Annotated in this window: 103 protein-coding genes, 1 tRNA gene and 1 pseudogene (2 of these 105 cut by a window edge); 43 read left to right on the top strand and 62 right to left on the bottom strand. The window is 64.0% G+C overall.

Going from position 1 to position 113,114, the window contains the following annotated elements; translation table 11 throughout:
* Together A9K65_RS04920 and A9K65_RS04915 are read right to left on the bottom strand one after the other, a co-directional pair.
* A protein-coding gene (locus tag A9K65_RS04920; protein WP_013528810.1) for a LysE family translocator crosses the window boundary here: on the bottom strand, window positions 1–624 show its 5' portion. The gene continues 18 nt to the left of window position 1, outside the view; 624 of the gene's 642 nt are visible here — the first part of the coding sequence; the start codon lies at window positions 622–624; its stop codon lies beyond the left edge, outside the window.
* 125 nt (window positions 625–749) lie between these two features.
* Window positions 750–2,825 (bottom strand): bifunctional diguanylate cyclase/phosphodiesterase, encoded by a 2,076-nt coding sequence (locus A9K65_RS04915; protein WP_084015493.1) that lies wholly within the window; start codon window positions 2,823–2,825, stop codon window positions 750–752.
* Between the two features lie 301 nt (window positions 2,826–3,126).
* Between A9K65_RS04915 and A9K65_RS04910 the strand changes: the two genes are divergently transcribed.
* Both A9K65_RS04910 and A9K65_RS04905 read left to right on the top strand, forming a co-directional pair.
* A complete protein-coding gene (locus tag A9K65_RS04910) occupies window positions 3,127–4,350 on the top strand; it encodes an argininosuccinate synthase (protein ID WP_064992633.1) in 1,224 nt (407 codons plus the stop codon).
* Between the two features lie 5 nt (window positions 4,351–4,355).
* Complete coding sequence (locus A9K65_RS04905; protein ID WP_064992634.1) at window positions 4,356–4,877, top strand: hypothetical protein; 522 nt, start codon at window positions 4,356–4,358, stop codon at window positions 4,875–4,877.
* Window positions 4,878–4,949: 72 nt separating this feature from the next.
* Here the strand turns inward: A9K65_RS04905 and A9K65_RS04900 are convergent, their stop codons facing one another.
* Window positions 4,950–5,747 (bottom strand): lytic transglycosylase domain-containing protein, encoded by a 798-nt coding sequence (locus A9K65_RS04900; protein WP_024504026.1) that lies wholly within the window; start codon window positions 5,745–5,747, stop codon window positions 4,950–4,952.
* A gap of 141 nt (window positions 5,748–5,888) precedes the next feature.
* On the opposite strand from A9K65_RS04900, the gene A9K65_RS04895 reads away from it, so the two are divergent.
* The 7 genes from A9K65_RS04895 (at window position 5,889) to rpsP (ending at window position 12,783) form a co-directional block, all read left to right on the top strand.
* The gene (locus A9K65_RS04895; protein ID WP_064992635.1) at window positions 5,889–7,136 is read left to right on the top strand and encodes an NAD(P)/FAD-dependent oxidoreductase; all 1,248 of its coding nucleotides are present in this window, start codon (window positions 5,889–5,891) and stop codon (window positions 7,134–7,136) included.
* Between the two features lie 91 nt (window positions 7,137–7,227).
* Window positions 7,228–8,325, top strand: coding sequence for a putative zinc-binding metallopeptidase (locus A9K65_RS04890; protein ID WP_024504028.1), 1,098 nt, complete (start codon window positions 7,228–7,230; stop codon window positions 8,323–8,325).
* A gap of 63 nt (window positions 8,326–8,388) precedes the next feature.
* Window positions 8,389–8,988, top strand: coding sequence for a DUF1236 domain-containing protein (locus A9K65_RS04885; protein WP_024504029.1), 600 nt, complete (start codon window positions 8,389–8,391; stop codon window positions 8,986–8,988).
* Window positions 8,989–9,158: 170 nt separating this feature from the next.
* Window positions 9,159–10,109 carry a CPBP family intramembrane glutamic endopeptidase gene (locus A9K65_RS04880; RefSeq protein WP_064992636.1) on the top strand — a complete coding sequence of 317 codons (951 nt, stop codon included), beginning with the start codon at window positions 9,159–9,161 and terminating at the stop codon, window positions 10,107–10,109.
* A 290-nt stretch (window positions 10,110–10,399) separates the two neighbouring features.
* Window positions 10,400–12,010: a signal recognition particle protein gene (gene ffh / locus A9K65_RS04875; RefSeq protein WP_063173387.1), complete on the top strand. Its 1,611-nt coding sequence runs from the start codon at window positions 10,400–10,402 to the stop codon at window positions 12,008–12,010.
* Between the two features lie 7 nt (window positions 12,011–12,017).
* Window positions 12,018–12,344 (top strand): chorismate mutase, encoded by a 327-nt coding sequence (locus A9K65_RS04870; protein WP_064992637.1) that lies wholly within the window; start codon window positions 12,018–12,020, stop codon window positions 12,342–12,344.
* 37 nt (window positions 12,345–12,381) lie between these two features.
* Window positions 12,382–12,783, top strand: a complete 402-nt coding sequence (gene rpsP / locus A9K65_RS04865; RefSeq protein ID WP_013528800.1) for a 30S ribosomal protein S16 — start codon at window positions 12,382–12,384, stop codon at window positions 12,781–12,783.
* An 84-nt stretch (window positions 12,784–12,867) separates the two neighbouring features.
* Here rpsP and A9K65_RS04860 read toward each other — a convergent pair whose 3' ends face one another.
* From A9K65_RS04860 to A9K65_RS04850, 3 genes are all read right to left on the bottom strand, one after another.
* Window positions 12,868–13,131, bottom strand: a complete 264-nt coding sequence (locus A9K65_RS04860) for a glycine zipper domain-containing protein (protein WP_013528799.1) — start codon at window positions 13,129–13,131, stop codon at window positions 12,868–12,870.
* 137 nt (window positions 13,132–13,268) lie between these two features.
* On the bottom strand, window positions 13,269–13,679 hold the full coding sequence (locus tag A9K65_RS04855; protein WP_027162877.1) for a DoxX family protein: 411 nt from the start codon (window positions 13,677–13,679) through the stop codon (window positions 13,269–13,271).
* A 121-nt stretch (window positions 13,680–13,800) separates the two neighbouring features.
* The gene (locus A9K65_RS04850) at window positions 13,801–14,706 is read right to left on the bottom strand and encodes a bestrophin family ion channel (RefSeq protein WP_024504034.1); all 906 of its coding nucleotides are present in this window, start codon (window positions 14,704–14,706) and stop codon (window positions 13,801–13,803) included.
* Window positions 14,707–14,894: 188 nt separating this feature from the next.
* On the opposite strand from A9K65_RS04850, the gene A9K65_RS04845 reads away from it, so the two are divergent.
* Window positions 14,895–15,302: an ACT domain-containing protein gene (locus tag A9K65_RS04845; protein ID WP_013528796.1), complete on the top strand. Its 408-nt coding sequence runs from the start codon at window positions 14,895–14,897 to the stop codon at window positions 15,300–15,302.
* Window positions 15,303–15,458: 156 nt separating this feature from the next.
* Here A9K65_RS04845 and A9K65_RS04840 read toward each other — a convergent pair whose 3' ends face one another.
* Together A9K65_RS04840 and A9K65_RS35600 are read right to left on the bottom strand one after the other, a co-directional pair.
* The gene (locus A9K65_RS04840) at window positions 15,459–16,493 is read right to left on the bottom strand and encodes an aspartate-semialdehyde dehydrogenase (RefSeq protein WP_013528795.1); all 1,035 of its coding nucleotides are present in this window, start codon (window positions 16,491–16,493) and stop codon (window positions 15,459–15,461) included.
* A gap of 107 nt (window positions 16,494–16,600) precedes the next feature.
* Entirely contained in the window at window positions 16,601–16,750 is a 150-nt protein-coding gene (locus A9K65_RS35600; RefSeq protein WP_167355191.1) for a hypothetical protein, read from the bottom strand.
* 198 nt (window positions 16,751–16,948) lie between these two features.
* Between A9K65_RS35600 and A9K65_RS04835 the strand changes: the two genes are divergently transcribed.
* Window positions 16,949–18,823, top strand: a complete 1,875-nt coding sequence (locus A9K65_RS04835; protein ID WP_064992638.1) for a DEAD/DEAH box helicase — start codon at window positions 16,949–16,951, stop codon at window positions 18,821–18,823.
* Window positions 18,824–18,991: 168 nt separating this feature from the next.
* Entirely contained in the window at window positions 18,992–19,684 is a 693-nt protein-coding gene (locus A9K65_RS04830) for a DUF805 domain-containing protein (protein WP_064992639.1), read from the top strand.
* Here the strand turns inward: A9K65_RS04830 and A9K65_RS04825 are convergent.
* From A9K65_RS04825 to leuD, 6 genes are all read right to left on the bottom strand, one after another.
* The gene (locus A9K65_RS04825; protein WP_064992640.1) at window positions 19,674–20,162 is read right to left on the bottom strand and encodes a GNAT family N-acetyltransferase; all 489 of its coding nucleotides are present in this window, start codon (window positions 20,160–20,162) and stop codon (window positions 19,674–19,676) included. The two genes, A9K65_RS04830 and A9K65_RS04825, sit on opposite strands and share 11 nt — an antisense overlap.
* 4 nt (window positions 20,163–20,166) lie before the next feature.
* Complete coding sequence (gene leuB / locus A9K65_RS04820) at window positions 20,167–21,270, bottom strand: 3-isopropylmalate dehydrogenase (RefSeq protein WP_064992641.1); 1,104 nt, start codon at window positions 21,268–21,270, stop codon at window positions 20,167–20,169.
* Window positions 21,271–21,443: 173 nt separating this feature from the next.
* Complete coding sequence (locus tag A9K65_RS04815; RefSeq protein ID WP_063173390.1) at window positions 21,444–21,794, bottom strand: VOC family protein; 351 nt, start codon at window positions 21,792–21,794, stop codon at window positions 21,444–21,446.
* A 13-nt stretch (window positions 21,795–21,807) separates the two neighbouring features.
* Window positions 21,808–22,191, bottom strand: a complete 384-nt coding sequence (locus A9K65_RS04810) for a RidA family protein (RefSeq protein ID WP_024504044.1) — start codon at window positions 22,189–22,191, stop codon at window positions 21,808–21,810.
* Window positions 22,192–22,412: 221 nt separating this feature from the next.
* Window positions 22,413–23,342, bottom strand: coding sequence for a hypothetical protein (locus A9K65_RS04805; RefSeq protein WP_064992642.1), 930 nt, complete (start codon window positions 23,340–23,342; stop codon window positions 22,413–22,415).
* A 69-nt stretch (window positions 23,343–23,411) separates the two neighbouring features.
* Complete coding sequence (gene leuD / locus A9K65_RS04800; protein ID WP_013528787.1) at window positions 23,412–24,017, bottom strand: 3-isopropylmalate dehydratase small subunit; 606 nt, start codon at window positions 24,015–24,017, stop codon at window positions 23,412–23,414.
* Window positions 24,018–24,145: 128 nt separating this feature from the next.
* On the opposite strand from leuD, the gene A9K65_RS04795 reads away from it, so the two are divergent.
* Window positions 24,146–24,571 carry a GNAT family N-acetyltransferase gene (locus A9K65_RS04795; RefSeq protein WP_013528786.1) on the top strand — a complete coding sequence of 142 codons (426 nt, stop codon included), beginning with the start codon at window positions 24,146–24,148 and terminating at the stop codon, window positions 24,569–24,571.
* Window positions 24,572–24,647: 76 nt separating this feature from the next.
* Here the strand turns inward: A9K65_RS04795 and A9K65_RS04790 are convergent, their stop codons facing one another.
* Genes A9K65_RS04790 through A9K65_RS04775 form a run of 4 tightly spaced genes read right to left on the bottom strand, consistent with a single transcriptional unit; the run spans window position 24,648 to window position 29,661 of the window.
* A complete protein-coding gene (locus tag A9K65_RS04790) occupies window positions 24,648–25,814 on the bottom strand; it encodes an FAD-binding oxidoreductase (protein ID WP_064993004.1) in 1,167 nt (388 codons plus the stop codon).
* Window positions 25,815–25,843: 29 nt separating this feature from the next.
* Window positions 25,844–27,445, bottom strand: coding sequence for an ATP-binding protein (locus A9K65_RS04785; protein ID WP_064992643.1), 1,602 nt, complete (start codon window positions 27,443–27,445; stop codon window positions 25,844–25,846).
* Window positions 27,436–28,128, bottom strand: coding sequence for a response regulator transcription factor (locus tag A9K65_RS04780; protein WP_063169570.1), 693 nt, complete (start codon window positions 28,126–28,128; stop codon window positions 27,436–27,438). Before A9K65_RS04780 ends, A9K65_RS04785 begins: the two co-directional genes overlap by 10 nt.
* Before the next feature lie 3 nt (window positions 28,129–28,131).
* Window positions 28,132–29,661, bottom strand: a complete 1,530-nt coding sequence (locus A9K65_RS04775) for a DUF4173 domain-containing protein (protein WP_064992644.1) — start codon at window positions 29,659–29,661, stop codon at window positions 28,132–28,134.
* A 337-nt stretch (window positions 29,662–29,998) separates the two neighbouring features.
* Here A9K65_RS04775 and A9K65_RS04770 point away from each other — a divergent pair, with 337 nt between their 5' ends.
* Window positions 29,999–30,874, top strand: coding sequence for a CoA ester lyase (locus A9K65_RS04770; protein ID WP_064992645.1), 876 nt, complete (start codon window positions 29,999–30,001; stop codon window positions 30,872–30,874).
* Window positions 30,875–30,925: 51 nt separating this feature from the next.
* Window positions 30,926–31,132: a DUF1737 domain-containing protein gene (locus A9K65_RS04765; protein WP_064992646.1), complete on the top strand. Its 207-nt coding sequence runs from the start codon at window positions 30,926–30,928 to the stop codon at window positions 31,130–31,132.
* A 187-nt stretch (window positions 31,133–31,319) separates the two neighbouring features.
* Here A9K65_RS04765 and A9K65_RS04760 read toward each other — a convergent pair whose 3' ends face one another.
* A complete protein-coding gene (locus tag A9K65_RS04760) occupies window positions 31,320–31,742 on the bottom strand; it encodes a metallopeptidase family protein (RefSeq protein ID WP_013528779.1) in 423 nt (140 codons plus the stop codon).
* 182 nt (window positions 31,743–31,924) lie between these two features.
* On the opposite strand from A9K65_RS04760, the gene A9K65_RS04755 reads away from it, so the two are divergent.
* The 3 genes from A9K65_RS04755 to A9K65_RS04745 are packed head-to-tail and all read left to right on the top strand — an operon-like array spanning window position 31,925 to window position 37,726.
* Complete coding sequence (locus tag A9K65_RS04755) at window positions 31,925–32,962, top strand: hypothetical protein (RefSeq protein ID WP_064992647.1); 1,038 nt, start codon at window positions 31,925–31,927, stop codon at window positions 32,960–32,962.
* Window positions 32,904–34,382, top strand: coding sequence for a DUF6504 family protein (locus A9K65_RS04750; protein WP_027162864.1), 1,479 nt, complete (start codon window positions 32,904–32,906; stop codon window positions 34,380–34,382). The genes A9K65_RS04755 and A9K65_RS04750 overlap by 59 nt, the downstream gene beginning before the upstream one ends.
* Window positions 34,379–37,726: an error-prone DNA polymerase gene (locus A9K65_RS04745; protein ID WP_064992648.1), complete on the top strand. Its 3,348-nt coding sequence runs from the start codon at window positions 34,379–34,381 to the stop codon at window positions 37,724–37,726. The genes A9K65_RS04750 and A9K65_RS04745 overlap by 4 nt, the downstream gene beginning before the upstream one ends.
* Window positions 37,727–37,822: 96 nt before the next feature.
* Here A9K65_RS04745 and A9K65_RS04740 read toward each other — a convergent pair whose 3' ends face one another.
* The 4 genes from A9K65_RS04740 to A9K65_RS04725 form a co-directional block, all read right to left on the bottom strand.
* Complete coding sequence (locus A9K65_RS04740; RefSeq protein ID WP_013528775.1) at window positions 37,823–38,062, bottom strand: Trm112 family protein; 240 nt, start codon at window positions 38,060–38,062, stop codon at window positions 37,823–37,825.
* 9 nt (window positions 38,063–38,071) lie between these two features.
* Window positions 38,072–38,743 carry an LON peptidase substrate-binding domain-containing protein gene (locus A9K65_RS04735; protein WP_024504054.1) on the bottom strand — a complete coding sequence of 224 codons (672 nt, stop codon included), beginning with the start codon at window positions 38,741–38,743 and terminating at the stop codon, window positions 38,072–38,074.
* 106 nt (window positions 38,744–38,849) lie between these two features.
* A complete protein-coding gene (gene trxA, locus A9K65_RS04730) occupies window positions 38,850–39,851 on the bottom strand; it encodes a thioredoxin (protein ID WP_027162862.1) in 1,002 nt (333 codons plus the stop codon).
* A gap of 84 nt (window positions 39,852–39,935) precedes the next feature.
* Window positions 39,936–40,433, bottom strand: a complete 498-nt coding sequence (locus A9K65_RS04725) for a prolyl-tRNA synthetase associated domain-containing protein (protein WP_027162861.1) — start codon at window positions 40,431–40,433, stop codon at window positions 39,936–39,938.
* Window positions 40,434–40,688: 255 nt separating this feature from the next.
* Here A9K65_RS04725 and A9K65_RS04720 point away from each other — a divergent pair.
* Both A9K65_RS04720 and A9K65_RS04715 read left to right on the top strand, forming a co-directional pair.
* A tRNA-Gly gene (locus tag A9K65_RS04720) sits at window positions 40,689–40,763 on the top strand.
* A gap of 210 nt (window positions 40,764–40,973) precedes the next feature.
* A complete protein-coding gene (locus tag A9K65_RS04715; RefSeq protein ID WP_027162860.1) occupies window positions 40,974–41,780 on the top strand; it encodes an NYN domain-containing protein in 807 nt (268 codons plus the stop codon).
* An 87-nt stretch (window positions 41,781–41,867) separates the two neighbouring features.
* Here A9K65_RS04715 and A9K65_RS04710 read toward each other — a convergent pair whose 3' ends face one another.
* Window positions 41,868–42,659: a SapC family protein gene (locus A9K65_RS04710; protein WP_064993005.1), complete on the bottom strand. Its 792-nt coding sequence runs from the start codon at window positions 42,657–42,659 to the stop codon at window positions 41,868–41,870.
* 235 nt (window positions 42,660–42,894) lie between these two features.
* Between A9K65_RS04710 and A9K65_RS04705 the strand changes: the two genes are divergently transcribed.
* Entirely contained in the window at window positions 42,895–43,290 is a 396-nt protein-coding gene (locus A9K65_RS04705; RefSeq protein WP_245321983.1) for a hypothetical protein, read from the top strand.
* Between the two features lie 72 nt (window positions 43,291–43,362).
* Here the strand turns inward: A9K65_RS04705 and A9K65_RS04700 are convergent, their stop codons facing one another.
* The 6 genes from A9K65_RS04700 to A9K65_RS04675 form a co-directional block, all read right to left on the bottom strand.
* Entirely contained in the window at window positions 43,363–43,893 is a 531-nt protein-coding gene (locus A9K65_RS04700; RefSeq protein ID WP_245321982.1) for a GNAT family N-acetyltransferase, read from the bottom strand.
* Between the two features lie 18 nt (window positions 43,894–43,911).
* On the bottom strand, window positions 43,912–45,225 hold the full coding sequence (locus A9K65_RS04695) for a hypothetical protein (protein ID WP_064992651.1): 1,314 nt from the start codon (window positions 45,223–45,225) through the stop codon (window positions 43,912–43,914).
* Between the two features lie 27 nt (window positions 45,226–45,252).
* Window positions 45,253–45,774 carry a tail fiber protein gene (locus A9K65_RS04690; RefSeq protein ID WP_064992652.1) on the bottom strand — a complete coding sequence of 174 codons (522 nt, stop codon included), beginning with the start codon at window positions 45,772–45,774 and terminating at the stop codon, window positions 45,253–45,255.
* Between the two features lie 9 nt (window positions 45,775–45,783).
* On the bottom strand, window positions 45,784–46,287 hold the full coding sequence (locus A9K65_RS04685) for a tail fiber protein (RefSeq protein WP_064992653.1): 504 nt from the start codon (window positions 46,285–46,287) through the stop codon (window positions 45,784–45,786).
* 12 nt (window positions 46,288–46,299) lie between these two features.
* Entirely contained in the window at window positions 46,300–46,797 is a 498-nt protein-coding gene (locus A9K65_RS04680) for a tail fiber protein (protein ID WP_064992654.1), read from the bottom strand.
* A 257-nt stretch (window positions 46,798–47,054) separates the two neighbouring features.
* Entirely contained in the window at window positions 47,055–59,000 is an 11,946-nt protein-coding gene (locus tag A9K65_RS04675) for a hypothetical protein (protein ID WP_198327562.1), read from the bottom strand.
* A gap of 292 nt (window positions 59,001–59,292) precedes the next feature.
* Here A9K65_RS04675 and A9K65_RS04670 point away from each other — a divergent pair, with 292 nt between their 5' ends.
* The 3 genes and pseudogenes from A9K65_RS04670 (at window position 59,293) to A9K65_RS35890 (ending at window position 61,128) form a co-directional block, all read left to right on the top strand.
* Window positions 59,293–59,823, top strand: a complete 531-nt coding sequence (locus A9K65_RS04670; protein ID WP_064992655.1) for an invasion associated locus B family protein — start codon at window positions 59,293–59,295, stop codon at window positions 59,821–59,823.
* Between the two features lie 68 nt (window positions 59,824–59,891).
* Window positions 59,892–60,947: pseudogene (locus tag A9K65_RS04665) on the top strand (M24 family metallopeptidase); the annotation flags it as partial.
* The gene (locus tag A9K65_RS35890; RefSeq protein WP_348629603.1) at window positions 60,853–61,128 is read left to right on the top strand and encodes a M24 family metallopeptidase; all 276 of its coding nucleotides are present in this window, start codon (window positions 60,853–60,855) and stop codon (window positions 61,126–61,128) included. The pseudogene A9K65_RS04665 and the gene A9K65_RS35890, both read left to right, overlap by 95 nt.
* Window positions 61,129–61,346: 218 nt before the next feature.
* Here the strand turns inward: A9K65_RS35890 and A9K65_RS04655 are convergent, their stop codons facing one another.
* The 5 genes from A9K65_RS04655 to A9K65_RS04635 all read right to left on the bottom strand — a co-directional run bounded on the left by A9K65_RS04655 (window position 61,347) and on the right by A9K65_RS04635 (window position 67,361).
* Window positions 61,347–62,789, bottom strand: a complete 1,443-nt coding sequence (locus A9K65_RS04655) for an amidase (protein WP_064992656.1) — start codon at window positions 62,787–62,789, stop codon at window positions 61,347–61,349.
* Window positions 62,790–62,994: 205 nt separating this feature from the next.
* Window positions 62,995–64,086, bottom strand: a complete 1,092-nt coding sequence (locus A9K65_RS04650; RefSeq protein WP_063173405.1) for a Gfo/Idh/MocA family oxidoreductase — start codon at window positions 64,084–64,086, stop codon at window positions 62,995–62,997.
* A 358-nt stretch (window positions 64,087–64,444) separates the two neighbouring features.
* Window positions 64,445–65,440 carry an ABC transporter substrate-binding protein gene (locus A9K65_RS04645; protein WP_245321980.1) on the bottom strand — a complete coding sequence of 332 codons (996 nt, stop codon included), beginning with the start codon at window positions 65,438–65,440 and terminating at the stop codon, window positions 64,445–64,447.
* Between the two features lie 236 nt (window positions 65,441–65,676).
* Window positions 65,677–66,537: an ABC transporter permease gene (locus A9K65_RS04640; RefSeq protein ID WP_064992657.1), complete on the bottom strand. Its 861-nt coding sequence runs from the start codon at window positions 66,535–66,537 to the stop codon at window positions 65,677–65,679.
* Complete coding sequence (locus A9K65_RS04635) at window positions 66,534–67,361, bottom strand: ABC transporter ATP-binding protein (protein WP_024504068.1); 828 nt, start codon at window positions 67,359–67,361, stop codon at window positions 66,534–66,536. Before A9K65_RS04635 ends, A9K65_RS04640 begins: the two co-directional genes overlap by 4 nt.
* A 337-nt stretch (window positions 67,362–67,698) precedes the next feature.
* Between A9K65_RS04635 and A9K65_RS04630 the strand changes: the two genes are divergently transcribed.
* Window positions 67,699–68,643 (top strand): MurR/RpiR family transcriptional regulator, encoded by a 945-nt coding sequence (locus tag A9K65_RS04630; RefSeq protein ID WP_024504069.1) that lies wholly within the window; start codon window positions 67,699–67,701, stop codon window positions 68,641–68,643.
* Between the two features lie 114 nt (window positions 68,644–68,757).
* Window positions 68,758–70,545: an NAD(P)/FAD-dependent oxidoreductase gene (locus A9K65_RS04625; protein ID WP_064992658.1), complete on the top strand. Its 1,788-nt coding sequence runs from the start codon at window positions 68,758–68,760 to the stop codon at window positions 70,543–70,545.
* A 96-nt stretch (window positions 70,546–70,641) separates the two neighbouring features.
* Here A9K65_RS04625 and A9K65_RS04620 read toward each other — a convergent pair whose 3' ends face one another.
* Together A9K65_RS04620 and A9K65_RS04615 are read right to left on the bottom strand one after the other, a co-directional pair.
* Window positions 70,642–71,877: an amidohydrolase/deacetylase family metallohydrolase gene (locus A9K65_RS04620; RefSeq protein WP_013528753.1), complete on the bottom strand. Its 1,236-nt coding sequence runs from the start codon at window positions 71,875–71,877 to the stop codon at window positions 70,642–70,644.
* Between the two features lie 25 nt (window positions 71,878–71,902).
* Complete coding sequence (locus tag A9K65_RS04615) at window positions 71,903–72,268, bottom strand: RidA family protein (RefSeq protein WP_013528752.1); 366 nt, start codon at window positions 72,266–72,268, stop codon at window positions 71,903–71,905.
* 220 nt (window positions 72,269–72,488) lie between these two features.
* On the opposite strand from A9K65_RS04615, the gene A9K65_RS04610 reads away from it, so the two are divergent.
* Window positions 72,489–72,974: a hypothetical protein gene (locus tag A9K65_RS04610; protein ID WP_064992659.1), complete on the top strand. Its 486-nt coding sequence runs from the start codon at window positions 72,489–72,491 to the stop codon at window positions 72,972–72,974.
* 10 nt (window positions 72,975–72,984) lie between these two features.
* On the opposite strand, the gene A9K65_RS04605 is transcribed toward A9K65_RS04610, so the two are convergent.
* Window positions 72,985–73,665, bottom strand: coding sequence for an isoprenylcysteine carboxylmethyltransferase family protein (locus A9K65_RS04605; protein ID WP_064992660.1), 681 nt, complete (start codon window positions 73,663–73,665; stop codon window positions 72,985–72,987).
* Between the two features lie 186 nt (window positions 73,666–73,851).
* On the opposite strand from A9K65_RS04605, the gene A9K65_RS04600 reads away from it, so the two are divergent.
* The 3 genes from A9K65_RS04600 to A9K65_RS04590 all read left to right on the top strand — a co-directional run bounded on the left by A9K65_RS04600 (window position 73,852) and on the right by A9K65_RS04590 (window position 76,850).
* Window positions 73,852–74,649, top strand: coding sequence for a membrane protein (locus tag A9K65_RS04600; RefSeq protein WP_027162850.1), 798 nt, complete (start codon window positions 73,852–73,854; stop codon window positions 74,647–74,649).
* A 159-nt stretch (window positions 74,650–74,808) separates the two neighbouring features.
* On the top strand, window positions 74,809–75,483 hold the full coding sequence (locus tag A9K65_RS04595) for a winged helix-turn-helix domain-containing protein (RefSeq protein ID WP_027162849.1): 675 nt from the start codon (window positions 74,809–74,811) through the stop codon (window positions 75,481–75,483).
* Complete coding sequence (locus tag A9K65_RS04590; protein WP_027162848.1) at window positions 75,480–76,850, top strand: HAMP domain-containing sensor histidine kinase; 1,371 nt, start codon at window positions 75,480–75,482, stop codon at window positions 76,848–76,850. Before A9K65_RS04595 ends, A9K65_RS04590 begins: the two co-directional genes overlap by 4 nt.
* Window positions 76,851–76,901: 51 nt before the next feature.
* Here the strand turns inward: A9K65_RS04590 and A9K65_RS04585 are convergent, their stop codons facing one another.
* On the bottom strand, window positions 76,902–77,330 hold the full coding sequence (locus tag A9K65_RS04585) for an Lrp/AsnC family transcriptional regulator (protein ID WP_013528746.1): 429 nt from the start codon (window positions 77,328–77,330) through the stop codon (window positions 76,902–76,904).
* Window positions 77,331–77,445: 115 nt separating this feature from the next.
* On the opposite strand from A9K65_RS04585, the gene A9K65_RS04580 reads away from it, so the two are divergent.
* Window positions 77,446–78,549, top strand: coding sequence for a saccharopine dehydrogenase family protein (locus A9K65_RS04580; RefSeq protein ID WP_064992661.1), 1,104 nt, complete (start codon window positions 77,446–77,448; stop codon window positions 78,547–78,549).
* A gap of 41 nt (window positions 78,550–78,590) precedes the next feature.
* Here the strand turns inward: A9K65_RS04580 and A9K65_RS04575 are convergent, their stop codons facing one another.
* The 5 genes from A9K65_RS04575 to A9K65_RS04555 form a co-directional block, all read right to left on the bottom strand.
* The gene (locus tag A9K65_RS04575) at window positions 78,591–79,466 is read right to left on the bottom strand and encodes a glycosyltransferase (RefSeq protein ID WP_064992662.1); all 876 of its coding nucleotides are present in this window, start codon (window positions 79,464–79,466) and stop codon (window positions 78,591–78,593) included.
* 172 nt (window positions 79,467–79,638) lie between these two features.
* The gene (gene lpdA, locus A9K65_RS04570; RefSeq protein WP_064992663.1) at window positions 79,639–81,036 is read right to left on the bottom strand and encodes a dihydrolipoyl dehydrogenase; all 1,398 of its coding nucleotides are present in this window, start codon (window positions 81,034–81,036) and stop codon (window positions 79,639–79,641) included.
* Window positions 81,037–81,237: 201 nt separating this feature from the next.
* Complete coding sequence (locus tag A9K65_RS04565; protein ID WP_064992664.1) at window positions 81,238–82,554, bottom strand: dihydrolipoamide acetyltransferase family protein; 1,317 nt, start codon at window positions 82,552–82,554, stop codon at window positions 81,238–81,240.
* Window position 82,555: 1 nt separating this feature from the next.
* Window positions 82,556–83,569: an alpha-ketoacid dehydrogenase subunit beta gene (locus tag A9K65_RS04560; protein WP_013528742.1), complete on the bottom strand. Its 1,014-nt coding sequence runs from the start codon at window positions 83,567–83,569 to the stop codon at window positions 82,556–82,558.
* Between the two features lie 3 nt (window positions 83,570–83,572).
* Window positions 83,573–84,805 carry a 3-methyl-2-oxobutanoate dehydrogenase (2-methylpropanoyl-transferring) subunit alpha gene (locus tag A9K65_RS04555; protein ID WP_013528741.1) on the bottom strand — a complete coding sequence of 411 codons (1,233 nt, stop codon included), beginning with the start codon at window positions 84,803–84,805 and terminating at the stop codon, window positions 83,573–83,575.
* A 351-nt stretch (window positions 84,806–85,156) separates the two neighbouring features.
* Here A9K65_RS04555 and holA point away from each other — a divergent pair, with 351 nt between their 5' ends.
* On the top strand, window positions 85,157–86,200 hold the full coding sequence (gene holA, locus A9K65_RS04550) for a DNA polymerase III subunit delta (RefSeq protein WP_064992665.1): 1,044 nt from the start codon (window positions 85,157–85,159) through the stop codon (window positions 86,198–86,200).
* Window positions 86,201–86,245: 45 nt separating this feature from the next.
* Here the strand turns inward: holA and A9K65_RS04545 are convergent, their stop codons facing one another.
* The 7 genes from A9K65_RS04545 to mnmE form a co-directional block, all read right to left on the bottom strand.
* Window positions 86,246–87,034: a DUF2182 domain-containing protein gene (locus tag A9K65_RS04545; RefSeq protein WP_064992666.1), complete on the bottom strand. Its 789-nt coding sequence runs from the start codon at window positions 87,032–87,034 to the stop codon at window positions 86,246–86,248.
* Window positions 87,035–87,067: 33 nt separating this feature from the next.
* Complete coding sequence (locus tag A9K65_RS04540; protein WP_024504084.1) at window positions 87,068–87,694, bottom strand: DUF1326 domain-containing protein; 627 nt, start codon at window positions 87,692–87,694, stop codon at window positions 87,068–87,070.
* A gap of 510 nt (window positions 87,695–88,204) precedes the next feature.
* Window positions 88,205–89,095 carry a ParB/RepB/Spo0J family partition protein gene (locus tag A9K65_RS04535; RefSeq protein WP_013528737.1) on the bottom strand — a complete coding sequence of 297 codons (891 nt, stop codon included), beginning with the start codon at window positions 89,093–89,095 and terminating at the stop codon, window positions 88,205–88,207.
* A gap of 63 nt (window positions 89,096–89,158) precedes the next feature.
* Window positions 89,159–89,959, bottom strand: a complete 801-nt coding sequence (locus A9K65_RS04530; RefSeq protein WP_013528736.1) for a ParA family protein — start codon at window positions 89,957–89,959, stop codon at window positions 89,159–89,161.
* 52 nt (window positions 89,960–90,011) lie between these two features.
* Complete coding sequence (gene rsmG, locus A9K65_RS04525) at window positions 90,012–90,644, bottom strand: 16S rRNA (guanine(527)-N(7))-methyltransferase RsmG (protein WP_064992667.1); 633 nt, start codon at window positions 90,642–90,644, stop codon at window positions 90,012–90,014.
* A complete protein-coding gene (mnmG, locus tag A9K65_RS04520) occupies window positions 90,641–92,521 on the bottom strand; it encodes a tRNA uridine-5-carboxymethylaminomethyl(34) synthesis enzyme MnmG (RefSeq protein WP_064992668.1) in 1,881 nt (626 codons plus the stop codon). Before mnmG ends, rsmG begins: the two co-directional genes overlap by 4 nt.
* Window positions 92,522–92,822: 301 nt before the next feature.
* Window positions 92,823–94,154, bottom strand: coding sequence for a tRNA uridine-5-carboxymethylaminomethyl(34) synthesis GTPase MnmE (mnmE, locus tag A9K65_RS04515; RefSeq protein WP_064992669.1), 1,332 nt, complete (start codon window positions 94,152–94,154; stop codon window positions 92,823–92,825).
* Between the two features lie 64 nt (window positions 94,155–94,218).
* Between mnmE and A9K65_RS04510 the strand changes: the two genes are divergently transcribed.
* Window positions 94,219–96,237 (top strand): thioredoxin domain-containing protein, encoded by a 2,019-nt coding sequence (locus A9K65_RS04510; RefSeq protein WP_064992670.1) that lies wholly within the window; start codon window positions 94,219–94,221, stop codon window positions 96,235–96,237.
* Window positions 96,238–96,440: 203 nt separating this feature from the next.
* Here A9K65_RS04510 and rho read toward each other — a convergent pair whose 3' ends face one another.
* The 3 genes from rho to hemE form a co-directional block, all read right to left on the bottom strand.
* The gene (gene rho / locus A9K65_RS04505; protein WP_013528732.1) at window positions 96,441–97,706 is read right to left on the bottom strand and encodes a transcription termination factor Rho; all 1,266 of its coding nucleotides are present in this window, start codon (window positions 97,704–97,706) and stop codon (window positions 96,441–96,443) included.
* A gap of 229 nt (window positions 97,707–97,935) precedes the next feature.
* Window positions 97,936–98,472 carry a protoporphyrinogen oxidase HemJ gene (hemJ, locus tag A9K65_RS04500; RefSeq protein WP_027162833.1) on the bottom strand — a complete coding sequence of 179 codons (537 nt, stop codon included), beginning with the start codon at window positions 98,470–98,472 and terminating at the stop codon, window positions 97,936–97,938.
* Entirely contained in the window at window positions 98,472–99,503 is a 1,032-nt protein-coding gene (gene hemE / locus A9K65_RS04495; RefSeq protein ID WP_064992671.1) for a uroporphyrinogen decarboxylase, read from the bottom strand. The genes hemJ and hemE overlap by 1 nt, the downstream gene beginning before the upstream one ends.
* Before the next feature lie 405 nt (window positions 99,504–99,908).
* On the opposite strand from hemE, the gene A9K65_RS04490 reads away from it, so the two are divergent.
* From A9K65_RS04490 to dnaQ, 5 genes are all read left to right on the top strand, one after another.
* Complete coding sequence (locus A9K65_RS04490; protein ID WP_013528729.1) at window positions 99,909–100,730, top strand: pyruvate, water dikinase regulatory protein; 822 nt, start codon at window positions 99,909–99,911, stop codon at window positions 100,728–100,730.
* A gap of 283 nt (window positions 100,731–101,013) precedes the next feature.
* Window positions 101,014–101,613 (top strand): Maf-like protein, encoded by a 600-nt coding sequence (locus A9K65_RS04480; RefSeq protein ID WP_064992672.1) that lies wholly within the window; start codon window positions 101,014–101,016, stop codon window positions 101,611–101,613.
* The gene (locus tag A9K65_RS04475; RefSeq protein WP_064992673.1) at window positions 101,606–102,448 is read left to right on the top strand and encodes a shikimate dehydrogenase; all 843 of its coding nucleotides are present in this window, start codon (window positions 101,606–101,608) and stop codon (window positions 102,446–102,448) included. Before A9K65_RS04480 ends, A9K65_RS04475 begins: the two co-directional genes overlap by 8 nt.
* On the top strand, window positions 102,445–103,044 hold the full coding sequence (coaE, locus tag A9K65_RS04470; protein ID WP_064992674.1) for a dephospho-CoA kinase: 600 nt from the start codon (window positions 102,445–102,447) through the stop codon (window positions 103,042–103,044). Before A9K65_RS04475 ends, coaE begins: the two co-directional genes overlap by 4 nt.
* A gap of 210 nt (window positions 103,045–103,254) precedes the next feature.
* Window positions 103,255–103,956, top strand: coding sequence for a DNA polymerase III subunit epsilon (gene dnaQ / locus A9K65_RS04465; protein WP_064992675.1), 702 nt, complete (start codon window positions 103,255–103,257; stop codon window positions 103,954–103,956).
* Window positions 103,957–104,077: 121 nt separating this feature from the next.
* Here the strand turns inward: dnaQ and secB are convergent, their stop codons facing one another.
* Both secB and A9K65_RS04455 read right to left on the bottom strand, forming a co-directional pair.
* A complete protein-coding gene (secB, locus tag A9K65_RS04460; protein ID WP_013528724.1) occupies window positions 104,078–104,578 on the bottom strand; it encodes a protein-export chaperone SecB in 501 nt (166 codons plus the stop codon).
* A 130-nt stretch (window positions 104,579–104,708) separates the two neighbouring features.
* The gene (locus A9K65_RS04455) at window positions 104,709–105,209 is read right to left on the bottom strand and encodes an FxsA family protein (RefSeq protein ID WP_082826715.1); all 501 of its coding nucleotides are present in this window, start codon (window positions 105,207–105,209) and stop codon (window positions 104,709–104,711) included.
* A gap of 217 nt (window positions 105,210–105,426) precedes the next feature.
* On the opposite strand from A9K65_RS04455, the gene A9K65_RS04450 reads away from it, so the two are divergent.
* From A9K65_RS04450 to A9K65_RS04435, 4 genes are read left to right on the top strand one after another with little or no spacing between them, the layout of a single operon-like run.
* Entirely contained in the window at window positions 105,427–106,134 is a 708-nt protein-coding gene (locus A9K65_RS04450) for a Tim44/TimA family putative adaptor protein (RefSeq protein ID WP_027161247.1), read from the top strand.
* Window positions 106,135–106,155: 21 nt separating this feature from the next.
* Entirely contained in the window at window positions 106,156–107,271 is a 1,116-nt protein-coding gene (locus A9K65_RS04445; RefSeq protein WP_064992676.1) for a murein transglycosylase A, read from the top strand.
* Window positions 107,268–107,798: a Smr/MutS family protein gene (locus A9K65_RS04440; protein ID WP_024502221.1), complete on the top strand. Its 531-nt coding sequence runs from the start codon at window positions 107,268–107,270 to the stop codon at window positions 107,796–107,798. Before A9K65_RS04445 ends, A9K65_RS04440 begins: the two co-directional genes overlap by 4 nt.
* 10 nt (window positions 107,799–107,808) lie before the next feature.
* The gene (locus A9K65_RS04435; protein WP_013528719.1) at window positions 107,809–108,177 is read left to right on the top strand and encodes a helix-turn-helix transcriptional regulator; all 369 of its coding nucleotides are present in this window, start codon (window positions 107,809–107,811) and stop codon (window positions 108,175–108,177) included.
* 84 nt (window positions 108,178–108,261) lie between these two features.
* Here the strand turns inward: A9K65_RS04435 and A9K65_RS04430 are convergent, their stop codons facing one another.
* The 4 genes from A9K65_RS04430 to A9K65_RS04410 form a co-directional block, all read right to left on the bottom strand.
* Entirely contained in the window at window positions 108,262–108,495 is a 234-nt protein-coding gene (locus tag A9K65_RS04430; RefSeq protein ID WP_013528718.1) for a hypothetical protein, read from the bottom strand.
* Window positions 108,496–108,845: 350 nt separating this feature from the next.
* Window positions 108,846–109,463, bottom strand: coding sequence for a transglutaminase-like cysteine peptidase (locus A9K65_RS04425; protein ID WP_063173424.1), 618 nt, complete (start codon window positions 109,461–109,463; stop codon window positions 108,846–108,848).
* A gap of 234 nt (window positions 109,464–109,697) precedes the next feature.
* Entirely contained in the window at window positions 109,698–110,975 is a 1,278-nt protein-coding gene (locus tag A9K65_RS04415; protein WP_013528715.1) for a polyhydroxyalkanoate depolymerase, read from the bottom strand.
* Window positions 110,976–111,206: 231 nt separating this feature from the next.
* Entirely contained in the window at window positions 111,207–111,566 is a 360-nt protein-coding gene (locus A9K65_RS04410) for a septal ring lytic transglycosylase RlpA family protein (protein WP_013528714.1), read from the bottom strand.
* A gap of 309 nt (window positions 111,567–111,875) precedes the next feature.
* Between A9K65_RS04410 and A9K65_RS35595 the strand changes: the two genes are divergently transcribed.
* Window positions 111,876–112,061 carry a hypothetical protein gene (locus A9K65_RS35595; protein ID WP_024502222.1) on the top strand — a complete coding sequence of 62 codons (186 nt, stop codon included), beginning with the start codon at window positions 111,876–111,878 and terminating at the stop codon, window positions 112,059–112,061.
* A 190-nt stretch (window positions 112,062–112,251) separates the two neighbouring features.
* On the opposite strand, the gene A9K65_RS04400 is transcribed toward A9K65_RS35595, so the two are convergent.
* Window positions 112,252–113,043 carry an ATP-binding cassette domain-containing protein gene (locus A9K65_RS04400; protein ID WP_064992677.1) on the bottom strand — a complete coding sequence of 264 codons (792 nt, stop codon included), beginning with the start codon at window positions 113,041–113,043 and terminating at the stop codon, window positions 112,252–112,254.
* A 10-nt stretch (window positions 113,044–113,053) separates the two neighbouring features.
* On the bottom strand, window positions 113,054–113,114 hold the 3' portion of the coding sequence (locus tag A9K65_RS04395; protein WP_064992678.1) for an ABC transporter permease subunit. The gene runs 716 nt beyond the window's last position; 61 of the gene's 777 nt are visible here — the last part of the coding sequence; its start codon lies off the right edge, out of view — the gene reads right to left on this strand; its stop codon occupies window positions 113,054–113,056.

Below are 113,114 nucleotides of genomic sequence, written 5' to 3'. Positions count from 1 at the left end.
CAGGATCTTGAGGGCGAAGGCGGAGAACACGCCGGCGAAGAGATAGTCGACCACCCGCGTAACGCGCGGGCTTGCCTTCATCGCCGCCGAAAACTTTTCCGCCGCCAGCACCATCGGCACCGTCACCGGGACCGACAGCACGATGAACATCGTGCCCAGGAAAAACAGCTTTCCCGGTGCGTTCGGATCATGTGCGGAGACGAACTGCGGCAGGAAGGTCATGAAGAACAGGATGATCTTCGGGTTGAGCAGATTGACGCCGAGGCCCGCCGCCCAGCTGCGCAACAGCGAAATCTCGGGTCCCGTCTTCTTCTCCGGCGAAAAGGCCGAGCCCCTGGTGATTGCCTGCCAGGCCAGGAAGACGAGATAGCCGGCGCCGAAGATCTTCAGCACGAAGAATGCCATCGGCGAGGCGACGATCAGCGCCGAGACGCCGACCACCACCAGCGTGGTGTGGATCAGCGTGCCGCACAGCGCGCCGGCCATCGAGGCAAAGCCAGTGGCACGGCCCTGGCTCAGCGTGCGCGAGACGAACAGGGTCATGTCCGGCCCCGGCGTGATCGCCAGGATGACCGTGGCGATGGCGAACTGGATCAGCGTGGTGGTGTCTGGAATGAACGACATGAGCGGCCCCGGGGAATTGGGAGGCCTATACAGGATGCGCCATGTCGACGCCAGACACAGCAGCGATCCGATCTCGATCCAGCAGGCGTCTGCACGGCATTCGCTGGCCGCCGGCCGCGGCAGTCCTATGCCTGCCTGCTCAGCCGTATCCTCGCTGGCTCCTCCGCGAGGAGTCGATCGTTGCGGGCATCGGTGTCCCCGGTGATCTGGTCGATCGGCTTGGGCCGGCCGAGAAAATAGCCTTGCGCCTCATTGCAGCCTTCGACCTGCAGGATGGTGAGCTGGACATGTGTCTCGACGCCTTCGGCGAGCACCGGAATGTCGAGGCTGCGGCCCAGCGTCAGCACCGCCCGGATGATGGCCTTGGCCTGCGGGCTTCGCTCGACATCGGCCATGAATGAGCGGTCGAGCTTGATCTTGTCGAAGGGAAACGAGCGCAGCGTATCGAGCGATGAATAGCCGGTGCCGAAATCGTCGATCGCGATCGTCACCCCAAGCGCCTTGACCTGGCGCAGGACATGCAGCGTGCGCACCTTGTCGGCGACGATCGTCGATTCGGTCAACTCCAGCTCCAGCCGTTTCGGCGACAGCCCGGTCTCGATCAGGATCTGATGGACGAGCTTGGCGAGATCGGCATGGGCGAACTGCACCGGCGACAAATTGACCGCGATCTTGTGGCCATTGCCCCACGAGGCCGCCTGCCGGCACACGGTCCGCAGCACCCATTCGCCGATCGCCATGATCGAGCCGTTCTCTTCGGCAATCGGGATGAATTCGGCGGGCGGGATCATGCCATGCACGGGATGGGTCCAGCGCAGCAGCGCTTCGTAGCCGCAGGTGGCGCCGGTCGGGACCGAGGTCTGCACCTGATAGTGAAGCGAAAGCTCGCCGCGGTCGATCGCCTGGCGAAGGTCGGTGGCCAAGGCGCGGCGCGCCCGCGCCGTCTCGTCCATGGCGGATTCGTAGAAGCAGACGGCTCGCGTCACGTCGTTCTTCGCCCGGTACATGGCAAGGTCGGCGTTGCTGACCAACCTTTCCCGATCGGCTCCGTCGCGCGGATAGACCGCGACGCCGATGCTGGCGCCGGCGGCGATCTCGAAATCGTCGAGCCGCAACGGCTCGAACAGGGATTTCTCCAGCCTCGAGACCATGCCGAGCAGGTCCTTCTGATCCTTGAAGCGCTTGATGGCGGCGAACTCGTCACCGCCGAGCCGTGCGACGAACTCGCCCTCGCCGGTGAGTTTCGCCAGCCTGCGGGCAACGATCTTGAGAGCCTGGTCGCCGGCCGCGTGTCCCCTGAGGTCGTTGATCTCCTTGAAGCGGTCGAGATCGATGACGATGACCGCCGCCATCGTGTCCTCGCCCTCGCATGCCCGGTCGATCTCATGGTCGAGGCGGTCGTTGAAGGAGACCCGGTTGGGAAGGCCGGTAAGGGCGTCGTTGAGGGCGAGATGCTGAAGCCGCTCGAAACTCTCCAGTCGGCCACGCTCATCGATCAGGTAGCTGGCGAAGCCGGTGGCCGCGACGATCAGGCCGACCACGGCGACGGCGACCGCCATTGCCACCAGAATATCGGGATTGGTGCCTGTGCTGATGAAGGACAGCGGCGTCACCGCCACCGCGGCCATAGCCGTGAAATGCAGGCCGACGATCGCCAGCACCAGCAGCCCGATGGCGAGATAATGCGACCAGCCGTATGGCCGGCGTACGGCATGGCCGACGGCCAGGGCGGAGAACACCGCCGAGATGACCAGTGAGGCCACGACATAGGAGCCGTCCCATTCGACAATGCCGGCAACGTGATAGGCCATCATACCGGTGTAGTGCATGGCCGAGATCGCCAGGCCGACGACGACGACGCCCCATTCCGGGGCCAGCCGCCGGCTCTTGCCGGATGCGAGGGTGAAGCCCAGCCCGGTGCCGACGATGGCGATGACCAGGGACGCCATGGTCAGGACCGGATCGAAGGTGATCGGCGCGCCGGGCTGGTAGGCCAGCATGGCGATGAAATGGGTGCACCAGATCGACGAGCCGGCGGCGACCGCGGTCAGGAACAGCCAGCCCTTCATCTGCACGCCGGTGGTTTTCCTCGAACGGTCGAAGAGGCCGATCGTCACCCAACAGCCGGTGACGCACATCAGCGCCGCCAGGAGGACAAGCCACAGATTATGCTCCGTGGCGATGCATGATATAACGCGCATCGAGAGTCGCCCAAGCCCGAGGAGCCCGCGACAAGGCAGGCAAGAAGCCGCCCGGAACGTGCCCAAGGCGGCTTTGTCGTAAGTGTTAGCGGCACGGCATGAAAACTTGATTAAGTCTCACCGGCAAATGCAGCCTTTGATTGCAGCAGGTTGTTTCCGCTGCCGGCATCGTGCTCCCGCCATACGCTGGACCAGAAGCCATGCACGCACGCGTGCTTGCTCGCTCTGCCGTTCCTGCTAAAAGGCGCTGCGACAAATCCGTGACGCCCAGGCTGGGGCGTCCGCCACCGACGGGGTAAAAATGTCCAAAACCAAAGACATCAAGAAAGTCGTGCTCTCCTATTCCGGCGGTCTCGACACATCCATCATCCTGAAATGGCTGCAGACCGAGTTCGGCGCCGAGGTCATCACCTTCACCGCCGATCTCGGTCAGGGTGAAGAGCTGGAACCGGCGCGCCGCAAGGCCGAGATGATGGGCATCAAGGACATCCGTATCGTCGATGTGCGCGAGGAATTCGTCGCCGACTTCGTCTTCCCGATGTTCCGCGCCAACACCGTCTATGAAGGCACCTATCTGCTCGGCACCTCGATCGCCCGGCCGCTGATCTCCAAGCATCTGGTCGATATAGCGCGGGAAACCGGCGCCGATGCGATCGCGCATGGCGCCACCGGCAAGGGCAACGATCAGGTTCGCTTCGAGCTCTCGGCTTACGCACTGAACCCCGACATCAAGGTCATCGCGCCGTGGCGCGACTGGACGTTCAAGTCGCGTACCGACCTGATGAATTTCGCCGAGCAGCACCAGATCCCGGTGCCGAAGGACAAGAAGGGCGATGCACCGTTCTCGGTCGACGCCAACCTCTTGCATTCGTCCTCCGAGGGCAAGGTGCTGGAAGACCCGTGGGTGGAGCCGCCGGAATTCGTTCATCAGCGCACCGTTTCGCCGATGGACGCGCCGGACAAGGTCACCGAGATCGAGATCGAGTTCCTGAAGGGCGATCCGATCGCGCTCAACGGCAAGAAATTGTCGCCGGCAACCATGCTGGCGGCGCTCAACGATCTTGGCCGCGACAATGGCATCGGCCGGCTCGATCTGGTCGAGAACCGCTTCGTCGGCATGAAGTCGCGCGGCGTCTACGAAACGCCAGGCGGCACCATCCTGATCGCCGCCCACCGGGCCATCGAATCGATCACGCTCGACCGAGGTGCGGCCCACCTCAAGGACGAGTTCATGCCGCGTTACGCCGAGCTGATCTATAACGGCTTCTGGTTCGCGCCCGAACGGCTGATGCTGCAGGCGATGATCGACAAGAGCCAGGAAGACGTCGAGGGCACGGTGCGGCTCAAGCTCTACAAGGGCAACGTCATGGTCACCGGCCGCAAGTCGAAGAAGACGCTTTACTCCGATGCGCTGGTCACTTTCGAGGACGACCGTGGCGCCTATGACCAGAAGGACGCCGCCGGCTTCATCCGCCTCAATGCACTGCGGCTGAGAACGCTGGCAGCGCGCAACCGCGCCAAGTAGGGCGGATGCGCGGTTTCGGTCGCTGCCTGGCGCCGCTGGTTGTTCTGGCGACGCCGGCGGCCAGCCAGGAGTTCGACCCCGCCTCTCTTGACCTTCCCGCGCTGATCGAGTGCAGGGCGGACGTTCCGACCTACAACGACTTTGCCCTGTGGCTGTCCAGCGCACCGGGTGCCGTTGAAACGCTTGGCTGGAAGGAGGTTGCCTCCGCCAATCCGTTTCTCAGCCAATACGAACTGCCGGCCAAAATCCGCGTGTTCAACCGCGAGACAGGATCGATCGTGTTTACCGCTGCGGGGCCGATGGCCGTGCTCGACGGCGTTGCCGCGCCGGAGCTTGCAAAAGAACTCGACGTCATGGCCGTTTTTTCCACGCCGCAAAAATTCCTTGGCGAAAAGGTCGTTGTCCATAGCACCGAAGAGTCGGAAGGATTGACCTTCTCCACGGACGTCAAGCTCAACGTCTCGACCGTCGAGTCCCATCCCGGCAAGACCCTGGCCGGCTGCTCCTACACGCTCGAAATCAAATAAAAACCCGGCATTCACGCCGGGTTTTCGATCAAGTCAAAAATGGCCGGGGCCTTCTGCCCGGTGCATGTTCCGTCAATCGCCGTCGATCGCCGTGGCAATGCGGGCGATGGCCTGCTGATAGACGCTCGCGGAATTCCAGCCGGCAATCGCGCCCATATTCGCACTCGCGCTCGCACCTGCCCGCCAGCCATGGCCCTTGAGGAAGTTGGCGGTGGAAGCCAGCGCCGTGCCCTTGTCGCGCAGGTTTCCGCCGCCGACGCCATATTTCAGGACGTTTCCTGGCAGGAACTGCGTGTGTCCGATCTCGCCATGCGCGGCCCCGACCGACGAGGCTGTCAGCGCCCCGCGATCGACCAGCTTCAGGGCGGCGATCGCATGCGGGTAGAAGAACCCCGGGCGGCGGCAATCATAGGCAAGCGTCAAAATGGCAGAGACGGTGTTCTGGTTGCCCATGGCCGAACCGAAGCCGGTTTCCATACCCCAGATGGCCAGCAACACGCCCGGCGACACGCCGTAATTCGCTTCGATCTTGGAGAACAGCGCCGCATTCGACTTTTTCAGCGACCGGCCCTTGGAGATAATCGCCGCGCCGCCGCGCCGCCGCATGAAATCGTCCACCGAGCCGCTGAAGGCCTTGTGAATGCCGCGGTCGACGGAGATGGTCTTTGTCGCGTAGTTCGCCCCGGCCAGAGCGGCCAGCCCCTTGGCGCCCACACCTTCCGACCTGGCCTGCGCGGCAAAGTCCTGCTTCCAGGCCTCGAAGCCGGCGCCGGTCTTGCCGCAGCTGGCCGCTGCCTGTGCGCCCGTCGCCAGCGCAAGCACCGCCATCGCGGCCGCTGCAAACATCTTTCCCTTGGCAAGAATTGCCATGTTGATCTCCTGGTTGCCTGAATCACGTCCCAATTGCGAACTTGCCAGCGAAACGCGCACTTGTCACTGTCACCGCTGCAATGCTGGCGAATGCCGTGGAATTTGCCTAGGATCAAGTGATTATTGTGGCAAGGGGGCTGCATGCAAGACGTTGATGTCGTCATCATCGGCGCCGGCTCGGCGGGTCTTGCCGCTGCCAAAACCCTGCAGGCGGCGGGGCTTTCCTTCACGCTGCTCGAAGCGATGGACAGAATCGGCGGGCGAGCCTGGACCAGCGACCAGCATTTCGGCGTGCCTTTCGACATCGGCTGCGCCTGGCTGCATGCCGCCGACCGCAATCCCTATTTTCCCGAAGCGCAAGTGGCAGGCTGGACGTTGCATCATCACGACATGAATGTCGATCATCTCTACTACCGCGAGCGCAAGGCGAGCGAAGCGGAAGAAGCCGACATGAAGGCCGCCGACGCCAAGCTGTTCGAACTGCTGGCCAGGCATGAAGTGAAGGACGGAGATGACGATCGTCTTTCGGCGCTGTTGGCAAAAGGCCATGCGCCGCGCGCCGCCGCCACCTTCGCCGGGCCGATGGATTTCGGCGCCGACGAGGACGAAATCTCGATCCTGGACTTCCAGGCCGCCGCCGATCTCGACCCGAACTACTTCAGCAAGGAGGGCCTTGGCGCGCTGGTGGCGCGTTTCGGCGCCGGCGTGCCGGTCGAACTGTCGACGCCGGTACGCAAGATCCTGTGGGACGTGCCCGGCGTCGCCTGCGTCACCGATCGCGGCACCGTCCGCGCCAAAGCGGTGATCGTGACCGCTTCGCCAGCGGTGCTCGCATTCGAGGAGATCGCGTTCTCGCCGGCCCTGCCCGACACCCATTTTGGCGCCTTCTTCGACCTGCCGATGGGCATGCTGACCAAATTGCCGGTCGAAATATCGGGCACAAGGCTCGGGCTGCAGCCTTTCGACGACCTGCTGATCGAACGGATGGCCAGGCACGACATCTATTTCCTGTGCTTCCCGTTCGACCTTGACCTGATGGTCGGGTTCGTCGGCGGCGATTTCGCCTGGGAAATGTCGGCGGCCGGCGAGGCGGCCGGCATCGACTTCGTCGTCGACCGGCTGTGCGGCATCTTCGGTGGCGATACGCGCAAGCATGTCGGACGCGCCATGATGACCAATTGGGGCGGCGAGCGCTTCGTGCGCGGCGCCTACGCCGCCGCCCGCCCTGGCCGTTCACTGGCGCGCGCCGCGCTCATGCAGTCGGTGGCCGACAAGATCTTCTTCGCCGGCGAGCACTTGGCCGGCCCGCTGATGCAGACCTGCGGCGGCGCACGGCTGTCGGGCGAAGCGGTGGCAAGACAGGTTGTCGCCCAGCTTGCGGCCAAATAGCTTCAGGAAAATGTGGAACGCCGCGCGGCTGTTCGCGTTGGGCACGGGCCGCCGTGAACATCTATGTCACCTCCGGTGAATTGAGACCGACATGAAACTCTTCGACTGCCCCCATTGCGGCCATCGCATCTATTTCGAGAACGCCCAGTGCCTGAACTGCGGGAACCCCGTGCTCTACGATCCCGAGCACGCCTGTTTCGCGCTGGCCAGCGCCGACGGCATCTTCCAGTGCACCAACGCCGATGAATGCGCTTGCAACTGGATGGCCGAGCCCGGACACGCCTTTTGCCGCGCCTGTGCGCTCAACCAGTTGATCCCGGATCTCTCCGTCGACGGCAACCGCCGCCGCTGGATCCGTGTCGAAGCGGCGAAGAAGCGCGCCATCTATTCGCTGCTGGCCTTCGGGCTGCCGGTGGCGCCCAAGCAGAACCCCGCCGACGAGATCGGGCTGGCCTTCGACTTCCTCGCCGATCCGATCGGCGGCGGCCCCGGCGGCGAGCGGATCCTGACCGGCCACGACAATGGCCTGATCACGCTCAACGTCGCCGAGGCGGATTCGGCCGAGCGCGAGAAGCGCCGCGTCGAGATGGGCGAGAACTACCGCACCTTGCTCGGTCATTTCCGTCATGAGCTTGGGCACTATTACTGGGACCGCCTGATCCGCGACGATCCGCACCGGCTCGAAGCTTTCCGCGCACTGTTCGGCGATGACCGCGCCGATTACGAACAGGCGCTGAAGGCCTATTATGCCAATGGTGCGCCGCCCGACTGGCAGCAAGGCCACATCTCGGCCTATGCGACCTCGCATCCATGGGAGGACTGGGCCGAGACCTGGGCTCACCACCTGCACATCACCGACACGCTGGAAATGGTGCACGCACTGAACTTTCCGCTCGGCCGGCTGGAGACGGTGGAGGCCAACGACTTGCCGCGCGGCGACACCGGCGGCGAATTGCAGGCGGCACCCTCGGAGCCGCCGACCGCGCCCGAGCCTTTCGAAAAGATCCTTGCCCGCTGGCTGGTGCTGTCGGAAGCCTCCAATTCGATCAACCGCTGCATGGGCCTGCCGGACCTCTATCCCTTTGTCATTTCGGACGTCACGGCGCGGAAATTGGACTTCGTTCACGAACTTCTGACCGATTTGCCTGGAGAACAGGGAACAAATCGTGAGTTGGCACAGGCGCTTTAGCGGGAACGCATGAGCTGCTGCCCCGTTTTCGCTGGCGAGGGACCATGAAAACGGAGAGAAACCATGAAATCCCTGTTGTTTCCGGCGGTCGCCGGAATGCTGACCGTGATGTCGGGCGCCGCGTTTGCCGACACCGCCGTCTCAGCCATCACCGACCTTAACGTTCGCGCCGGACCCGGCCCGCAATACCCTGTCATCGGCGTGCTCGCCGCCGGTCAGTCGGCAACGCTCAATGGCTGCATCGAAAACAGCAAATGGTGCACCATAGCCGAGGCCGGCGGCCAGGGCTGGGTCTATTCCGACTATGTGACGGCCGATATAGGCGGCAGCCGGGTGGTGCTGACGCAACGGCGCGCCAGCGTTGCTGTCGTCTCGCCGCCGGAGGACATCGGCAACTACTCGACCGATTATACCGGCGCGATCATCGCCAGCGATCCGGTCGTCGATGACTTCCCGCCGCCCCCGGCTGAAGTCCGCACCTATGTCGACACGCATCGCCTCGATCCCATCTATCTGGAAGGCGAAGTGGTCACCGGCGCGACCCTGCCCGACACCGTCGAGCTGCGCGAGATTCCGGACTACAATTACCGCTATGTCTATGTGAACGGCCAGCGGGCGCTGATCGATCCGCAGACCCGGCGCATCATGTACGTCGTGCGCTGACGACAATTGGCATAGGCGGCCGCTGCCACAGCAGCGGCCGCCGGCAGGCGGCACCGCAGCGTCGCCTCTTGTGCGCCGACGCTGCTCTGAGCATTGTCCTTTGCGGAAAACTTCCGATTTTTCCGGCGGTCGGTTAGTCAATAGGCGATGACTTTGGCAAAGGAGCCCGCGTGACCATCGATCCGGCCGCCTTCGAGCGCTACAGGCATTCGCCGAACGCCAGGACGACATTGCCGCGCCTGTTGCTCGGAACGGGGATCGTCGTCCTTTTTTGGGCAGCAACCACCGTGGCCGTGCTGGTCGGCGGCACCTATGCCTTCTTCGCCCGGCAGGCGGCCCCATCATCCGGCATGCAGGGTTTCCTCGCCTCGCCCATCGGCATCCTCACCGCGCTCGTCTCGTTCGCCGGCATCTGGATCGGCCTGTGGGTCGCGATGCGCTGGGTGCATGGCGAGAAGCTGTCGGCGCTGCTCGGCAACAGCCGGCGTGTTTCATGGTCCGGCTTCCTCAAGGGGCTGATCGCGGTGCTGATCACCTCGTTGATCTCCGAAATCCTGCTCTATCTCTTGCAGCCGCAGATCGCGCGCGGCCCGATCAGCCTGTCGTCCTGGCTGCTGTTTGCGATCCCGATCGCCGCGCTCACTCTGTTGCAGACCTCGTCGGAAGAGTTGCTGTTTCGCGGCTACCTGCTGCGCGGGCTGGCCAGCCGGTTCAAGAGCCCGTTCATCTGGGCGCTGCTGCCGGCCCTGCTGTTCACCTCGCTGCATTGGAGTGCGAGTTCGTCGCCAGCCATCAACGCCTGTGTGCTGGCGTCGATCGCCGCTTTCGCGTTGCTGCTGACGCTTGTCGTTTACGCAACAGGCAATCTCGGCGCCGCGCTGGGTGCTCATCTCGGCAACAACCTGACCGGCTTCCTGCTGGTCTCGCATCAGGAAAGCTACAATTCCTTCGCCCTGTTCAACGCCAGGCCGCTCGAGGGACCGGGCTGGGCAACGTCGGATGCGGTTCTCATCGCCTTCATCGGCATCGCCTGCAGCCTGCTGACCATCGGGCTGCTTTTGCATCCGCGCTCGCCGCTCAAGGTCGCCTCCGAGCTTCCGGACCGCGCGAGCACGGCCTGAATGCGGGTCCGGGAACGACGCTACCCGGCCCTTGTCTTGACTCTTGCGCAGATTTCCTGTCTACACGCCTCGACTTCCGCGACGAGTATCCCTCCGAGCAAGCCGACCAGGACGCCGAAACCTCTTTGAGGTGAAGTGCTGTAAATCGATCCTGGAGGCCAACACCCGGCAGCGCTGAGCGCCCCCGGGTGCTTTTTGGTTTTGGCTTTTGCTTGGACTTTTGGTTGGACACTGGGCGCGAACGCATTACCTCTCGGGCACCATCCGGGTGCCAGGGAAAAGGAAAACGAATGTTTGAATCGCTACAGGAACGTCTTGGTTCGATCCTGAACGGCCTGACCGGCCGCGGCGCGCTGTCGGAGGCTGATGTCTCGGCGGCGCTGCGCGAGGTGCGCCGTGCGCTGCTCGAAGCCGACGTGGCGCTGGAAGTGGTGCGCTCCTTCACCGACAAGGTGCGCGAGAAGGCCGTCGGCGCTGCCGTGGTCAAGTCGATCAAGCCCGGCCAGATGGTCGTCAAGATCGTTCATGACGAACTGGTCGACATGCTCGGCGCCGAAGGCGTCGCCATCGATCTCAATGCCCCGGCGCCGGTCGTCATCATGATGGTCGGCCTGCAGGGTTCCGGCAAGACGACCACTTCGGCCAAGATCGCCAAGCGTCTTTCCGAGCGTCAGAACAAGAAGGTCCTGATGGCCTCGCTCGACACGCGGCGCCCCGCCGCGCAGGAGCAGCTTCGCCAGCTCGGCGAACAGGTCAAGGTCGCCACGCTGCCGATCATCGACGGCCAGTCGCCGGTCGACATCGCGCGCCGCGCCGTGCAGGCGGCCAAGCTCGGCGGCCACGACGTCGTCATCCTCGACACCGCCGGCCGCACCCATATCGACGAGCCGCTGATGGTCGAGATGGCCGACATCAAGAAGGTATCGAGCCCGCACGAAATCCTGCTGGTCGCCGATTCGCTGACCGGCCAGGACGCCGTCAACCTGGCCAAGAGCTTCGACGAGCGCGTCGGCATCACCGGTCTCGTGCTGACCCGCATGGACGGCGACGGCCGTGGCGGTGCTGCCCTTTCGATGCGCGCCGTCACCGGCAAGCCGATCAAGCTGATCGGCACCGGCGAAAAGATGGACGGGCTGGAGGAATTCCACCCCAAGCGCATCGCTGACCGCATCCTCGGCATGGGCGACATTGTCTCGCTCGTCGAAAAGGCCGCCGAGAACATCGACGCCGAACAGGCGGCGGCGATGGCCAAGAAGATGCAGTCGGGCAAGTTCGACCTGAACGATCTCGCCGGCCAGCTTCAGCAGATGTCGAAGATGGGCGGCATGGGCGGCATCATGGGCATGATGCCCGGCATGGGCAAGATGAAGGACCAGATGGCCGCCGCCGGTCTCGACGACAAGATGTTCGGCCGCCAGCTCGCCATCATCTCGTCGATGACCAAGGCAGAGCGCGCCAATCCCGATTTGCTCAAGCATTCGCGCAAGAAGCGCATCGCTGCCGGATCCGGCACCGACGCGGCCGAAATCAACAAGCTGCTCAAGATGCATCGCGGCATGGCCGACATGATGAAGGCAATGGGCGGCAAGGGCAAAGGCGGCGGCCTGATGCGTGGCATGATGGGCGGCCTCGCCTCCAAGATGGGCCTCGGCGGCATGATGCCCGGCGGTATCGGTGGCATGATGGGCGGCGGCATGCCGGACCTGTCGAAGATGGATCCCAAGCAGCTCGAAGCCTTGCAGAAGCAGGCGCAGGCAGCCGGCCTAGGCGGCGGCATGAAAGGCCTTCCCGGCGGCGGTGGCCTGCCCAGCGGCATGCCAGGTTTGCCCGGCGGCATGAAACTTCCCGGGCTTCCCGGCCTCGGCGGTGGCGGGCTGCCCGGCCTTGGCAAGAAGAAGTGAGGACGCCATGAACGAAGAAAAGGACATGGCCGACGCCCGCGCCCTCCTGGCAGATTACCGGGCGTCGATCGACAACATCGACGCAGCCCTCATCCACATGCTTGCCGAGCGCTTCCGCTGCACCAAGGCGGTTGGCGTGCTGAAGGCGACTCATGGCTTGCCGCCGGCCGACCCGGCACGCGAGCAGCAGCAGATCGCCCGGCTTCGCCAGCTGGCGAAGGATGCCCATCTCGACCCGGATTTCGCGGAAAAGTTCCTCAACTTCGTCGTCCGCGAAGTGATCCGCCACCACGAACAGATCGCCGCTTTCAACGGCGTGACGAAAACCAACTGAAACCCAATCAACGAACTTAGTTTTTAGGAGAAAAGAAATGCCCTTGAAGATCCGACTGGCCCGTGCGGGCTCAAAGAAGCGTCCTTACTACCACGTCGTCATTGCCGACGCCCGTTCGCCGCGTGACGGCCGGTTCATCGAGTCCATCGGCTCGTGGAACCCGCTGCTGCCCAAGGATGGCGAACGCGTCAAGGTCGACGCCGACCGCGTCAAGCATTGGCTGGCGCATGGCGCCCAGCCGACCGACCGCGTGCTGCGCTTCCTCGACGAGGCCGGCCTTGTCAAGCGCGACGCCCGTTCCAACCCGAAGAAGGCCGAGCCGGGCAAGAAGGCGCAGGAACGCGCTGCTCTTCTGAAGAAGGCGCAGGAAGATGCCGCTGCTGCCGTTGCCGCCGCCGCGGCTGCACCGGCCGAGGCGGAAGCCGCAACCGCCGAATAAGTATTTGCTCTATCGCATCCAGGAAAACGGCGGGCCATGTGCCCGCCGTTTTTTCATTCGACCCTGTCTGTAAAAGCCGCCCGGTCAATAGCCGCGCGGGCAGCGGTCAATATAGACGCGGCCACGGCTATCGCGGTAGCGGCATTCGCCACGCTCGCTCGCCCGGCCGATCAGCGCGCCGGCAACAGCGCCGACGGCACCACCGACGACGGCGCCTTCAACCGGATCGCCGGCGACCGCCGCACCGACGGCAGCGCCACCGAGGCCGCCTACGGCCGCGCCTTTTTCCGTTTGCGAACAAGCGGCGAGCGGCACCAGCAGCGCCATCAAAAGCATCGTTTTCTTCATCATCGTCGTTCCTCTCCGATAGGAGCCGCCTCCGCCGCCGGGCGAATCTCTAACTCGCAACTCGACGATTCGATCCCTGAGATATTGCCCGGCAAAGGGTTCAGGCTTCGAGCCGAAAGCGGTGCTTCGATCCGGATCTAACGGCTGAACGGGATCAGCGCGCGGAGCCTGGGATCGCGCAGATACAGGCCACCCCACAGGATAATACCGAGATAGACGCCGAACAGAATGTGCGAGAACAGCGGGTTGTCGACGCGGACATTGGTGGCGATGGCGCCGCCCATATAGGCAGTAAGCAGGATGGCGCCGAGCACCGAGGTGCGCGGCAGCGCATAGAGAGCGGTCGAGATCAGGCCGATGACGCCAAGCATGCGCGCGACATTCGGATCGGCCGGCCAGCCAAGCGGCACCATCGTCTGGATGACGATATCGAGCGGCGGCAGCTTGATGGCGCCGTCGAAGATCATGAACAGCACGATGACGCCGCTGAGCGCGCGGCCGGTCCACAAAGCGCCCGGCGAGACGGGCGCGGTTTCGGAAATGCTCATGATGGTCCCTCCTGATGGTTCTATCCCCTTCTTGCTGGGGTCGAACCAAGGACGTGGCATGGAGCGGCGATCCGACAGCGGGGCGGATTCTTTTAATCCCGCTAAGCCCGCGCGCCTTTGCCTACGAAAAATAGAACTTTTCCGCCGGGATCATCTTCGGCGGCGTTTCGCCCAGCGCCTCGAACACCGAGATTTCGCAGACACGGCAGAGGCTGTCGAGAGCGAGGTCGTTGGCTTCGGTGCCGAACGGATCCTCGAGCTCTTCCGACAGCGCGTCGAGGCCGAAGAAAGTATAGGCGATCAGCGCGGTGAACAGCGGCGTCGCCCAACCGGTGGTCGAGATCAGGCCGACCGGCAGCAGCAGGCAGACGATATAGGCCGTGCGATGCACCAGCAGCGTGTAGGCGAACGGCAAGGGCGTACCGGCGATCCGCTCGCAGCCGGCCTGGATGGCCGCGACCGACGCGAGCCTCTCATCGAGGATACGAAAGCCGATCGTGTCGACGTCGCCCGCCAGGCGCTGCGCATTGGCACGCCGGCCCATCCGCCTGACCATCTCATCCGCCGGATTGGAAAAGGCTGCTGCCTTGTCCGCCTCCGCGTCGATGAAGGCACGGGCATCCTTCATGCTGTCGATCTTGCGCAGCTGCCCGCGCAGGAAATGACAGAAGGCGAGCGCTTCCATCAGCAGGGCGCGCTGTTCAGTCTGGTCCAGGATGAGGCTGGTGGTGGCGCGTGCCAGGTTGCGCATTTCGAAGACCAGCGCGCCCCACAGCTTGCGCGCCTCCCACCAACGGTCGTAGGCGGCGTTGTTGCGGAACGAGAGATAGATCGACAATGTCACGCCGACCAGGCCGAAAGGCGTGATGTTGAAGACGCTGAAATCAAGCTGGAACCGGCGCGCCGCGGCCAGGATGATCGCGGAATAAAGCGCGAAGCCCAATATCTGCGGCAGAATGCGTGGCACGACCGAACCGCGCATGATGAAGAACAGCTGCAGGAATGTGGGGCGCGGGCGAACGATCATCGAAGGCCTTTCACGGACCGGCACTGGCCCTCAGCTTCTCTATTGTGCGATGCGACAGCTCTGCAAGCCCAGCCGCCAGCGACATCGCCATGTCGTCCTTGCAGCGCCTGGACTATCGGCACGCGCCGGTCGCGGATATTGAAGAGCACGTGGGCTGCGGCCCGTTTTTTGCAGGCGAGGGAAGACAGATGGCCGGCGAAACCGATCTCAAGACACTGCTGGCGTCGATGACACCGGAGCTGCTCGCCGGCGCCTATGTCTTCGTCACGCTGGCACCCGGCGTCCCTCAGCCGGAAGGCGTTGAGCCGGTGATGGTGTTTCGCGAGCGCGAGGGTGTGACGCTGATCGTGACCGAGGAGGAGGCCAACGCCGCGGCACTGACCGCTTCGTTCCGCTGCCGGATGCTGACGCTGAACATCCATTCGTCGCTGGAAGCCGTCGGCTTCCTCGCCGCCATCACCACGCGCCTGGCCGCCGCCGGCATGGGCGTGAACCCGGTTTCGGCCTTTTATCACGACCATCTGTTCGTTCCCGCCGATAGGGCGGAGGAGGCACTGAAGCTGCTGATCGGGCTGGCCGAAGACAACCGAGTGTAGCGCATCGGCGAAGCTGCCGATCTCCCCCTCGTGGGGGAGATTGGCCTTCATCAATGCTCCGCAAACCTTCAGCATCCCGGCCGAGGGCGGAGCCCGCGACCGCGGGCCAGCCGCGCTAGCGGCGGTGCGGCCCGTGAGCGAAAACTAAATCAGCCGTCAGGCCGCCTTCTTCTTCGGCTGGATCAGGCCGCGCTCGACCAAAAGCTCGGCGATCTGCACCGCGTTGAGTGCGGCGCCCTTGCGCAGATTGTCGGAGACGATCCACATCGACAGGCCGTTGTCGATGGTCGAATCCTCGCGGATGCGCGAGATGAAGGTGGCGTCCTCGCCGGCCGATTCCAGCGGCGTGATGTAGCCTCCGTCCTCGCGCTTGTCCAAGACCTGGCAGCCTGGGGCTTCACGCAGGATATCCCGCGCGTCGTCGGCGGTGATCGGCTTTTCGAACTCGATGTTGACCGCTTCCGAGTGGCCGATGAACACCGGCACGCGCACGCAGGTCGCCGTCAGCTTGATCTTGGGGTCGAGCATCTTCTTGGTCTCGGCGACCATCTTCCACTCTTCCTTGGTGGAGCCGTCGTCGAGGAAGACGTCGATGTGCGGGATGACATTGAAGGCGATGCGCTTGGTGAACTTCTTGACCTCGACGCCATCGGCGACGAAGACCGCGCGGGTCTGGGTAAAGAGTTCGTCCATGCCTTCCTTGCCGGCGCCCGACACCGATTGATAGGTGGCGACGACGACGCGCTTGATGGTTGCGAAATCGTGCAGTGGCTTCAATGCCACCACCAGCTGCGCCGTCGAGCAGTTCGGATTGGCGATGATGTTCTTGCGCGTGAACAGCGAGATCGCGTCCGGGTTCACTTCCGGCACGATCAGCGGCACGTCCTGGTCGTAGCGGAAGGCCGACGAATTATCGATGACGACGCAGCCCTGCTTGCCGATCTTCGGCGACCATTCCTTGGAGACGCTGCCGCCGGCCGACATGATGCAGATGTCGGTGTCGGAAAAATCATACTGGTCGAGCGTCTTCACCTTCAGCGTGCGGTCGCCGAACGACACTTCCGTGCCCTGGCTGCGCCGCGACGCCAGCGCCACGACTTCGCTTACCGGAAAGCCGCGCTCTTCCAATATGTTGAGCATTTCCCGGCCCACATTGCCCGTGGCGCCGACGATCGCTACCTTGAAACTCATCGAAAAATCTCCTGTCCCTCTCCGCTTGGTTTTTGGAGAAACCCGCTGGCCGCTGCGGGTTCCGTCCCCCGGGCCGAACCCGGGAGAGGGTGGTTAGGCCAAGGGAATCACACCGTTTTGGTGGTGGTTTTGCCAGTTTTCTCGGCCAAGAATGCGGTTTTGCTGAAACGAGGAGATGCGCCGACGCGCCCGGCCCAATGATGTGCATTGAGGCTGGGGGCATCGAATGCAGGAAGAGCCGTCAAAAGGCCGCGCATCGAAACTGTCCCGTTCGGTGCCGGCTTTTACGCGGTTTGCGGCAAGAGTCAATTGCCGAGCGGCGCCTGGTTTTGCGCGCGCCCTGTACAATCGCGGCTGCGCGAAGTACGAACGGCCAAGATTGTTTGGCTGGCGCGAGGCCCGCCCCGGCATGTGCTCCGTGATGAGCGCGGACCCTAAAATTCCGAAAGAGTGAGATGTCCAACTTCGAAGCACTTGTTCCAGCGCTTGCCAGGGCGCTGGAGAAACGCGGCTATTCCGAGCTGACGCCCGTCCAGAAGGCGGTCGTGGCGCCCGAGCTCGGCGAGGCCGATGCGCTGGTTTCGGCGCAGACCGGCTCCGGCAAGACGGTGGCCTTCGGCCTCGCTCTGGCGCCGACCCTGCTTGAGGGCGCGGAGCGCTTCGGCCACGCCGCTGCACCACTGGCGCTGGCGGTGGCGCCGACGCGCGAACTCGCCTTGCAGGTGACGCGCGAACTGGAATGGCTCTACGAACTGACCGGCGCCACCGTGGCGTCCTGCGTCGGCGGCATGGACATGCGCTCGGAGCGGCGTGTGCTGGAGCGTGGCGCCCATATCGTCGTCGGCACGCCCGGCCGGCTGCGCGACCACATCACCCGGCGCTCGCTCGACATGTCGGCGCTGAAGGCGGTGGTGCTCGACGAGGCCGACGAGATGCTCGATCTCGGCTTTCGCGAAGACCTCGAATTCATCCTCGACGCCGCTCCGGCCGAACGCCGGACGCTGATGTTCTCGGCCACGGTGCCGCGCTCGATCGCCACGCTCGCCCAGGGCTATCAGCGCGATGCGGTGCGCATTTCGGCCGCCGGCGAGGAGAAGCAGCATCTCGACATCGAATATCGGGCGCTGAGCGTCGCCCAGCCCGACCGCGAGAACGCCATCATCAATGTGCTGCGCTATTACGAAGCCAAGAACGCGCTGGTGTTCTGCAACACGCGTGCCGCCGTCAATCATCTGACCGCGCGCTTCAACAACCGCAACTTCTCCGTCGTCGCCCTGTCGGGCGAGCTCAGCCAGAATGAGCGCAGCCATGCGCTGCAAGCGATGCGGGACGGCCGCGCAAAAGTCTGTATCGCCACCGATGTCGCGGCGCGCGGCATCGACCTGCCCAATCTTGAGCTGGTCATCCACGCCGATTTGCCGACCAACCCGGAAACGCTGCTGCACCGCAGCGGCCGCACCGGCCGCGCCGGGCGCAAGGGCGTCAGCGCGCTGATCGTGCCCAACAGCGCCCGCAAGCGCACCGAACGGCTGTTGCAGAACGCCGGCCTCAAGGCGACATGGGCGAGCCCGCCCTCGGCCGACGACGTGATGCGGCGCGACGACGAGCGCATCCTTGCCGATCCGGCTTTCGATGAGCCGGTGAAGGAGGACGAGCGCTCCTTCATCGACGCGCTGCTCGCCAGGCATGGCGCCGAAAAGGTGGCCGCTGCCTTCGTGCGCCAGTGCCGCGCCAGCCGCTCGGCCCCCGAGGACCTCATGGAGATCGCGCCCTTCACGCCGTCGCGTGAAAGGCCGGCGGGCGAAGGTTTCGCGCGCCGCGACGAGGCGCCCAGCCGCCGCGACGATTTCGGCGCCAGCGTCTGGTTCTCGCTGTCGATCGGACGGAAGCAGAATGCCGAGCCGCGCTGGCTGATCCCGATGCTGTGCCGCACCGGCAGCATCTCGAAGCGCGAGATCGGCGCCATCAAGATGCAGCCGGATGAGACCTTCGTGCAGATCGCGGCCGATTGGGCCGATCGCTTCCTGGCCGCGATCGGTCCCGATCGCAAACTGCAGAACAACATCCTGGTGAAGCGGCTGGACGGCACGCCCGATCTGTCGCGCGCCGGCTATCAGCCGCCAAGCTCCGACAAGAAGCCGCATCGCGGCAAGGCGCCGTTCGACCCCAACGCGCCGAAGCGCAAATTCGAAAAGCGTCCACCGGCCTCGGCCGATCAACGTCCAGCCGCCCCGCATGACGCAAAGCCGTGGGCGAAGAAGCCCGGCAAGCCGAAATTCGACACCGCCGGCGCCCCCAAGCACAAGAAGGCGAAGAAGCGGCCAGGTTAGCCTTTCAACGGATCCACAGGCGCGGCCTGAGGGGCCGCGCCGACATCGGATAATGTGACGGAGTTCAAACCTGGAGCAATTGCCCGCTCCATTTTGTCCTTGCCTCTTGCGATCTGCCGGAACTTTGAACAGTCTGGGCCGGGCGCGAATGGCAAGCGGGGGCGGCAAATGCGCGGTGAAGTGCTTCACTATGACGAGGACCAGGGGTTTGGCTTCATCACCGGAGCCGATGGCAAACGTTACACCTTCACCCGCGAGAATTTGCGCCGGGAAACCGCTATGCGGAAGGGCGCGGCAGTCGAGTTCCAGCCGGGCGGCGGCCAGGCGCGCGACGTCTTTTCGATCGCCTCCCCGCCTGCCCCTGGGGTCGCCGCGGACTCCGGCATCAAGACCGCACCGGCGGCTTCTACGCCCCAGGCGCGGCATTTCGGCCGCTCTTCCGAGCAGGCCGAGCCTACCGATTTGTGGGGCTATTTCTGGCGCGGCGTAACGCAAAACTATTTCAATTTCGCCGGCCGCGCCCGCCGCAAGGAATATTGGGGTTATTTCCTGTTTTGGGTGGTCTCGCTGCTTGTCATCGGCGGCATCGGCCTTTTCGCCGACAACGAGATGGGCAATTTCGACAGCAGCGTATCGGCGGCGGTAACCGTTGGTCTTTGCGGCACCTTCATTCTGGCGACACTGCTGCCCAGCCTCGGCATGACCGTTCGCCGCATCCATGACATCGGCCTCTCGGGCTGGCTTTATCTGGTGGTGCTGATCCCGACCATCGGCAGCCTGATCATCCTGGTCTTCGCGCTGATCCCGACGCAGGCCCGCGAAAACCAGTGGGGACCGGTGCCGGCGGGCGTCAGGGTCTAGGGATGATCGCCTTCAGCGCCTCGCCCGAAAGCCTGAGAAAGACCTTCTGGCCGTGGCGTTCTGCGCCAAGCCGGTCGTAGAAGTGCTGCGCGCCTTCGTTCCAGTCCTCGCTGGTCAGGTCGATGCGGCCGATGCCTTCGCGCAGGCAATGATCGGCGAGAAAGCCGATCAGCGCCCGGCCGACACCAGCGTTGCGGGCTTTGTCGCGCACGAACAGGTCCTTGAGGAACAGCAGCCGCTCGAGATCGATACCGGGATGCGCGATCGCCACCGACGCCAGGCCGCTGACCTCGCCCTCGATGAAGGCGAGCGCGAAATGCGGATAGGCCGGGCTTTCCTCGCCAAGCCATTTTCGTGCCGCAGACAGGGCCCGGTCGGCATCGAGAGGCGGTTGCCGATAATGTTCCGCCATCTCGCAAAACATGGCCGCGAGCGTCGTCGCGTCCTCGATCGTCGCCCAGCGGACGTCGACCGTCACGGTATCAGCCCAGGAATTTGGCGATGATCGCGTCGCCCATCTCAACCGTACCGACCTCGGTCATGCCATCGGACATGATGTCTTTCGTCCGCAGGCCCGCGTCGAGCACGGCGGCGATCGCGCCTTCGACGCGGTCGGCTTCATCGACCATGCCGAAGGAATAGCGCAGGCACATGGCGAAGGAGGCGATCATGGCGATCGGGTTGGCAATGCCCTTGCCGGCAATGTCGGGCGCCGAACCGTGCACCGGCTCGTAGAGCGCCTTGCGCTTCTTGGTCTTCACGTCAGGCGCCCCGAGCGAGGCCGACGGCAGCATGCCGATCGAGCCGGTCAGCATAGCGGCGATATCGGACAGCATATCGCCGAACAGATTGTCGGTGACGATGACGTCGAACTGCTTTGGCCAGCGCACCAGCTGCATGCCGCCGGCGTCGGCCAGCATGTGGTCGAGCTTGACGTCGGAATAGCGCGCCTTGTGGGTCTGGCTGACGACCTCGTTCCACAACACGCCCGACTTCATCACATTGCGCTTTTCCATCGAGGTGACGTGGTTCTTGCGGGTGCGCGCGAGTTCGAAGGCGACGCCCGAAATGCGCTCGATCTCGAACGTGTCGTAGACCTGCGTGTCGATGCCGCGCTTCTGTCCGTTGCCGAGATCGATGATCTGCTTGGGCTCGCCGAAATAGACGCCACCGGTCAGCTCGCGCACGATCAATATGTCGAGACCTTCGACCACCTCCTGCTTGAGCGAGGAGGACGCCGCCAGCGCCGGATAGCAGATGGCCGGGCGCAGATTGGCGAATAGCTCCATGTCCTTGCGCAGGCGCAGCAGGCCGGCTTCCGGGCGCACCTCATAGGGCACCGCATCCCATTTCGGACCGCCGACGGCGCCGAACAGCACCGCGTCGGCCGCCATCGCCTTTTCCATGTCGGCATCGGAGATCGCCGCGCCATGCGCGTCATAGGCACAGCCGCCGACCAGCCCCTCATCGGTGGCAAAACCGCTGCCGAGCCTGTCGTTCATGACCGCGATCAGTTTCTTGACCTCGGCCATGGCCTCAGGACCGATGCCGTCACCGGGGAGCAGGAAAAGATGCTTCGTTGCCATGGAGAAACCGTCCTGGAAAGAATGTGTTTCGATTTGCACAGCGTCCTTTGCGCCCCAAAGGGCGCGCGTCGCTGTGCGACCGCGGTCTTGCTAAACGCCAAGCGAGTTGCATGCAAGGGGACGAGCGCCGAGATCCTTCTGTCCCGCCAGCGTCGGAAGCGTCCTGTGGCCGTCTACCGATGCGAGAGAATGTTGATCAGCCGGCCGAACGGATCGCGGACGTAGAAGCGCCGCACGCCCCAGGGCTCGTCGGCCGGTCCGTATTCGATGGCGAAGCCGGCCGCCTGCATGGCGTCGAGCGCCGCATCGACATCGTCGACCTCGATGGAGAGGTCGGGCACCGGCGTGCCGGAGCCGCCTTGCGCCATGAAGCTGACCTGGACATCCATCTTTGCTTGCGAGCCGTAGGTCGCGATCCAGCCGAGGTCCATCAGCAGGTCGAGACCGAGCACATCCTGGTAGAAACGCTTCGCCGCCGCGACATCCGCTGTCTCGATATTGGCAACGATGCGCTGGACTTTCATCGTCGGTCGCCCTTCAGGCCGTGCGCCGCAGCGCCGTCACCTCGATCTCGATCTTCATTTCCGGTTTGTTGAGTTGGCAGACGATCATCGTCGCTGCCGGCCTGATGTCACCGAACGTCTCGCCGAGGATCGGGAAGACTACATCCACGAAGGCCTGGTCGGTGATGTAGTAATGCGCCCGCACCACGTCAGCCATCTCGAAGCCGCCGTCCTTCAGCGCCTTGCCGATCGTCGCCAGGCAATTGCGCGTCTGCGCCTCCACCGTCTCCGGCATCGTCATCGTCGCGTAGTCATAGCCGGTGGTGCCGGACACAAAACACCAGTCGCCCTGCACCACGGCGCGCGAATAGCCGGCGGTCTTTTCGAACGGCGAACCGGTGGAGATGAGTTTGCGCATATGAGGGGCCTTGCTTGGGTTGTCGGCCAGCATTAGCAGGCGGAACGGCGCGGGTCGTGGGCCAAGCCAGGCAAACTGTTATCCCGGAAGCGAAGCGCGAACCTCCGAGATTGGTTGAAGCATCCCTTCCGTCGTCATCCTATGGCGGAGCAAGGAGCGTAGCGACGCGGCGCAGACCATAGGATGACGAAAGCGAGGGGGTGCTGCGCAACGCTAAAGCTTTAATTTGCCGCCCCCAGCGCCTTGTCCAACGCCGCCTTCACATCCGCCGGCCATGTCGCCACACCAGGCCACGCCTGCGGCTGGCCATTGTCGCCGCGGCGGGCGAAGTAGAGTTTGTGCTGGGCCGGGTCGACCGCCATGAAGCCGTCATTGCCGCCGCAGTCATGCGGCACGCAGCCGCTGGCGTAGAAGGCGCCCGAAGCGGTCTTTTCGGTGCCGCCGCCGACCAGCAGACTGGTCGCCATGTCGGGCATGTCCTTGCCGAGCAGCTTTTCCGCTTCCGTGTAGACGGCCTCATTGTGGAAGGCGTCGATGATGTTCTGGTACTTTTCCGGATCGATGTCTTTCCAGTCCGTTCCGGGTTCCGGCATGTAGGTAAGATTGCCCGAAATCGTCAGCCCGTCGGTCGGCGACCATTGCAAAGCCGGCTTCTGATCTCCCGGCAACAGGTAGGGCACGAAATAGATGGCGTTGTCGGACACCGCCGAGGGCGGCGCGCCGCACTGGTCCTGCTCGACCGTGGTGCTCTGGATCGTGCCGCCTTCCGGTTTCCAGACGATCACCGTCGCCGGCCCGCATTGGTTGCCGCCATCGCCGACATCGAACAGCGCCACCTTGACGCCGCCGACCTCGACTGTTTTGTCGAAGAAGACATCGTAATTGCTGGCCAACTGCTTGCCGTCATAGGCAAGCACCTTCTCGCCATACTGTTCCTTCTGGGTGATGGTCAGCGTGCCGCCTTCGAATGGGACGGGAGCTTGCTTGTCGTCATCGGAAGCATCGGCGGCGTTCGTCCCCTGATCGGCGGACGGCTGCTCCGTCGCCGGGGCCGGCTGTGTGGCGGGCGTCTGGGTCTGCGCAGACGCGCTGGCGATTTGCCCCAGCAACAAGGCCAGCCCGCAAAGGCCGGCAAGAAGCGAACGTGTCATGACTGTCCCTCCACTCAGTCGCCGCGAACCGGCCCGAAAGGCCAGATCCATCCGTCCGGAGCGCGCCGCTCAGGCCCAGGGGCGCTGTTCGGCGTTGCGCTTCTCGAACGAAGCGATGGCGCCGGCTTTCTCCATGGTCAGGCCGATATCGTCGAGCCCGTTGAGCAGGCAGTGCCGCTTGAAGTCGTCGAGGTCGAATTTGACCACGCCGCCATCCGGCCCACGGATTTCCTTGGCTTCGAGGTCGACCGACACGGTGGCATTGGAGCCGCGCGAGGCGTCGTCCATCAGCTTCTCGAGATCCTCGGGGCTGACGGTGATCGGCAGGATGCCGTTCTTGAAGCAGTTGTTGTAGAAAATGTCGGCGAACGAGGTCGAGATGACGCAGCGAATACCGAAGTCGAGCAGCGCCCACGGCGCATGCTCTCGGCTGGAGCCGCAGCCGAAATTGTCGCCGGCGACCAGGATCTGCGCCTTGCGGTAGGCCGGCTTGTTGAGCACGAAATCCGGGTTTTCCGAACCGTCGTCCTTGTAGCGCATTTCGGCGAACAGGCCGGTGCCGAGCCCGGTGCGCTTGATCGTCTTGAGATAATCCTTCGGGATGATCATGTCGGTGTCGACATTGACGATCGGCATCGGAGCGGCGACGCCGGTGAGCTTGGTGAATTTTTCCATGGTTTTTGCCCGTGTTTTCGTTGCGGGGGAATTTGCTGAGGCCCGGTTTACACAAAGCCGGCGGCAAATAAAAGGCAACTGTTCGTGCATGGTGGCACAAGCCAGCCCGATGGTGCAATCTGGCGGCCATGGCAGAAAACGCACACGTCCTCTACGAAAGAGAACCCGCGCTCGACATCGCCGAATTCCGTCGCGTGCTGGTCGAATCCGGCCTCGGCGAGACACGGCCGATCGATGATGAAGCGCGGCTGCGGGCGATGCTGTCGGGCGCCAATCTGGTGCTGACCGCGCGCCTTGATATTCAGGGCAAGCCGCTGATCGGCGTCATCAGGGCGATCACCGACTTCTCCTGGGTCTGCTACATCTCCGAACTCGCCGTTTCCCGATCGGCACAGGGGCTCGGCATCGGCAAGGGCCTGATGGACGAGGCGCGCCGGCAGCTTGGACCATCGGTCGCCATCAGCCTGATCTCCATGCCCGATGCCGTCGGCTTCTACGAACGTATCGGCATGAAGCGCATGGCCGACGCCTTCTGGTTCGACCGCAAGGGTTAAGGGCCGCTCGAAATACTCTTCCGCAACCGTGGCGATCCTTCGCGCCAGCGTCAAAAAGGACCTTCCCTTTGCCCGCTCAAATCACATTCAATTCCCGGAACGCCCTTCCCTCCGCCACCCGCTCATACCCGAACGCCGAGCAATCCACCGTGCGATAACCGCCATGCACGATCAGCTCGGCCAGCGCTTTGCCCACTGCTGGCGCCTGCTGCAGGCCGTGGCCGGAAAAGCCGTTGGCGAACAGGAAATTGCCGACGTCGGGATGCGGACCGATCACCGCGTTCTGGTCGAGCGTGTTGTAGTCGTAGTGGCCGGCCCAGGCACGGGTCGGCTTGATCGCCTCGAAGGCGGGAATACGGGTCGCCAGCACCGGCCAGATCACCTCTTCGAACAGTGGCCAGTTTACCTCGAAGTCGCCGGGATCGGGTGCGCAGTCGCCTTCCTCCGGTTCGGCGCCGCCGGTGAGGTAGACCGAGCCTTCCGGACGGACATAGATGCCGGAGGGATCGACCAGCAGCGGCATGTCGGCATATTTCTCGCGCGCCTCGAAGACGAAGACATTGCGCTTGCGCGGCTCGACCGGCAGCTCGAGCCCGGCCATGGCAGCCACCTTGCCGGCGTTAGGGCCGGCGGCGTTGACGACGATGCCAGCCTCCAGCGTCTCGCCATTGCCCAGGCTCACTCCCGTGACGCGGTTGCCATCGCGCGCGATGCCGGTGACATCTGCGGCGATGAAATCGACTTTCTTCTGCCGCAGCGCCTTGCGGAACAGCGTCAGCATCGCATGCGCGTCGAACCAGCCTTCGCCGGTGCGGCCATAGGCGCCGGCTGAAATGCCCTCGGTCGACAGCCATGGGAACCGGCGCACCAGCTGATCCGCGTCCTCCAGCACAATGTCGGCGCCCTCGGCGATCTGCGCCTGGTGATTGCTCCTCAGGATCGGCAAGCCGTCCTCGCCGGCAAGGATGAGGTAGCCGCCCTCGCGAAAGCCGATATCGGCGTCATCCCCGAACTCTTCCTTCAGCCGCCGGAACAGCTTCAGCGTGAACTGCGACAGGCGGATGTTTTCCGGGATCGAGAATTGCTGGCGGATCGAGGCCATGGACAGCGTCGTTGCCGCATGCGCGAATTGCGGATCACGCTCGACCAGCGCGATCGTGCCGGAAAACCCTTGCTCACGCAGGTAATAGGCGACCGAGGAGCCGACGATGGCTCCGCCGATGATGACGATGTCGTAGCGCATGTTCTCTCCGATCCGGCCGATAGTGTCCTTCACGCCACCGGCAGAATGACCTCGAAGCGCGTGCCGCGCTCGCTGTCAACCAGCGCGATCATACCATCATGCGCTTTCAGGAGGGCCAGCACGATGCCGAGGCCCATGCCGGTGCCGCCCTGTTCGCGCCGCGTGGTGAAGAACGGCTCGAAAATGCGCGCCCGGTTGCTCGGCGAAATGCCGGCACCGTCGTCGCTGACCAGGATGCTCGCCTTGCCGCCGGCGCTCGTAGCGGAGACAGAAACCTGCATCGCGCCATGCCTGGCCGAATTGTCGATGAGATTGGCCAGCACGATAGCCGCGTTCTCGGCCGATATGCGCAATCTGATGTCGCCGCCGGCCCCGATGCTAACCGCGAGCCTGTTGTCGACGGGCAGCAGCGACAGTGCCGCACCGAGCGATGTGCTTTCGCCGCTCGGCGCCAGGTTTTCGGCGCGTGCCAGGTCGAGCAGGCGCCGCACCAGCAGATTGAGCCGCCCCGCATCGGTGACGATATTGTTGGAGAAACGCCGCCGCTCCGCATCGTCCATCGCGCCACCGGAATCGCGCAGCAATTCGGCCGCGCCCTGGATCGCCGTCAGCGGCGATTTGAGCTCATGCGAGACATGTGTGGCGAAAGTCTGGACCGAGTCCGACCGTGCCTGAAGCTTCTCGGCCATGTCGAGGAAGGCTGCGGACAGCTCCGCCATCTCTCGCGTGCCGTGGTGGTCGAGCGGCCGGATCGCCGTGCGGTCGCCGGCGGCGATGCGCTCGGTGCGGTCGATCAGCGCATAGATCGGCCGGCTGACGGTGCGCAGGAAGATGAGACCGATGAGCAGCGTGCCGCCGAGAATGGCGATCGCCGCCAACGTCACCTTGCCGCGTTCGCCATAGAGATGCTTGATGATGTTGTTGGGCGTCCGCGACACATAGACGACGCCGGCGACCTGGCCGTCGACAGCGACCGGCAGGGCGACGAAGACACGCACCTTGGTGCCGCGGCTGACCGAATAGAGCGGTGGCGTCGGCTGGTCGGGAATGCGCAGCCTGAGCGCGCTGGCATAGTGGCCGGCAAGTGCTGTGCGCACCTCTTCGACCGCACTGAGCGACTGGCCGACCTCGCCGCGCCCGGCAATGACGACGCCCCGGGGGTCGAGCAGCCGGAAGCCGGCCAACGTGGTTTTCTGGGTGGCGTCGAGGATGCCGGACAGGCGCGCGCCGATCACCGCGAAGGCGGGATCGACGATCACCGGCATCGCCGCCGGCCGGGTCGGCAGGACATAATCCGAGGCAAGATCGAGCTGCGGTTCGATTGGCCTGTAGAGCGGGTCCGGATTGACGCTGCGGCTTGAATCCCCACTTGGCTCCGGCATCGGCGCACCGAGCTTTTCCGGTGGGATGCCGGCGTCACGTACATCCCGCGCATAGATGGCGGCGATGGCAGCGCCTTGCGCGATCAGCTCCGCCTCGGTCTGGCGGATCAGCTGGTTCTCGTAGAGGCGGAAGAAGAACAGGCCGACCAGTGGCAAGGCCATCACCATGATCAGGATGGCGACGACGACCGTGGCAAGCCGTGGCCGCCATTTGCGGCCGATCCATTTGCTGGAGGCCGTCAGCCGCATCGGCCAAGCCGGAAGCCGACGCCATGCACCGTCTCGATGACATTAGGGCAACCCACGGCTGCCAGTTTGGCGCGGATGTTGCGGATGTGGCTGTCGACGGTGCGGCCGGCGACGTGGATGTTTGCGGCATAGGCGCTGGCCGTCACCGCGTCGCGGTCGAGCACATGCGCCGGCCGCGCCAGGAACCCCTTCAGGATCGAGAACTCTATTCCTGTTAACGATAACGGCTTGCCGTCGAAGCTGGCGGTATGGCTGGCCGGCGCCAGAGCCAGTTTGCCATGCGAAAACTGCCTGTCGTCGGCCGGTTCGGGCACCGCCGGGCGGGCGCGCCGCAGGATGACGTTGACGCGGGCAACCAGCTCGCGCGGGCTGAATGGTTTCGTCACATAGTCGTCGCCGCCCATTTCGAGCCCGAGGATGCGGTCGATCTCCTCGTCGCGCGCAGAGAGGAACAGCACCGGCACATCGGATATGTGCCGCAGCCGCCGGCAGACCTCCAGCCCGTCCATTTCCGGCATGCCGATATCGAGCACGACGAGGTCCGGTGCCCGGCGGCCGATTGCCTGCAAGGCGGCGGCACCGTCGGCCACCCCTGTCGTTTTCATGCCGGCCTTCTCCAAGGCAAAGCAGATCACCTCGCGGATGTGCGGGTCATCGTCGGCGACGAGGATGTGATGCGGCATGGATCAGCGGCCCGGCATGGAAGGTTCGATAGCGGAGGGAATCACGAACGGCTCCTTGGTGTCGAGATATCGAAGCAGCCGCCAGTCGCGAAAGCTCCAGGCCCGCCAGTTCTGCTGGATGGTTCGATACCAGATTTCGTCGCTGCCGCGCACGCCGGCCAGTTCGCGGACAGTGCCGGCGGCTGTCGTCTTGCCCTGGTGCTCGAGGAAGCGATCGAGCGCGGGAAACGCACCCGGACCGAGCGAGTGAAGATACCAGGCGTCTAGGGGAATGCCCTGGCCGGTCATTTCGAGGGAATGGTCGACATTGTAGTTGGCGATCGTTGCTGCGAAATTGATGAAACAGCCGGCATAAAGCGTCAGGGATAACGTCAGAAGATTGGCGGACAGCAGCCATTCGTTGGATTTTCTAAGCGCGATACGGGCAATGATCAGGGCAAGGCCTGCTGCCACCAGCCCCATCCAGACAAAGGCGGCGACGCGCCAGTAGGTCAATGCATAGATGCCGACATAGAGGTCGAGCCGCAGGATCGACGAGATGACCAGCATGATGTTCTGCGCCACCCAGGCATAGACCAGCCGGCGGATCAGCGGATCGGCCGAGGTTTCGCTGCCGGGTCGCAGCGCTGCCAGCACGAAGCCGGCGGCAAGCAGTGCCGTGACGATCAAGGGATAGGCGCCACGATGCGCGTAGGAGGCGTAGCTCAGCCCATCGGGAAGCGCTGCCCCGCCCCACAGATAGGCGGCGTCGAGCGCCGTCTGCAGCGCAAACAGGATGTTGAAGACGATCAGGGCGCGCAGGATGGCGGCCTTGCCGAACAGGATGTCTTCGATGGTGGTGGCGGTTTTGCCGGCTTGAGCGCTGACCGCCGGCAACGCGCGCGGGATGCGGCGAACCAGGCGCGGTCGCAGAAAAGCCCAGACAGCGGCGAGCACGAACAGCCAGAAGGCAATCCGCGCCAGCTGGATAAGATCGAGCAGCCTCACGAGATCGATCAGCGACAGCCAATAGTCGATGACCGGATTGGCGGCACCGAACAGCGCCAGGAAGACCGCGCCCAGCGTCAGCGGCATCACCCAGACGGCGATCGCCGCCAGCCGGATGCGACGCCCACCGAACCGCCGCGCCGTCCTGCGCCAGCGGATGAAATCAATGACGAAGCGGAACGGCGCCGCCAGCCCGAACAGCACGATCTGCCCGGCAATGCGGGCGATGCTGTGCCTCAGCCGGCCGCTCAACGAAAGCGCGAAGACGGTCAGCGCCGCCAGCGCGATCGAGACCGACAGGGTGCTGACGTTTTCAGCCAGCGGCAGCAGCGCGACAAGCATGGCGATGGGCTTGAGCCAGACCCGGCCGTCGTTGAAGGCGGCCGGGTGCACAGCCACGACCGCCGCGGCAATCAGCAGGGCGAACAGGAAAACCGTGATCCCGGCGGGCTGGCCATAGAACAGAAGATCCGCGAGCGCTGCCAGCAGGATGGCGACACCGAAACGGCTGCAATAGCTCGGCGCGGCGGAGAACAACGCTGTCATGACCTGGCTTTCCTGATGGCTTCCAGCCGAACCGTTGGCGGGCTTCTGCGGACAAAGGGAATGAGGGTTGCGACGGGACACGCGCGCGGCGGATCGGCCAGCCACCAGCCCTCGCTCCGCAGTCGGTGAGGCAGGGACCAACGGGGCTTTGCTCGCTTGTGCATGCCGCTTGTCTCGCAAGCGGGCGGGGAAACGGCAGGGCGGATCCGAGGAGGTTTTCCGCAGGCCCGTGCAGTTTTCGTGCAGGGGTAAACGCTGCCGATCTCCCCCCTCGTGGGGAGATTGGTAGCTTCATGCCCGACTTGCCTCACCCGCCCACAAGCGGCATAGATCATCCATGGAAACCTATCGCCCGCGCCGCTCCGTGCTCTACATCCCGGCCTCCAGCGACAAGGCCTTGGCCAAGATCGCGCAGCTTGCCTGCGATGCCATCATCATCGACCTGGAAGACGCCGTCGCTCCGGCCGACAAGATCGCCGCTCGCGAAAAACTGGCCGGCATTTTCGCCGGCCATTCCGAGAGACGCTGCGAGATGATCGTGCGCATCAATGCGATATCAGGCGAATGGGGCGCCGACGACCTGCTGGCTGCCGCAAGCTGCGAACCCGACGGCATCCTTCTGCCCAAGGTCGACACGCCGCGCGACCTGCTCGAGGCCGGCGACGTGCTCGACGATAATTTCGCTCCCCACAGCGTGAAACTATGGGCGATGATCGAGACGCCCAAGGCGCTGCTCAACATCGGCGCCATCGCCGAACTTGGCCGCGATCCGGCCTCGCGGCTCAATTGTTTCGTTGCCGGAACGAATGATCTGGTCAAGGAGACCGGCATTCTGGCGACGCCTGACAGGCGCTACCTCGTGCCATGGCTGATGCAGATGGTGCTGGCCGCACGCGCCGGCGGCATCGACATGCTCGACGGCGTCTCCAACGATTTTCGCGACCTCGACGCTTTCGCCCATGAATGCGCGGAAGCCGCGGCCATGGGGTTCGACGGCAAGAGCCTCATCCACCCGGCCCAGATCGAAGCCGCCAACCGCGCCTTCGTGCCGTCCACGGAAGCGGTGGCCGAGGCACGCTCGGTGAAGGAAGCCTTCGCGCTCGCCGAGAATGCCGGCAAGGGCGTGATCGCGCTGAACGGCAGGATGGTCGAGCGGCTGCATCTGGCGCAGGCCGAAAAACTGCTGGCGAAGGCAGCCGCCATCGGGTCATAAATGCTCGATGGATGCGAGCGGGCTACAGCTACTCACGACAGGAATTGAACAATGAAACTCTACCGCTTTCTGTCCGCTCCGGACGATGCCAGCTTCTGCCACAAGGTGACAGCGGCGCTGAACAAGGGCTGGCATCTGTTCGGCTCGCCGACCTATGACTACGACAAGAAGGCCAAAGCGATGCGTTGCGGCCAGGCCGTGGTCAAGGATATCGACGGTCAGGAATACGGGCCCGATACCAAGCTGAGTGACTGGTAGATTTGAAAAGCTCCGACGCAGGGTGTGTTGAGATTCAGGTCAGGCCGAGTCGAAAATGGTGGTTTCCGAGAACCGGAGCGGAGCGTACTTTTGGGTACGTGAGCACAGTTCTACCGCGACGCGGTAGAGCGGGGAAGCGCAGGAAGCCATCATTTGCAGGCCGGCATCACCTGAATATCAGCGCACCCTACTCCGCCGCCTCTTCGATCTTCTCCATATCTTCGTCCGACAGGCCGAAATGGTGGCCGATCTCGTGGATCAGCACGTGGGTGACGATGTCGCCCAGCGTCTCTTCGTTCTCGGACCAGTAATCGAGGATGGCGCGGCGGTAGAGCGTGATGCGGTTCGGGCCTTCGCCGGTCTGCGGGTTCCAGCGCTCGGCGATGCCGCGTCCCTCGAACAGGCCGAGCAGGTCGAATGGCGTTTCCAGCGACAGATCGTCCATGATTTCGTCGGTCGGGAATTCGGCGATCTGGATGACGATCTCGCCGGTCAGCTTGCGAAAATCCTCCGGCAGATGGGCGTACGCCTCCAGCGCCAGGAACTCCATTTCGTCCATCGAGGGCGAGAGTTCGTCGTGCCAGGTGCGGGTCTTGTAGATGCGGGCCATGCTTTGTCCTTTGATCCCGGCATATAGGCTTTCGCACCGGAATCGGCAAATGAACGGGCCGATGCGCCTGCGCCATCCCTGCAGAGAGGAATAAATTCCCCATGACTCTGCTTGACTCTTGGGATGCGCTCTGGAATCTATAGGAACATAACAGGAACAATTGTGAGTGGAAGCTGACCGTCATGGCGATGACCGCCGTGGCGCGGGAGACTGTTTTTGCCCTGCGCCGCCAGATCGCGAAAATCGAGGGAACGCTGCCCGAGCGCTTGGCTGCGCCGGCAGCCGCACCCTTTGATGCTGACGTCAACACTGATCTCACAATCGTCCGGCGTGGCATTGCCGCGGCGTTGCCGGATGCGTTCCTGCCTATCGGCGTCGGGCGCCTCGATGCCGCCCTGAGCGGCGGGCTGCCGAAGGCCGCCCTGAGCGAAATCCATGGGCTTGAAACCCGCGATGCCGGGGCCGTCGCCGGCTTCGCTTTGTCGCTCACCAGCCTGATCCTCAAGCAAACGCCGGGGCTGCCGGTGCTGTGGATCGGCACATCGGAGATTTTTCGCGAGGCCGGCTTTCCCTATGCCAGGGGGCTTCACGCCTCGTTCGGCATCGAGCCGGAGCAATTGCTGTTTTCCGAGGCGCCAAGGCTCGTCGATGCACTGTGGGTCGCCGAGGAGGCGGCCCGGATGACGGCGCTCGCCGCCGTCATCCTGGAAATCCGCGGCAATCCGCAGCGGCTTGACCTGACCGCGACACGCCGGCTGCATGCAAGGGCGCAAGCGGCCGGCCGGCCGGTGTTCCTGCTGGGGCAGGCGGCTGGGCCCGAACCGACGGCGGCACCCGTCCGCCTCATCGTCGCCTCGGCGCCGGCGGTGCCGCGCGACACCATCGCCGGGCCGCTGGCCGGCTCGATCGGCCGCCCGGCCTTCACCCTCACCATCGGCAAGAGCCGCACGGCCCTGCCTGGACAATTCACACTGGAGTGGAACCCCGATGAACGCGCATTCGACGAAAGAGCGGGCGACGAAGGAGCAGGTGGGGAAAGAAACCGGCCAAAGAATCCTGTCCCTATGGTTTCCCTATCTGGCGGCGGAAAGGATCCTGCGCCAGCGTCTGGGGCGGTCCTGGCGTTCCCGGCCGTCGGATCACCCCTCTCACCCGCCGCTCGTGATCAGCCATCGCGACCGCAACGCACAGCGCATCTCGGCCCTCGACGAGCGGGCTGAGGCGCTGCACCTGAAGCGCGACATGGGCATCGCCGATGCGCGCGCCATGCATCCGTCGATCGACGTCGTCGAGGCCGATCCGGAAGCCGATCGCCGCCTGCTCGAAGGCCTCGCCGACTGGTGCGACCGCTACACCCCGCTGGTGGCGCTGGACGGGGCAGACGGCCTGTTTCTCGACGTCACCGGCTGCACCCATCTGTTCGGCGGCGAGCGCGCCATGCTGGACGACATCCTGTCGCGCTTCTTCCATCAGGGTTTCGATGTCCGCGCCGGGCTTGCCGCGACGCCGGGTGCGGCCTGGGCGGCGGCACGCTTTTGCGGCGACCGCATCGTTGTGTCAGGCGAGGAGGAGGCGCTGCTGGCGCCCCTGCCGCTGGCCGCGCTGCGCATAGAACCTTCGACCCGCACCAGCCTGGAAAGTGTGGGCCTGCGCACGGCGGGCGCCGTCATGGCGGCACCGCGCGCGCCGCTCGCCCGCCGCTTCGGCGCCCTGCTGCTCCTGCGCCTCGACCAGGCGCTTGGCCGGCTCGACGAGGCGGTGTCGCCGCGCCTGCCCGTCGCGCCGCTTTCGGTCGAACGCCACCTCGCCGAACCCGTCACCCTGACCGAGGACATCGAACGGCTGGTGGGCATGCTGGCGGCGACCTTGAAGACCGACCTCGAGCGCCGCGGCGAGGGCGCCCGGACGCTGGCGCTGCTGCTCTTTCGCGTCGACGGCGCCGTCAGCCGCATCGCGCTCGGTACCTCGCGGCCGATGCGCGAACCCATGCTGATCCAGAAACTGTTCCATGAAAGGCTGGCCGCGCTCGAACAGGATATCGATGCCGGTTATGGTTTCGATCTGGTGCGGCTCTCGGTGTTGGCATCAGCCACCTTCGACATGCAGCAGGCCGATCTTGCCGGCGAGGTGACCGACGACGGCGCCGATATCGCGCTGTTCGCCGACCGCATCCGCGCCCGGCTCGGCGATGGCGCGGTTCTCCGGCCAGTCGCGGTCGAAAGCCATCTGCCGGAGCGTGCCGTCGCCACCATCCCCTTCACCGACGCGCCGTGCCGGACCACGCCGCCGAAGAAGCCGGACAGGCTGCAGGCACCAAAAACCATATTTCCGCCGGAACGACCGATCCGGCTGTTCCGCTCGCCCGAACCCATCGATGTGCCGGCCACCGAAATGCCGGAAGGACCGCCGCTGAACTTCCGCTGGCGGCGCGCGCTCTACCGGGTCAAGCGCGCCGAAGGGCCGGAACGCATCGCCGCCGAATGGTGGCGGGAAGCGCCAAGCGACGAGGCGGCATCGACGCGCGACTATTTCCGCATCGAGGATGCCGACGGCCGCCGCTACTGGCTCTACCGGCAAGGCCTCTACGGCGGCGCCTCGCAAGTCCCGCCGCGCTGGTTCCTGCATGGAGTCTTCGCATGAACGCGCTGACGGTCATTCCCTATGCCGAGTTCGGCATCCAGTCGAATTTCTCCTTCCTGCGCGGCGCCTCCAAGCCGGAGGAGCTGGTGGTCGCGGCCAAGCTCCTGGGCTTCTCGGCGATCGGACTTGCCGACCGCAACACGGTGGCCGGCGTGGTGCGCGCCTGGCAGCAGGCCAAGGTCGAAAAACTCTCCTATCACCCCGGCTGCCGGCTGGTTTTTGACGACGGCACGCCGGACATCCTCGCCTATCCCCAGGACCGCAAGGGCTGGGGGCACCTCTGCCGCATGCTGACGCAAGCCAATCTGCGCGACGAGAACGAAAAAGGCGCCACCCTTCTCCAGCGCGGCGACCTGCTCGAATGGGGTGACCTGATGTCGCTGGCGGTCCTGCCCGGTCTGTCGACGGGGGCGCAAGACAGTCTTGCCTTGCTTGGTGAGCTCAAGGGCCGTTTCGGCAGGAACCTGCGGCTTGGCGTTTCGCCCGACTACGCCGGCAATGACCGTTTCCGCATCGAGCAGGCGGCAGCACTTGCCGAGAGCGCCGGCATTCCGCTGATGGCGACCAACGACGTTCTTTATCACACCGCCGAACGACGCCCGTTGCAGGACGTGCTGACCGCGATCCGCCTCAACACGCCCGTTGCCGAGGTCGGGCTGCAACTCTCCGCCAATGCCGAGCGCCATCTGAAGCCGCCGATGGAGATGGGCCGCCTGTTCCGCCGGCATCCGCAGGCGCTGGCCGAGACGCTGCGGTTTGCGGCAGAATTGACCTTCTCGCTTGGCGACCTCCAGTACAACTACCCCGACGAGCCGACGGAATCGGGTCTTGGTCCACAGGCTGAGCTGGCGCGACTGGCGCGGGAGGGGGCGGCGAACCGCTATCCGGCTGGTGTGCCGGATTCCGTGACCAAGCGCATCGAGGAAGAGCTCGCTTTGATCGAACGCCTCAACTATGCCCGCTATTTCCTGACTGTCTACGACATCGTCAAGTTCGCGCGCAGCAAGGATATTCTCTGCCAGGGACGTGGATCAGCCGCCAATTCGGTCGTCTGCTTCTGCATCGGCATCACCGAAGTGGGGCCGGAAAAAATCGATTCGCTCTTCGAGCGCTTCATTTCCGAGGAGAGAAACGAACCGCCGGATATCGACGTCGATTTCGAGCACGAAAAGCGCGAAACCGTAATCCAGTACATCTACGAGAAATACAGCGGCAAGCGCACGGCACTTGCCGCCGCCGTCATCAGCTATCGCGGCCGGTCGGCGCTGCGCGAAGTGTCGAAGGCGATGGGCCTGTCCGAGGATGTCAGGGCATCGCTTTCCGGCTCGATCTGGGGTTGGTCGACATCGGAGCTTGGCGAGAAGGAAGCCCGCGCCGGCGGCCTCGACCGCACCGACCCGGTGTCGAGGCACGTGATGGAGCGTGCCAATGAGATCATGGGCTTCCCCCGCCATCTCTCCCAGCATGTCGGCGGCTTCGTCATCACCAGGGACCGGCTCGACGAGATTGTGCCCATCGTCAAGACGGCGATGGACGAGCGCAAGATGGTCGAATGGGACAAGGACGATCTCGACGCGGTGAAGATCTTGAAAGTCGACGTGCTGGCGCTCGGCATGCTGACCTGCCTGCAACGCGCCTTCACCTTGCTCACGGATCACTATCCTAATGCGCGGGATGATTATGGGCAGCCCTATGTGTTGGCCACCCTGCCGCCGGAGGACAGGCAGGTCTACAAGATGATCTGCCGCGCCGACACGCTCGGCGTCTTCCAGATCGAATCGCGGGCCCAGATGTCGATGCTGCCGCGTCTCAAGCCAGACAATTTTTACGATCTCGTCATCGAGGTGGCGATCGTTCGGCCGGGCCCGATCCAGGGCGACATGGTTCATCCCTATCTGCGCCGCCGGCAAGGCAAGGAACAGGCCGAGTATCAAAAGCCGGAGCTGGAAGCGATCCTCAAGAAGACGCTTGGCGTACCGCTGTTCCAGGAACAGGCGATGAATATCGCCATCGTCGCCGGCGGTTTCAAACCGGGCGAAGCCGATGAACTGCGCCGCGCCATGGCCACCTTCAAGCGCACCGGCACCATCGGCAATTACCGCGACCGTATGATCAATGGCATGGTCGGCAAGGGCTACACGAAGGACTTCGCCGAGCGCTGCTTCAAGCAGATCGAGGGCTTTGGCGAATACGGCTTTCCTGAAAGCCATGCTGCTTCCTTCGCCCTGCTCGTCTATGCCTCCTGCTGGTTCAAGACCTTCTATCCCGACGTGTTCTGCGCCGCGATCCTGAATTCGCAGCCGATGGGGTTTTACCAGCCGGCCCAACTCGTGCGCGACGCAAGCGACCATGGCGTCGACATCCGCGACGTCGACGTCAATTTTTCGGTGTGGGATTGTACGTTGGAAAAGGCGCCATTCGATCCGGCCCGCATCCTGCCACGCCATGCCGAAATGCGCGGCGTCATCGAGACGAAGCATGCCGTCCGGCTCGGCTTCAGGCAGATCAAGGGCCTGTCGAAGGAGCGCATGGAAGCTTTCGTCGAGCGGCGCGGCTCAGGCTATGTATCCGTCAGGGATGTCTGGCTGCGCTCCGGCCTCGATGTCGGCGAGATCGAAAAACTGGCGCAGGCCGATGCCTTCCGCTCGCTCGGTCTTGACCGTCGCGAAGCCCTGTGGGCGGTGCGCGCGCTCGACGGCAAGAGCGCCGCCGAAAGGCTGCCGCTGTTCGACCAGCCGGCGCTTCGCCTGCGCGAGCTGGAACCGGAGACGAGGCTGCCGAAAATGCCGCTCGGCGAGCATGTCATCCACGATTACCGCGCGCTCGGCCTGTCGCTGAAGGCGCATCCGGTCGCCTTCCTGCGCGAGCGGCTCGACCGCGCCGGCGTCATCCCCAATGCGAATCTTCCTTCCGTGCGCGATGGCAGGCGCGTCTCGGTCGCCGGCCTCGTGCTGGTGCGGCAGCGCCCCGGCAAGGGCAATGCGATCTTCCTGACGCTGGAGGACGACAAGGCGGTGGCCAACATCATCTTCTGGCAAAGAACCTTCGACCGCTATCGGCCTATCGTCATGGGGGCCCGGTTCGTCAAGGTCACCGGGAAATTGCAGTCGGAATCGGGTGTGGTCCACATCGTTGCCGAGAAGATCGAGGATCTGACGCCCTGGCTGACCGTGCTTCTGGAGAAGGTCAGCGAGGCTGCACCAGTGGTTCCTCCGAGAGACCTCGCCAAGGACGGTTCGGATCGCTCCAGCCCCGCCAAACAAAGCGCGCCGATCCGGCAGGATCTCGCAACGCTGTCGGAAGAAGCGGAACAGGTCATGCCCAAGGGGCGGAATTTTCAGTAGGCAAGGCCATGCCAAGAACGGAACGAAAGCGGACGTCGGCGATCCTTCGCGCCCCCCTCTGTCCTGCCGGCCTATTGGGTACAAGAAACGTGCCCCTCAGCCCGGCCCACCCAAACGTGGCGGTGGCGGGGCCAGCACATCCTCCACCGAAAGCGTCCGCGCCTCGGAAGGCAGCATGATCGGGATGCCGTCACGCACCGGATAGGCAATCTTGGCGACCCTGGAAATCAGTTCGCCGCGCTCCGGATCCCAGGCCAGCGGCCCCTTGGTCAGTGGGCAGGCCAGCAACTCCAGCAGCTTGGGGTCGACCTTCTTCCCGTCACGTCCGTCCGCCATCGCGCCCTCTTACTGCAAACTCGACCCAAAATCCTCATTCTCGCGCGCCAGCGCCATTTCGGTGATGGCGATCAGCGTCTCGGCCCGGGTCTTCAAATCCGCCGCTTCGAGCAGCGCCTGTTTCTCGGCTGGCCCGTAGGGCGCCATCATCGACAACGCATTGACCAGCATGGCATTTTCGGCCCGGCTGACGCTTTCCCAGTCGGCCTCGAGGTCGTTGGCCTGCAGATAGGCGCGAAATGCCTTGAGCAGCGATGGCCGGTCGATCTCGTTGCCCGCCTGGTCCTCATCGAGATCGGCAAGGAAAGGCGAGGGCTTGCACTGGCGAAACGGCGTCTTGACCGTCAATTCGTGGGCGATGCGGAACCGGCACACGCCCTGCAGCGAAATCAGGTAACGGCCGTCGCCGCTCTCGGAAAAGGCGATGATGCGCCCGGTGCAACCGACATTGCAGAGTTCCGGCTCACCGTCGTCGCGCAAGGCGCCGTCGAGACTGGGCTGGATGACGCCGATGAGCCGCGAGCCGGCGATCGCCTCGTCCACCATCTGCAGATAGCGCGGCTCGAAGATGTTGAGCGGCATGCGGCCTCCCGGCAGCAAAAGCGCCCCCTCGAGCGGAAAGATAGGGATCGTCGACGGCAAATCCTTGGCGAGCCGGTAATGCGCGTTTCCCGCTTGCACCTCATTCCTCCGATCGCGCCATCAAGAAGCGCGTGAGTTCTTGGCCCTAATCTGGCGCAATCATCGCCGACGCCAAGCCCGTGCGGCAAAACAACCGGCAGCCGGCTCAGGAAAACAGCAGCGCCGACAATTTGCGGCGCGCTGCCAGCGTCGCCTCGTCGGTCATGCCCCAGGCCTCGAACAGCTGCAGCAATTGCGTCCTCGCGCCATCCTCGTTCCAGGCCCGGTCGGCCTTGATGATGGCCAGCAGATTGTCGGCGGCGGCCGTACGGTCGCCGTTGGCGTTCTGGATCATGGCCAGATCGAAACGCGCCTGGTGATCTCCGGGATTTTCCGCAAGGCGCCGCTCGAATTCGGCTGGATTGCCGAGAGCCGCCGCCTGCGCCGCAACCGCCATCCTGGCGCGCAGGGCTGCCAGTGGCGGCGCATCCTTCTTGGCCTCCGGGGCTGTTGCCAAAAGCGCCTCGGCGCCTTCCGTGTCGCCGGCCTCGAACAGCAGCTCTCCCAGTCCGGCGATCGCCTCGATCGTCTCCGGCGCCTGCGCCAGGATGGCGTCATAAATATCGGCCGCGGTCTGCATGTCGCCGGCGTCGCGCGCCTCGGTCGCCGCAGCCAGGGCTTCGGCCACCGGCGGCGCGCCATTGCCCTTGCCGCCGACCTTGGTGATGAATTCGTTGATCTGGCTCTCCGGGATGGCGCCCATGAAGCCATCGACCGGCTGGCCGTCCTTGAAGGCGATGACCGCCGGGATCGACTGGATGCCGAGCTGGCCGGCGATCGACGGATGGTCGTCGATGTTCATCTTGACCAGCTTGACCCTGCCGCCGGCGGCCTTGACCGCCTTCTCCAGCTGCGGCGTCAGTTGCTTGCAAGGTCCGCACCAGGGCGCCCAGAAATCGACCAGCACCGGCTGGCGGCGCGATTCCTGGATGACATCGGCGGCAAAGGCAGCCGTCGTCGTGTCCTTGATCACATCGGCGGGAGCGGCGGGCGTATCGCCAAGCGCGACTTTCGCCGGCGCCGGCGCGGTTCCACCATACTGCACCGAGGTGGTGTACTGGCCGCCATTGCCGCCAAAGGGGCCGCCGAACGGATTGTTGTCGCTCATCTCTTTACCCTTCCGTGGCGCCGCCGGCCGGCAGCCAGGCGCCCTATGCTTCAGACCATCGGCTTTAAGCCATCCATGTGGCGATCACGCGGAGACTTTCAAGATAGCAGCATCGTGCCCGGTTGCCTCGACGAATCTGATCAGGTCGCTCGCTGCGATCGATGTCGTCGCCTCATTGGTCAGCGGATGCCCATTGATCACCGCATGCTCCATCAAATCCTTGTCGAGCACGAGCTTGACCCTGTTTGCCGTGTCGTTGATGATGCCAAAGACCGTGACGGCGCCCGGCGTGACGCCGAGCAGCTCCATCAGCATCTCCGGTTTGCCGAAAGAAACCCGGCTGGCGGCGCCGATCACCTGGTGGATCTGCTTCAGGTCGACGACCGCGTCCTCGCCGACGGTGACCAGAAAGAAATTGTCCTTCTTGTCCTTCAGGAACAGGTTTTTCGTGTGCCCGCCGGCGATCTCGCCGCGCAGCGCCTGCGAATCGGCGACGGTATAGAGCGGTGGATGGCGCTTGGTCGAGGCAGCAATGCCCAGCTCGGCAAGAAAGGCAAAAAGTTCGGCTTCGGTCTTCGGCATCGGTTTCGTCTTCGTCCCGTTTGTGAGCCCATGCCGTTTACGGCCAATGGGGCGGCCGACACAAGACCGTCATGCGACATCACGGTGAGCGGCACCCGCCCTTTGCGGTGGCGCCCCCGCCGCGTGCCACTCGCGCGCCCGCCGGCGGCTTGCCGGCCTCGCTTGCCGGGTCGTAAAAAAGCCTGCGATTTCCCTGTTGCAATCGCCGCGCTCTTCAGCCATATAGGCCCGGCTTGCGGCCAAGACGCCGTGCGAGCGGGTGTAGCTCAGGGGTAGAGCACAACCTTGCCAAGGTTGGGGTCGAGCGTTCGAATCGCTTCACCCGCTCCAATTTCCTCCAAGGAAATCAAGCATCGAAAAGCCGCGGTCGCCCGCGGCTTTTTCGTTTTTGGCCCGGCAATCGCCTCCCAAGTTTACGCATCCCCGGCTCAAAAAAACGCCTCCAAATCCCTCGCACGAGCGAGTTTCGAGACGTATCCATGCAAGATGCCTGAACCTAAAATCTGGGTTATCGTATGGGACAGGCAGAGGGTTTGCAAAATGACGGGCGATACACTGGCGCTTTTGATTGACGGCGACAACGCTTCACCGAAGATCATCTCGGGGCTTCTTGCGGAGATCGCCAATTACGGCACCGCGAGCGTCAGGCGAATCTACGGTGACTGGACGAAGCCAAACCTCGGTGGCTGGAAGGAATGCCTGCTTGAGCATTCGATTCAACCGATGCAGCAGTTCGCCTACACGACAGGTAAGAACGCGACCGACGGCGCGATGATCATTGACGCGATGGACCTGCTCTACACGGGGCGCTTTTCCGGCTTCTGTATCGTTTCGAGCGACAGCGATTTCGCAAGGCTCGCGTCACGAATCCGCGAACAGGGCATAACCGTTTACGGGTTCGGTGAACGCAAGACGCCTCGACCGTTCATAACGGCCTGCGACAAGTTCATATATGTCGATGTGCTCGATGGCGCGGCAGCCGAGCCGCCGCTGACTGCCCCGATTACAAAAGAGAAGCTCGTTGGAAAGCCCGCCGCCTCTGCCGCCGTACCCGTCAAAACCGAACCGGAAAAAGCCCGTCCAGCGCAGGGCGGAGCGGCGGGTGGCAGACTGGACAAGGCCGCGCTGAGCATGCTCCGAAAGGCGGTGGAAGCATCGGCAGACGAAGACGGTCGCGCGAATCTCGCACGCGTGGGCGCCCATCTGGCAAAGCAATCTCCAGACTTCGACGCTAGAAACTACGGCTATGCGCGATTGAGTGATCTAGCTGAAGCTTCCGGTATACTAGATGTGGAGCGCGCGGGCGACCAGCCGAAGGTTGTCTTGGTTCGCCTGAGGATGAGCTGACCGGCAGGGACATAGATCGGAAGTTTCTTTCCTGATTGCTCGTACGCTGTTTTCCGGAGTTGGATACGGCCAAGGGGAAAGGCTGCCTCAGCCAACCTTCGCCCCATCCGCCTTCCGCAGCGATGCCTGATGCACCAGCGAGGTCCAGCTGTTGGTCGAGGCGAGGTGGCAATAGAGCAGGCCGAGCGCGCCTGATTTGCGCAGGTCGAGAAACGCCTCGTCGCTCAATTTGTTGAAGGCCGGCTCGTCGATCACCTGGAAGTCGGTGAGGTTGAGAATTTCGCCGCCTTCCAGCGTTACTTTGCTCTGGCGCGGCGCAAAAAGGCCGTGCGCGTCGATCTTTTCGACCATCTCGCGGGTGGCTCGGAAGTCGATCTGGAACTGGTTGCAGAAGGCGAGCGCCTGTCTGGTCGCTTCGGTCGGCTCGTTGCCGGTGAAGAACGGCAGGATCTTTTCGTCGCGCAACGGCGCCAGCAGCTGGTCGACGACACGGTCGCTTGCCCGGTCGGCGCACAGCGTCAGCCGGCCGGCCGATGTCGGGTCTTCGGCCAGGATGAAGGGGAAGCGGCGGACATAGGCGGGGATGTAGTGGGGCCCGGTCCATTTGCCGTCGGCATCGACGAACAAATTCTCGTTCTGGCGCACGCCGGTGATGATCACCGGCGACTTGGCCGGGCCGATGAAGACGATCGGGTAGGAGCGCATCGCCGCCGGCATTTCAGACGCGACCACCGGAATGGCATGCGCCGTGCGGGCGAACCCGAAGTCGCTGCGCGCGGTCAGGCCAAGCGAGCCGTGCCGCGCCGGATTGAGCGCCTCGGGCCTCGAATAGAACAGCGGCAACGCATCGCCCGGCACGTCCGTCTTTGCATCCGCCATCATCCGTCTCCCGCACGCCCGTCAGGCTGCCAATGGTCCCGAAGCCGGGATCTATGCTTGTTTGCGCTGATCTTGGATCGAAAGGAATCCCGCGCAGGACAAAGTACTACAGCGTCTCTTGCGCGCATAAAAGGACAGGCGGTGCTGTATCTTTGGGATTTGCGGCGATCGATTGTCTTGGGGAACACGACCGCGGCCTGCCCGCCTCTGGACAGCTTGCGGCGAAGCGGCGACAGTGCCGCCGCTGGAGCAATTCCGGGAAAAGTGTGCAGCGGTTTTCCCCTGGCAATTGCGGAGAAACAAAGAGCTGGATCGGATCCGAACGCTGAACCGCTCCAGCGCAAAGATTGAGGCAAACGGGATGGCGTCGGTGTCGGATTTCGAGCAGGGACAAACCTTCACCATCGAAGCCGGGGGCAAGCAGATCCCGCTCGAACTGAGCGCGGTCAAGCCCATCGCCGCCAGCCCGCGCCCGGGTGGCGGTTTCTCGCTGCTGTTTAGAGGCCCGCGCGACATCGCGCTGCCGCAGGCGACCTACCTTTTCACTGGGGAGAGCGGCAGCCACGAGATCTTCATCGTGCCGGTCGCCGCCGATGCGGCCGGGCGGCTGTACGAAGCGGTGTTCAACTAGGCGACGTTTGCTTTTTGAGGCGACGCTTGCGCTGCGGCGCGAAACCTTGACGCCAGCGGGACAGCCATCGTCTCACCCCGCCCCGCCACTCGGCGCCGCACATTCCATCAAATCGTATACACCCTTGTCCTCGACCACCGCAAAACCGAGCCTGACATAGAGCCACCTGGCCGGATTGTGCTTCTCGACGTGGATCGATACTGATTTGCCGGCTAACCATGCCTCGTCGATGAGATCGCGCAGCAGTGCGGTGCCGTAGCCCTTGTGGCGATGCTCCGGCAGGAAGGCAATGTCGATGATGCGGTGCTGGCCTGGCCAGCGCTCGATGTAGAGCCGGCCGATGTCTTTCCCCGCTCGTTCCACCACCAGCCAGTCGGCCTCGGGATAGTGTTTTTGGTAATGCGCGTGCTGCGCCTGGAACTGCATGCTGAGGAATTCGGCCTTCTGCGCGTCGCTCCACGACGTCACCGCGAGTTCTTCCATGCGCGTCGAGGCGTAGAGCCGCGACAGGAACGGCAAATCCGCCTCTGTCGCAGGGCGGAAGCCGAGCCCGGCCTTGTCAGACCGGGACCAGGCCGGACGTGCCTGTTTCGTTTCTGCCACGCGACCGGAAATCAACCGTCAGACCGGGGGCGTCAGGTCGCGCACGACGACGATCTGCTTGAGATTGTTGTCGGTCAGCGACGTCCAGTTATACTCCCATTCGGAACTGTCGATGCCCATCTGGTTGATCGTCCACAGGCCGTTGGTGCCGTCCGGCATGCGCGCCAGGCTGAACAGAGCAAGCCGGCCATCGGCATTGTAGTTGAGCGTCAGGCGCGTCGAGCGAAGGGATGCGCCGAAATCGCGCCATCCCGACCAGTTCTGGGTGTAGGCATCCCATTGCGCGTTGAATTGGAGGAAATGCTGGTCGGCGGCGACCAGCACGATATCGCCGTCGCCCTGGATGCCGGCGGCAAGCGCCAGGTTGGACGCCCTGGAGTAGCCAGGTGTCGCCCACTGCGTCCACGTATCCGATCCGGCGGGCATCTGGCGCGTATGCAGCACCTGGCCGCTCTGGGTCAGGGCGAAGAGATTGGTGGCGCCGAGCGGGCCGATCACCGGCGCCATCTCGATGAAGCCGCCTGTCTGGGTCGTGTCGATCTGCACCCAACCCGTCCAGTCGGCGGCCTTCAAGGCCCGCGCCTTCGCCTGCTGGCAGCGATAGAGATGCAGGTTCGAATTGATGCCGAACAGCGCGATGCGGCCGTCACCCTGGCGTATCGCCGAAACCGTCACCAGCCCGCCGGGGATCTGGATCCAGTCGCTCCACGGTTTGGCCGGCGGCGCCGGCACCTCGACGGTGACGACGATCGGCGTCGTCGTGCCCGGTGGCGTGATGGTTTTCTGCACCTGCACGATCTGGTCCGGATTCTGGTAGATCCACCAGATGCGGCTCTGATTGTCGGTGACGAAGACTTCGATGTGGCCATCGGCATCGCGCGCCATCGAAAGCTTCTGGTAGCTGGTGGCGCCGGGCGGCGTGCCGATGCTCATCGGCGCGGTCCATTTCTCGACCGGGCCGATCTGGTTGGCGTCCTCGGTGATGAAGGACAGGTTGGTGGTTCCCGATGGCTGCGCGACCACCGCGACGCGGCCGTCCCTGGTCAGCCCCGCCGTCATGATCACCCAGGCGCCGGGCGCGATGAACGACCAGGCCGAAGGCCATGGCCCGTTCGGCGAAAGCTGCGCCTTCTGGATCAACTGCCCCTTGGCGGAATCGATCCCCACCACCATCAGCCGCGACAGTTCGAAGAACGAAGCGCCGGCCGGCTTGTGCTGGTAAATGGGTGGGGGGCTGGACGGCGCCGGGCGAGCCCTGGCCCTGGAGGGCGCTTTCCGCGCCGGCGTCTTCGCCGCGGGGGCCTTCGACTTCGGTTCTGCGTTCTTGGCCATGATATCGGTCCTGCCCTGTTGGCTCGGTCAGCCTCTTGGTGGGAAAATGCCTTGCAGCGCGATGCAGAAATAGCAGGTGAGATAGGGCTGCATATTGTTGTGCGGCTGGTCGCCGCCGATCGGCCGCACCGCCTGATCGCTGAGCGGCGTCAAAGTGGCCGTCGCCGAGTAGGACTGCCCGGGAGCCGTCCGCGCGAAAGATCGTGCGGGACTTGGCGCCGCCAGATTGGCGGGATTGACGTTGGCCATCAAATTGTGCCCGTGCTGCGGCATCTCCGATATCAGCAGCGACACTGTCTGCGAACCGCCCGTCTCGCCGAGATCGTGCAGCGAAAGCCCAGGTCCTTGCCCTGGGTGCATCGGCGCGCGGCCTTGCAGATCGGGCAAGGCAAAGTTGGACTTGCCGTCGCCGCCATAAGTGGTGCCGAGCAACGAGAACAGCGCGGTGTTCTGCGACAGCGGTAGGAGCTGGCCATCGCACCAAGCCCAGCCGCTGGGCGCGAAATTGAAGGGAAAGATTCGGATTTCGGCGACGAATGGGTCAGCCATGATGTCCTCTCAGGTCGGCGACGGAAAAATGCCGAAAAGCGAAATGATAAAATTGACGCAGAGATACGGCTGGAAGTTCGTATGCGGCTGGCTACCGCCGGTCTGCCCGGCCGTCTGCGGGGACATCGCCGCAGCCGCCGGTGCCTCACGATAGATTTGTGACGCGCCGAGCTGCCCGGTCATGTTGCCGGCCGGGGTGCTTGCCCCGGCATTGTTTAGCGAAGCAAGGAACGGATGCGTGTGCGATGGCATCTGCTGGGGCGTAAGCGTGACTTCTTCCGCGCCACCAGTTTGGGAAAGAATGAAATCGGCGCTTTGATGGATCGGAAGGCGGCCGCGCAGGTCGGGCAGCGCGAATGTGCTCTGGCCATCGCCGCCATAGGTGGTACCGATCAGTTGGAAAAGCGTCTCGTTCTCCGAGATGGGCAGCAGCTGCCCTTCGCAGAACATCCAGCCGGCTATCGCAAAATTGCCGGCAAACATGCGAATTTCGCCAACGAAGGGTTGTCCCATGGCTGCGCTCCCTCAATTCGGCGACGGGAAGATGCCCTGCAAAGCGATGCAGAAGCTCAGGGTCAGAAATGGCTGCATGTTCAAATGCGCCTGGTTGTTGCCGACGGAGGCCAGCGTACCGGGATCCATCGCCGTGACGTTCCCGGGCGGCGTATAGGTGTTGGCGACGGTTGCCAGCAGATTGCCCGTGGGCACCGGCACATCGGCACTGGCGGTGGTGGCCTGCTCGACATGACTATGAAACGGCAATTCCGCGATCGAAAGCGTGTGCACCTGTTCGCCGCCGCGCTCGCCCAGCGTGTGCCCGCCGCCGACATGAATCGGCACGCGCCCGCGATAGTCGGGCAGCGCGAAATTCACCCGGCCGTCGCCGCCGAAGGTGGTGCCTAGCAGCGAAAACAGCGCTTGGTTCTGATTGATGGGCAGCAACTGTCCATTGCAGAGCGCCCAGCCCTTTGGCGCGAATATGAAAGACATGATTCTGATTTCGGAAATAAATGGTTCCGACATCGCCACCTCCTCGTTGTTTCCGCATACTAACGCACCACAGTGACATTATGCAACGACAGGAGAATCGCAAATAGAGAAATATCTTGAATGCGCTTTTATTAAAATTCGGCAGAAATCCATTTAGCAACTGGGTAGAAATCGTCATCGCTCGAACGTTCCCCGAGTGAATACCAACCTGATCAAACTGAACTGCCGCATAGAGCCCGATCAAAGGTTGAGAACCTTAGTGTTGCTTGCCGAATAAATGATTTGGTTGATCAGGGCGGCGTTACCGGCAGAGTATTCACCAGCACGATTGTACCCACTCCACCCGTGTCATCGTAGGTAGGTGCGCCGACATTGTCGTCCTGTACGACGCCTCCGGCGGTGCCCGCCACCGAGCCGTTGCGAGACAGATTGAAGTGTGTACTGGCGTTGAAGTTGCTTAAGCTGACGTCCACAATTGCATTTGGCCCGCCGGCGAAGGTGTTTTGCTGCACACCCGCACCGCCGAGCACGAGGTTCATCGTGCTTGTATCCCCGGCCGTGCCGCCATTATCGGCAAAGAATGCGGAGAACGGGAATGCGCTACCTGGCGCAGTCACACTGTTGCCGAACACTGAAGCATTCATTGTCGCGCCACCATCGTTGTTCTGCAGGTGGATACCTGTATTGCCCCAGCCGGCGATGGTGTTGTTCTGGATAAACGTGGTCAACGAGCCGCTGGCGCCTGCGGAGCGGACGAAGATGCCATCGGAATTCGAGCCCGTTTTGGCAACCAGCGTGTTGCCGACGATTCTGCCGGTCATAGTGCCGAGGTCCTGCCCCTTGGCGACGAAGATGCCGACCGTGTCGAAGGCATTGGCGCCGCCATCGCTGTTGACGTTGTTCGAGATGTTGAAGGTCGTCGTCGCGGCGGACGTGTTGCCGGCAGAGCCGCTGCGCACCGAAATTGCCGTGCCGCCGCCCGGTATGATCGTCTGGCCATTGTGGAAAATATTGTTGGTGGCGACCACATCCATGGTCGTATTGTTGTTGGCGACCGCCTCGAAGAAGTCGGAGCGCGTGCCAGAGAACGTGTTGTTGTCGAGCGTCACATTCGCGGTTGCGTTGTTGTAGACGGTGAAGCCGACATTATCGTTGCCGAGGGTTGAACTGATCAGGCCGAACGTGTTGCCGCTCATGGTCAGCCGGTTCAGCGTGCCGCTGGTGTTCCAGACGGCGAGATTTCCGTACGCGCCGCCGCTGATGTTGGAACCAGTTATCGAGGCGCTGCCGAGCAGATTGTCAAAGCGGACAGCGCTTTCTTCAATATCGCCGGCATTGTTGGAGCCGTTGACGCCGCTGATGGTCATGCCGGTCATCGTGAAGCCGGTAACCGTCTTGCCGTAGATAGCGAAGTTGGAGAAGTCGTTGAGCTGCATGTTGGCCAGCGACACGTTCGCCGTGCTGCGCAGGAAGATACCGGTGCCGCCTGTGCCGGACGTGGTGTTGCCGGCTGCGGTGCTGCCGTTGAGGATATCGCCGCCGGTCTTATTTGAGATCGTGCCGCCGGAACCTGCACTACCCGTACCCGTCACGGTCAGTCCGCCGCCTGAGCCGGTGTTGTCGAGGACTATGCCTGCGTTGCCGCTCAATCCTGTGGACGAGATACTCTGGAAATTCAGCCCGCTGGCGCCGATCGTCGTGTTGACGACATTGAGCGCCGTGCCTGTGCCGGACGCGATCGTGTTGCCGGCGCCCTGCACCGTCACCGTCCCTCCGCCCGTGGCGCTGAAGCCGTCGCCGCTCGTTGTGTTGATCGCCAGCCCGCCATTGGTGAAATTGATGGTTGCGCCGGGATTGCTGGTCAGGATGACGGCGGCGTTGACGCCGGTCGAGAGCGTCTTGACTCCGCCGCCGAAGTTGATCGTGCCGCCAGCGTTGCTGAGCACGGCAATGCCCAGCCCGCCATCGTTGCGGGTGATCGAGCTGGCGCTGTCGAAATTAACCGAGCCGCCGGCCATGCCGCGGATGTTGGCGACATTGCCGCCAGGATTGGTGATGTCGACATTGTTCAGGTTGACGACCGCGCTGACGTCGTCATTGCCCGGCGTGCCCTGGTCGCCATCGACGACGAAGGCATTGTTCGCAGCCCCTGCGTCGGTCTGGATGGCGACATTGTTGAAGGTGTAGGTGCCGGTCGCATTGTTGGTCGAATCGCCGAGAATGACGATGCCGGCCGTGCCCGTCAGGCTGGCATTGTTGACGGTGACGCTGCCCGCCGCGCCGTCGATCACAATGCCGGTGCCGCCGGTGTCGTTGAGCCCGTTCGCCACGGCGGTGGTGAAATTCACCGAACCGCCGGCGGTGTCGGCGACGACGATCATGCGCTGGCCGGCGGTGGCTTGCGTGATCGTGCCGGCATAGGTGACGGTGGCGGTGCCGCCATTGACGTTGAACGCCGTGCCGCTGGGGCTGACGATGGAGGTACCGGTACCGAAATTGAACGTGCCGCCAGAGCCGTTGAGGATGTCGACGCTGGCATTGCCGCCATTCAGCGTCGTCGTGCCGACGAAACTGTAGATGCCGTCCGCATTGTCGAACTGCAGGCCGGTACCGTTCGTTGCCGACAGCGCGCCGGTGGCGAAGTTGAGCGTGCCGCTGTGCCCGCCCGCGACGCTGACCAGGGTCGCATTGTTCGACTGGCTGACATTGCCGGTATAGTTGAGGTTGGCGGTGCCGCCGCTGACAGCGATGGTTGCCGCGCTGCCGCCGACCAGCGTGCCGGCGCCGAGATTGATCGTCCCCGACCCGATGACGTTGGTGAGGACGACGGCGCTGTTGCCGCCGGCGCCGTTGCTGGTCGAGGAAAAATTCATGCCGGTGGCCGCGACGGTGACGCCGCTCAGGTTCATCGCCACACCGGTGCCCGTGGCGATGGAGTTGCCCACGCCGGTGACGCTGACCGTGCCGAAGCCCGTGGCATTGAAGCCGGCGCCTGCCGAGGTCACGATCGTCAGACCGCCGCCGTTGAAATTGACCGTGACCGGGGCGCTGTTGCCGGCAATGTCGACGCCAAGCCCGCCGCCGCTCATGCCGATGGCGTAGCTGGCGCCGCTGATGTTGTAGGTGCCGCCGGTGTTGGCGGTGATCGATATGCCGGTGCCCCCGCCGGTAAAGCTGTTCGAGGCGCCGGACACCGTCACCGTGCCGCCTGCATTGTTGTTCAGCGATATGCCCAGCCCGCTGGCCGTCAGATTGCCACTCAGGGCGACGAGGCCGGCGCCGGCAAGCCGGCTCTGGACATTCAGCGCCGGACTGAATGCGCCCGAATTGCTGACAGTGCCCGAATTGCTGACGGCCGCCGTGCCGCCGACGACATTGAACGACGCGCCCGTTGCGCCGGTCAGCGAACCAGTTCCAAGTCCGACGAAGCCAGTGACATCGGTTAGGCTGACATTGTTGACGCCGCCGGCCGACGATGTCGAATCGAGCGCGATGCTGGCGGCGACGCCGGAGAGATTGATCGCTGTGCCGCTGGTTGAGTTCACCGTCTGGGCGGCAGCGGTAGCTGTGATGCCCATCGTGCCGCCGGTTCCAACAATGCCGGTGCCGCTGGCGGTGTCGATGGTCACGCCGCCGGTGAAGCTGACCGTGCCGCCGGTTTGCGAGACGCCGACGCCGGTGGTCGTGTCAATGTTGGCGAGGCCGGTGATGTTGAGCGTACCGCTCGCCACCTGAATGCCGCCGCCCACCGTGACGGTGCTGTTCAGGGTCACCGTGTTGAAGGTGAAGACGCCGGTGTTACCGGCGTTGATCGTCATAATGCCGGCAGTCGTCGCCGCGGCAACGCTCGTGTTGCCGGTGACGGTGAAGGTACCGGCGACGCCGTCGAAAATGATGCCGCCGCTGCTGCCGCCTGAACTGATGCTGGTCACCACCATATTGACGGTCAGCGGATCGAGATCGAACGCCGCGCCATTCCCCGTGAAGACGCCGCCGCTGCTGCTGTTCAGCGTGAAATTGGTGGTCTTGGTGTTGGCGAGGACGCCGGTGCCGCCATTGTTGAAGACGCTGAACGCGCCGAGATCGAGGGTGCCGCTGGTGTTGGTGAAGCTGAGGCCGTCGCCCTGGACGCGCCCTGGGCCTGGTGAGCCAACACCGATCGTTCCGGCGCTGACAGTGCCGCCGGCGCCGTTGGAGTCGAAGCGGACATTGTTGAAGGCGATGCCGCCGCCAGTGCCGCCGAGCACAGTGTTGTCGGCAAAGGACTGGATCTCGACCGAGTTGTCCGTCGCGCTGATGTTCTGGCCGGCAAAGGACGCGGCCAGCGCCGATCCCGTCGATTTCAGCGTATTGCCGTCGATCGAAAGCAGAAGCGTGTTGGCCGGCGCAGCTGATGTGGAGAAATCGAGCGCCCTGCCGCCGGCCGCGATGTCGTTGTTGCGGAGGAAGAAACTGGAGGCGGACGTCGCGTTGACGGCGACACCAGTGCCGGTGCCTGTGTTGCGGATGATGAGGTTCTGGAGGCCGCCGGTGACGACGCCCGAGCCTGATGTCGCCAGATCGACCACCGAGCCGGCGGTGTTGCTCTGCAGGATCGGCCGTAGCGTGTCGATGCCCGCCGGTGCCGCGATGATCGGCGAGTTTTGCACGGTGGTGAAATGGAACGCAGCCGAAGCGCCGGCGCTGGTATCGACGCCGAGCTGCGAGACATCGACGGCCGCGTCGTCGCTCTTGAAGGCGAGCAGTACCTGCCCGTCATCGAGTTGGAACGACGTACCGCCGAGGTCAATCGTCGCCTGGCTGCCGTCGACGTTCTTGTCGATGAGCACAATGACATTGGCGGTAGATGCCTGGGCGTTGGCATAGGTGCCTGGATTGAGCAGGCTGCCGTCGCCAAGGGCGGTGGCATCGGCGGTGACATAGTAGACCTTGTACGAAGACAGGTTCGACGTGTCGCCGCTGAAGTTGACGTCGTTGAAATTGTAGTCGCCCGATGTCGGCAGCGTGTCGGTGGCGTGGATGACCTGGCCGTTGCCGAAGGTCTCGATCTTCGATTCGGCCGGGCTGCCGCCGTCGCCGAACACCAGCCTGGCGTTGGTGGCGCTGGAGAACTGGACGCCCTGGGCGACCTTGGTGATGGTCGACGTCTGACCAGCAGGGCCAGGATTGTTGTTGAGGAGGTCACCGAGCTGGATCTTGCCGGTGCCGGTCGTGCCGGCCATGTCGATGCCGATCGACCCTGTGGAGTTGCCTCCATCGACATCAAAATCGTCCGCCGTGATGGTGCTCGTGCCGAGCGCCGCACCGTTGAGGTCGAGGCCGACGGCGTTGGTGGCGCTGGCCGCGATCCCGATGTTCAGGCTGTCGAAGCTCAGCGCCGAACCGAGCGTGCCGGAAATGTCGACGCCGCGCGAGGTGATGTTCTGCAGGTTGACCGCGCCGAGGTCGATGGCGCCGCCGCCGACATTGTTGAGCGACACCCCGGTCGCGGCGCCGTTGCTCGAAATCGAATCGAAGGTGATGCCGCCTGCGCCGACCGTCGCGCTGTCGAGATCGAGCGCGGTGCCCGTGCCGGTGGTGATGGTGTTGCCGGCGCCGCTGACGCTGACCGTGCCGGCGGCGAAGGTGCTGGCGGTGAAGCCGGCGCCGCTCGAGGTGGTGATGACGAGGCCGCCATTGGTGAAGGCCAGTGTGCCCGTGCCCTGGGTCGGACCGATGCTGGGGAGCTTGACGATGGCGCCGTTGGCGCCGCTGCTGGTGTCGAATATCTTCGAGGTGCCGGAGAAGGTGGCCGTTCCCTCGGACGATCCGTCAAACAAGACGCCGACGGCGCTCCCGGTATGATTGATCGTGCTCGAAATATTGTACACGCCCTCGGCGTTGCCGCTGAAGGTGAAGACCGCTGTCCCCGGCAGTGCTACTGCCGAGGTCGAAACGACCGAACCGCTCATGTTGAGCTCGCTCCAGTCGCCGCCGCCGACTTGCAAGACGCTGCCCGCGCTGACGTTGATCGAGCCGGTGTAGTTCAGTGTGGCGTGGACAAGATCATTGCCGCCGGCGAGCGTGATCGCTGAACCAGTGGTGCTTGTCGTCGCGCCGATGCTGGCGCTGCCGCCATTCCCGCCAACGTTGACGGTCCCGCTCGAGGTCGTCAATGCGATACCGATCTCGGCGCCATCGATGTTCAGGGTGGATCCGGCGACATTGGCGATGTTTATGGTGCCGACCAGCGGCCCACCAATATCGAACCCTCTGTAGCTGACGTCGAGATCGGTCTTGCCGGTGAAATTGACCACGCCGGCGCCGCTCAGGCCGATCAATGAAGCGCCGATGTAGCCGGTATCCCTCAGGCCGCCAATGTTGACGTCGCCGCCGAGATTGATACCTCCAAGCAGCACACCAGCGCCGGTACTCGTGGATACGGCCGAGACGCTGTCGAAGGCAACGCCGCCGGCGCCGACATTGGCGCCGAACAAGATAAGACCGTCGGCGCCGGAATTGATCTCGTTGCCCGTGCCGGTGACCGTAACGGCGCCGGTGGTAAAATCTCCGAAGGCGATGAAGCCGGTGCCGGTCGTCGTCGTTATGTCGAGACCGCCATTGGTGAAATTGATTGCGGAATTGGTGTTGGGGGCCGGTGTGCCTGCGGGGAAATTGCCAACGAGACCCAGGCTGACGGCGTCCGTCGCGCCCGAGCTGATCACCTTGCTGGTGCCCGAGAAGGTGATCGCGGCCGAGTCGTTGCCGGCAATGACGATATTGCCGCCAGCGGCCGCGTTGGTATCAGTCAGGTTGCCCGACAGCGTCACCGAGCCGCCAGTCATGCTCTGGATCGAAACAGCCGCGCCGGTGCCGTTGCTGTTGATGGTGCCGGCATAGGAGATGATCGCGCTGCCGCCGCTCCCGGCAGTCGTCGAGCCGACATTGAAAGCCGTGTTCGCGCCGGTGTTGGTCAGCGTGCCGTCGCCAATGGTCACCGTGCCGGTCAGGTTCTGCAGGTTGATGCCGCCGCCGGTCAGCGTGCCCGCCGGACCGCTGTTGGGCAAGCTGCCACGCGTGACCGTGATGTCGCCGCTGCCGCCATTGGCGTCGAGCAGCGTGCCGGCGACGTTGATGTTGTTGTTGGTGATCGACAAATTGGTGTCGAGGCCGACGACCTTGAACGCTGTCTGGCCCACGGCGACATTGCTGACCGTGACGCCTTCGATGAAGATGCCGCCGGTATTGACGAAGCCAGCCGCGCTCCCGTCGACGAGGAAGACCGAGCCGCTGCCGCCGCTGAAGTCGAAAGCGGTGTCGCGCACCTGGTTGTTGCCGAGCAGATGCAGGGTATCGCTGCCCGTGCTCTTGACCACGCCCTCATCGCCGGTGACGTTGCCGCCAGTAGCGCCGAGATTGCCCTGGACATTGACCGGCTGGACGGTACCGGAGGTGAGGATGGAGGCGCCGTTGCCGAAGCCGATGATCGACTGGCCGGAATCGAGCGTGAACGGGGTGCCGCTGAGATCGACGGTGCCGACAAAGGCGAAGTTCAGCGTGCCGGTCATGGCATCGGCCTCGGCGACCGTGTAGGTGGTCACGTCGGCGCTGAGCCCGTCCGTGTTGGCGTGGACGATGCCACCGCCCTGGGAAATCATGATGGTCCCACCGACCGCGCTGGCCAGATGGGCGGCGCCGGTGAAGTTGACGTCGTCGAAATCATAATTGCCGAGCGTCGGATCGAGCCCGATCGTGTTGACGGTGTAGCCGCCGGCGGCGGCGCTGATGGAGGACTGCAGCCCATCGGCGGACGTGCCGTCGCCGAAGGTGAAGTTGGCGTTGGCCGAGGTCGCGGTGGCGCCGCTCGACGACAATTCGACGCCGACGCCGACATTGGAAATGCTGGAGCCGCGCAGGAAGGTGATGGTCTTGTTGCCGGTCGTCGACGACAGGTCGATGCCGCGCGAGGTCAGGCTGCCGGTGCCGGTGATCGTGGTCAGGCCGAAATCGGCCCTTGTCGAGGAACCGCTGAAGTCGATGCCGGTCTGGTTGGCGCCAACCTCGTCGATCGTGGTCGTGCCGAAGCTGATATGTTCGTTGATGTCGAGGAACTCGATGCCGGCGGTGCTTGCCGCTCCCAGCGTAACCTGGGTTGTGCCGAAGGTGACCGTGCCATTGTCGGCAATGAAGATGCCGGTGCCGCCAGGCGTCGTCACGGTGACCTCGCCAAAGCTCGCCGATGCCGTGCTGGCGACATTGGTGACGGACAGGCCGGTGCCCGTGGCATTGGTGATCGACAGCGGCGCGGTCGCGTTCAACGTCGCGGTGCCGCCGAGGCTGCTGACAAGCGCCCCGCCGCCACCCGTCGCCGACAAGGTCGGGCCAGTGAAGCTGATGGCGCCGCCGGCCGGGGTCAGCGTCGATCCGACATCGAACAGATCGCCGGTGCCGGTCGAGGTGACCGTACCGCTGAAGGTCACCGAGCCGCCGGTGGTGCCGTCGACCTTGACCGCCGCGCCTGGCGCGGTTGCCGAGCTGGAGACGTTGGCCGCTACGCCGACTATCGCGCCACCGCCGGAAACGACGACACCGTCGCCAGCGCCCGAATTGGTGATGGTGCCGCCGAGGATCGTGATCGAGCCCGTATTGTTGGTCAGGCTGACATCGGTGCCCGCGACATTGGTCGTCACCAGATTGGTGATGGTGAAGGTCGATGACGAAGCGTTGATTGCAAGGCCGTTGATGCCGGCAGCGGTGCCGCCGACAGTGACATTGCCACCCAGGAACTGGCCGCCCGAGACGGCATTGAAGTTGAGCGCCGTGGCCGTCGCAACGCCTGTCGTGATGCTGTCGAACGCCATGCCGCCGGTGCCGATGGTGATGCCGTCGAGATTGATCGCCCGGCCGGTGCCGGTGGTGATCTGCTCCGTGCCCGCGGCCGCGACTGTGATCGTGCCGCCCCCGGTGGCATCGAAGCCAGTACCGGTCGTCGTGGTCAGGTCCAGCCCGCCGTTGAATTTCACCGTGCCGCCGGTGTTGGCGGACAGGTCGATCGCGTTGGCCGAGCCCGTGCTGGCGGTGATCTTGCCGCCGAAGGTGGCGGTGCCGCCGGTCTGGCCGATGATCCTGACCGCGTTGGCCGCATTGGCCTGGTCGATCGTGCCGTTGTAGGTGACGTTGGGCACCGCACCGTTGATGTTGAAGGCTACATCGCCCGTGTTGGTGATGGAACTCGCGGCCGCGAAAGTCAGCGTGCCGCTCGAGCCGCTCCAGATGGCCACGCCCCTGCCGCCGCCACTGATGTCGAGATCGTCGAAGGTGGCCATGCCGTCGAAATTGTTGGCGAACAGCCCGACGTTGGCGGCACTGGTAATCTTGGTGTTGCCGGTGAAATCGACGGTCGCGCTCGAATCGACAAGCACGATGCCAGTTTGAGATGCGGTCTGGACGGTCAGGTCGTCGACCGAGACCGTGCCGGTCACACCATTGAGGTAGAGGCCGGACCCGACATTGCTGGCCGTCACGCCCTGGACGGTCAGGCCGTTGATGCCCAGGCCGTAGATCGCCGAGCCGGAACCCCCGGAAATGTTGAAATCGAGCAGCGTGTTGCCGTTGCCCAGCGTCACGACATTACCGCCGCCGGAACTGGTCAGCGTCGCCGCACCCGCTGAATCCGATATGGATTCGTCATGATGGATGTTGGTGCCGGTGACATTCAACGGCACCCCGCCGAGCGAGAACGCGCGGTCATTGCCGAACGAGGCCAGTTCCTGTCCGTCGCTCAGCGAGAAGCCGGTGGCGTCGTCGATTGTCCCGCGGTTGACCAGGACAATGATGGCGTCGCTGGCGGTAATGCTGTCGGCATATTCGATCGAGGCGAGGTCGGTGATCGACGTGCCGCCGCCCGAAGCCCCGGCCGCAACGAAGATGTAATTGCGCAGATCGTAAAGTTGCGGGCCGGTAAACGCGGTCGTGCCGAAAGCGTAGTGGCCGCTGCCCTCATTGAGCCCGCGCGCATCGAGCGAGGCGGTGATGCCGGAGATGGAGCTGGAATTGCCGCCGAAGGTAAATTCGGCGTTGGCCGTGGCGCCCGGCGTGCCGGCAATGCCCAGCCGCACGCCGGTATCGACATTGGTGATGACGCCGCCATCGGTGATGATGATCACCGCGCCGCCAACGCTCGGCGACGTCAGATCAATGCCGATCGAGCCGGCAGCACCGGTGCCGGTGATGCTGAGCGACTGCGCGGTGAAATTGGTCTTGGATCCGGAGAAGTCGAGGCCGGTGCCGACACCCAGTCCGGAGATGACGATGTTGCCGGCGACCACCGCCGCATTGACGCCGGCAAACGAGATGCCGTCGGCGCCGGGGTTGGTGATGCTGATGTCGCCGAAGCGGATCGTCGCCGGCGAATCCGAAATGGCGATCGCCGGTCCGGTCGTGTTGGAGATCGTCGTCGCACCGTTGACGGTGAAGCTGCCCGCGACATTCTCCAGCACGACACCCGACGTGCCGCCGCTCTGGCTGATCGAGTCCAGCACCACATGGGCAGTGATCGGATCGATGAAGACGGCGGTGCCGCCATTGCCTGACACGGTGCCGCCGGTGGTGGTGAACGTGCCTCCGGTCGACGTGCCCTGCACGGTGATGCCGCGGTCGGTATTGTCCTGCGCATTGACGGTGGCGAAGGTGTAGGTGCCCTTACCGGTGATATCGAGACCGTCGTCGAGATTGCCCTTCAGCAGCGTCGTGCCGGTGAAATTGTAGGTGCCGTCGCCGTCGATGTGCAGGCCGTCGAGGCCGTTGCCGGTGGCGGTGAAGTTGGAGCCGGTGATGCCGGTCGAACTGCCCGTGAAGTCGGCGCCGTTGCCGCCCGCACCGGTGGCCGTCACATTGGTCAGCGTCGCGCCGGTGATGTTGTTGCCGAAGATGCCGTCGCCGCCGCCGGTGATGGTGATGCCGCTGAGCGTGTTGCCGTTGCCGAGCGTAAAGACGGGGTTGGCGACGTTGGTGCCCTGGATCGTGCCGTCGCTGCCGCCCAGGTTGAAGGTGCTGGTGCCGCCGCCGAAAAGCCTTGCGGTGACGCTTTCGCCGCCGCCGATGACGGTCTGTCCATTGGCAAGCGTCACCCCGCCAGTCGTCAGATTGCCGTTGCCGCCAAGCGCGACGACAAAACCGTTCGCACCCGACTTGGTCACGGCGTCGTCCAGCGTCGTCGGGTCGGCCAGCGTGCCGGCGCCGGCGAGGCCGCCATCGGCGTAGTAGAACTTGCCGAAGGCGGCATTGGTGGCGGCGTTGATGGCGACACGCGTCGTCGTGCCGCCGGTCAGCGTCTGCGACTGGACGCGGACGCCGATATCGCCACGCACGCGCTCGTTGACGCGCTTGCGCAGGCCTTCGCTGACCGGATAGACCGGCTCCGGCCCGCTATCGGCCCCATTGGCGGCGTGGTCCGAGCCGCTGCCGGGATTGAACGGGATGTTCAGCCGCACACTGCCGGCGAACTGGGTGTCGTCGCGATTGTCGTTGCGGACCTCGCCGGCGAAGACCAGTTCCGTGTTGCTGCCGAAGACATCGCCGATCATATACTCGAAGCCGGCCTTGGCGCCCGTGACGCTGCCGTCGTCGCCATGCGGATCCTCGAAATGATAGCCGCCAATGTCGAGCCGCAGCGAATGCTTGTCGGGCAGGTTGACCGGCACCTGCGCGCCGATCTCGCCCTCGATGCCCCATGCCGCGTAATCGCGGTGGTCGAGGACCGAGATCTGCTCGATCAGCTGGTTGCTGACCATCGACAGGGTTGAACTGGTCGAGTGATCCGTCGAATCACCCTTGATCGGCAGATAGACGTTCACATGCGCATCGAAATGAGGCGTGATCGCTTCGGCGCCCAGCGTGGCCGCGGTGAACTGGGTGGAGTTGTAGTTCTCGAGATTGAGATAGGCGTAGCCGCCGATCATCAGGTCCGGGTTGACGATGCGGCGAATGCCGAGGCCGACATCCTGGCCGGAACCATCCTTGAAATCGTGCTTGGCCCGGGCATCCAGGAACAGCACGGATTCGGCCGTCTGCTTGAGCGGGATGAAACCTTCGAGCGCGCCGTTGCCGCCATTGTTGTCGGCGCCGATGATGGCGCGGATCTGCGGCTGCCATAGCCCGTTGGGATCGCCATAGGCGGCCATGCCTGAAAGGCTGAGCGCCAGCGTCGTCAGTGCCGCCATCTCACCAACTTGCCGAGGCGTCTCGGTAGTTCCCATCCCTGGCGAGTCCTTCGGGGACTGCATGCACCCCGTGTAAAATCTTACTCGAATTCTATTGTATAGCGAGTCTCCGGCGCTTCGATTTCTGAGGGCCTCCTGCAATATTGTTCGTTGTATCCGAAAAGCCACAGTAATTTCGCCGGCTTGCTTGCCTCCTGCTCGGCTTCCGGAACAGTCGCGGGTGTTGTATCAAGCCATGCTCGGGAGAATACCGGGCGCGGCGAGGAAACATGCAAGGCATCCGGCAAAACAACATGACATTTACTTTAGCAAGCCTAATTTATTTGGCATGGCCGCGGGGCTGGCCGCCCTGTGGCTTGCTCTGGCCACCGGCCCAGCCCTCGCCGAAGATGCCAAGCCGGCCCAGCCAAAGCCGGCTGAAAGCAATGCAAAACCGGCCGATGCCAATCCGTGGGCGGTGAACTGCTCCAGCGGTTCGGCGACCACCGAGCTTCAGTGCCAGCTTTCGCAGAACCTGACCGAGGCCAAGACCGGGCAGCGCGTGCTGACCGTGACCGTGCGCCGCGACAACGGCAATGGCAGCCTCGCCATGCTGCTTGCCCTGCCGCACGGCCTGTTCCTGCCGTCCGGCGCCTCCTTCCAGATCGATCAGGGCCAGAAGACGACGATTGCCATCCAGACCAGCGACCAGAACGGCGCCTATGCCGCCACGCCGCTGTCGGCGGATCTCATCAAGGCCATGAAGTCGGGGACCAATCTGAACATCGGCATGGAATCGGTCACCCGCAAGCCGGTCACCATCCCGGTGTCGCTGGCTGGCTTCACCGCCGCCGTCGCCAAGCTGGAATCGATCAAGTAGCTGTTGTCAGCGGCTTGATTGTACGCACCCGGAATGCTCCGTTGCCGCTTCGGACAGTGGAGAAACCCATGACAGGCTTTGTCGACCGCCAGCGCGCGGCGCAACTGATGGACCGCGCCGGCATCGAGGCGCTGGTGCTGTGCGCGCCCGAGGCCTTCCACTATGCGACCGGAGCCTCGATCGGCCCGGCGGGACTGTTCCGGCGCGCCGGCGCCGGCTTTGTCGTCATCCCGGCTGGCCGAGACCTGCCGATCGGCGTCGTGGTGGCGGACTTCAATGCGGGACAATTGCAGCGGGTTCTGCCGGACGCTGTCATCCGCAGCCACCCGATCTGGATCGAAGCCGCCACGCTGGACGCCTCGGCGTCAGGGCAAGGGTTGCCGCAACGCATCGAGGCCGGCCTTGCCGGCCGGGCGCCGGGTTTTTCTCGGCCCGCCACATTCGAACTCGCCCGTGCCGTCGACGAGCTGAAGCAAATCCTGACCGGGTTTGGGCTCGGGCGCGCAAGGGTCGGCGTCGACCTCGATTTTGTTCCCGCCGCCGATTTCTCGGTCATGCAGGCGCTGCTGCCGGCCTGCACGATGGTCGACGGCTCGGCCGTGCTCGACAGGTTGCGGGCCATCAAGTCGCCGCGCGAGATCGACCTGCTGCAGCAAGGCATCATCCTGTCGGAAGCGGGGCTGGAGCGGCTGCAGGTCGATGCGATGGCCGGCATGCGCCAGGCCGATCTCATGGCCCTCTACCGGCAAGGTGTCGCCACGGCCGCGGCCGGACTGTCCCATCCGGTCCAAACGGCCGAATATGTGACGCTGGGCGCTCGGGCCAAAGATGCCGATGCGAAAGCGATGCCTGGCGATCCGCTGAAGTGCGACATGGTCTGCACGGTCGGCGGCTACGCCTCCGACATGTCGCGCAACTTCACCTTCGGGCCGCCATCCGCCGAGCAGGCCGAACTGCACGCCATCGCCGAGCGGGCCTTTGACGACGGCCTGGCGTCCCTTGTTGCGGGAACCACGCTCGCCCACGTGCATCGCGTCGCCACCGACAGCCTGGCGGCAAGGGCTGCGCACCTACCACCGCGGCCATTTCGGCCATGGCGTCGGCCAGTCGGTGTTTTCCGAACAATGGCCGTTCATCGCCGCCGACAGCGATGTCGTGATCGAAACCGGCATGGTGCTGGCCTTCGAGATCCCGCTCTACATAGACGGCCTCGCCAGCTTCAATCTCGAGGACCAGTTCCTGATCATGCCGGACGGGCCCAAGCCGATGAACCGACTGCCGAGGCGGCTGGAGAGGATTGGATAGGGAGGCGGGTCACTGCAGGGGCAGCGCTCTACGGCGCCCTTGCCCTACCGGGCATCTCCCCCTCAAGGGGGGGAGATTGGCAGCTTCGCCGTCTCGCCCACCTTACCGTGTAGATGATTTGGCGAAGGCTGTTGAGCGCGTAATCTCCCCCCTTGAGGGGGAGATGTCCGGCAGGACAGAGGGGGCGCCACGGAACTCGGCGGTGGGCTGCCAAGCACCTAACCACTCACCGCCGGCCTTCTCCCCCTCCACGGCATCTCTTGTTCCAGCTGCGCCGACGCGGCCAGCACCGTCGCCTCGTCGCCGTAGCGGCCGACGAGCTGCACGCCGATCGGCACGCCGCCTTTCGACCAGCCGAGCGGCAGCGAGATCGCCGGCTGGCCGGAGATGTTGAAGGGAAAGGCAAACACCGCGTCCGTCCATTTGGCATTGTAGCGGTCGATATCCGTCTCCGACATGTCGTAATAGCCGAGCGGGCGCGGCAGCTGCGTCAGCGTCGGGGTGATGAAGAGATCGTAGGCGCCAAGGTCGCCGACGATGTCGCGGCCGACCTGCCTGAGCTGCTCGACGTCGGAGATGTGCCTGGTGCCGCTGGTCGCACGGCCGCGCTCGATGATCGCGAAGGTCACCGCCTCGACATCGCCCGGTGTCACCGGCCGCCCCATCACCGTTTCAAGGTAGTCGAAGGTCGCCGCCGTCTGCACGCAGGTCATGTTGGTGTAGGTCTTCCACACAGCATCGGCGTCGAGCGGCATGTCATGCTCCTCGACATGGTGGCCGAGCCGCTCGAGTACCGCCACGGTCTCCAGCACCGCCGGCTTCACCTCCGGATCGATCGCGGTGCCGTTGGGCGGCGTGACGGAAAAGCCGATGCGCAGCTTCGTTGGCGCCCGCGCCGACAGGCTGAGCCAGCTGCCATCAGGAACCGGCGGCGTGTAGGGGTCGCCCGGCAGCGCGCCGGCGACCGCGTCGAGATAGGCCGCCGTGTCACGCACCGTGCGCGAGCAGCAAAGAAAATAGGCGCCGCCATACCAATAGTCGCCGAACGGCGCGAGGCTGACGCGGCCGCGCGACGGCTTCAGGCCGACGATGCCGCAGCAGGAGGCCGGGATGCGGATCGAGCCGGCGCCATCGCTGGCTTCGGCGATCGGCACCATGCGCGAAGCAATCGCCGCGGCCGCTCCGCCGCTGGAGCCGCCGGGCGTGATGCCTTCCTTCCACGGGTTCTTCGTCGCGCCGTAGAGCTTTGGCTCGGTGGTGATCGACCAGCCATTTTCTGGGGCGTTCGACTTGCCGACCAGCACCAGCCCGGCCGCCTTCATGCGGCGAACCACTTCGGTGTCGAAATCGGCGACGACATCTTTCAGGTAGAATGAGGAGTTGGTGTTCGGCGCCCCGGTCCAGGACGAGGCCAGCTCCTTGAGCAGGAATGGCACGCCGGCGAAGGGCGCTGATGTGTCGACCGTCTGCGCCTGGGCGCGCGCCATGTCGTAGAGGCGATGGATGACCGCATTGAGCGTCGGGTTGAGCCGATCGACCAGCGTGATCGCCGCTTCCACCAGCTCCGCCGAGGTAACGGCGCCGCGCTTCACCAGCGCCGCAAGGTCCAGCGCGTCGGACTCGGCATAGGTTTTCAGCAGACTGTCGGTGACGGCGGCCATATCTCTCTCCTTCGGCGGATAGCTTGTGTTGATGCTGCTCCTGCGGAGAACTGTATTGGGGCATCGGCCCCCTCACCCAGCCTCCGCTTCGCTCGGCTGACCTCTCCCCGAGGGGAGAGGAGACTTGCAGCGCCAGCGCCACCCTCTTCTCCCCAACGGGGAGAAGGTGGCCGCGAAGCGGCCGGATGAGGGGGCTGGCGCGACTTCAGGCCAGGTCGATGGTCCGTCCCAGTGCGATGCTCTGCTCGGCGGCCAGCACGATGCGCAGGCTGTTGACCGCCGCATCCATCTGCTCGGTGAGGTCGAGATCCTCGCGGATGGCGCGCAGGAAGAAGGCCTGCTCGCGATCGCACAGTTCCTGGTGGCCGGGTTCGTCCTCCATGCTGACGATCTCGTCGGGTTTGGAGAAATTCTTGTCGCCGTCGACAGCGGCATAGTGGATCTTCAGCGCATCGGTCTTGGTGTGGCGGTCGATGTCGGCGGAATTCGAAACCTCTGCCAGCTCGGCAACACTGCTTGCCTGCTGGCCGGCGACGATCGACACCGCGCCCTTGGGGCCGACGACGTCCTTCACGAAATAGGCCGTCTCGCTCATCATCGGGCCCCAGCCCGCCTCGTACCAGCCGACCGAACCGTCATCGAAGGTGACGTGCAGATGGCCGTAATTCTGCTTGTCGGCTTCCGCCCAGAGCTTGGCGCCGATGCCGTGCACGCGCACCGGCTTGGCGCCGGTCAGCTGGCACATGACGTCGACATAGTGGACGCCGCAATCGACGATCGGGATCAGCGAATCGATCAGGTTCTTGTGCCAGTGCCAGGCGCTGCCGCTGCTCTGCTGGTTGAGGTTGAGCCGCATCACCAGCGGCTTGCCGAGCGTCTTGCCGACCTCGATGAACTTGATCCACGACGGATGCACGCGCAGAATATAACCGAGCACCAGCTTGCGGTTCTTGGCGCGCGCCGCCGCGACCACCTTCTCGGCATCCTCGTTGTTGGTGGCGAGCGGCTTTTCCATGAACACATGGCAGTTGGCGGCGATTGCCTTCAGCGCGTATTCAGCGTGGGTGTTCGGCCAGCTGTTGATCGAGACGGCGTCCGGTTTTGTTTCCTTCAGCGCCTGGTCGAAATCCTCGTAGAGTGGGTAGCCGGCTAACTCTTCCGGAATCTTCGTGTTGCTCTTGATCGACCGGCTCATGATGCCGACGATCTCGAAACCGTCGAGCCGGTGATAGGCGCTGGCATGCGACGCACCCATATTGCCGAGACCCACCACCAGCACTTTCACCTTGTCGGACACCGCTACCTCCCAAATTCTTGATTGAATAATATGCGGCGATCGGTTGCCGCTCGCATGTCTATCCGGGACAATCACCTCAGGTCAGCGCCGCCGCTCATTGCCTGGCCCTTTCCTCTCCCCCGTCGATCGGGGGAGAGGTGTCGAGCGAAGCTCGACGGAGTGGGGTCGACCCTCGCCGCGCGCTTGAGGTCTCTTGCTCGTCAGATTGTGCCTGTCTTGCGGCGACTGCGCGTTTGACGAACGCCTTCCCCCACTCCGTCTCGGCTTCGCCGAGCCACCTCTCCCCCCTCCGGAGGGAGAGGAAAGGAGCCAAGGCAGGGTGATGGAGGGCGGCGCCGACATGACCCGTTGCGCAGCCCTACTTCACCGCCGAATCGAACAGATGCGCCTTGATCTTCTCGACATCGAGCGCGGCAAAACCTTCCGACAGCTTGACGCCGTCGGCATCGGCCTTGACCTTGGCCTTGTCGAAATCATTGGCCGGGCCGATCAGATCGTTGGTGCAGACATCCTCGGCCTTCACCGGGGCGGTGATCTGGCCGATCTTGTGGATTTCGTCGAAGAAGCCCTGCCAGCTCGCCATGTCGTGCGAGCCCCAGCCGCCGCGCTTGTCCATGTCGCCGCGGAAAACGTTGATCTGCTGCAGGATCGAGGTGGTGCCGAGCTCCGGCCCGAGATTCTTGGCCAGCGTCGGGAACTGCTCGAACACCGCTTCGACCGCCGCGCGTGGATTCTGGTAGCCGAATTCGAGGCCCATCGCCCAGCCGCGCAGATACTTTTCCAAAAACGCCTTGCGGTCGGGATCCTCGAGATCGGCGGCACGCACGACGAAGGTGTTGGCCGGCAGCTTCGAATTCTGCACGCCGAGCCAGTATTCGAAGTCGAGCCCCTTGGCGATCCATTCGGCGCGCAGCCCTTCCCACGACAGGGCGGCGTCGCCCTGGCCGCCGGCCAGCGCCGTGCCCCAGGTCGGCCAGCCGGCCTCGACATATTTCACCTTCTTGATGTCGACGCCCTGCGCGGCCAGCAGCGGGTCGGTGATCGACTGCCAGGCGGCGGAGCCGAGCAGGATGGTCTTGCCTTCCAGCTTCTTCAGGTCGTTCGATCCCTCGCCCTTGCGGAAGGCGATGCTGAACGTGTCGCGCGCGCCCATGTGGAACACCGACTTCAGCTTCATGCCGTTCTGGATGGCGAAGGAGAACACGCCGGGCGACGGGAAGCCCATATCGGCCTGGCCGACATCGACGAACTTCACCGTCGCGGTGCCGTCCGATGGTCCCGGCTGCATGTCGGTGTCCAGCCCGTCGAAATAGCCGGCCTTCTTGGCCGCCCAGTAGGGATAATCGTCGAGCACTTCGAGCGTGCCGCGCGGCGAGATCCAGGTGAATTTCCGTAGGGTTCGGCCCTGGCCTTCAGGCCGGTGGCGCCAAGCGCCGTCGCCGTCACCAGCCCGGCGCCGGTGACCTGCAGGAAGTAGCGGCGGCTGATCCCCGCCGGGTTGATCGAGTTCTCTTTGGTCATGGCATTCCCCTTTTTTGTTGATGTCAGTCTCTTGCCGCCCGCCTCCCGGGCGCCGTCATATCCCTGTGTTCAAGCCTCCCAGCTCGCCCATTTCTTGCCGATCAGGAAGAACAGCACGTAGATCAGGATGCCGAGCGTCGACAGGATCAGCACCACCGCGAAGAACTGCGGCATCTGGATCATCGACGAATAGGTGGTCAGCCGGTTGCCGAGCCCGAAACCGCCGCCGACCATTTCCGCGCCGACCGCGGTCAGCAGGCCGAAGATGGCGCCGATCATCAGCCCGACCAGGATCATCGGCAGCGCCATCGGCGCGCGGATCTTCCAGAACATCTGCAGGGTGCTGGCGCCATAGGAACGCGCCAGCGCGATCTTGGCGCTGTCGACGCGGCGAAAGCCTGTCGCCGCATTGATCATCACCATCGGCCCGGCGGCCAGCGCCACCGCGATGATGCGCGGCGTGTAGCCGAAGCCGAAGCGCAGGATCAGAAGCGGCACCAGCGCCAGCATCGGCGTGGTGACCAGAAGCAGGATGTAAGGCGCGACGATCTTCTCTGCGAACGGGAATTGGGTGATGACGGCGGCCAGCACCAGGCCGATGATGGCGCCGATGGTGAAGCCGGACACCAGCTCGACCAGCGTGTAGCCGAGATGCGGCGCGATCAGCGGAAACTCGTCGAACAGCGCATAAGCGATCGAGCTCGGCGGCGGCATGATATAGAGCGGCACGTGGAACAGCCGCAGCGCCAGTTCGATGCCGCCGATGATGATCACCGCCACGGCAAGAATGGCCGCCACCTCCTTGCCCGACTTGATGCCGGGGCCGCTGGCGAAGGCGGAAAGATTGGTCAGGCTGACCTCGTGGCCGTCGCCCGCCTTGGCGCCCGACTTGGACTTCGAGAATTCCGGAATGGCATCGCCCCCGCTCACGGCCTGATCCTCACGATTTCGGCGCTCGGGCGCTCCGGCGCTTTTGGCCGCGTGCGTTCGCCGACAATGTCCATCTTGATCCGGTTGGTGAGGTCGAAGACCTCCTTCGTCGCCATGATCTCCAGCGAACGCGGCCGTGGGAACGGCACGCGGTATTCCTTGGCGACCCGTCCCGGCCGGGCGCTCAGCACCACCACCCGGTCCGAGAGAAAAATCGCTTCCTCAATCGAGTGGGTGATGAAGACGATGGTTGTCTTGGTGTCGAGCCAGATCTCCTCGACCAGCCGGTTCATCTCCTCGCGGGTGAAACTGTCGAGCGCGCCGAACGGCTCGTCCATCAAAAGCACCGAGGGCTTTAGCGCCAGCGCCCGCACGATCGCCGCGCGCTGCTGCATGCCGCCCGACAGCTCGCGCGGAAACTTGCCACCGAAGCCATCAAGCCCGACCCGGTTGAGCAGATGCGCGATCCACGCCCGGTCCGGCTTCTCGCCCTTGATCTCGAAGGGGAAGCGGATGTTGGCGTCGAGGTTGCGCCACGGCAGGAGGTTCGCCTCCTGGAAGACGATGCCGATATCGGGATGCGGACCGGTGATGGCCTTGCCGTCGAGCCGGATCTCGCCGCTGGTCAGGCTGTGCAGGCCCGACATCGACCACAAAAGCGTGGTCTTGCCGCAGCCGGAAGGGCCGACGATCGAGACGATTTCATTGACGCTGACATCGAGGCTGCAGCGGTCCAGCGCCAGCAGGTCGCCGGAGGCCGTGTGATAGATCTTGGTCGCTGCCTGCACGCCAAGCTTCGGCTTTTTTGCATCGCCCGTGTTCATCTGCCCCCCGGGAAGATTGCGCGATGATCCATTGGCTCATCCCCAGCGAAAATCAGTCTGTAACTATCCTACTTTCCTGTCAAGCACCGACGATAGCGGCCGTATCACGAAAATCGATTAGTATACCTATCGTCTTGTTTTACCGTCGGTTTTACGGCCTTGAAATGCATGTTGCTTTCCTACATACTTCGGAACTGACACGGACCGGAGAGGAACGGAGGAAGGTGAGCTTTCCCCAACGACACGCTGCGGTTGCGATCCGGTCGGGCACGTGGAGCCAGGGCGTGCAAACATGCTAAGACGACAGCCTCGCAACCCAGGGAAAGACCAGGACCCCATGACCGACGCTGGCAGCCAGGACGAGCCTGTTCCAGGCCCCGATACCGAGGGGCGCGATCCTGTCCGGCGCATCCCCGACATCATCTCGCTGGTCAAGGATTCCTACAGCGAATTGCGCCCGGCCGAACGGCGTGTCGCCGATGTCGTTCTCGACGACGTCAAATATGCCGTCGACGCCTCCAACGCCGCCCTTGCCCAGCGCGCCGGGGTCAGCGAACCGACGGTGACCCGGTTCTGCCGCGCCATCGGCTGCGAGGGCGTGCGCGATTTCAAGCTGAAGCTGGCGCAGAGCCTCGTCGTCGGCGCGCTCTACCTGGCCAAGTCGCCTTCCGTCAGCAATGACAATGGCATGCCGTTCTGGAATGCCGTGTTCGGCGAGGCGCGCCGGGCGCTGCAGGAGGCCGAGCGGCAGCTCGACCCGGCCCAGCTGCAGAAAGCCGCCGAGCTGATCGCCAAGGCGCGCCAGGTCACGGTCTTCGGCCTCGGCGGCAGCTCCTCGGCGCTGGCGCAGGAAACCCAATACCGGCTGTTCCGCTACGGCATCACGGTCAGCGCCCAGTGCGATCCCTATCTGATGCGCATGACCGCCTCGACGCTCAAGCCCGGCGATCTGGTGATCGCCATTTCGGCGACGGGACGCACCCGCGAGGTGATCGAGGCCGTCGAGCTCGCCAAGCATTACCGCGCCAATGCGATCGCCGTGACCGCGCCCGACACCGAGCTCGCCCGCACCTGCGACGTCAGGCTGACGGTGGCGGTGCCGGAATATCCCGACACGCTGAAGCCGACGGCATCGCGCTTCGCCTTTCTGGCGGCGATCGACCTGCTGGCGGTGGCCTCCGCCTACAAGCTCGACGGCTCGGCCCGCGAGACGGTGCGCCGCATCAAATACAACGCCCAGATCCACCGCACCGGCAAGGAGATGGAGCCGCTCGGAGACTAGCTCCCTTCTCCCCGTTCACGGGGAGAAGGTGCCGGCAGACGGATGAGGGGCAGCGCCGGGTTCGACAGTTGCCATTCCAACACAGATTAGACGCACGCAGGAAGAGGGAAAGAGATGCTCGAAATAGCACCCACGAAACAGGCAGCCGCATGGCTCGAATCCCTGGCGCAGGCACTCGCAGCCGGCGACGTGGCCGATGCGAGCAACCTGTTCGTCGACGATTGCTACTGGCGCGATCTCCTGACCTTCACCTGGAACATCACGACCATGGAAGGCCGCGCGGCGATCGCCGACATGCTGGCGACGACGCTGGCGACGGCCAAGCCGAGCGCGTGGCGGCTGACCGGCGAGGCGACCTCGGACGACGGCACCATCGAGGCCTGGTTCAGCTTCGAAACCGAGGTGGCCAGGGGGGAGGGCATCATGCGGCTGCGCGACGGCCGCTGCCGGACATTGTTCACGGCGATGGCCGACCTCAAGGGCTTCGAGGAGCGCAAGGGCGCGGCGCGGCCGCTCGGCGTGCGCCACAAGGCCGATCCCCAGCGCGAGACCTGGTCGGAGGCGCGGGCGCGCGAGACACGCGAACTCGGCACTGATGAACAGCCCTATTGCCTGGTCATCGGCGGCGGCCAGGGCGGCATCATGCTGGGGGCGCGACTGCGCCAGCTCGGCGTGCCGGCCATCGTCATCGAGAAGAATGCCAGGCCGGGTGACTCCTGGCGCAACCGCTACCGCACGCTCGTGCTGCACGATCCGGTCTGGTACGACCATCTGCCCTACATTCCCTTCCCCGAAAACTGGCCGGTGTTCACGCCCAAGGACAAGATGGGCGACTGGCTGGAAATGTATACGCGCGTCATGGAGCTCAACTACTGGGTCGCCACCAAATGCCTCAGCGCCAGCTATGACGAGGCCGAAAAAGTCTGGACCGTGGTCGTCGACCGCGTCGGCCGGCAGATCACGCTGAAGCCCAAGCACATCGTCTTCGCCACCGGCGCCTACGGCCCGCCACGGCGGATCGATCTGCCGGGTGCCGGCCGGTTCAAGGGCGAGTTGCTGCACTCCAGCCAGTATGCCAGCGGCGACAAATTCCGCGGCAGGAAAGTCGCCGTCATTGGCGCTGCAAGCTCCGGCCACGATGTCTGCGTCGACCTCTGGGAGAGCGGCGCCGAGGTCACCATGATCCAGCGTTCGCCGACGACAGTGGTCAAGTCGGACACGCTGATGGAAGTCGGCTTCGAGATCTTCTCGGAAGACGCACTGGCGCGCGGCATCACCACCGAGAAGGCCGACATGATCGTCGCCTCGACGCCGTTCGCGCTGGTGCCCAAGGGCCAGCGGGCGCTTTACGAGGTGATCAAGGCGCGCGACGCGGCCTTCTACGACCGCTTGCGCGCCGCCGGCTTCGCCATCGATTTCGGCGACGACGAGACCGGCCTTCTGATGAAGGCCTACCGCACCGGCTCCGGCTACTACATCGATGTCGGCGCCTCCGACCTGATCATCGACGGCAAGATCGGCATCCGCAGCGGCGTCGCCATCAAGTCGCTGACCCCGAGCGGCATCCTGTTCGAGGACGGCAGTGAACTCGCCGCCGACGCCATCATCGCCTGCACCGGCTATCAGTCGATGAACGAGAATGTCGCCGCGATCGTTTCGCGCGAAGTCGCCGACAAGGTCGGCCCGTGCTGGGGCCTTGGCTCCGGCGTCAAGGGCGACCCCGGCCCCTGGCAAGGCGAGCTGCGCAACATGTGGAAGCCGACCGCCCAGGAAGCGCTCTGGTTCCACGGCGGCAATCTGGCGCTGTCGCGCTTCTATTCGAAATATGTGGCGCTGCAGATCAAGGCGCGGATGGAAGGCATTGAGACGCCGGTTTACGGGGCGGTGAGCAACGCCGGGTAAAGTCGACCCCCACTCCGTCGAGCTTCGCTCGCCGGAGTGGGGGAAGCCATTCGCCAAGCGCACAGTCCCAAGACAGGCACAAGCTGCCGAGATCAGCTAGTCGTGCCGATGCCCAAAGTGCCTCGCCGCAACCTCGACATGGGTATGCGCGGCATGCGCCACAAACCGCTCAGTCTCGCTGACATCGTTGACCGCTTCGTTCGGCCACCAGGTGCCGCCCATAACGATGCCTTCGCACACCAGTCTCTGATCGGCGACCAATGACGCGCCGACCGCGTCGACGAAGGTGAAGCGGCCCGGGCGCTGACGGAGCACGGCGACGTCGCCGACCGTGCCGACGGCCAGTGTGCCCAGGTCAGGCCGCGCGATCGCCTGCGCCGGCGCTTGCGTGGCGGCGCGCAGGACCTCGACCAGCGGCATGCCGAGCGCCAGGAGCTTCGACATGCAGACGAGGATGTCGAAGGCGGGACCGTCGACGCAGTAGAGATGCACGTCGCTCGAGATCACGTCGGGCGCCAGCCCTTCTTCGAGCATGGCGCGGGCGACGGCGAAATCGAACGAGCCCATGCCGTGGCCGATGTCGAAGATGACGCCGCGCTCGCGCGCCAGCCGCATGTCGGGCCGCACCGCGCCGGAAGCGAACACCGGCGCATTCGGGAAAGGCCGGAAGCAATGGGTGAGAATGTCGCCCTTGCGCAGGCGCGGCAGCACTTCCGAGCGGCCGGGCGGCGGTTCGTCGATATGCGCCATCAGCGGCAGGCCGGCCTGGTCGGCGGCCTCCAGCGCCAGATCCACCGGCGCGATGCCGCTGGTGCCGCCGGCATGCTTGCCCGAGCGAACCTTTACGCCGACCACGACATCGCGGTGCTCGCGCACCGCAGCCACAACCTCGCGCGGCTCGCAGAGCCTGAGATCGCTGCACTCGCCCACCGACACCGTCTGCGAGAAGCCGAAAATGCCGGCAAAGGAAATGTTGACATAGGCCAGGATGCGAACCTTCGAGCGCTCCATGACATGGCGGCGGAAGCCGAGGAAATTGCCGGCGCCCGCACTGCCGGCATCGATGAAGGTGGTGGTGCCGCTCTTGGCGGCCAGCCGGTCGGCATCGACGCCAAGCGACGTGCCGCCCCAATAGACGTGGCTGTGCAGGTCGACCAGGCCCGGCGTGACGATGCAGCCGGCGGCATCGACGATCTGCGCGGCGCTGTCCGCCGGGATATCGGCGTCGACCGCGGCAACGCGGCCATTGGCGATGGCGACATCGCGCAGCGCGTCGAGGCCAGCGGCCGGATCGATCAGCCGTCCGCCCTTCAGCAGGAGGTCGAATTGCATGGGTAACCTCCGCTCGTTGCTTTGCTTACAGAGGCCGATAGGCGACCGCCTCGACCTCGATCTTGATATCGATCATCAGCCGCGATTCGACCGTGGTGCGGGCCGGCGGGTTCTTCGGAAAGTGCCTGGCATAGACGGCGTTGAAGGCGCCGAAATCGCGCGCGTCTTCCAGCCATACGGTGGTCTTCACCACATCGTCCATGGTGCAGCCGGCCAGCGCCAGCGCGGCCTTGATATTGGCGAGCACCTGCTCGGTCTGTTCCGATATGCCGCCCTTGACCACGATGCCGTCGCTGCCGACGGGAACCTGGCCCGAGACATAGACGAGATCGCCTGCCCGCACGGCGGGCGACAACGGCACATGCGACGTTCCAAAACACTGTTTCGGCAAGGGACAAGCCTCCTCTGATGACAGGACGGGGTGCCATTGCAGCGCCCGCTTCGATCGACATTTACGCCGATCCGGCCGATCCTCATAGGGGCCTTGTTGGAAAGCAACATTCTTGGAAATCTGCGTTGCTTTATTACAAGAGCCCTTGCATCGTACGCGCTGACGGGCGGCTTGGAAGCCGCACCGCATAGACGGATTTGCCAGAGCGGAGATACCAGCAATGACCTACGACAAGAACCCGTTTCCATCAGGCGATGCCGATCGCCACGCGCTCTGGGAAATGCTGGTGCGGCGCGACATCGACGCTTTCATCGGCCAGGACTGGGCTATGGTCGAGGATGATTTCGTCGCCGAGAGCTTCTTCGGCATGCATGCGCATTTCCTGCACAACGCCGACGCCTGGCGGCTGCAGTTTCCAAGGCTCGAAGTCTATCGCGACGAATGGCTGCGCCAGGCCAAAGAGACGGCGGCGACCAAATTCGCCGAGCCGCTGCGCGAGGCGCTGTTTCGCGTCACCAACATGCGAGACATCGACGTCGACGGCGACCGCGCCGTGCTGCACAAGAAGTTCGACGGCTCGGTCGCCAAGGCGGACGGCAGCATCGACCGGCTGAAATGGCAGACGCTGTATTTCTGCAGCAAGGTCGGCGGCAGCTGGAAGATATCAGGCTTCGTCGGCTACATGCCGCATCCGCTCGGCAGCTAGAGCCAGCTGATCAGTAGAGCGTGACGAAGGCCGGAAACAGCATGCCGGTCGCTCGGAAATGCTCGACCAGTTCGATGGCCGGGAAGATGGCGAGGAAATAGAGCCCGTCGAAAAACGTGCGCTTCAAAGCCCGCGTCGAGAACTGCAGTTCGTCATCGTCGCGGTAGAGCAGCGGGTTTGGCCAGAACCGGGGCGTGCTCTTGGTGTAGGCAAGATAGGCTGGGCCGAACTTGCCGAGCAGAAATTCGGCTTCCTTGCGCGCCGTGACGCGAAAGATGAAAAAGCTGGCAAGGCCCAGCGCCACGGCCGCCATCAGCGAGCCGTAGAGCAATCCAATGCCGACCGCGCCGACCGTCGAGAAGAAATAGAGCGGGTTCTGCGTGGTCGAGAACGGTCCCGTCGAGACCAGTTCCTCGTTCTTCTTGCCGCCGACATAGAGAATGCTCCACAGCCGCCCGACGACACAGACGAGCACCAGGCAAAAGCCGAAGAATTCGATCGTTTCGTGCCCGTCGGAGCCCTCGCTCAGCCCCGGCTTGGTGAGAAACAGCAGCAACACCGCCAGCGCCGCCGCAACCCGCACGAAGATCAGGCGCTTGCGCTGGTCGAAGGCCTGGGAAACCGGCTTGAGGGTAGCGTAGGCATTTGGTGTTTCCTGGGGCACTGACGGGTGCCCGTGAGCAATGGGCATGACATTGATGGCGGATGAAAGGCGCACGCCCTCTATCGGCGCAGCGCCGGGCGTTCGTAAAGGACCTTTGCGCGGCCCACGCCCATTCTTACGAATTTGTATGCCGCCGGACAGGCCGGCGTGAACTCGTTTGCTTACGCTGCGGGGATCGCCACCGCCGCAACCGTCGACCTCAGGACTTCAGCCATGCTCGCGCCCAACAGGCGACAACCCGCCCCACCGAACCACAACCGGGTTCCCGACGTCACTCTCGATTTCTGGGTGATCAAGTTGATGGCGGTCACCACCGGCGAGACCGCGGCGGACTATCTTGCCGACACGATCGGACTTGGGCTGACCGTCACCTCGCTGATCATGACCGGCATCCTGATCGCTGCCCTCGTCCTGCAGTTTGCGCAGAAGCGTTACGTGCCGTGGGCCTACTGGCTGGCGGTGGTGCTGATCAGCATCGTCGGCACCCTGGTGACGGACAATCTCGTCGACACTTTCGGCGTGCGCCTGCAGACCACGACCATCGCCTTCTCGGTTGCGCTCGCCGCGACATTCGCGGTCTGGTACGCCAGCGAACGGTCGCTGTCGATCCACACCATCTTCACCACCAGGCGCGAAATCTTCTACTGGCTGGCGATCCTCTTGACCTTCGCGCTCGGCACCGCCGGCGGCGATCTCGTCGCCGAAAGCTTCGACATGGGCTACCTCACCACAGGCCTGCTGTTCGGCGGCGCCATCGCGCTCATCGTGCTGGCCTACTGGCTGCTCAATCTCGACGGCATCCTGGCCTTCTGGCTCGCCTATATCCTGACGCGGCCGCTCGGCGCCTCCTTCGGTGACCTGCTGTCGCGGTCGGCCAGGCATGGCGGCCTGGGCTTCGGCACCATCTTCACCAGCCTGCTCTTCCTCGGCTGTATCATTGCGCTCGTCCTGCACATGACCCTGAAGGGGACAACCGACGAAGCCGATGAACTGTTGCTGGACCTGGACTAGGTGCAGGGCGGATGCGCTAGCATTGGCAATTGCCGAAAACCCCACCGCTTCGGCCAATCGTGAACGTTCTAGCGCCACCAGCCTGCGCCTTCGTGACATCCTAGGAACAAGCCCGTGCCGGTGATAGCCTCTCCATCTCGGCAACGGACCGGACCTTTCATGCGACTGCTTCTCGTCGAGGACGACCACAGGACGGCCGACTATATCGTCAGGGGACTGACCGAGGCCGGCCATGTCTGCGACCTCCTGCGCAACGGCCATGACGGGCTGTTCGCGGCGACCCAGGGCAAATACGACGTGATCGTCGCCGATCGGATGATCCCCGGTCTCGACGGCCTGTCGATGGTCAAGGCGGTGCGCGCCGCCGGCGTGCGGACGCCGGCGATCTTCCTCACCTCCGTCGGCGGCATCGACGACCGCGTCGAGGGGCTCGAGGCCGGCGGCGACGACTATCTGGTCAAGCCCTTCGCCTTTTCCGAACTCCTCGCCCGCATCAACGCGCTTGGCCGGCGGCCGGCGGCGCAGGAGCAGAAAACCGTCCTGCGGGTCGCCGACCTCGAAATGGACCTGATCATGCGCCGCGTCACGAGGCGGGGCCAGCCGATCGACCTGCAGCCGCGGGAGTTCAGCCTGCTGGAAGTGCTGATGCGCGGCGAAGGCCGCGTCATCACCCGCACCATGCTTCTGGAGCGGGTCTGGGATTTTCATTTCGATCCCAGGACCAGCGTCGTCGAGACCCATATCAGCCGGCTGCGGGCCAAGGTCGACAAGCCCTTCGAAACCCAGCTCATCCACACCGTCCGCAACACCGGCTACAGCCTGCACGCGCCATGACCGGAACCTGGTCCCGCCTGCTGCGCAGCACACCATTCCGGCTTGCCCTGACCTTCGCCTTCCTGTTCGTGCTGGCCTTCGTCCTGTCTGGCGCCATCGTCTACCAGATGATGAGCGCCGATCTTGCCGAGCGGCTCGACGACACCATCAAGGAAACCTACGCGGTCGTCGCCGCGACCTATGCCGAGAACGATCTCAAGGAGCTGGTTGAGACCGTCGGCAGCCACTCCCTGCGCAGCCTCAAGAAGGAGCAGCTGTTTTCGTTGACCGACGCAACGGGCAATCGCCTGGCCGGCAACTTCACCGCGGCAGGGCTTCCCGACGGCTTCTCGATGTTCGACACCGAAATGCCCGGCGTGCCGCCCGGCGCCGAGTACCGCGCCTATTCCGGCCCGGTCGGCGGCAACACGCTGACCGTCGCCTTCAGCCTTTCCGAGACGGAGGAGCTGGAGAGGATCGTGCTGATGAGCTTTGGCTGGGGAACCCTGATCATCACCGGGCTGGCGGTCGCCGGCGGCGCCCTGCTCGCCTCGCGCGTCCAGCGCCGTCTCGACGGCATCGCCGCCACCATGGTGGATGTCTCGCATGGACGGCTGGACACCCGCATTCCGCTGACCGGCAAGGGCGACGACATCGACATCGTCTCCAGCCAGGTCAATGCCGCGCTCGACCGCCTGTCGGCGCTGGTCGAAGGCATGAAACAGGTCAGCGCCAACATCGCCCACGATCTGAAGACGCCGCTCAACCGGTTGCAGATGATCCTCGACACCGCGTCGGAAAAGAACCTGTCGGGCCGGAAAATCGCCGCTGAACTGGCGGAGGCGCATGCCGAGAGCCTGCAGATCAACGAGACCTTCGATGCCCTGCTGCGCATCGCGCAGATCGAGGCCGGCGCCCGCCGGGCGCGGTTCACCGATGTCGATCTGGGCGAGGTGCTGCAAACCATCGCCGAGATCTATGCCGATGTTGCCGAGGACGACGGAAAGTCGCTGTCGTTGGCGCAACCACAGGAAACGACGGACCGGATCCATGGCGATCGCGAGCTGCTGACGCAGATGTTCGCCAATCTGGTCGAGAACGCGTTGCGCCATTGTCCATCGGGCACGACGATAAAGCTGTCGGTAGCGCGCCAGGGCGAACGCGTCGTTGCGGGCGTCGCCGACAACGGTCCCGGCATTCCGGCGGAAGAGCGCGAGAAAGTGTTCCAGCGGCTCTACCGGCTGGACCACAGCCGCTCGACATCAGGCAGCGGCCTCGGGCTCAGCCTTGTCCGGGCCATCGCCGATCTGCACGGCGCATCGATCACGCTCGAGGATTGCCGACCGGGACTTGCGGTGGTGGTGCGTTTTCCGCTGGCTACGGATTAGCCGGCGAAACGGCTGGTGCTGTTCAAGCCCAGCTTGGGTTGAGAGGTCCCCTCACCTATCTATCCGCGTCGACAGGATGATCGACGACAGCGTCCGCTCGACTCCATCCATGGCGCCGATCTGGTCGAGCAGCATGTCGAGGTCGCGGATCGATGGGGCGTCGACGATGACGATCATGTCGAAATTGCCGCTGACCGAATGCAGCGTCCGGACCGTCGCCAAACCGCGCAGGCCGCGCACCACCTTGTCGGCAAGCTTGGGCGTCACGGTGAGCAGCACATGCGCCCGCACCAGCCCCTGCTCATAATCCGGCGCCAGCCGCACGCCGTAGCCTGATATGATGCCGCGCTGCTCCAGCCGTTCGATCCGGCTCTGCACGGTTGTCCGCGAGACGCCAAGCCGCCGCGCCAGCTCGGCGGTCGAGGCGCGCGCATTCTCGCGCAGCAGCGAAAGCAGGGTCTGTTCGGCATCGCTGAGCATTTCGACGATTCTTCTCGGCGGACTGACCAATCAATGGGTTCGTTTCGTACAGAACCACGCTTCCTTTCGACGGGCAAGCTGCGAATCTGTGCTCACAACCAGTGAGGGATTTGTCATGAAGAAAATTGTCGTTGTCGGCGCCGGCAAGATCGGCTCGACCATTGCCGAGATGCTCGCCGCCACGGGAGATTATCAGGTCACGCTCGTCGACCGCTCGGCAGCACAGCTCGCTGCTGCCGAAGTCCCGGCCACGGTTGCGACGCTGGAGCTCGACATCGAAGCATCCGGCACGCTTGAAGCCGCACTCGCCGGCAAATTCGCGGTGCTCAGCGCCGCTCCCTTCCATCTCACCACCCGCATCGCCGAGGCGGCGGCCAGTGCCGGCGTGCACTATCTCGACCTGACCGAGGACGTCGTCTCGACCCGCCGCGTCAAGGAACTGGCGCGTTCGGGCAGAAGCGCCTTCATTCCGCAATGCGGCCTGGCGCCGGGCTTCATCTCGATCGTCGCCAACGATCTCGCCAGCCGTTTCGATTCGCTGGAGAGCGTGCGCATGCGCGTCGGCGCTTTGCCGCAATATCCCTCCAATGCGCTGAACTACAATCTGACCTGGAGCACCGACGGCGTCATCAACGAATATTGCGAGCCCTGCGAGGCGATCGTCGAGGGCGAGCTGGTCGAGGTACCGCCACTGGAGGAGCGCGAGGAGTTCTCGCTCGACGGCGTGACTTACGAGGCATTCAACACCTCCGGCGGGCTCGGCACGCTGGCCGAGACGCTGAAGGGCAAGGTGCGCACGCTCAACTACCGCACCATCCGCTACCCCGGCCACGCCGCGATCATGAAGGCGCTGCTCAACGACCTCGGCCTGCGCCATCGCCGCGACGTGCTGAAGGACATTTTTGAAAGCGCCCTGCCGGCGACATTGCAGGACGTCGTCATCGTCTTCGTCACCGTCTCCGGCCGCAAGAACGGCCGCCTGCTGCAGGAGACCTACGCCAACAAGGTCTATTCCCAGCGTATCGGCCAGGTGGTGCGCAGCGCCATCCAGATCACCACGGCGTCCGGCATCTGCGCCGTGCTCGACATGCTGGCCGACGGCAGCCTGCCGGCGACCGGCTTCATCAAGCAGGAAGACATCGCGCTGGACGCGTTTCTAGCCAACCGTTTTGGCCGCGCCTATGCCCAGCACGAAATGGTGTGCCGGCTGGCGGGGTGAAGCGCATAATCTCCCCGCTTGAGGGGGAGATTAGCATCGAGCTATTTCCGCAAGACCATCGGCCGCCCAAGCAGAAACCGGACAAAATTGCCGGCGTTGCGCGAGGCCTTGGCCGAAGTCTGCGGCATCTGCTTTTGCGTAGTGTCTTTTCGAGCCGGCGCGCGCGCATTTGTCTCGGCACCGGGCCGGCCCACGGTGAAAGCCGGCTCCGCGACCGGCTTGCCGCGCAAGACATTGGCTGCATTGTTGTCATGAATGACGATGCACCATTGAGCCTCCTTCAAGGCCGCCCCGACGGTGTTGAAACGCATCGCCATCCTCGTGTGCTCGTCGCAATAGACCCCGTTCATGGACGGTGATCGCTTCTCGACCAGAGTGCCGAAGGCCGACGTTGGATATTCGTGCTGCGTGTAGTGGTTGGTTGCCGCATCGAAATTCTGGCCGTGCGGAAAGGCGATATAGAGCGGTTGCTGGTTCACCTCGCCCTTGGCGATTTCCCGGCGCGCGTAGAAATCGACACGCTCCATGAAGGTCGGCGCCAGCGCGTCATCGCTGTCGAGCCGAGTCAGCGAAACAAATTCGGCATCCGTGTCGCTTTGGACAAACGCATTGAAGGCGACATTGTAGTTCTCGCCGGCCTTGATGAGAACCGGCCTGACATCAATCCCGGCCGCGCAGGCGCAGACGATCCGGATGTAGTTCTCATGTGTTTCGGAATCGAACGCAATCAGGACCGTAAAGTCCTTCTGCGACTGGCCCTCGAGCGAGGGCGCGCAATAGGTGTCGAACAGCGCCAGCCGCTCGACCAGCCACACCGGGTCGAGATTGGCTCTGCCGTGTCCATTCCATTGGCTCGGCATGAAGCCGGTGGCGGTGTTGTAGCGAATCGCCACGTATTTCTTCAGGTCGGTGCTCATGGGAGGAGACTAGAGCATGATCCCGAAGGGTGGAATCCGGTTCTCGGAAAACATGGTACGCGGCACTTTCCCGCCAATCGCTTTGGTCGCGCCTAGATGAGCGGCTGGCGAGTTGATCGATGGGCTGGCGAGGGAAGGAAGAGAGCTGGCTCGAACAGGTTCGCCCCTTTCCTCAAATATGCAGCGCGTGTCCCAGCGCTTTCAGCGCTGCTTCCTGGAACCCTTCGCCCTGCGTCGGATGGGCATGGATGGTGCCGGCGATGTCCTCCAGCCGCGCGCCCATCTCCAGCGCCAGCCCGAACGCCGCCGCCAGTTCCGACACGCCCTGCCCGACTGCCTGGATGCCGAGCACCAGATGGTTGTCGGCGCGGGCCACGACGCGGACAAAGCCGTCCTCGCCCAGCTTCGTCATCGCCCGGCCGTTGGCCGCGAAAGGGAAACTGCCGATCTTGATCTCGCCGCCGAGCGCCTTGGCTTCTTCCGGCGAAAGACCAGCGGTCACCAGTTCGGGATCGGTGAAGCAAACGGCGGGTATCGAACGCTTGTCCCAGCTGCGTTTGTGGCCGGCAACGATCTCGGCGACCATCTCGCCCTGCGCCATCGCCCGGTGCGCCAGCATCGGCTCGCCGGTGACGTCGCCAATGGCGAAGATGCCGCGCATCGAGGTGCGGCACTGGTCGTCGATGCGGATGAATTTGCCGGCCATGTCGAGGTCGATCTGCTCGAGCCCCCAGCCTTCGGTCACCGGCTTGCGGCCGACCGTGACCAGTATCTTGTCGGCTGGGACCTTGACGCTCTTGCCGTCCGCCGTCTCGACCAGCAACGCGTCACCCTTGGTTGAAAGCCCCTTGGCCTTGGCGCCCAGCATCACCTCGACGCCGAGCGCGGTGAGCCGCTTGACCACCGGCCGGGTCAGCTCCGCATCATACTGCGCCAGCACGCGCGGCAAGGCCTCGATCACGGTCACCTCAGCGCCCATCTTGGCAAATGCCATGCCGAGTTCCAGCCCAATATAGCCGCCACCGACGACCGCGAGATTTTTCGGCACGTCGCTGAGTGCCAGTGCCTCGGTTGACGAAATCACCCGACCGCCAAACGGCAGGAACGGCAGCTCCACCTGCGCCGAACCGGAGGCGATGACGATCGTTTCGGCCCGGATCACCTGCACGCCCGTCTCGGTCTCGACCGCGACCGTCTTGCCGTCGCGAAAGCTCGCCCAGCCATGCACGGTTTTCACGCCTGCCTTCTTGAGCAGGCCGGCGACGCCACTGTTGAGCCGGCTGACGATGCCATCCTTCCAGGCGACGGTCCGGGCAAGATCGAGCGTCGGCGCGGTGACCGAAATGCCGAGCGGGCTCTTGCCGCCCGCCATGTGCGACACCTTCTCGAACTCCTCCGCCGCATGGATCAGCGCCTTGGACGGGATGCAGCCGACATTGAGGCAGGTGCCGCCCGGCTTGCCGGCCTCGACGATCACCGTATCGACGCCGAGCTGTCCGGCCCGAATAGCGCAGACATAGCCGCCCGGCCCGGCGCCGATGACGAGCAGCTTGCAGGAGATTTCTTTCATGATGGCACGCTCTTTCTGGTGGCGAAGGCCCCCTCATCCGGCCGCTTCGCGGCCACCTTCTCCCCGGTGGGGAGAAGAGGCGAGCACAGACGCCGGCGACCTCCTCTCCCCTCGGGGAGAGGTCGGATTGCCCCGAATTGCCCTTCGCAATTCGGTTTTGGCAATCCGGGTGAGGGGACCCTTGCGACCGTTCTCATCCCCTCAATCCACGAAAATCAGCGCCGGCGTTTCCAGCAGCGTCTTGATCCGCTGGATGAACACCGCCGCATCCCACCCATCGATCACCCGATGGTCGAAGCTCGACGACAGGTTCATCATCTTGCGCGGCATGAACTGGGTGCCGTCCCACACCGGCCGCACCATCATCTTGTTGACGCCGACGATCGCCACTTCCGGATGGTTGATGACCGGCGTCGTCGCCACGCCGCCCATGGCGCCGAGCGAGGTGATGGTGATGGTCGAGCCGGACAGCTCGTCGCGTGTTGCCGTGCCGGACTTGGCCGCCTCGGCCAGCCTGATGACCTCGGCGCCGCAATCCCAGATGTCGCGCGCCTCGGCGTGCTTGACCACCGGAACCACCAGCCCCGACGGCGTCTGTGCGGCGATGCCGATATGGATGCCGCCATGCTGATGGACGATGCCGGCCTCGTCGTCGAACAGGGAATTGAGATTGGGCTGGTCCGCGATCGCCTTGACCATCGCCCGCATCAGGAACGGCAGCAGCGTCAGTTTCGGTCGCTCCACGCCAGGACGCTTCTCCTTGTTGAGCGCCGCGCGCAATTCCTCCAGTGCGGTGACGTCGATCTCCTCGACATAGGTGATGTGCGGAATGCGCGATTTGGACAGCGACATCTTCTCGGCGATCTTGCGCCGCAAGCCGACCACCTTGATATCCTGCACAGCATCGTTGCGGGCGAGGCCGGATGCCTTTGCGACCCGCGGCCCGCGCGCCAGGAACGCTTCGATGTCCTCATGGCCGATGCGACCGGCCGGACCGGATCCGGCAACCTGCCTGAGATCGATGCCGGCTTCTTTTGCCCGCAGACGAACGGCCGGCGACGCCAGCGGTCTTTCGCCTTGAAGCCGCGGCGCGCCGGAGACGGAAGGCTGCGCCGTGCTTTTCTGTGAGGCTGCCGGTTTCGCCTTGGGCTCGTCGCTCTTTGGCGATGTCTTCACGACCGGCGCAGCAGCCTCGGGCTTCGGCGTCGGAAGTTTTGCCGGAGGCTCAGCGGACACCGCTTCCACTTCGGCGCCTTGCGGCTTGGCGTTGCCCTCGCCCGCCACCTTCAGCCGCACGATGGGCGAGCCGATGGCCACCGTGTCGCCGATCTCGGCGCCCAGCCACAGGATCTCGCCATCGACCGGCGAGGGGATTTCAACCGTCGCCTTGTCGGTCATGACGGCGGCAAGCACAGTGTCCTCGCGGACGATATCGCCGACCTTGACGTGCCATTCGACCAGCTCGGCCTCGGCGACGCCTTCGCCGACATCGGGCAGCTTGATGATGTGTTCGCCCATCTCAGGCTCCCATGGTTTCAAGCAAGGCACGGCCAACGCGAGCGGGACCGGGAAAATAATCCCACTCCTGCGCATGCGGATAGGGCGTGTCCCAGCCGGCAACGCGAGCAACCGGCGCTTCGAGGTGATAGAAACAGTTTTCCTGCACCAGCGCCGACAGCTCGGCGCCGAAGCCCGAGGTCAGCGTCGCCTCATGCACGATGACGCAGCGCCCGGTCTTTTTCACCGAGGCGACGATCGTATCGAGATCAAGCGGCAGCAGGGTCCTGAGGTCGATGATCTCGGCATCGATGCCGGTTTCTTCGACAGCCGCCTGCGCGACATAGACCATGGTGCCGTAGGCGAGCACGGTGAGGGCCGAGCCTGCCCTGCGGATCGCCGCCTTGCCGAGCGGCACCGTGTAGTGGCCGTCGGCCACCTCGCCCAGCTCATGCTTCGACCAGGGCGTCACCGGCCGGTCGTGATGACCATCGAACGGACCGTTGTAGAGCCGCTTCGGCTCGAGGAAAATCACCGGATCCGGATCCTCGATCGCCGCGATCAAAAGCCCCTTGGCGTCATGCGGGTTGGACGGCACCACCGTCTTCAGCCCCGACACATGGGTGAACAGCGCCTCAGGGCTCTGGCTGTGCGTCTGGCCGCCAAAAATGCCGCCGCCGGTCGGCATGCGCACCACGATCGGGCAGGTGAAATCGCCGTTGGAGCGGTAGCGCAGCCTGGCTGCTTCCTGGGTCAGCTGGTCGTAGGCCGGGTACATGTAGTCGGCAAACTGAATTTCCACGCACGGCTTTAACCCATAGGCGGCCATGCCGATGGCCGAGCCGACAATGCCGGATTCGTTGATCGGCGCATCGAAGCAGCGGCTCTTGCCGTATTTGGCCTGCAAGCCCTGCGTGCAGCGGAAGACGCCACCGAAGAAGCCGACGTCCTCGCCGAACACGACGACTTTCTCGTCGCGCCCCATCGACACATCCATGGCATCGCGAATGGCTTCGATCATGGTCCGTCTCGGCATGGCTCAGACTCCCGCCTGTTGGCGCTGGCGTCTGAGATGCGGCGGCATCTCGGCGTAGAGCCCTTCGAACATGTCGCGCGTCGACGGCTTGCCGCCGGCATGCAGCGTGCCGTGGCCTTCGGCTTCCTTCTGCGCCGCGATAACCGTGTCGAGGATTTCCGCCTCGGCCTGCGCGTGACGCTCGTCCGACCAGACACCGAGCGCGATGAGATGGTTCTTCAGCCGCACGATCGGGTCGCCGAGCGGCCAAGCGTCGGATTCTGTCTTCGGCCGGTAGGCGGACGGGTCGTCCGAGCTCGAATGTGCGCCGGCACGGTAGGTGACATATTCGACCAGCGTCGGCCCGAGATTGCTGCGCGCCCGCTCCGCCGCCCATTTGGCCACGGCGTGGACGGCGAGATAGTCGTTGCCGTCGACGCGCAGTGACGGGATGCCGAAGCCGAGGCCCCTCGCCGCGAACGTGCCCGAACCGCCGCGCGCGATGCCTTGAAAGGTCGAGATTGCCCACTGGTTGTTGACGACATTGAGCACGACCGGCGCCTTGTAGGTGGAGGCGAACACCAGCGCCGAATGGAAATCGGACTCGGCCGTCGAGCCGTCGCCGATCCACGCGGCTGCGATGCGCGAATCGTTCGATATCGCCGAGGCCATCGCCCAGCCGACCGCCTGGATGTACTGCGTCGCCAGATTGCCGGAGATCGAGAAGAAGCCGTGCTCCTTCGACGAATACATGACCGGCAATTGCCGGCCCTTCAGCGGGTCGGCTTCGTTGGAATAGATCTGGTTCATCATCGTGACCATCGGGTAGCCATCGGCAATCAGCAGCCCTGCCTGGCGATAGGTCGGAAAGTTCATGTCGCCCGGCGCCAGTGCCTTGCGGAAGGCGCAAGCCACAGCCTCTTCGCCCAGATGCTGCATGTAGAACGAGGTCTTGCCCTGCCGCTGCGCCATCTGCATGCGCGCATCGAAGGTCCGCAGCGTCATCATGTGGCGCAGGCCGGTGAGAAGCTCGTCGCTGGACAGCAGGCCGGCCCACGGGCCGACGGCCTCGCCCGTGCGGTTCAGCACGCGGATGATCGAGAAGGCATGATCGCGGATGGTGCGCGGATCGACATCGATCTCCGGGCGCGGCACCGAGCCGGCCTTGGGGATCGGCACATTGGAAAAGTCAGGCGTTCCGCCCGGCCGCACTTCCGGTTCCGGAACATGAAACCGCAACATCCCAGCATCGGCCATGACCTTTGTCCTCCAATGTTGCCCGGAACAGATATTTGCATATCTGCGCCGCCAGTGCGAATTCGTCGGGTAGCCTGCGGACGTCGGTCCCGGCCGCGCCGGCCGATCCAGCCTCCCGCACCCAAGATGAAGATATGTCCGCGAAATTTCTTGTCGATGTTGGGCGGTGGCGCGCAATTAGAGAGAAGGTTGGGCGAGGTTTGCCGGCAGATAAGGTGATTGGTCGACGAACTCGCGCCCTTCCTCTCCCCCGTCGATCGGGGGAGAGGTGTCAAGCGAAGCTCGAGGGAGTGGGGGTCGACGGTTCGCCCAAGCTGGATGCCGCCCCCACATCATGCTAACCAGCCCGCCATGGCACAGAAGAAAGCATATGAGGTCGATGGCTGGCTCGCGAAGCCGGACCAGCGGATCTCCATTGTCCTGCTTTACGGCCCCGATCGCGGCCTTGTCTCCGAGCGAGCAAAGGCCTTTGCCGGCAAGACCGGCCTGCCGCTCGACGATCCCTTCTCGGTGGTCAGGCTGGAGGGGTCGGAGGTCGACCGCGACGAGGGCCGGCTGCTCGACGAGGCCCGCACCCTGCCGATGTTTTCCGACCGGCGCCTGCTGTGGGTGCGCAATGCCAGCGGCCAGAAGGCATTGGCCGACGACGTCAAGGCGCTGACGGCCGAACCCGCGCGCGATGCGATCATTCTCATCGAGGCCGGCGACCTCAAGAAGGGTGTCGGCCTGCGCGCCATCGTCGAGGCGGCCGACAATGCCATGGCCCTGCCTTGCTATGCCGATGAAGCCCGCGACATCGACACCGTCATCGACGGCGAACTGGGCAGGGCCGGCATGTCGATGACCATGGAGGCGAGACAGGCGCTGCGCCGCAATCTCGGCGGCGACCGGCTGGCCTCGCGCGGTGAGATCGAGAAGCTTGTGCTCTACGCCCATGGCCAGACCGAGATCGGCCTGGAGGAGGTCAAAGCGATGTCAGGTGATGTCTCCGGCGCGTCTTTCGACGACGCGGTCGACGCGCTTCTCGAAGGCAAGATCGGCGACTTCGACACCGCCTTCACCCGCCATTGCCAGTCCGGCGGCCAGCCCTTCCTGGTGCTGTCCTCGGCAATGCGGCAGTTGCAGCAGATCCAGATCATGCGCGGCCAGATGGAGTCCGGCAACCGCAACGCCGCCACGGTCGTTGCCGCCGCTCGCCCGCCGGTGTTTTTCTCGCGGCGCAAGCTGGTGGAGAAAGCGCTGGAGCGCTGGAGCACCGAAGCGCTCGGCCGCGCACTGACCCGGCTGCAGACGGCGGTGCTGCAGACCAGACGGCGGCCGGATCTTTCCGTGGCGCTGGCAAGACAGGCGCTGCTTGGCATTGCGGTGGAGAGCAGCAGGTTGGCGCAGAGGTAGGAAAGCGATCCTCCTCTTCTCGGCACCGAGCGCTGCCTCCATCGGTCAATCCATTGTCATAGCGCCCACCTGCTGGAAGGTTGGCAGCGCCTGTGGAAAGACCAGCACCGCCGCGCCGTAAAGAAGCAGAGCGATGCCCGACACCTTTGCGATCCCACCTCCTGACGGGAGGGTCTTTTCCGCAAAGATCAGCAACGTGACCACGGCCATTGCGGCGACGTTCATGATCCCGAGAGGAAAGAGGGCGAGAAACAAAAGCCAGCAGCAGCCCAGGCAAAAAAGTCCATGCTCCAGGCCCATGCGAACCGCACCCCAATAACCATCGCGCCATGAGGTCAGGATGAAGCCAATCGGCGTGCGGCATTTGGCCAGACACAGATCTTTCAGTGGGGAGAGTTGATAGGCGCCCCCAATCATCAGCAGCGCGCCGCCGATACGCGCGGCCGTCGCAGCGGACAATCCCACATGCCCGGCAAGCATCTCCGCACCCGCCGCACCGGCAAAGGCGATAACGCCCATCACGCCCCAAACCAGCATATACCCAGCCACGAACACCCAGCTCGAGACAAAGGTCTCGCCCCGGCTCTGTTTGCCGGCCTGGACTTGGTGAAACGTCAGGATCATGGGCGCGGCCGTCGGAAACATCATGGCAATCATCATGATCATCCAGATGGCAAGAAACAGCGGCGCCTTCATACCCATGGTGAGTGCGTACATTTCCATGCGCATGTCCGCGTCCATGCCCATCTGCTGCCAGACAAGCAGGGTCCACGCCGCCGCAGCGATAGCGATCAGCAGCGCGAGAATGATGTATCGCTGCAACGTCGGGGCCATGGACGAGGTCGTTCCGTGCTACGCTGCCAACGGCTACTGCTGCCCAGACCAATTGATCGGGGCGTAATGTCCGTTTCGGCGGGAATTGTCCCAGCTCATGCCATGATCGCTGAATGTACTGCCTTCCGCCCCCATCGCCAGGGCGAGCCAATCGGGATTGACAGGATGGCCGGTGGCCGCCCACATCTGCCCGTCCTCGCGCATTGTCGGCAGCGGCTCGACCGCCATCTGCATGACGCCCGCAATCTCCGCCGACCGCTTCTTGCCGTCTATCCGGTAGCTTATCGGCACCTTCTTGGCGCCAAGATTCGTGCCAATCATGGGTGCCAGCACCGCCATAGGGCCGCCCGCAGCGCCGGTGAAGATGGCACCTAGCGCCTCTGTTTGCCTGTCATCGGCCCGTTCGTCGATATAGGCGGCGGCCGTCCAATTGCCGTTTGCCATAGGACCCGGCGTGTGAGCGACCATCGCGACACTGAGCCCATCCAATCGAACGTCGCCGTAGTTGCCCGTATTGATATGAAAGACCAAACCGACGTCGCAAACACCTTTCGTCGGCTTCGATGTCAGCTGCGCGTTGGTGGACAGCAGACAAGGACATACGACATCGCAGCTACAATTTTCGAAGTAACTTCCGGACAATTGCCAACGGACTGCCATTTGCACCTCCCACTTGCGTCAGGCGCGTCGGCATATCGCATTGGCGGGGCGGTGCCATTTCACGACTGTTGTAGGAACGGCAAATAGCCCCCGCCTCGACTGACCGGCACGCTAGGGCACATAATTTAAGCCATATCTAATATAGGTTACGCCGTTGCCTGGCACTGTCAAGCCGCGAGCGGCAGGGCTGGCGGCAGGCGCTGCTTGGGATCGCGGTTGAGAGCGCGAGGCTGGGGAGCGAGCCTGATCTCCCCCTCGAAGGGGAGATGTCGAAGGCGACAGAGGGGGCCGCCGCGCGTGGGGCGCTGACCTCTTCTTCGTTCCCGCAGGGGCCCGACGCTTGATGAGGGGCGACCCCCTCTGGCCTGCCGGCCATCTCCCCTCAAGGAGGGAGATTCGCGGCGTCACCGATTTCGCCAATCACCAGCGCCCCAAAAGGAAAAGGCCGGCCAAACGGCCAGCCCCTTTCCACATGCGCAATCTCCGGCCTCAATATATTTCGCCGGCTAACTAACGCTCCTGCTTCAGCCTTCTGCACAGCTCATCAAGCTGCTCCAGCGACCGGTATGAAACCCGCAAAGTGCCGCCCTTGCCCTTGTGATCCACTGACACAATCATGCCGATCGTATCGGTCAACAGCTTTTCCAGCGCCAGCGTATCGGCGTCCTTCTGCTCCGGACTTGGCGCCGGCTTGGCTTCCTTGGTGCTGCTGGTGCCGGCCGGTATCTGGGCCAGCGCTTCGGCCTGGCGCACCGAAAGGCCCTCTTCGACGATACGCTTGGCAAGGCCGGCCGGATCTTCCGCCGTCACCAGCGTGCGGGCATGGCCCGCCGACAGCGCGCCGTCGACCAGCATGTCGCGGATCACGTCCGGCAGCTTCAGGAGCCTGAGCGTGTTGGCGACATGGCTGCGGCTCTTGCCGATCACCTGGCCGAGATCGGCCTGGGTGTAGCCGTGCTCATCGATCAGTTGCTGATAGCCAAGTGCTTCCTCGACCGCATTGAGGTCGGTGCGCTGGACGTTTTCGATGATCGCCAGCTCGAGCGCGGTGCGGTCGTTGACCTCGCGGATGATGACCGGGATCTCGGACAGCCCGGCGCGCTGTGCCGCCCGCCAGCGCCGCTCGCCGGCGATGATCTCGTAACGGCCGGCCTGTGCCGGCGAAGGGCGCGCCACCACCGGCTGGACGACGCCGTGTTCGCGGATCGACTGGGCAAGGTCGGTCAGCTCGGCGTCGCCGAAATGCCGCCGCGGATTCTTCGGATTGGGGGTCAGGAACTCGATCGGCACCTTGCCGTCGGCGCTCATGCCTGGTTTTTCAGGCGCAGCTGGGCGATCGATCTCGCCGATCAGCGCCGCCAGCCCACGCCCCAGTCTCTTTCTCGAAAGGTCTTCGCTCATCTTTATTCCAGGTTCCGGATCGTTTCGGTATCGAATCGGCTCTTTAGATTGCAGGGAGTCTAATCAAGCGGCGCGTAACTTGCGCTCGCGGCGGATCACTTCCGACGCCAGTTGCAGATAGGCCTGGCTGCCCGAGCATTTCAGATCGTAAAGGATCGCCGGCTTGCCGTAGGACGGCGCCTCGGACACCCGCACATTGCGCGGGATGACGGTCTCGTAGACCTTGTCGCCCATATGCGCCCGCACATCCTGCACCACCTGGTTGGCGAGATTGTTGCGGCCGTCATACATGGTCAGCACGATGCCTTGGATGGTGAGATCCGGATTGATCGAGCGGCGCACCTGCTCGACCGTCTCCAGCAACTGGCTGAGGCCTTCGAGCGCGAAGAACTCGCATTGCAGCGGCACTAGAACAGAATCGGCCGCAGCCATTGAATTCAAGGTCAAAAGGTTGAGCGAGGGCGGGCAATCGATCAGCACATAGCCGAAAGGTGCGCCGCGCTCGGTCGCGGCGCGCAGCGCATTACGCAACTTGAGCACCCGGTCGGGCGCGGAGGCGATCTCCATTTCAATGCCGAGCAGGTCGAGCGTCGACGGCACGATCGACAGGCCGGGCACCGCCGTCGGGATGGCCGCGGCCTCCAGCTCCAGCTCGCCGGTCAGCACGTCATAGGAGGACACCGTCCGGTCCTTGCGGTCGATGCCGAGACCGGTGCTGGCATTTCCCTGCGGATCGAGATCGACGATCAGCACCTTTTCGCCGATCGCGGCCAGCGCGGTCGCCAGATTGATGGCGGTGGTTGTCTTGCCGACGCCGCCTTTCTGGTTGGCTACGGTGATGATTCGGGGGCCATTCTTCATCATAGGTTTATGCCAGAAATTCATTTTGGGCGCCAAATCGCCTGTCAGTGACGGATCAGACAGGTCGCAGGTTGGACAATTCCAGGATGACGCCGCCAGCGTCGGTCACACTGGGATGTTCTACCAGATCGAAGGACCATCGGTGAACGCTTTCTTGCACTTCGGTGCGGTAATCCCGGCCTTTGTGGAACAGGCCGCGCGCGCCTGAAATCAGCCAGGGCGCCGACAGGTCCAGCAAGGTCGAAAGCGGAGCCAGCGCCCGCACCGTGACGATCTGCGGCGTCGAAACAAGCGCATGACTGTCGTCGATGCGGCGCGCCACCACCCGCGCCGGCAGGCTGAACTGCCCGACGACGGTCTGCAGGAAGGATGCTTTTTTGCGATTGCTTTCAATCAGATCGATGCTGGCGGCGTGGCGCTCGGCCAGCAGGAAAGCCATGACAAGGCCCGGAAATCCGCCGCCCGAGCCGATATCCACCCAGCGTGTGGCTTGGGGCTCTATGCGCGCGAGCTGCGCGCTGTCCAATATATGACGCTGCCAGACGTCGCCCGAGGTCGATTGCGCCACCAGATTGATGCTGCGATTCCACTTCTGGAACATCTGCTCGAACGCCACCAGCCGATCGAATGTTTCACGTGAAACCGGGCCTGCCGTGTCCTGCAGGCTCGCTAGGGTCATAGAACTCACGCAACATCCTTTTGTAGGCGCTGGGCGCTCTCCGCGTGACGGACATGCGCGACAATGATCGCCAGCGCCGCCGGCGTCATGCCTTCCATGCGCTGGGCATCGGCGATGGAGCGCGGCCGCCGCGCCTGCATCTTCTGCTTCAACTCGTTCGACAGACCCGGCACGCCAGCGAAATCGACCGTCTCGGGGATCAGCCGGCTCTCTTCATGCCGGATCTGCGCCACATCCGTCTTCTGGCGATCGAGATAGACTGAATATTTCGCCTCTGTTTCGAGGCGCTCCGCCGTCTTGCCGTCGATCGCCGCGAATCGCGAATCGATACGACCCAGCCAGGCCACGTCGACGTCGGGATAGGATAGTAATTCGTAACCGGACCGGCGCACGCCATCCCGGTTGATCTCCAGCCCGTGTCGCGCCGCCTCGTTGGGTGTCATGGTGAGCGATTTCGCCAGCTCCCGAGCCTCATCCAGACTTTGCATGACATCCCCGTAGCACTGCATCCGCTGCGCCGAGGCGATGCCCAGCCTGGCCGCCAGCGGCGTCAACCGCTCATCGGCATTGTCGGCACGCAACGACAGCCTGAATTCGGCCCGCGACGTGAACATCCGGTAGGGCTCCGCAATGCCCCGGCTGGTCAAATCATCGACCATGACGCCGATATAGGCCTCGGTGCGGCTGAGCACGATCTGCTCGCTGCCCGCCGCCCGCCGCGCCGCATTGAGGCCGGCAAGCAAGCCTTGCCCGGCCGCTTCCTCATAGCCGGTCGTGCCGTTGATCTGCCCGGCGAGGAACAGGCCGCTGATGCGCTTCGTCTCCAGCGTCTGATGCAGCTCGCGCGGATCGACATGATCATATTCAATGGCATAGCCGGGCTGCAGCATGACGGCCCGCTCCAGCCCCGGAATGGTTTTCAAGATGTCGAGCTGCACATCCTCGGGCAGCGAGGTCGAAATGCCATTGGGATAGACGGTGTCGTCGTCCAGGCCTTCCGGCTCCAGAAAAATCTGGTGCCCGTCCCTGTCCCCGAACTTGACGATCTTGTCCTCGATCGACGGGCAATAGCGCGGCCCAACGCCTTCGATCGATCCGGAATACATGGCCGAGCGGCCAAGATTGGCGCGGATCAGCTCATGCGTGGCGGTCGTTGTGCGGGTGATGCCGCACTCGATCTGCGGCGTCTCGATGCGGTCGGTCATCAGCGAGAACGGCACCGGATCCGCATCCGCCGCCTGGCTTTCCAGCGACGCCCAGTCGATGGTCCGGCCATCGAGCCGCGGCGGCGTCCCGGTCTTCAGCCGTCCAAGCTTGAAGCCGGCGCGGTCCATCGTTGCCGACAGGCCGAGGCTCGCCTGCTCGTTCATGCGGCCGGCGACGATCTTCTCCTCGCCGATATGGATAAGCCCGCGCAGAAAAGTTCCGGTCGTCAGAACGACCGCGCCGCAAGCCAGGCGCCGCCCATCAGCCAGGAGAACAGCCCTGATCTGCCCATCGGAGATTTCGAAATCCAGAACCTCGGCTTCGACCACGTCGAGATCGTTCTGCTGCCGAATCGCTTCCTGCATGGCAAGGCGATAGAGCTTTCTGTCGGCCTGCGTACGCGGGCCGCGCACCGCGGGGCCTTTGCGGCGGTTGAGCAGGCGGAACTGTATGCCGGCCGCATCCGCCACGCGGCCCATGAGGCCGTCCATGGCATCGATCTCGCGCACCAGGTGGCCCTTGCCGAGCCCGCCGATCGCGGGGTTGCACGACATCACGCCAATCGTGTCGAAACGCAGCGTCACCAAGGCGGTCCTGGCACCGGCGCGCGCGGCAGCGCTGGCCGCCTCGCAACCCGCGTGGCCGCCGCCCACCACAACCACATCATAGCGATTGGTCATTTCCAAACGTCCTGGACTCAGAAGAATGAGGGACACATGTCCCTGCGGAGCGACGCTGTCAAGAAAACTCCGCGACAAGTTTCACGTGAAACAGCCGCGCCGCCAGTTGGCTCAGTGTTTCACGTGAGTCATCGGGGCCGCCTGCCACGTTTTACGTGAGTCATGCAGGCGGCGCAGCGCGGTGGTGGCCCAGATGGAGCCTCCCCGCCTTCGGGGTTCGTCGAAATCACGAAGCCATGCAGCAAAGCAACATACGATCTAAAGGGAGCTCACGCCGCAGCGACCCAATGTTTCACGTGAGTCATTTCCCGATGCAGAACTGCGAGAAGATCACGTCCAGCATATCCTCGACGTCGATGGCGCCGACGATTCGGCCGAGGCGATCGGCTGCGAGCCGCAACTCCTCGGCGCGCAGCTCCTGCCCGACAGAACGGCCATCGGTGGCGCGGAGCAGATGGCGGTTGGTCTCGCCAAGCAATTCGACGTGGCGAAGGCGCGACGGCAGGACATCGCCGACGCTGCCGGCCGCCTCCGCCGCCCGCTGGCCGATCTCCGCCAGCAGTTCCTCCACGCCCGTCCCGTTCTTCACTGAAATGACACGGTCGTAATCCTCCGTCGCGTCGCTCGCCGCGCGGCTTTCCAGCAGATCGAGCTTGGTGCCGACACGTAAGATCGGCGCTTCGGTCGGCAGCAGTCCAATCTCCCTGGGATCGGCGACATCCCTAAGCAACAGCAAGAGATCGGCGCCATGCGCCTTGGCCCTCGCCTTGTCGATGCCGATCGCTTCGACCTTCCCCGGCGCATCGCGCAACCCGGCCGTATCCGTAAGCCGGACACGCAGCCCCTGAAGATCAAGTGTCACTTCAAGCAGGTCGCGGGTCGTGCCTGGCTCATCCGTTACTATAGCGGCATCGCGCCGCGCCAGGGCGTTGAACAGACTCGACTTACCGGCGTTGGGGGGACCGAGGATGACGACCTCGAATCCATCGCGAATGATCTCGGCGGCGCGAAACCCGGCGATGTGCCGGTCGATCTCGTCGATCATCGTTCTGACATCAGACCAGACCGCATCCGAAACGGAACCAGGGACGTCTTCCTCGTCGGCGAAATCGATCTCGGCCTCGATCATGGCGCGGGCATGGATCAGCCTGCGGCGCCAGCCGAGATAGAGTTCGCTCTGTACGCCGTCGGCATTCTGCACCGCGAAGCGCCGCTGCGCCTCCGTCTCGGCATTGACGAGATCCGCCAGCGCCTCGGTCTCGACCAGGTCTACCTTGCCGTTCAGAAAGGCGCGACGCGTGAATTCGCCCGGTTCCGCGTGCCTGACGCCGTCAAACCCGGTCATCGTCTCCAGCATTTTTGCCAGAACGGCACGGCCGCCATGAACGTGGAATTCCGCGACGTCCTCGCCGGTGAAACTGGCCGGGCCGGGAAAGAACACAACCAGGCCGGTATCGAGCAATGTCCCGTCAGACGCCCTGAATCGGCGCAGAACCGCCGCGCGGTCCTTAACCATAGTCCCAGCAATCGTTTCGACCACGAATCGAGTCTGCGGGCCGGAAATTCGGATGACGGCGACGCCGGCAGGCAGCCGGCCGCTCGACAGCGCTACGATGGAATCGCCTGAAATCATTTGCCCGCTCTACCGAACCGCCCTAGCTTCACGCCTATCAGCCAATCGCACCCGAGTTTGTCCAGTGACGCTGCCCGCGCAAAACCTGCTTGCCGAAGAAGCCAGCCCCTATCTGCAGCAGCACAGCGGCAATCCCGTCCACTGGCGGGCCTGGTCGCCGGCTTCGCTCGAAGAGGCAAAGGCGCTGGATAGGCCGATCCTGCTCTCGGTCGGCTATGCCGCCTGCCATTGGTGCCATGTCATGGCGCATGAAAGCTTCGAAAACGATGGCGTCGCCGCCGTCATGAACCGTCTGTTCGTCAATATCAAGGTCGACCGCGAGGAGCGCCCGGACATCGACCAGATCTATATGGCGGCGCTGTCCTCGATGGGCGAGCAGGGCGGCTGGCCGCTGACCATGTTCCTGACCCCGGACGGCAAGCCGTTCTGGGGCGGCACCTATTTTCCGCGCGAGCCGCGCTACGGCCGCCCCGGCTTCATCCAGGTGATGGAGGCGGTGGACAAGGCGTGGCGGGAGAAGCGGGCGAGCCTCAACCAGAGCGCCGACGGGCTGACGACGCATGTCGAGACGCGGCTCGCCGGTTCGCATGCCAGAACCGTGCTCGACCGCGCCACGCTGGCGGAATTGGCCAAGGGCATCGACGGCATGATCGACCGTGATCTCGGCGGATTGCGCGGCGCGCCTAAATTTCCCAACGCGCCGTTCATGCAAACGCTGTGGCTGTCCTGGCTTCGCGACGGCAATGCCGCCCATCGCGACGACGTCCTCAACAGCCTCGAGCAGATGCTGAGCGGCGGCATCTACGACCACATCGGCGGCGGGCTCAGCCGTTACTCCACCGACGCCGAATGGCTGGTGCCGCATTTCGAAAAGATGCTCTACGACAATGCCCAGCTCCTCCGCTTCTGCAACTGGGCCTATGCCGCAAGCGGCAATGAATTGTTCCGGGTGCGAATCGAAGAGACGATCGACTGGCTGCTGCGCGAAATGCGCGTCGACGGCGGCGCTTTCGCCGCCAGTCTCGATGCCGACAGCGACGGCGAGGAAGGTCTGTTCTACACCTGGAACCGCGACGAGATCGAAGCCGCCCTTGGCGACGATTCCGCATTGTTTTTCAAGCACTTCATGCTCTCCAGCCCGCATGGCTGGGAAGGCAAGCCGGTCGTCCACCAAACGCTGTCCCAGCAATCGCAATATGTGATCCACCGCGAAGAGATCAGCGCGCTCAAGGCGAAACTTCGTGCTGTCCGGGAAGAGCGGGTCAGGCCCGGCCTTGACGCAAAGACCCTCATCGACTGGAACGGCCAGATGATCGCGGCGCTTGCCGAGGCCGGCCGGGCGCTGGCGCGGCCTGACTGGATCCATGCGGCGGCAAAGGCCTTTGCCCATATCAGCGCTGCCAGCCGCGACGGCCGCCTGCCGCATTCGATGCTCGGTGCCAGAAAACTGTTCCCGGCTTTGTCCAGCGACTATGCCGCCATGGCCAACGCAGCGATCTCGCTGTTCGAGGCCACTGGAAATTGGAGCTATGTCGACCAGGCCGGCCAGTTTGTCGGGCAGCTCGAGCATTGGCACGCCGACGCCGAGAAGACAGGTTACTACCTGACTGCTTCCGACAGCACCGACGTGCCGATCCGCATCCGCGGCGATGTCGACGAAGCCATTCCGTCCGCCACCGGCCAGATCATCGAGGCGCTGGTCAGGCTCGCCTCCGTCACCGGCAATCTCGAGCTGCAGGAGAGAGCCTGGCACGTCGCCGAGCATGCCGCCGGCCGCGCGGCGCAGCAGGCCTATGGCCAGGCCGGCATCGTCAATGCCTGCGCGCTGGCGATCGAGCCGCTCAAGCTGGTGTTGGTGGATGAGTTCACAGATCCAAAGCTCGTTCCGGTTGCGAATCGAAACCCGGACCCGCGCCGCATCGACATCGTCGTGCCGATCGGTACGGCAGCGAATCGACCCTTGCTGCCCGGTGGAATCCTGCCGCCGACCGACAAGGCAGGTGCATGGTTGTGCACGGGGCAGGTTTGTTTGCCGGCGGTGACGGATGCTGAAGAGCTCGAGCGATTGTTGCGACGGCGATAGTTTTGCTAACCGCCGGCGAGAGACGCCCCCCTCTGGCCTACCGGCCATCTCCCACTCAAAATGGGGAGATCGGCAGCTTCGCTGTTCCGTTCACCTTACGGCGTTGATAATTGCCGAAAACGACCAAGGGCGTAATCTCCCCCCTAGAGGGGGAGATGCCCGGCAGGGCAGAGGGGGGCGCGAAGGATCGCTACCCCATCCCCTTACGTGTTCATCGAATCGAAGAAATCCGCATTGGTCTTGGTCTGCTTCAGCTTGTCGATCAGGAACTCGATCGCGTCGGTGGTTCCCATCGGCGCCAGGATGCGGCGTAGCACGAAGATCTTCTGCAGGTCCTGCTTGGAAACCAGCAGGTCTTCCTTGCGGGTGCCGGACTTCAGGATGTCCATGGCCGGATAGATGCGCTTGTCGGCGACCTTGCGGTCGAGCTGGATTTCGCAGTTGCCGGTGCCCTTGAACTCTTCGAAGATGACTTCGTCCATGCGGCTGCCGGTATCGATCAGCGCGGTGGCGATAATGGTCAGCGAACCGCCTTCCTCGATGTTGCGGGCGGCGCCGAAGAAGCGCTTCGGCCGCTGCAGCGCGTTGGCGTCGACACCACCGGTCAGCACCTTGCCGGATGACGGCACGACGGTGTTGTAGGCGCGGCCGAGACGGGTGATCGAATCGAGCAGGATGACGACGTCGCGGCCATGTTCGACCAGGCGCTTGGCCTTCTCGATGACCATTTCGGCGACCTGCACGTGGCGCACCGCCGGCTCGTCGAAGGTCGAGGAGATCACCTCTCCCTTCACCGAGCGCTGCATGTCGGTCACTTCTTCCGGCCGCTCGTCGATCAGCAGCACGATCAGATAGCATTCCGGGTGGTTGGCGGTGATCGAGTGGGCGATGTTCTGCATCAGAACCGTCTTGCCGGTACGCGGCTGCGCGTTGATCAAGGCGCGCTGTCCCTTGCCGATCGGCGCCACCAGGTCGATCACACGGGCCGATATGTCCTTGGTGGTGACATTCTCGATCTCCATCTTCAGCCGCTTGGTCGGATAGAGCGGCGTCAGATTGTCGAAGTGGATCTTGTGACGGATCTTCTCGGGATCGTCGAAATTGATAGTGTTGACCTTGAGCAGCGCGAAATAGCGCTCGCCCTCTTTCGGGCTGCGGATCGGCCCTTCGACCGTATCGCCGGTCTTCAGCGAAAAGCGCCGGATCTGCGACGGTGAAATATAGATATCGTCGGGACCTGGCAGGTAATTCGCGTTGGCGGAGCGCAGGAAGCCGAAACCGTCCTGCAGCACCTCGACCACGCCATCACCGATGATCTCGATCTCTTGGGCGGCCAGCTTCTTCAGGATCGCAAACATCAGCTCCTGCTTGCGCATGACGCTGGCGTTTTCGACCTCGAGCGATTCGGCATAAGCGATCAGCTCTGGCGGTTTCTTGTTCTTGAACTCGGCGAGTTTCATTTCTTGCATAGACGGACCTTGAATAGATGGAGTCTGGGTAGGCTTTGGGAAAATATCGGCGGGATGCGACAAATGCCGGGCGCGGCCGAAAACAACGAGGGGCGGCGCATGACGGGAAGGAAGACCCGTCTTTTATCGTCGGTCGGGTGAAAGAGCAAGCTGCGTTTTGCATGGCCTATGAAGGCCTAAACGCATCAATGCCTGTCGCAGTCTCCTGGCCGTTTTTGAGCAACATGCATCAGAACGGCTTGACCACCACCAGGATGACGATTGCGATCATCAGCAATGTGGGGATCTCGTTGACCATCCGCCAGTGCCTGGCCGGTTTTTCATTACGGTCCTCGGCGAATTTGCGCACCGCGCCGGCCAGATAGCCATGCATGGCCGACAGCAAAAGCACCGCTCCGATCTTGGCGTGAAGCCAGCCGCCCTGGAAACCGAAACCCTTCCAGGCAAGCCACAGGCCGAACACCCAGGTGACGATCATCGCCGGGTTGATGATGCCGCGCAACAGGCGCCGCTCCATCACCTTGAAGGTTTCCGACTGCACCGAGCCCTTCTCGGCATCGGCGTGGTAGACCAGCAGCCGCGGCAGATAGAGCATGCCCGCCATCCACGAGATGACGGCGAGGATATGGATCGCCTTGGCCCAGGGGTAGAAACCGTCGGGTGCCGCGAAATACAAAAGCGCGGTGAAAACGATCAGCACGGCGATACCTGATATCATGCGCATCATCGCCTGGCCGCCGCTGTTCGTGTTGTTCATCTGAGCCATCAGCGTGTCGCGCTCCGCACCTGTTTCACCATCGCCTCGACATGGGCGATCGGCGTCTCCGGCGTGATGCCGTGACCGAGGTTGAAGATCAGCGGCCCGTCTCCCAGCGCTCCCAGGATCGCCTCGACGCCATCCGACAGCGCCTTGCCGCCAGCCACGAGCCGCAAGGGATCGAGATTGCCCTGAACCGCACCCGAGCGCTGCAAATCCTTCGCCGCAATCAGGGGCACCGTCCAGTCGATGCCCAGCGCCGTTACGCCGGTCTTCTGTCGATAGGTCCGGTAGCGCGCACCGGCGCCCTTGGGAAAACCGATGATCGGGACATCGGGATAAACCGCCCGCACCCGGCCAACGATCTCGGCCATCGGCTGAACGCAGAACAAATCGAAAGTTTCATCGTCCAGCACGCCGGACCAGGAATCGAAAATCTGCACCACATCCGCGCCCGCCTCGATCTGGCGGATGAGATAGGCGGCCGAATGTTCGGCAAGCACCTTCAGCAATCGTTGAAAGGCCACCGGCTCGCGATAGGCAAAAAGCCGCGCCGGCGCCTGGTCGGGCGTGCCATGGCCGGCAATCATGTAGGTCGCCACCGTCCACGGCGCGCCGCAGAAGCCGATCAGGGTTGTCTCGTCGGGCAATTTGGCCCGCAACCGGCGAACCGTCTCGTAGACCGGTTCGAGATTCACGTGAAACACCTTGCCCTCCAGAGCCAGAATCTCCGGCGCGGTGATCGGCGTCAGCAGCGGCCCTCTGCCCTCTTCGAAGCGGACGTCACGGCCAAGCGCATGCGGAACGACAAGGATATCGGAAAACAGGATCGAAGCATCGAAGCCGAAGCGCTCGATCGGTTGCAAGGTCACTTCGACGGCAAGGTCTGGATCATAGCAGAGATCGAGGAACGAGCCTGCTCGCCTGCGTGTCTCCCGATACTCCGGCAGATAACGCCCTGCCTGACGCATCATCCAGAGCGGAGGCGGAAAATGAGCCTTGCCCTTCAGGACATCCAGCATGATCCGGTTCTGGGGCATCGAGCGCTCGCTTCTCCCGGCCTCTTCTATAATCAAAGATTCTTATATCTAAGATTCTTCTGATTCTAAGAGTCTGTTGGTTCTGGTGATTGCCACCTGTCCCGCTTTGCCCCGGGAAACACCAGCCAACATATTGTCGCGTGCTTCTTTTTCCCAGATGTAGGGTTCTGGGGATAGGTCGGAATCGATCAATCGAGTCAAAGCGTTAGGCGGAGCGGTGAAAGGCAGGTCCTGTGGACGGACTGTAGGCGAAAAAAGCCGTCCCCAAACTTGTCCCCAGTCGCCCGACGAAGCTGACAGCGCATCGAATTGTGGACAAACTGCCATCTGATACAGTCGCCTCCGACCGACCCCTCTTTTCATCCCGCTTTATCCACAGAAGCCCACAGCCCCAGGTGACCCCCTGTGAACAAACCCCAGAGCTTCTTCCACCTGCACCTGATTTCCGACGCGACCGGCGAAACGCTGCTCGCCGCCGGCCGGGCGGCTTCGGCACAATACAAGGATGCGCGCGCCATCGAGCATATCTATCCGCTTATCCGCACCGAAAAGCAGGTGGCGAAGGTGTTCGAGGACATAGAGGAAGAGCCGGGCATCATCCTCTATACGGTCGTGGACCAGAAGCTGGCGCGCGGCATCGACGAGCGCTGCGCGGCCATGGGCCTGCCCTGTGTGTCGGTGCTGGAGCCGGTGCTGACCGTGTTCCAGTCCTATCTCGGCACCCCCGCCGGCCGCCGCGTCGGCGCCCAGCATGTTCTCGACGCCGAATATTTCCGCCGCATCGACGCGCTCAATTTCACCATGGACCATGATGACGGCCAGCTGCCGCTCAACATGGACGATGCCGATGTCGTGCTGATCGGCATTTCTCGCACGTCGAAGACGCCGACCAGCATCTATCTCGCCAACCGCGGCATCAAGACCGCCAACATCCCGATCGTGCTCGGCGTGCCGGTGCCGGAAAGCCTGGTTGCCGCCAGCAAGCCGCTGATCGTCGGGCTGATCGCCACCGCCGAGCGCATCTCGCACGTCCGGCAAAACCGCATCCTCGGCAACAGCAGCTCGTATGAGGCATCAGACTATGTCGACCGCGCGGCGATCAGCGAAGAGCTCGCCTACGCCCGCAAGATCTGCACGCGCCATGGCTGGCCGATGATCGACGTCAGCCGCCGCTCGATCGAGGAAACGGCGGCGGCCATCGTTGCCCTGCGGGGGAAGAATAGATAAATGAGCCCCTTCCGCACCCGCAGGCCTGAGACAGTGTCCGAAACGCCGCGATCCTTCGCGCCCCCCTCTGCCCTGCCGGGCATCTCCCCCTCTAGGGGGGAGATCGGCGGTTTCGCGGACCGCACTTTCTGTTCAACGTTAAAAATTGGCGAAAGCCGAAGTTGCATCCAATCTCCCCCCTTGAGGGGGAGATGTCCGGCAGGACAGAGGGGGGCGCTGTCCCGCCAACCTTTGGCAACCTTCTGCATTGCGCCGGTCAACGACGATTAACCGGGCGAAAAACATGACCGAAAAACTCATCCTCGCTTCCGGCAGTCCGTTCCGCAAGGCGATGCTGGTCAATGCCGGCGTCGATGTCGAGGCGGTGCCGGCCGATGTCGACGAGCGCGCGCTCGAGTCGCCTTTGCAGGATAGCGGCGTCTCGCCCGAGGACGTCGCCCTGGTGCTGGCCGAGGCTAAGGCGACCGAAGTCAGCGAGCGCAGGCCGGGCGCCCTGGTGCTGGGATGCGACCAGACGCTGTCGCTCGGCGACGAGGTGTTCCACAAGCCGGCTGACATGGAGGGTGCCCGCCGTCATTTGCTGGCGCTGTCGGGGAGAACCCATCAGCTCAACAGCGCCGCGGTGCTGGTTCGCGACGGCAAGGTTTTGTGGCGGCATGTCGGCATAGCCTCGATGACCATGCGCAAGCTCGACCCCGCCTTCATCGGCCGCCACCTCGCCCGCGTCGGCGCCAAGGCGCTGGGAAGTGTCGGCGCCTATCAGATCGAAGGCGAAGGCATTCAATTGTTCGAGAAAATCGAGGGCGATCATTTCACCATTGTCGGTCTGCCGCTGTTGCCGCTGCTGGCCGAACTGCGAGACCTGGGGGCGATCGATGGCTGAGGCGTCGAAAAAAGCCTTCGTGTCGGGCCATCCGGTCAAGCATTCGCGCTCGCCGAAGATCCATGGCCACTGGCTGGCCAAACATGGCATCGACGGAAGCTACCAGGCCCTCGATGTCGCGCCGCAAGACTTTGCCGTGTTCGTGGAAACATTGCAGGCAAACAATTACCGCGGTGGCAACATCACCATCCCGCACAAGGAAGCGGCCTTCGCATTGGCCGAACGCCGCGACCAGGCGGCGCAAGAAATCGGCGCCGTCAACACGCTGTGGTTCGAGGACGGCGTCCTGTGGGGCGGCAACACTGACGGTCACGGCTTTGCCGCCAACCTCGACGATCATGCACCGGGCTGGGCAAGCAAGGGTCCGGCGGTGGTGCTCGGCGCCGGCGGCGCGTCGCGCGCCGTCATCCACGCGCTGAAGGAGCGCGGCGTTGCCGACATCCGCATCGTCAACCGCACTCTGGCCCGAGCGCAGGAATTGCGCGATCGTTTCGGCGCCGGTGTCTCGGCGCATGGCATGGCGGCGACCAACGAACTGCTCGGCGATGCCGGCCTGCTGGTCAACACCACCGCGCTCGGCATGCATGGCAATGAAGGCCTGTCGGCGGATCCCGCCCGGCTGCCCGACCATGCCATCGTCACCGACATCGTCTATGTGCCGCTGGAGACGCCGCTGCTCGCGGCCGCCCGAGCGCGAAATCTGAAGACGGTCGACGGTCTCGGCATGCTTCTGCATCAGGCCGTGCCTGGCTTCGAGCGCTGGTTCGGCATCAGGCCGCGGGTGACGGCCGAACTTCGGGCCCTGATCGTCGCCGATCTGGTGCCGAAGCCATGATCGTGCTCGGCCTCACCGGCTCGATCGGCATGGGCAAGTCGACCACAGCCAGGATGTTCACTGACGCCGGCGTGCCGGTCCACGATTCCGACGAGACGGTGCATCGCCTCTATGCCGGCAAGGCAGCCCCCCTGGTCGAGGCCGCCTTTCCCGGCACCACATCCGCTGGCATGGTCGATCGTGCCAAACTTGGCGCGCGCGTGCTCGGCGATGCCGCGGCGCTGAAGCGGCTGGAGACCATCATCCACCCGCTGGTGCGCGCCGATGCCGATGCCTTTCTGGCCAGGCATCGTGGATCAGGCGCGCCGATCGCCGTCCTCGACATCCCCCTGCTGTTCGAAACCGGCGGCCGCAACCGCGTCGACAAGGTCGTCGTCGTCACGGCGCCAGCCGAGATCCAGCGCCAGCGCGTGCTGGCGCGGCCCGGCATGACGGAGGAAAAGCTGGCGTCGATCCTGGCCAAGCAGGTGCCGGACGCGGAAAAGCGCCGTCAGGCCGATTTCATCGTCGACACCGGCCAGGGGATGGACGCCGCGCGGGCGGAGGTCGCTGCAATCATCAGCCAGCTGATAGGGGTTGGCAAGCCAGGTGGTTGAGCCCACCGCTCGACCGCCAGCTGTCGATGTGAGAGCCGCTTATCTGCCTGCCGGCTTTGCACCTTTCCTCTCCCCCGATCGACGGGGGAGAGGAAAGGTGCAGGGCGATGAGGGGCGGCGCAAACCTGTGCGATTGCCCTGGCCATCATAGTTTCTCATTGCCATTTTGTTCCGCTCTCACGATTCTGCTCCTTTGGAGCGACTGATTCGATGCGTGAGATCATCTTCGACACGGAAACCACCGGCCTCGATTCGCGCGACGACCGCGTGATCGAGCTGGGCGGCGTCGAACTGGTCAACCGTTTCCCGACCGGCAGGACCTTCCACCACTACATCAACCCGCAAGGCCGCGCGATCCATGCCGAGGCACAGGCGGTGCACGGCATCAGCGCGGCGGACCTCGCGGGCAAGCCGACCTTTGCCGAGATCGTGCAGGAGTGGCTGGACTTCACCGACGGCGCCAAGCTGGTCGCCCACAACGCCACTTTCGATGTCGGCTTCCTCAACGTCGAATTCGGCCGGCTGGGTCACCCTGTCATCGACAACGGCGTCGTCGTCGACACGCTGGCGCTGGCGCGCCGCAAGCACCCGATGGGTCCTAATTCGCTCGATGCGCTCTGCCGGCGCTACGGCATCGACAACACCAAGCGCACCAAGCACGGCGCCCTGCTCGATTCCGAATTGCTGGCCGAGGTCTATATCGAGCTGATCGGCGGCAAGCAGGCGGCCCTTATCCTCGACAGCGCCACCGCGCCGGCCCAGGGCGAGAATGTCCGCCAGATCGAGATCATCATCAGCCAGCGCCCGGCACCGCTGCCGCCGCGAGTCACCGAAGCCGAACGCACCGCGCACGCCGGCATGGTCGGGACGCTGGGTGAAAAGGCGCTGTGGCTGAAGGTTCTCGGGAACTGAAATCGTCCCGTTGGCGATCCTTGGCGCCCCCCTCTGCCCTGCCGGCGCCTCAATCGTCCCGCCCAAAACAAAAAACCCGGCGCGAGGCCGGGCTTTTCAAACGCTTACGAGACAGTAGGCCTCAGCTCACCTGGACCTTCGACGACGCCTGGTCCTCCGCCAGCTTCTGCTGGAACATCTGCGCGAAGTCGATCGGGTCGAGCATCAGCGGCGGGAAGCCGCCATTGCGGGTTGCCTCGGCGATGATCTGGCGGGCGAACGGGAACAAAAGACGCGGGCATTCGATGAACAGGATCGGCAGCATATGTTCCTGCGGAAAGCCTGCGATGGCAAACACGCCGCCATAGACCAGCTCGACATTGAACAGCACTTCCTGGTCGAAGGACGCCTTGGCGTTGAGCGTCAGATTGACGTCGAACTGCTTGTCGGAGAGCGGGTTGGCGTTGACGTTGACATTGATGGCGATGCCCGGCGCCTTGTCGCGGCCGCGCAGCGAATTCGGCGCGCCGGGGCTTTCGAAGGACAGGTCCTTCACATATTGCGCCAGAACGTTGAGCGACGGCTGCGCCGCATTGCCGTTTCCGTTGGCTGCGCCGACCGGCGCGTCATCTTTGCTGGCCATAAGCCTTGTCCTCTTGCCTGGGCAGCGTCGCTGACCGAATTGAAATCGGGCGTTCGCTACCATGGCGGGGATGACAAGACAAGGTTTGCCGCCTTGCTTCCCGGCTGCGGCATGGAGATGGGACGGCGCGTTAATCGTCCTTCAGGCGGCGCCACGGCGAGTTGTGATCCGGGCCGCGCTTCAGATCGTCCTCGCGCGAATAGTCGCCGTCTTCGAGGTCGATGACCCTGTCGCGCTGGCGGCCACGAAAACCGCCGGTCGAGAAATCGGTGGCGACGACAATGCGGCCCTTGAACCGGCTCCAGGCAAAGTCGCGCAACGGCGGCAGAAACAGCAGCAGGCCGATGATGTCGGTGATGAAGCCGGGGATGATCAGGAGGATTGCCGCAACCACGATCATGGCGCCGTGCGCAAGGTGGCGGCTGGGGTTCTGGCCGGCGGCCATCTCGTTGCGGATGCGGGCCATGACACCAAAACCCTGGTATCGGAGCAAAAGCACGCCGGCGATGCTCGAGGCCAGCACGAGGCCTACCGTCGCCAGCGCGCCGACCTCGCGGCCGACGATGACGAAACCGGCAATTTCCAGCAGCGGCAGTGCAAGGAGAAAGAAGGGAAGCAACGAAATGCGCAAGTCTTGCCAACCTTTTTCGATCGTTATGACCGTTTTGATTGTTTTGGCCGCCAACTGGCAATCGCCGCTGGCACCGAGGCTGTTAGATAGGTATGCCTGCCTTTGATTTGAATGATTGCGCCTTGCGTTCTATATGCTTTGAATGTTGAACGCTATGCGACCGCGGCCGTTGGGCCTGACGGTCCGGCCACCGGGCAGGGATTGATTGGCGGAAGATATGGGATTCTTCGACTTCGGCACGATTTTCTTCCTGATTGCGGCGGTGGTCATCTTTTTCCAGCTGCGCAATGTGCTGGGCCGCCGCACCGGCAGCGAACGGCCGCCCTTCGATCCCTATTCGGCGGCTCGCACCAGCGACAAGGATGCCGCCCAGAAATCCGAAAACGTCGTCTCGCTGCCGCGCAAGCGTCCGCCAGGCGAGCCGGCTCCCGACGCCTATGCCGCGATCGACGCTTTCGCCAAGCCCGATACCGACCTCAACAAGGGCCTGCGCACGATCAAGGACAATGATCCGTCCTTCGAGCCGAAGGGTTTCGTCGACGGCGCCAAGATGGCTTACGAGATGATCGTCATGGCCTATGCCGACGGCGATCGCAAAACGCTGAAGAACCTGTTGTCGCGCGAGGTCTATGACGGTTTTGTCGCCGCCATCGGCGAGCGCGAGGCCAAGGCGGAAAAGATCCAGTCCTCCTTCGTCGGCATCGACAAGGCCGATATCGTCTCGGCCGAGATGAAGGGCGGCGAGGCGCATGTCACGCTGCGCATCATCAGCGAGCTGATTTCGGCGACCCGCGACAAGGCCGGTGCCGTCATCGACGGCGACCCGGAAACCGTCGCCGAGGTCAAGGATGTCTGGACCTTCGCCCGTGACACGCGCTCGCGCGATCCGAACTGGAAGCTCGTCGCCACCGAGGAAGAAGACTAGGGAATACGCGGCGAGGCTCCGGTGTCGCTATCGCCTCTTTTTGTCGAGAAAGCCTTCGGCGATCTGCCCGGCTGGAACGATGACGACCATTCGGCGGCCTTCGCCGCCTTTCGGCGCTCGGCCTTCCATGTCCTGACCAAACCCTATCGCAGCGGCGCGCTCGGCGTCGACTTCGACGCCTTTGCGGATGCCTACGTCGAGGCCCGGACCGTTTCGCCGGCGAATCGGTCGCCGGTTTTGACCCGCGGGGAGGCCCGCGCCTTCTTCGAGCGCCATTTTGTGCCGGCGCTTATCCCTGCCGAAAATGGGCTCGTCACCGGTTTCTATGAACCGCAGGTCGAGGCGTCACCGGTGCGCACGGACCGGTTTTCGGTGCCGCTGCTGTCGCGCCCGGCCGATCTCGTCGATATCGATGACGCAAACCGGCCGCCGGGCCTGGACCCCTATCTCGCTTTCGCGCGCCAGACGCCGAACGGGCCGGTCGAATATCATGACCGTGGCGAGATCGAGCGCGGCGCGCTTGATGGCAAGGGCCTGGAAATCGCCTGGTTGGCCGACAAGGTCGATGCCTTCTTCATTCACGTGCAAGGTGCCGCACGCCTCGCCATGACCGACGGCCGGCTTGCCCGCGTCACCTATGCCGCCAAATCCGGCCAGCGCTTCACCGGACCCGGCAAGGTCCTGAGCGAGATTGGCGAGATCCCGCTGGCGGAAGTGACGATGCAATCGATCCGCGCCTGGTTCAAGGCGCATCCGGACCGCGTCGACGAGATCCTGTGGCAGAACCGCTCCTACATTTTCTTCCGCCCGGCCGATGTCGAGGACGTTGCCCTTGGTCCGATCGCCGCCGCCAAGGTGCCGCTGACGCCGGGCCGCTCGATCGCCGTCGACCGCCTGCTGCACACATTCGGCACGCCCTTTTACATCGACGCGCCGACGCTCGCCGCCTTCGACGCAAAACCATTCCGCCGCCTGATGATCGCGCAGGACACTGGCTCCGCCATCACCGGGCCGGCGCGGGGCGACCTGTTCGCCGGTTCGGGCGGGGCCGCGGGCGAGATCGCCGGCGTGGTCCGCAATGCCGCGGATTTTTATGCGCTGGTGCCGCGCGCGCTCATTGCGGGTGCGGTCCGATGACCCGACGCCCGGACAAGCTCAGCGAGGACGACCGGGTTCTGTGGAACCTGGTGGCGCGCACGGCCAAGCCGCTGAAGGGGAAATTTGCCGTCGACATCCCCGAAATTCCTGCCGAGGCCAAGCCAAGCCAGTCGCAGCCCGCCCAGCCCGTCGCCAATGTCGCAGGGACCGCCAAGCCGAAGGCGCAGCATGTCACGCACCGCCTCGACGAACCGACGCTGGACAAATTGTCGAAGGGCCGGCTGCCGATCGAGGGCCGCGTCGATCTGCACGGCATGACGCAGGACGAGGCCTACTCGCTGCTGTTCTCGTTCCTGCACCGGGCGCATGCCGGCGGCGTCCGCTATGTCCTGGTCATCACCGGCAAGGGCTCGTCCTCCGGCGGCGATGGCGTGTTGCGGCGCGCCGTGCCGGCCTGGCTGTCGACGCCTGCCTTCCGGCCGCTCGTCTCCAGCCACGACCATGCCGCCCGCAATCATGGTGGTTCGGGTGCGCTCTATATCCGCCTGCGGCGGGTCCGTTCATGAGGATGGGCGCATGACCCCGTTCGGCGAGAAGCTGCGGACGCTGAGAAGCGAACGCGGTGTCCGCCAGAAGGATATGGCGGCGGCGATCGGCGTCAGCGCCGCCTATCTGTCGGCGCTCGAACATGGCAGGCGAGGCGCCCCGACCTGGACGCTGATCCAGAAGATCATCGGCTATTTCAACATCATCTGGGACGATGCCGAGGAACTGGCGCGGCTGGCCGAGGCCTCGCACCCGCGTGTAAAACTCGACACGTCGGGTCTTTCCCCCGCCGCCACCGAGCTCGCCAATCTGCTGGCGGAAAACATCGAGAAACTCGACGAAACCGAGCTTCGCCGCATCACCGCATCGATCCGCGCGGCGTTGAACCAGCGGCCGTAGCCTGACGGTCCGCGCCGGTACAAGTTCGCCTGCCTCACGAGGACACTGCCCGCCGGCGGCCCGCCGGCGGGCACAGTGGTGAGATCATTTCTTGCCGGCGGTGCCGCCATTCCCACCCCGGCCATGATCGCCGTGGTCGTGGCCATTGTTTCCGCCGCCCAGGCAGTCCGACGCCCCGGCATCACCGCAACAGCGGCCGGCCCAGAGGTCGTTGAGGTTGGTTTTGGCACAGCTGGTGGTCTGATCGGCCATGGCGGATCCGGCCATGCTCGACACCGCGATAGCGGCAAGAAGGGTGTTTCGCAGAAAAGCAGTCATCTGAAGTCTCCATGGTTGGTTTCGGTTCACGGCTGTGTGTCGCTGGCCGGAGCGAAATGGTTCACGGAGAAATGCGAATTCTGGCGGAGGGCCCATCGATTTCGTCATCCACGGGCGGAGCGGACGCGCAGACCCGAGGATCCATGCCGCGAGTTGCGAGCGTCGCGACGGGGCAAAAGATCTGGTGATGACGGTATGACGATTGCAGGCGCCTGTTCCTGCGCCGCAGCGTTCTTCATCGGCATCACGGCATGGATCCCGGGGTCTTCGCGACGGAGCTTCGCTCCTGCTCAGCCCTGTGATGACGAAGCGTTGGATGCCGCCCCTAGGGAAGCCGCCGTTGCCAGTGCCTACTGAACCGCGCCGACCAGAACTTGCTGGCCACCGCGGATCGAGACCCAGCGGCCGGTGTTGTCGATCGCCTGCCGCTTGAGGAAGCGGTAGCCGGTCGCGTCCCATGGCTTGACCTTGTCGGTCAGATTGTCGAGCACATAGTCGCCGTCGTCGGTGCGCACCGTCAGCACGGCGTGGCCCTCGCCGTCGGGCTTGCGCACGACAGTGATCAGAAGATCGGCAAGCGAGATGCTCATGCGCGAAAGCTGGCGCCGCTTTTCCAGCACATAGTCCTCGCAATCGCCGACGCCCTTGTCGGGATAGGCCCAGACCTCGTCCTTGCCGTAGATGTCCATGTCGCTCATCGGCTTGACGGCGGCGTTGACCCTGGCGGTGACATTGAGAAGCTTGCGCATCAGCGCGTCGGTCATCGGAGCCGGCGCCAGATTGGCCGGGCGGATCGAGCACTCGCCCGGATGCAGCTTGCAGAAATCATAGTGGCCGATCGGCTGCGAGGTGAGCCCCCCGGTCGCCATCGCTCCACCCGCCAAGGCCGGTGCCACCCAGCCCGCCGTCATTGCCAGCCCGGCCGCCACATACACGCGCAGCCGTCGCGCCATCGATGAGGAAATCATTGTCCCCGCTCACCCTTTGTTATTAACGAAAGGTTAAGGGGGATTTACAGTCCGTGTCAATTACGACGACGGTCGGATTGTCGGCATGGTTACCCGAGGGGCTGGACAGCGGCACTTGTGCAACAGAATCAGCCAGCCGGCCGGCTTTTACCGGTCAATCGCACGGTTTGTCGCCGTTAAGCTTGGTTTTATGCAAATCATCGTCCCAAAACCCGCAATTTTGGACGACGTGCATTATCTCTTGGCGGCGCGGACCAGCTTCGGCTTCACCGCGACACGCTCCTGGCGGCCATAGCTGGTGATGAAGTCGACGATGCGCGGGACGATTTCGGAGCGGAAGCGAGAACCGTTGAACACGCCGTAATGGCCGACCGCCGGCTGCATGTAGTGGGCGTGCCGCTCAGCCGGGATATTGGGGCAAAGATCATGCGCCGCCTTGGTCTGGCCAAGGCCTGATATGTCGTCGTTCTCGCCTTCGACCGTGAACAGCGCGACGTTGCGGATCGCCGACGGATCGATCCTGGTGCCGCGATGCGTCATCTCGCCCTTTGGCAAGGCCTGCCGCACGAAGACGGTGTCGACGGTCTGCAGGTAGAATTCGGCCGTCAGGTCCATGACCGCCAGATACTCGTCGTAGAAATCGCGGTGCTTCTCGGCATTGTCGCCATCATGCTTCACCAGATGCATGAAGAAGTCCTTGTGGGCGATGATGTGGCGATCGAGGTTCATGCTCATGAAGCCGGACAGCTGCAGGAAGCCTGGATAGACCTCGCGGCCGAAGCCTGGCACCGGCCACGGCGCATGCATCACGACATTGTCGCGGAACCAGTCGATGCCTTTTTCCTGCGCCAGCAGATTGACCGCGGTCGGGTTGCTGCGCGTGTCGATAGGCCCGCCCATCAAGGTCATCGTCGAGGGCACGAACGGGTCGCCCTTGGATTCCATCAGCGCCACGGCGGCCAGCACCGGCACGGAAGGCTGGCACACCGCCATCACATGCGTGTCCGGCCCCAGCGTGTGCAGCATGTCGATGACATAGTCGATGTAGTCGTCGAGATCGAATTGGCCGTCGGCAAGCGGCACCATGCGGGCATCGACCCAATCGGTGATGTGCACGTCGGCATAGGGCAGCATCGCTTCCACCGTGCCGCGCAGCAGCGTCGCATAATGGCCCGACATCGGCGCCACGATCAGAAGCTTCGGATCGGGCTTGCGCCCGGCGGGGACAGCGCGCTCGAAGCGCACGAGATTGCAGAACGGCTTCGACCAGACGGTCTTCTCGGCGACCTCGACGCTCTTCCAGTCGACTACGGTCTTGCTCAGGCCGAAGGCCGGCTTGCCGTAGCGGCGCGTGGTGCGCTCGAACAGTTCGGCCGTCGCCGCGATCGAACGGCCCCATTGCGTGTGGGAAAACGGATTGAGCGGATTGGAGTAGAACATGCGCACCGCGTCGGCATAGAGGCGCGCCGGCTGCAGGGCGGCGTGGTTCATCTCATAGAGCTGGTAGAACATCGAGAAACCCCGCTGCTGCCTGCGACCGAAGGGACGACGAGCAGCGCCGAGCCTAAATGTCTCGCGGGGAAGTTAACAACTAATTGCTGCGATGCAATACGTCACGCTGCGTGACCAATGCTTCTTTGGTTCAAGGCCATGGAAATCGGGGCCGAACGGCGCCAGCCGGCTCAGTGTGCGGCTGCGAAATGTGTAGGTAGTGTGTCCGGCCCTTGCCGGACACAGGAAGCTCTAGACGCGCGCCATGCACACGGAAGTGTGGCCGGAGCCGATGAAGCCGAGTTGGCCGGCCGCGCCCTTCGACAGGTCGAGCACGCGTCCCTTGATGAACGGACCGCGATCGTTGATGCGCACGACGACGCTGCGGCCGTTGTTCTTGTTGGTCACCCTGAGCTTGGTGCCGAAAGGCAAGGTGCGATGCGCGGCGGTCATCGCCGACGGGTTCATGCGCTCGCCCGAGGCGGTTCTGGAGTGCAGGGCGTACCACGAGGCGCGGCCGCACTGGGCGGCGGCGGTCGCCGAAGAAGCGCCGACCATCAGGCCAGCAGCGATCGTTACCGCGACAATCGCGGTCTGTTTTGGGTTCTTCATATTTGGGGGATGGCTCCGTTTTTGACAGACCCCAGCCGTTAGGTGCCAAATAAGGCGGGAAATGCGGCAGTGATCTGGCGGTTCCGTGGCAATGGCACACGTTTGGAGTCGCTGGGTAACAGTCTGTCAGGGATTTTCCGGCACGCGATGATCAATCAACGATGATCTTTGTGTTGCTATCGGGCATCCGTTTGACAAGATCGAACATTAATATCCAAGTAGAGCTCGGCGCGGCCGGGCCACTTCCTTTGGCTCTTTTATCGCGGTCCCGATGCTGCAACCAATCGACTTCAAAAGGGAGATCCGGCAATGAGGCTGACCAAAAATCTGCTGGCGTTGATTGTGCTTGCCGTCGGCGCGCTGTGGTCGCTGCAAGGCATCGGCGTTGTCGGCGGCAGCTTCATGACCGGCCAGTCGCAATGGCTCTATATCGGCGTCGTCACCATGCTGGTCGGGCTGATCGGGTTGGTGTGGGCGAACCGGTCAAGCGGGTGAGCTCGATGAAAGGTCGACCCCCACTCCGGCCCTTCGGGCCACCTCTCCCCCGATCGACGGGGGAGAGGAAAAGCGCGAGCTCGCCGACCTTGGCTCCTTTCCTCTCCCTCCGGAGGGGGGGAGAGGTGGCGCTGCGAAGCAGCGACGGAGTGGGGGAAGGCGGTCCTCCAGGGCCCTGCCCCCGACAGCCCTACCCGAACAGCCGATCCAGAATCTTGCCCTCCAGCCGGGCCAGCTCCACCGAACCGCGACGGCGCGGCCGTTCCACGGGCACATCCAGATCGAGCGCGATCCGGCCTTCGCTGATCACCACGACCCGGTCGGCGAGCGCGACCGCTTCGGCGACATCATGCGTGACCAGCACGGCCGTGAACTTCTGCGCGATCCAGATGCGTTCCAGAAGCTGCTGCATCTCGATGCGGGTCAGGGCGTCGAGTGCGCCGAGCGGCTCGTCGAGAGCCAGGATCTGCGGGTGGCCGACCAGCGCGCGGGCCAGCGCCACGCGCTGCTTCTGACCTCCGGACAGCACCGAAGGCCATTCGTCGGCCCGGTCGGCAAGCCCGACCTCGCCGAGGATGTCGAGCGCGCGGTGCCTCGCTTCGCTACCGGTGGCGATGCCGGTCAGCCCGACCTCGACGTTTTTCACCACGCTGGCCCAGGGCAGGAGCCGTGGCTCCTGGAACATGAAGCGCGTGCGGCTGTGTCCTTCCTCTTCGACACCGAAGGACAGCGATCCCGATGTCGGCCGGTCGAGCCCGGCCAGAAGCCGCAACAGCGTGCTCTTGCCGCAGCCGCTCTTGCCGATGACGGCAAGGAACTGCCCGGCCGGCACGTCCAGGTCGATGCCGTCGAGCACGGTCTTGTCGCCGAAGCGCTTGCCGGCATGCCTGAAGGCAAAGGCCCGCTGTCCTTCGACGGAGCCGATCGGCCGCACCGGCGTGGCGACTAAGGAACGGGCTGCGGTCAGGCTGGCGGCGGTCATGGGCAATCTCTCATCCGTTCTGGAAGGCCGGATGCCAGCCGAGCGACAGCCGCTCGAGCAGGCGGGCGAGG

The organism is Mesorhizobium sp. WSM1497 (genome assembly GCF_001672455.2).
Lineage (GTDB): Bacteria > Pseudomonadota > Alphaproteobacteria > Rhizobiales > Rhizobiaceae > Mesorhizobium > Mesorhizobium ciceri.
The sequence above is the reverse complement of the archived record's forward strand: the minus strand, read 5'-3'. Positions and strand labels throughout refer to the sequence as shown.

What these genes read in the sequence shown, in the direction of transcription:
- A9K65_RS04885 (WP_024504029.1), top strand. Translation starts at nt 8,389, where the DNA reads ATGAAATCCCTGTTGTTTCCGGCGGTCGCCGGAATGCTGACCGTGATG.
- A9K65_RS04765 (WP_064992646.1), top strand. Translation starts at nt 30,926, where the DNA reads ATGAAACTCTACCGCTTTCTGTCCGCTCCGGACGATGCCAGCTTCTGC.
- trxA (WP_027162862.1), bottom strand. Translation starts at nt 39,851, where the DNA reads ATGAGCGACAACAATCCGTTCGGCGGCCCCTTTGGCGGCAATGGCGGC.
- secB (WP_013528724.1), bottom strand. Translation starts at nt 104,578, where the DNA reads ATGGCCAGCAAAGATGACGCGCCGGTCGGCGCAGCCAACGGAAACGGC.
- A9K65_RS04480 (WP_064992672.1), top strand. Translation starts at nt 101,014, where the DNA reads ATGACCGAAAAACTCATCCTCGCTTCCGGCAGTCCGTTCCGCAAGGCG.
- dnaQ (WP_064992675.1), top strand. Translation starts at nt 103,255, where the DNA reads ATGCGTGAGATCATCTTCGACACGGAAACCACCGGCCTCGATTCGCGC.
- A9K65_RS04410 (WP_013528714.1), bottom strand. Translation starts at nt 111,566, where the DNA reads ATGAAGAACCCAAAACAGACCGCGATTGTCGCGGTAACGATCGCTGCT.
- A9K65_RS04740 (WP_013528775.1), bottom strand. Translation starts at nt 38,062, where the DNA reads ATGGCGGACGGACGTGACGGGAAGAAGGTCGACCCCAAGCTGCTGGAG.
- A9K65_RS04795 (WP_013528786.1), top strand. Translation starts at nt 24,146, where the DNA reads ATGGCAGAAAACGCACACGTCCTCTACGAAAGAGAACCCGCGCTCGAC.
- A9K65_RS04770 (WP_064992645.1), top strand. Translation starts at nt 29,999, where the DNA reads ATGGAAACCTATCGCCCGCGCCGCTCCGTGCTCTACATCCCGGCCTCC.
- leuB (WP_064992641.1), bottom strand. Translation starts at nt 21,270, where the DNA reads ATGGCAACGAAGCATCTTTTCCTGCTCCCCGGTGACGGCATCGGTCCT.
- A9K65_RS04840 (WP_013528795.1), bottom strand. Translation starts at nt 16,493, where the DNA reads ATGAGTTTCAAGGTAGCGATCGTCGGCGCCACGGGCAATGTGGGCCGG.
- A9K65_RS04805 (WP_064992642.1), bottom strand. Translation starts at nt 23,342, where the DNA reads ATGACACGTTCGCTTCTTGCCGGCCTTTGCGGGCTGGCCTTGTTGCTG.
- rpsP (WP_013528800.1), top strand. Translation starts at nt 12,382, where the DNA reads ATGCCCTTGAAGATCCGACTGGCCCGTGCGGGCTCAAAGAAGCGTCCT.
- A9K65_RS04475 (WP_064992673.1), top strand. Translation starts at nt 101,606, where the DNA reads ATGGCTGAGGCGTCGAAAAAAGCCTTCGTGTCGGGCCATCCGGTCAAG.
- A9K65_RS04580 (WP_064992661.1), top strand. Translation starts at nt 77,446, where the DNA reads ATGAAGAAAATTGTCGTTGTCGGCGCCGGCAAGATCGGCTCGACCATT.
- A9K65_RS04535 (WP_013528737.1), bottom strand. Translation starts at nt 89,095, where the DNA reads ATGAGCGAAGACCTTTCGAGAAAGAGACTGGGGCGTGGGCTGGCGGCG.
- A9K65_RS04575 (WP_064992662.1), bottom strand. Translation starts at nt 79,466, where the DNA reads ATGAGCACCGACCTGAAGAAATACGTGGCGATTCGCTACAACACCGCC.
- ffh (WP_063173387.1), top strand. Translation starts at nt 10,400, where the DNA reads ATGTTTGAATCGCTACAGGAACGTCTTGGTTCGATCCTGAACGGCCTG.
- A9K65_RS04630 (WP_024504069.1), top strand. Translation starts at nt 67,699, where the DNA reads ATGACCGACGCTGGCAGCCAGGACGAGCCTGTTCCAGGCCCCGATACC.
- A9K65_RS04830 (WP_064992639.1), top strand. Translation starts at nt 18,992, where the DNA reads ATGCGCGGTGAAGTGCTTCACTATGACGAGGACCAGGGGTTTGGCTTC.
- A9K65_RS35595 (WP_024502222.1), top strand. Translation starts at nt 111,876, where the DNA reads ATGAGGCTGACCAAAAATCTGCTGGCGTTGATTGTGCTTGCCGTCGGC.
- leuD (WP_013528787.1), bottom strand. Translation starts at nt 24,017, where the DNA reads ATGGAAAAATTCACCAAGCTCACCGGCGTCGCCGCTCCGATGCCGATC.
- A9K65_RS04585 (WP_013528746.1), bottom strand. Translation starts at nt 77,330, where the DNA reads ATGCTCAGCGATGCCGAACAGACCCTGCTTTCGCTGCTGCGCGAGAAT.
- A9K65_RS04435 (WP_013528719.1), top strand. Translation starts at nt 107,809, where the DNA reads ATGACCCCGTTCGGCGAGAAGCTGCGGACGCTGAGAAGCGAACGCGGT.
- A9K65_RS04855 (WP_027162877.1), bottom strand. Translation starts at nt 13,679, where the DNA reads ATGAGCATTTCCGAAACCGCGCCCGTCTCGCCGGGCGCTTTGTGGACC.
- A9K65_RS04890 (WP_024504028.1), top strand. Translation starts at nt 7,228, where the DNA reads ATGAAACTCTTCGACTGCCCCCATTGCGGCCATCGCATCTATTTCGAG.
- A9K65_RS04895 (WP_064992635.1), top strand. Translation starts at nt 5,889, where the DNA reads ATGCAAGACGTTGATGTCGTCATCATCGGCGCCGGCTCGGCGGGTCTT.
- A9K65_RS04415 (WP_013528715.1), bottom strand. Translation starts at nt 110,975, where the DNA reads ATGTTCTACCAGCTCTATGAGATGAACCACGCCGCCCTGCAGCCGGCG.
- A9K65_RS04755 (WP_064992647.1), top strand. Translation starts at nt 31,925, where the DNA reads ATGGCGATGACCGCCGTGGCGCGGGAGACTGTTTTTGCCCTGCGCCGC.
- rho (WP_013528732.1), bottom strand. Translation starts at nt 97,706, where the DNA reads ATGCAAGAAATGAAACTCGCCGAGTTCAAGAACAAGAAACCGCCAGAG.
- A9K65_RS04530 (WP_013528736.1), bottom strand. Translation starts at nt 89,959, where the DNA reads ATGATGAAGAATGGCCCCCGAATCATCACCGTAGCCAACCAGAAAGGC.
- A9K65_RS04810 (WP_024504044.1), bottom strand. Translation starts at nt 22,191, where the DNA reads ATGCGCAAACTCATCTCCACCGGTTCGCCGTTCGAAAAGACCGCCGGC.
- A9K65_RS04595 (WP_027162849.1), top strand. Translation starts at nt 74,809, where the DNA reads ATGCGACTGCTTCTCGTCGAGGACGACCACAGGACGGCCGACTATATC.
- A9K65_RS04690 (WP_064992652.1), bottom strand. Translation starts at nt 45,774, where the DNA reads ATGGCTGACCCATTCGTCGCCGAAATCCGAATCTTTCCCTTCAATTTC.
- A9K65_RS04845 (WP_013528796.1), top strand. Translation starts at nt 14,895, where the DNA reads ATGGCCGGCGAAACCGATCTCAAGACACTGCTGGCGTCGATGACACCG.
- A9K65_RS04625 (WP_064992658.1), top strand. Translation starts at nt 68,758, where the DNA reads ATGCTCGAAATAGCACCCACGAAACAGGCAGCCGCATGGCTCGAATCC.
- A9K65_RS04745 (WP_064992648.1), top strand. Translation starts at nt 34,379, where the DNA reads ATGAACGCGCTGACGGTCATTCCCTATGCCGAGTTCGGCATCCAGTCG.
- A9K65_RS04850 (WP_024504034.1), bottom strand. Translation starts at nt 14,706, where the DNA reads ATGATCGTTCGCCCGCGCCCCACATTCCTGCAGCTGTTCTTCATCATG.
- A9K65_RS04675 (WP_198327562.1), bottom strand. Translation starts at nt 59,000, where the DNA reads ATGGGAACTACCGAGACGCCTCGGCAAGTTGGTGAGATGGCGGCACTG.
- A9K65_RS04555 (WP_013528741.1), bottom strand. Translation starts at nt 84,805, where the DNA reads ATGGCCGATGCTGGGATGTTGCGGTTTCATGTTCCGGAACCGGAAGTG.
- A9K65_RS04860 (WP_013528799.1), bottom strand. Translation starts at nt 13,131, where the DNA reads ATGAAGAAAACGATGCTTTTGATGGCGCTGCTGGTGCCGCTCGCCGCT.
- A9K65_RS04620 (WP_013528753.1), bottom strand. Translation starts at nt 71,877, where the DNA reads ATGCAATTCGACCTCCTGCTGAAGGGCGGACGGCTGATCGATCCGGCC.
- A9K65_RS04600 (WP_027162850.1), top strand. Translation starts at nt 73,852, where the DNA reads ATGCTCGCGCCCAACAGGCGACAACCCGCCCCACCGAACCACAACCGG.
- A9K65_RS04905 (WP_064992634.1), top strand. Translation starts at nt 4,356, where the DNA reads ATGCGCGGTTTCGGTCGCTGCCTGGCGCCGCTGGTTGTTCTGGCGACG.
- A9K65_RS04610 (WP_064992659.1), top strand. Translation starts at nt 72,489, where the DNA reads ATGACCTACGACAAGAACCCGTTTCCATCAGGCGATGCCGATCGCCAC.
- A9K65_RS04775 (WP_064992644.1), bottom strand. Translation starts at nt 29,661, where the DNA reads ATGACAGCGTTGTTCTCCGCCGCGCCGAGCTATTGCAGCCGTTTCGGT.
- A9K65_RS04430 (WP_013528718.1), bottom strand. Translation starts at nt 108,495, where the DNA reads ATGACTGCTTTTCTGCGAAACACCCTTCTTGCCGCTATCGCGGTGTCG.
- A9K65_RS04560 (WP_013528742.1), bottom strand. Translation starts at nt 83,569, where the DNA reads ATGCCGAGACGGACCATGATCGAAGCCATTCGCGATGCCATGGATGTG.
- A9K65_RS04900 (WP_024504026.1), bottom strand. Translation starts at nt 5,747, where the DNA reads ATGGCAATTCTTGCCAAGGGAAAGATGTTTGCAGCGGCCGCGATGGCG.
- A9K65_RS04780 (WP_063169570.1), bottom strand. Translation starts at nt 28,128, where the DNA reads ATGCCGCATCACATCCTCGTCGCCGACGATGACCCGCACATCCGCGAG.
- A9K65_RS04545 (WP_064992666.1), bottom strand. Translation starts at nt 87,034, where the DNA reads ATGGCCCCGACGTTGCAGCGATACATCATTCTCGCGCTGCTGATCGCT.
- A9K65_RS04715 (WP_027162860.1), top strand. Translation starts at nt 40,974, where the DNA reads ATGACGGGCGATACACTGGCGCTTTTGATTGACGGCGACAACGCTTCA.
- mnmG (WP_064992668.1), bottom strand. Translation starts at nt 92,521, where the DNA reads ATGACCAATCGCTATGATGTGGTTGTGGTGGGCGGCGGCCACGCGGGT.
- coaE (WP_064992674.1), top strand. Translation starts at nt 102,445, where the DNA reads ATGATCGTGCTCGGCCTCACCGGCTCGATCGGCATGGGCAAGTCGACC.
- A9K65_RS04695 (WP_064992651.1), bottom strand. Translation starts at nt 45,225, where the DNA reads ATGGCCAAGAACGCAGAACCGAAGTCGAAGGCCCCCGCGGCGAAGACG.
- A9K65_RS04670 (WP_064992655.1), top strand. Translation starts at nt 59,293, where the DNA reads ATGGCCGCGGGGCTGGCCGCCCTGTGGCTTGCTCTGGCCACCGGCCCA.
- A9K65_RS04425 (WP_063173424.1), bottom strand. Translation starts at nt 109,463, where the DNA reads ATGATTTCCTCATCGATGGCGCGACGGCTGCGCGTGTATGTGGCGGCC.
- A9K65_RS04655 (WP_064992656.1), bottom strand. Translation starts at nt 62,789, where the DNA reads ATGGCCGCCGTCACCGACAGTCTGCTGAAAACCTATGCCGAGTCCGAC.
- A9K65_RS04910 (WP_064992633.1), top strand. Translation starts at nt 3,127, where the DNA reads ATGTCCAAAACCAAAGACATCAAGAAAGTCGTGCTCTCCTATTCCGGC.
- A9K65_RS04915 (WP_084015493.1), bottom strand. Translation starts at nt 2,825, where the DNA reads ATGCGCGTTATATCATGCATCGCCACGGAGCATAATCTGTGGCTTGTC.
- A9K65_RS04565 (WP_064992664.1), bottom strand. Translation starts at nt 82,554, where the DNA reads ATGGGCGAACACATCATCAAGCTGCCCGATGTCGGCGAAGGCGTCGCC.
- A9K65_RS04835 (WP_064992638.1), top strand. Translation starts at nt 16,949, where the DNA reads ATGTCCAACTTCGAAGCACTTGTTCCAGCGCTTGCCAGGGCGCTGGAG.
- A9K65_RS04635 (WP_024504068.1), bottom strand. Translation starts at nt 67,361, where the DNA reads ATGAACACGGGCGATGCAAAAAAGCCGAAGCTTGGCGTGCAGGCAGCG.
- A9K65_RS04680 (WP_064992654.1), bottom strand. Translation starts at nt 46,797, where the DNA reads ATGTCGGAACCATTTATTTCCGAAATCAGAATCATGTCTTTCATATTC.
- A9K65_RS04440 (WP_024502221.1), top strand. Translation starts at nt 107,268, where the DNA reads ATGACCCGACGCCCGGACAAGCTCAGCGAGGACGACCGGGTTCTGTGG.
- A9K65_RS04710 (WP_064993005.1), bottom strand. Translation starts at nt 42,659, where the DNA reads ATGGCGGATGCAAAGACGGACGTGCCGGGCGATGCGTTGCCGCTGTTC.
- mnmE (WP_064992669.1), bottom strand. Translation starts at nt 94,154, where the DNA reads ATGATTTCAGGCGATTCCATCGTAGCGCTGTCGAGCGGCCGGCTGCCT.
- lpdA (WP_064992663.1), bottom strand. Translation starts at nt 81,036, where the DNA reads ATGAAAGAAATCTCCTGCAAGCTGCTCGTCATCGGCGCCGGGCCGGGC.
- A9K65_RS04590 (WP_027162848.1), top strand. Translation starts at nt 75,480, where the DNA reads ATGACCGGAACCTGGTCCCGCCTGCTGCGCAGCACACCATTCCGGCTT.
- hemJ (WP_027162833.1), bottom strand. Translation starts at nt 98,472, where the DNA reads ATGGCTCAGATGAACAACACGAACAGCGGCGGCCAGGCGATGATGCGC.
- A9K65_RS04685 (WP_064992653.1), bottom strand. Translation starts at nt 46,287, where the DNA reads ATGGGACAACCCTTCGTTGGCGAAATTCGCATGTTTGCCGGCAATTTT.
- A9K65_RS04815 (WP_063173390.1), bottom strand. Translation starts at nt 21,794, where the DNA reads ATGAAAGTCCAGCGCATCGTTGCCAATATCGAGACAGCGGATGTCGCG.
- A9K65_RS04725 (WP_027162861.1), bottom strand. Translation starts at nt 40,433, where the DNA reads ATGCCGAAGACCGAAGCCGAACTTTTTGCCTTTCTTGCCGAGCTGGGC.
- A9K65_RS04870 (WP_064992637.1), top strand. Translation starts at nt 12,018, where the DNA reads ATGAACGAAGAAAAGGACATGGCCGACGCCCGCGCCCTCCTGGCAGAT.
- A9K65_RS04605 (WP_064992660.1), bottom strand. Translation starts at nt 73,665, where the DNA reads ATGCCCATTGCTCACGGGCACCCGTCAGTGCCCCAGGAAACACCAAAT.
- A9K65_RS04785 (WP_064992643.1), bottom strand. Translation starts at nt 27,445, where the DNA reads ATGCGGCTGACGGCCTCCAGCAAATGGATCGGCCGCAAATGGCGGCCA.
- A9K65_RS04540 (WP_024504084.1), bottom strand. Translation starts at nt 87,694, where the DNA reads ATGGCAGTCCGTTGGCAATTGTCCGGAAGTTACTTCGAAAATTGTAGC.
- A9K65_RS35600 (WP_167355191.1), bottom strand. Translation starts at nt 16,750, where the DNA reads ATGCGCGGCCTTTTGACGGCTCTTCCTGCATTCGATGCCCCCAGCCTC.
- A9K65_RS04790 (WP_064993004.1), bottom strand. Translation starts at nt 25,814, where the DNA reads ATGCGCTACGACATCGTCATCATCGGCGGAGCCATCGTCGGCTCCTCG.
- A9K65_RS04450 (WP_027161247.1), top strand. Translation starts at nt 105,427, where the DNA reads ATGGGATTCTTCGACTTCGGCACGATTTTCTTCCTGATTGCGGCGGTG.
- holA (WP_064992665.1), top strand. Translation starts at nt 85,157, where the DNA reads ATGGCACAGAAGAAAGCATATGAGGTCGATGGCTGGCTCGCGAAGCCG.
- hemE (WP_064992671.1), bottom strand. Translation starts at nt 99,503, where the DNA reads ATGCCCCAGAACCGGATCATGCTGGATGTCCTGAAGGGCAAGGCTCAT.
- A9K65_RS04760 (WP_013528779.1), bottom strand. Translation starts at nt 31,742, where the DNA reads ATGGCCCGCATCTACAAGACCCGCACCTGGCACGACGAACTCTCGCCC.
- A9K65_RS04400 (WP_064992677.1), bottom strand. Translation starts at nt 113,043, where the DNA reads ATGACCGCCGCCAGCCTGACCGCAGCCCGTTCCTTAGTCGCCACGCCG.